Raw genomic sequence first — 115,343 nt, forward strand, 5'->3', positions numbered from 1 at the left:
TTGCAGCGTAAATTGCTGACTTTCGGGCATTCCCCACAAACCTGATTTTTAACAGCGATTCTTATGTTTCACTGTTGGTAAATGCGAGCATGATCTGGCATTTCTAAACTAAAAGATGATAGTGAAGCACGGGAAGAGCCCTCTTTCATATTCCCACTGAATCACGATTTACATTGTAAAAAACTGACTGCAAAGTTACTTAGATCAAATTTTTTTACAAAAAAGTACAGGCCCCCACCGTAAAGTGATTGTGACATATCATTCACTGCTTTATAACGTAAGAGAGGTGTCAGTATCTGTATTCAATCAATATTAGTAGTGCATGTTTTGGCTCAATCAAACTTTGACCGGCACGTCCACATGCTTGAAAGATTGTTATTTTTCATTGTGTTAAACAAACATAGACAAACAGCGCTACTGCACCGAACATCATATTCATTCTAAGCTAAATCTTTACTGCCTGATTTAACATCAGATTTTGGATATAACAAAGGAATAACACAGACGGAAAGATGAGTGTAAAGCTCACTGTCTACTTATCATGGAGAGAGATATGAACGTATCCAAACTACTTCTGTCGGCGTGCTGTGCCGCAGCACTTATGACCTCCCCTCTTACCGCAATAGCAGACACTGCAAAGGTTGCGGTCTCCCAAATCGTTGAGCACCCCGCCCTTGATGCAACGCGTCAGGGCTTATTGGATGGCTTAAAAAATCTTGGGTTTGAAGAAGGCAAAAACCTTGACTTTTCTTACCAAACAGCGCAAGGCAATCCGGCAATCGCTGTTCAAATTGCACGTCAGTTTGTCGGAGAGAAACCCGATGTACTCGTAGGTATCGCCACCCCTTCCGCCCAAGCACTGGTTGCTGCCACCAAATCTATTCCCGTCGTTTTCACTGCCGTTACCGACCCCGTTGGTGCCAAGTTAATTAAAGACATGGAGAAACCAAATGCAAACGTGACCGGTTTGTCAGATCTTTCTCCAGTAGCCCAACACGTCGCGCTGGCAAAAGAGCTTCTGCCAAATATGACGTCTATCGGCGTGGTCTATAACCCCGGTGAAGCGAATGCCGTAGCACTGGTTGAACTGCTGCGGGAAGCAACCGAGCAACACAACGTAAAAGTGATTGAAGGCACCGCCCTTAAAAGTGCTGATGTTCAGTCCGCAGCGCAAATTGTCGCTTCTCAGGCTGATGCTATCTATGCTCCAACCGATAACACTGTAGCCAGTGCAATTGATGGTTTAGTTGTCGCAGCAACTCAAGCGAAGAAACCAGTCATCGGTGGTGCAACATCTTATATTCCAAACGGCGCAGTAGCAGCGTTGGGCTTTGATTACTACCAGATTGGTGTACAAACAGCTGATTATGTCGCTGCCCTACTCAAAGGCGAAGACGTTGCAGATCTGCCCGCTAAAGTTGCCATTGGTTCTGATCTGGCGATAAACCTGCAAGCAGCAGAGAAGCTGGGGATTGAGATTCCCCAAGCACTGCTTGATCGCGCAACCACCGTAGAAAAATAACCGAGTCAGGAGCAGTACATGACCTCTATTGCCTTTTTTGGCACGCTGGAAGTAGGTCTGGTTTATGGCCTGGTTGCCCTGGGCGTATATCTGACTTTCCGGGTTTTGGATTTTCCGGATCTGACGGTTGATGGCAGCTTCCCGATGGGAGCTGCTGTTGCTGCCACACTGATTGTGTCAGGCGTTGATCCGTGGATCTCTACTTTTGCAGCAATGTTTGCCGCGTCATTGACAGGATTAGTTACTGCATTTCTTACAGTGAAATGCGGGATTCTCAACCTGCTCGCCAGTATCCTGACGATGATTGCTGCGTTTTCTATCAATATCCGCATTATGGGGCGGCCAAATATCGCACTGTTAGGCGAAGACACCATTCTCACGCCATTTGAAAACATGGGGTTTGATCCGGTCTATGTTCGCCCGCTGGTGGTTTTTGTTCTGGTGGTTATAAGCGCACTGTTTGTGATCCGTTTACTTGCCAGTGACTTTGGTCTGGGTTTACGTGCCACCGGGGTGAATGCCCGTATGGTGAAAGCACAGGGGGCAAGCACGGCTTTTTACACCTATTTCGGCCTTGCGCTGTCAAACGGCTTTGTTGGGTTTTCAGGGGCACTTTTTGCCCAAACCAACAGCTTCGCTGATGTTACTTCCGGTGTGGGCACCATTGTGGTCGGTCTTGCTGCCGTCATCCTCGGCCAAACCCTTCTGCCAGGAAGAAAAGTCTGGGTAGCGGTAGTAGCAGTGATCCTCGGATCTGTGCTCTACCGTCTGGCTGTCGCATTTGCCCTCAGCTCTGGCATGTTTGGGTTGGAAGCCTCTGATCTGAACCTGGTTACCGCCGTACTGGTCGCCCTTGCACTGGTTGCGCCAAAAATAAAACAGCAATACCAGAAGAACAAGAAAATGAAACAAGCAGAGGTGGTGAAATGATCGAATTAAAAGACATTCAAGTCACCTTCAACCCCGGTACTGTGCTGGAAAACCGCGCACTGCGTGGTGTGTCGCTGACAGTGCCTGAAAAGCAATTCCTGACCATTATCGGTTCCAATGGTGCAGGAAAATCTACTCTGTTAGGTGCTGTTTCCGGTGAAACTCCGATGGTCGGCGGCCGTGTTGTGATTGACGATATTGATGTGACCAGGCAACAGGTCCACCAGCGTGCAGCGCTTGCCGCCCGCGTGTTTCAGGATCCCCTTGCCGGTACCTGTGCATCACTGACCATCGAGGAAAACCTTGCGCTTGCCTACAGCCGTGGCAGCCGCCGTGGTTGGTCGCTGGCTTTGTCTAGCAAACGCCGTGACGTGTTTAAAGAGCGCATTTCTATTCTTGGATTGGGGCTGGAAGATCGTCTCGGTGACAGCATTGGCTTACTTTCAGGTGGTCAGAGGCAAGCGGTCAGCCTTGTTATGGCAACGCTTTCAGACAGCAAGCTGTTGCTACTTGACGAGCACACCGCCGCGCTTGACCCTCGCATGGCTGCGTTTGTTATCGACCTGACTAAAAAGGTGATCACGGAATTTGGGTTGACGGCGCTGATGGTGACACATTCGATGAAAGACGCGCTCGCCTGTGGTGATCGCACTGTGATGCTTCATCAGGGAGAAATCGTGCTGGATGTAGAAGGCGAAGAGCGAGCCAATATGGGCGTTCCTCAATTGCTGGATATGTTCAGCAAAGTGCGTGGCGAAGAGCTGGCAGATGACAGCCTGCTGCTGAGCTGACATCCTTCATCGGGTAGATGCGATATCCTTCGAAGGGCGGTACATAACCGCCCTTTTTGTTGTTTTAGAAACGCTGTTGTCTTAGAAACGCTTGAGCAGCCGTCCCATCAGTGACGGATGATAATCCCAGGTGTGATCAAACATCTCCATCAGTTTCGGATTACCGTATTTTGACAGGCAAATGGCATGAAACCGATTATGTTGCTCTTTCAGTGCGTTCACTTTTTCCTGCACGTCTTTGGGCTGAACCGGTGCAATAAAATCTGAAATGACGACCAGATCGGCATTGCGGTATTTGTCGGTCCCCATCAGTTCAATGGAATGAGTCAGCACGGGCGCTAAGTCTGTTCCCCCATGGAATGAATAGGAAAGAAAATTCAGCGCTTCTTTCAACCCATTCTCGCCAGTCAGTTCATAAGTGATGTGGTCAGTGGAGAAGATCATGACTGAACAATCCCTGTCTTCCTGTACAGCAATTTGCATCAAGGCATAAGCCATTGCTTTTGCACATTGTTCGGGAAAGCCACTCATCGACCCTGATGCATCGACACAAATAAGGAATGGCCCTTTTTCTACCTCTACCTGCTTACTTTCAGGCTTAAACGATTTCACTTTTCTTAAAGAACGTTGCATGCCTTGCATGCGATAGGTCAGCAGGCGTTTGTCCGCAAAATGTTTGTAGAACAGTATTTCCAGTGCAGGTTCTGCAAGGTAGATAGTCTCATTGGGGACAATCTTTTCAAGGTTATCGCTTTGATGGATACCAACGATATCATCAGCGACGTTATCTGCCGGCTCCTCAACCAATTTCAGCTCTTCGGCAGGCGAACGCTGGAGGGAGGGATCATCTACCTCATTCGCCATTCTCCCCAGCTTTTCGGCGATAGCCTGAAGCTCTTTGTTTTCTTTGAGGAAGGCAACAAAACGCTTCAACAAATCCACATCGGTTTGGGTCACTTTTGATGAGGCCAAATCCCAAAGCCGACCCACTTTTTCTATCGTTCCCTGCTCCCGTACATTCTCGAGTGTTTTATAGGTTTCGATACGCTGGTAAAGCTCTTTCAGCAGCTTTTCTTTATGGGATTTAAGTTCTTTCTGTTGGGCATTCTGAATGGCAACCGCAAGATATTCATACCACTTTTTACAGAAGTACGCCTGAAACATAGGCGTCTCATTGGCAACGTTTTTCTCAATCAAACGCCTTGCTTCCAGATAAAACCCGGATTTACCTTCCAGCTTTTTGATCATCGGCTTCGCATGGCTGACGAAATCCTGCTGCGACAGGGAAACCGCTTGTTGGTAAAGCTGGATTTCCTGACGTAAATCATCCGTAATGCAGTCCGTGCTCAACCTGCGTTTTACAGAGTGTCGCCATTTGCGGATATGCTGACGCACTGCCGATTTCGCGGAAGGGCTGGCTTCTGTCATCATCAAAAGCTGGGGTTTTGCCATGACCTCATTCACGGCATGCTCCAGCATACCGGTTTCCGCCAGCATCATTCCCAGATGGAGACTTTCAGGACTCAGCATTCCCACTCCTTACTCGAAGTATTCGGCTAACATACGTGTCCGGAATGCGCCTTTCTCAAATTTAGCCGTTTGACGCTGCAATGCCTCCTCTGCGTCCGTAATGCTGTTGGCCAGCAGTGTCAAAAGCTCTGTATTGGCAAAATGATGCGGTAATGCGGCATTGAGCTGGCTGCGTGCTATCCGGATCATGTGTTTGGCATCATCAATCTTGGCAATAGACGCTTCATTGCGTTGTTGCCATTGCACAAACGCCTCTGGGTCATTGTCGTCAATGCCTGCAATGGCAACCGGGACCGGGCGGTTGGCAATGTCTTTGATCACCAGCCTGTGCTCACCATCCACATCGAATTTCAGCATGCAAAGGTTCGGGTTTTTATTCACATAGCCGTAAACGTCACAGGCACCGTTTTTGATTTTTTTCTCAAACTCAGCTGCATCCACATAGACCCAGCGGCTATCCCCTTTTTCTTTTTCAGACACCGAGGGGTTTGCCTCGAGCATGACAAACTTCACCAGATTGTTTGCCATGTTGAGTGAATATCGGCGTGCCTTGGTTAGATCGACACGGTGCTTTTCTTTTCGCATCGAAAGTTCAGTATCTACCGTATGGCCCAGTGCGTTTTTGATTTCTTCTTCCAGCTCTCTGCTGTCTTCATTGGCTTCCTGGGCAATGGTCAGTGCTTCCTGTTGGTTGAAGCAAATCTCCTGGGCAAAACGCTGCATCACGTCCATCACCACATTACGGGATTCCGGGCTGTGCCACAGACACTCTTGTAATAAAAGAAGGTCGACAGGGTTCACTTCATGACGGCCATTGAAAAACGCACTGGCTTTCAGCAGACGAACTGCTTTTTTCCACCGGCGATCGGAGATGTAGAGTTCTTCAGTGGGAAAATCATTGGTGCCATCTTCAGCCTCATGCTCAAGCATCATTTTCAGCGCATAGATTTTTTCAAACATATCGTCAGACAGGTCAACATTGTCTATCTGCCGTTGCCACTGTTCATATTCATGCGCTTTGATCGAGATATCACTGCCGATAGCAATCTCGGGCTCACCACTGTTGCCGGTCAGCAAGCGTTTGAAATTACTCTTTTCCTGAATCCGATTAACAAAAATCCGCACTAACATCCGGTCATACAGTGCATCCAGACCGCTGTCTGGCTCTGGCAATTCATTTGAGGCCGTCACCAGAAGCCGCATGGGGACGGGCAAGACTTCACTGCCATTGCGAAACACACGCTCGTTAACCACAGTAAGCAGGGTATTGAGGATCGCCGGTCCGGCTTTCCAGATCTCATCAAGGAAAACCACGTCTGCCGTTGGCAGGTAACCGTCAGTTAGGCGGACATATTTCCCGTTATCTTTCAGCTCTTGAATAGATAAAGGACCAAACACTTCTTCCGGTGTCGAAAAGCGGGTCATCAGGTATTCGAAGAAGCGACTGTCGTCAAAGGCTTCGATAAGGCGTTTGGCAATATAACTTTTGGCAATTCCGGGTGGGCCCAGCAGAAAAACACTTTCACCGCTAAGCGCTGCGAGCAGACAGAGACGAATAGTGTTTTCACGTTCATAAACGCCGTTGGATAAAGCATGCACAAGTTTCTGAATACGCTCAGGCAACAGTGCGTTGTTGGTAGGCATAGCGATTTGATTCGTCACGTTGCTGCTCCATTTTACTCATCAACAACATGAGACCAGTCATAACACATTGTTAATACTTTGTAACCATTAATATTTGCTTACATCTTGTATAGCATTTCAACTTTGATCTTTGCCACCGTTAAATCTTAGTTTGCGTTCCAGTTGCATAAAAAACTCCCAACTTGATTCCTATTTGTTCATTAGAATGGTTAAAAAATTGTGTCCCTCGCAACGCCGACATGAGCCAGCGCAAGCGGATAAAAAAGCCCCCGCAATTGCGAGGGCTCGATGACAGCGATTAAAGCCTGTTCAGTCCGATACGACAGGTAAGGTGTGATGACTTCCCCATTCACTCCACGATCCATCATAAACTGCCACTGGTTTACCCAGTGCATATTCACTCGCCAAAGCAAGCACACAGGCTGTTACCCCAGAGCCGCAAGACGCGATGTTAGGCTTGTCATCTGATATCACACCTGTCAGCAGTTGCTTCAACAGATCAGGGGATTTGTATTTCCCATCTTGTAACAGGGTTGAAAATGGCAGGTTTGTTGCCGTTGGCATATGGCCGCTACGCACGCCCGGCCTTGGCTCTGGTGCCCTACCCGCGAAACGCTCAGCGGCGCGCACATCAATCACATTCACTGAACAGGCTTCAATACCAGCCAGCAGTGCTTCTACGTCGATAACGCGCTCTGGCTGGAAGTTTGCAGAATAGCGGCATGGTGCAGGTGCTGCAGGTTCGGATATTTCCAGTGGTCCACCTATAGCTTCCCAGGCAGGCAAGCCACCATCGAGTACCGCAACGTGCTTGTGTCCCATCACCTTAAACATCCACCACCCACGGGGTGATGAGAAAATGCCAGCGCTGTCATACACGACCAGGTGATCGTCATGACTTATCCCCAACGCACCGACAGCAGCCTCAAACTCCGATGGCGACGGAAGCATATGTGGCAGTGGCGAACGTTTATCACAAATCTCGCCGTCGTAGTCAAAATACACCGCACCGGGGATGCGTTTTTCCAGCCACTCTGCTTTGCCGTTTCTCTCCAAGCCGGGCATGAAACAGCTTGCATCCAACAGCTTCAATGATGGCTCATACAGGTTATCTCTTAACCATTCGGCACTGACCAATACGTCATTTCTCTGTAGCAAATCACTCTCCTTATACTTCGCCATCGTCAGACCCAAATGAATGAGATAGCATGACCTAAGTTACTCTTAAATATACTAAGGACCTTATGTTTTCACGCAGATTTTTAGGTGCTGCGCTGCTTGCTGTCCCTATGCTCAGTGTTCCAGCCCACGCGGCTACCGTTTCCTTTTCTCTCGACAACGATGGTGCTCTGGGAACAGACCGAGATTATACCAGTGGCCTTTTCCTTCGTTGGTCCTCAGATCCCGGTGTGATTGGTTACAGTCTGGAAATTGGTTCTCAAATGTGGACGCCGTCTGATATCGAACAGACCTCGCCCCAGCCAAATGAGCGTCCTTACGCCGGGCTAGTCTATGGCATGGGCCGGGCCTATCACCAAACCGATTATCAGGCATTTAAAGGAAGTTTGATGCTCGGCACAGTTGGACCGGATTCCTATGCCGAAGACGCGCAATCTATCGTCCACGAGATTGTCGGTTCACCGGAGCCAAAAGGCTGGGACTATCAAATTAGCAACGAATTTGTCTATCAGGTAGGGCTTGAGGCCCATCAATTGCTGATGCGTGCTCCAATAGGTGAATTCAGCGTGTTTGGCCGGGGACAGGGCGGTAACTTCCAGAGTGAAGTCGCTGTTGGCGGTACATACCGGATTGGTTTTGATTTGGAAAACACTTTTGGTTCAACGTCAGTTCTTCCCGGGAATACGGTGGATGTCGGCCTGTTGAGCCATAGCGACAGCGGTATGTTCTTTTTTACCACACTCGAAGCACGTTACCGCTTTAGTGACATCACCATTGACGGTGATAAACCGCCCGAAAACGATGATATCCATGTTCAACATGGTCAGGCCGCGATTTCCAGTGGTGTTAGCTGGTATTCTCAACACTGGGGGGCTGTAACGTCAGTCACCGCCCAATCCAAGCAGTTTGAGGAGTCAGGACGCGATCTCAGTGCGTATGCCAACTTTACGCTGTTCTATCGTTACTAATAAGACAAAAAAATAGGCTGGTGAGAATTGCCAGCCTATTGGGGTTTACCGCCCAAATTTCTACGCGATTGGTCATAACTATTATGCTTCCTGTTCAGCCGGCAACCCTTGGTTTTCTTCGTAGCGCTAAGCTGATAACTGACGGCCATCTGGAACAAATAACAAGACCATTCGTCACCTGGGTTTTTAGCAGTACAACGTACGTTTTATTATCAGATTCGCCCATTTTTATCTCGCAAATTTGAACAGTAAGCGTGTATTTTGTATATAATTATGCTTATCAGTAATATCCTTCTTCGCCGCTGAATACAAACACTCAGGGTAAAGTAATCACGTCGACACCGACATTAATTAATCGGAGCACACATCAATGCTGCAAAAAGTCGCCATTGATCATGTTGAGATCGGCATGTATGTCGAGCAAATCGAATCTCAATGTGCCCGTACCAAAATGAAAAGGCCGGGGTTTATCAGACGACAGGAAACCATTGAAAACCTGCGCGACAAAGGCGTGTTATACGTTTATATCGACGCTGATCAAATCACTTCAGATGAGGATATCCAATACCGCGAAACCAAGCTGGGGAAGCATTCATCCATAAAAGGCAGTGATGAGTTCCGTGCGGCAAAAGAGTTGGTTGATACGTCCAAAAAGCAAATCAGTAAACTACTCAACGATATATACGAAAACAAACCCGTCGATATTGAGCCAGTCAAGCACATCAGCTCTGACATCGTAGACAACATTTTTGAACGGCGCGACGCTGTACTGTGGATCAGCGGCATTCGTGAAAAAAGTGCGTATTTGCTCGAACACTCCATGAATGTTGCTTTCCATTTGGTGAACTTTGGCCGGTATCTGGAGTTTGATCGCCAGACACTTGAAGAATTGGCTATTGGGGGCTTGGTGCATGACATTGGAAAGATTCTGGTTCGCGATGAAGTGTTAAACAAACCAGGGAAACTCACCGATGAAGAGTTTCTGCATATGAAAGAGCACCAAACCCTGTCACAACCCGTACTCGACAGCATGGTCGATTTGCCTACCCTTAGCAAAGATGTCAGCTTGATGCATCATGAAAAACTCGATGGCAATGGTTACCCTAACGGCTTAAAAGGTGACGAACTGACAGTCATCGGGCGTATGGCTTGCATCGTTGATATATACGACGCCTTAACGGCAGAGCGCTGCTACAAACCGGCCCTGTCTCCCTCAGAAGCATTTAAGATCATGATTGGCCTGACGCCCTTTCACCTCGACCCTGATCTGCTGAAAAAATTCATCCGCTGCATCGGTTTTTACCCAGTAGGTTCAGTGGTGGAACTGAGCAACGGCTGGGTAGGTCTGGTATGTAGAGAAAACCCGGATGATCTGATGACACCGACAGTGAAGCTTTTCTATTCAGCGCACACAGGATCCTACCGTGAAGTCGAATATGTTGACCTAAAAAAACGCCCTGATCTCAAGATCGTTCGCGGACTAACCGAAGCCAAACTAAAGACAAACTTCAGCGAGTTCCGTTAACCGCTACAATATTCACCAATTGCACCACATCTCTTCTATATTTCATGACCTCGCCTGTGCTTTTTCTTATACTTGTCCTCTTAATTGATTTGTGGAACTGAAATAATGCGTATTTGTGCTGTTGATTTTAAAAGCAACGAAGCGAACATTTGCCTGCTTGAGTCGAATCAAGGTCTGTTTGAAGTGCCGGAATGCCGCGCGCGAAAATTCACTATCACTGACGTAGCCAGCGCCGAGCAGATCCGAAACTTCCAGAAGCAGTTTGCAAAACTGATGGAAGATTACAAAGTGGATAAAATTGTTATCCGAGAACGCCCCACCAAGGGGAAATTCGCCGGCAGCGCGGCAGGCTTCAAGATGGAAGCAGCACTTCAACTGATCGACGGCATTGAAGCAGAAGTGTTCCCGTCATCAGAAATGAAACAGTCACTCAAGAGAAACCCTATTGCGGTTTCACTGAAAGAAGTTGGTCTGAAGCAATTCCAGGAACATGCTTTTATGACAGCGTGTGCCTACTTGAGCAAATAACAGGCTCACAGACCCACGGGGCTGCATACGCAGCCCTTTTTACCGTCCCTCTCCTCCGCAAGATTGTCATCACTGCGCTGTTTCTGGCTCGCCGATTGAAATATACATACAGGCGCATGAAAGCGAGGCACGCATCACGATATCTAACACTGGTCCCGTATTACCTGAAAATATGGGAAATAAATATCTAAGATCTATGGTCTCCGTTTGGGATGAAAAGTATAAGTGAGAGCATTCATTTGGGTTTCGGGCGTTACAACGCCAAACTGATAGTGATGGACTGAGTGTCACCAAGGATACTTATCGACTTCCAACCGTCCCAACGTAAATATCTCGGTCTTGTTCCCCCCTGATATATACCCAAGCAACCTGACGATGCAGAATTCAAGTTGCTTAGGTATATAGTTATCGTCAAAGGATGATCCAAAACCATCACAGGGAGTAAATATGAAGCTTTACGAAGTTGGCGCTGCACCTAGCGCAAAGCGTGTCAATCTGTTTCTGGCAGAGAAAAAAATCGACATCCCTCGCGAACATGTTGATATTCGTGGAGGGGAAAACCTGACTGAATCGTTCAAAGCAAAAAGTGTCAACGGACGCATTCCAATGCTGGAATTGGATGACGGTACCACTATCAGCGAAACCATTGCTATTTGCCGTTATATCGATGCTGCTTTCCCAAGTGACCACCATTTATTTGGCCGTACACCGGAAGAAATCGGCAAGGTAGAGATGTGGAACCGCATCGCTGAGTTTCAGGGACTGTACGCCGCTTTTCAGGCATTCCGTAACATTACCGGCATTTACAGCGATCGCGAGCGTTGCGTAGAAGCATGGGGAGAGGAATCTAAGCAGCGGGTTATCGAGTTTTTGCCTGTGCTGGAAGCACGTTTGGCTGAATCCCCTTTCCTCGCCGGAGAGCGCTTTTCAGTGGCAGACATCACTGCCTTTGTCACGATCAACTTTATCAAGAACATGGATATCCATGTCGATGACAGCATGCCAGCGTTGAAAGCCTGGCACGAAACCGTAAGCCAGAGAGACGCGTTCAAAGAAGCGTAACCAAAAGAAAAGGAATAGACAATGATTGAGCTCTATACAGCGGGTACGCCGAATGGCCATAAAATTTCTATTGCGCTAGAGGAAATGGGCTTACCCTACAACTACCATGCGTTGGATTTGATGGAAGCTGATCAGAAAAAACCTGAATTCCTTGCTATCAATCCCAATGGCAGAATTCCAGCTATTGTTGATAAAGAGAACGGCGATTTTGCTGTGTTTGAATCGGGTGCCATTCTGATTTATCTCGCTGAGAAAACGGGGAAATTCTTGCCTGCGGATGCTAAAAAACGCAGCCAGGTAATTCAATGGCTGATGTTCCAGATGGGCGGTGTAGGCCCAATGATGGGTCAAGCCAATGTTTTCTACCGTTATTTCCCGGAGAAAATTCCTGCCGCAATCGAGCGTTACCAAAATGAAGGACGCCGTCTTTTTGAAGTCATGAATACCCAGTTGGCAACCCATGCTTATCTTGCCGGAAACGAATATACGATTGCTGATATGGCGACCTGGCCCTGGGTACGTATCCACGAATGGAGTGGCGTAGACATTACCGGCCTTGATCACTTAAAACGCTGGATGGATGAGCTGGCTGAGCGCCCAGCCTGTCAGAAAGGTTTACTGGTTCCCCCACCGTCGCCCCTTTCTGATGAAGAAAGAGCCAAACAGATCTCAAAGATGGTAACCAAGTAATAGCACCCTCACTATCGGAGATCCGAATACAAAAGCCATCTCATCCCTTGGGATGGCTATTATAATTCTTTGACATATTCAATGAATACCTGATCACCGGAGTATTCCACTTTAGAGATATTGCCATCCACTGTCAGTGATGTCCGGATTGTAATCGGTCCACGATGTGTCACAGGTCGGTTTTTTTTCAGGCTGGGTAATGCACTTTCTGGATCCAGGCCCATTTCCTTACAAAAACGGAATACAAAATTCCGATCCATGGGTACATCGCCACGCATCGCTCTTGAAAAATCTAACTGACTTACACCTAATCGCTTGGCCATTTCAATTTGTGTGATCCGCAGTTTTGCCTTGTATGACATCCAGGCATCATAAAGTGATTGTCTGTCATGATAGGTAAATTCCATATTTTCCCGCCTCAGCACCTACCTGTGTAGAGCCCAATGGTACTGTCGAAGTACTTTTTCAATGTCAGCAAGGGGTAAGTACGGCGTTAACACTTGTCGAAACAGATGGTCTTCGCTATGTTATCGAGGCTTTGAGTTATCACCGAAATGACAAAGAGAGAAAGCATGAACCACAACCTCGCCCTATTACCGCCAGATGAAAAACAGAAAATAGAATTGGATAAACAGGCATCATTTTCTGTGTGGCAGGTAAAAAATGCGTTGGCAGATAAAAGCATTCTCACGCATCAGGCGAAAGAAATAACAGATGAGAATGAACGTGCTCATTTCATTGATTGTGTTGAGAAATATTCAAAAATGATGGGGCTATGAAGCCCCATTTTTATGCAAACGCCTTAGCATTTAGCGCTTGGTCAGTAAAGCAACGTATTTATTACGGTCATCACAATAAACAATACGGCAGTTGAAACTCTTACTGTCTGCCACACACCTGAGCGTCGACATTCCAATGTCGAACCAAGGAACTTCCTCGCTGACACTCCCATCAAACTCGAATGTCAAATGACGCGTGCGGTATCCTTCGTAACGAAGGTTTTCAGAGCTCAGTATCAACCGTCCTCCCGGGTACAAATTCCGCTGAGCTAGGTTTAGAAAATGGAAGAAATTCCGGATGTCGCCTAATTGACCAATGGCACCACGCAGTGCCAGCCAACTGAATGTCCGTTCAAACATCGGGTGTTGATCAAACAGGTGTCCACAAACCACAGAGGGCACCCCTCGTTGGTGCATGATGGCACACGCGATCGGTGAACTATCGATGGATGTGACCTTGATGCCTTTTGCCGTCAGATAGAGGGAATGCTCTCCACTGCCTGCGCCAACATTCAACACACTACGACGACAATAAGACAAAGCAATTCTGTCTGTCGCGACATCTGCCGGACAACGGAAAAAGTCGGATGTCGGGATCACGGAAGTACCGTTGCTCTCCCTGACTATCAGCTTTCCTGATTTGTTGCCGTTGTAATAGCTGGCAAGTGCGGTACCGAATACCTCAACAACACTTTGCATGGACAATCCCCCTGTTATTCAACCAAGAGAATACGATGAAGTGTTACACTCGACTGTCTCATTTTCAAAATGACTTATATGTATCAGAAAAAAGTCTGAGATGGTTTAGATTGTGCTGATTGAAACATGTCGCTATAGCAGCAAGAAATCATATGGCCATGAGTGATCTCTCATTGGCTTTTTCATGAAAAAATCATGTCAATTTTTGATTTAATGCTTTCGACTGAGTCGTGCTTTCTTTCGCTCTCGTTTATATTGGTACATGGTCTTGTCTGCTTCATTCAACCACTGCTCGGCCGACACTACCGTCTCTGACAATTCGATAGCCCCGAGGCTGATCGAAACATTCATCCCATCTGGTGAGTCTTCCCATTCAATGTCACATTTTAGGCGTTCAAGAATATGTGGTATTTCAGCCTTCGCGGTGTGGCGTAAAAGCACCACAAATTCATCGCCCCCAATACGGCCTGCCACATCAGAGTCCCGGATGTTAGCCGTCAAGTGATCAGCAATAGCAATCAATACCTTGTCACCTATTTCATGGCCGAATGAATCATTGATATCCTTGAACCCGTCTGCATCGATATACACCAGTACAGACGGATCTGTCGTCATTGTGTATTCTTTGTAGGCTTCCTGAATATCTGTCATGATTGCATGTCGCGACTTGATCCCTGTCAGAGAGTCAAACTCCACCAGTTCACGCAATTTCTTTGCCATCACAACCACAGTGTCACGCTGGTCAATTTCAGCAGTAATATCCGTCAGCGTCCCTACCCGGTAAATCAAACCACCGTTACCATCAAATACACAGTTGCCACTGTCACGGATATGCTTCACACGGCCATCGGTGAATAGAAGACGATAATTAATGTTCCAGGATCCCGTCGATGAAGAGAAGCGCGTGGTTTTCGCAAGTTCGCGTTCTGAGGGATGAACTTTCTGCAAGAATGCACAGGGATCCCTGTAAAGCTTTTCGACATTCTCTTCCCAAATGGTGTCATAGCGTTTGTTCACGTAGAAAAGATGCATCGGATCGGCGGCTGAAATCCACACCACAGAACTGACATTTTCGGCTATCGCTCTGAACCTGCGCTCTGAGGTAATGATCGCATCCTGCAGTTGCTTCTCTTCGTTGATGTCCAATACTGCAATCAAAAACTGTTGTTGATCGGTATACTTACACACAATCGAAGAAACAAACGTTCTTACCCAAATATGGTGCCCGTTTTTATGCAAATACCGCTTGTCGACACGGTATTGGTTTCTCAAACTTAACGTTAAATTCTCACGAAGTGGTTTTTCACGGTTGATATCAGAATGGTGCGTCAAATCATACTCACTGTACTCAATGAGCTCATCTTCTTCATAACCAAGCAGTGCCATAAATGCCGGGTTTACAGTGATGAATTGCCCCTTTTTATCAACGCGTACCATGCCCATAGGAAGACGCGCTAATAGTGCTTCGTTGATATCATCATCTTGTTGATAGAGCGTGAATGCCGCCACGAACATGTTGCTGGAAACCGTGCTAATGAGGCTCACCTTCAGTACATAAATGTTCTTGTTGTGAGCAAGCCGCACCAACTTGGTAAAAGGTTCATATTCAGGGGTGTTCAACACCACCTCAAAATACTGGGCTGTTTCGTGCCAGATGCTAGTGTTTAGATAGCCATCAATATGCTTTTCTCCCTCACGAAGACGAAAAAGCTGTCTGCACTCACGATTACTCTGTATGATCTCACCAAGATCGTTGAGTAGAACCATGGGTACAGGTGCCAATTCAAAAAACGGCATCTGAGGAAGGCTGTGCGTCTGAAACATCCGGGGTCGTCATGTCCTGTGCCAATGAGGCATTTTCAAGAAAAAGCTCGAACATCCGAGCTTCCCACTCACGCAACATACTAGCGATAAAAAGGGTCAACATCCGTCTCACTTTTACGCCGAGAACAAAAAACGGGTAAATATCAATATTCGGGCCAATTTCCTAGACAACTTTTTGTTCACTTAGCCGATCCCGGATAGGGCAAATGACCCACTTTTACCCATAACAAAGTGTCTTCTTCTGCATAAGGATTGTATTCAAACATGTGTGGGTTTCTAATCCAGGTTCCGGCCCTATATCGCCCGTACTCATCTCGGTACTCTCCCTCTAACACATACATCTCTTCTCCACAAAAATGAGAAATAGAAAAGAAATGCTGGCCCGCGGGCCACTTAATCAACGCAACCTGCTCCCCATTGAATTCATGCAAAGGCAACATTTTTAATCTGCCCTGCCCATCTATCCATCCTTCTTCACTACGTGTATTGATACGTACCATATGATGGTCATTAGCAGAAAACTGATGCAATTTAACCAGTATGATGCACCCTATTTCACTGAAAGGGGAATGGGTAAACCCGGGGGGATTACGGATGTAGGAGCCTGCGGGATAGTCACCGGTTTCATCAGAAAATACCCCTTCAAGAACGAAAATTTCCTCACCCAATGGATGTTCATGATAGATAAATCGACTTTTAGGGGAGTATTTAACAATGCTCGTGGCGTGACCACGCTCAGCCTCCTCACGCGCCAGAGGCTTTCTGTAGACACCTTCAACACGTGAAGGTTGCCAGTCCATATCGCAGGTATTGATAATCACCCGCTTATTAAACTGCATGTTCAGCATAAGACAGTCCTCAAACAGGGAAACGGCCTATATCCATGTCATGGAAAATGACATCCTGTACCACGAATACGTTCAAAACGCCCAGTTTCGGCTTGCTGTCACAATAATATAGTAATCTCCCGAATATCATTACGTCCCAATCCTTGGAACAGCATTCATTGCTTTGGTAACGTCCAACACCGTATTACCTGTCGGATATTGTTACTATCAATTAAAATCCTTATAAAACAGACAGTAAAAAACCCGCACACGGCGGGTTTTGACGTTTATCTTCAGACTGTGAAATTAAGCCTCTGCATGACGGCGTTCGCCACGGAACGAGCGACGATCGCCGCTGCGATCACGGTCAAAACGACGGCCTTTTTCACTGCGGTTACCACCACGTGGGCCACGGTCATCAAAGCGGCGAGGACCACGATCACCGCCATTGCGGTCACCGCCGTTACGGCGACGTGGTGGTGCCATGTCAACATGTCCTTCAACCAGCTGTGCATCAGTGGCTTTCTGGCGAATACGCAGCTGTCTCAGCTGGCCCAGAATCTCTTTTGGCATTTTCTTCGGTAACTGGACATAAGTGTGGCCTGTTGCCAGTTTAATAGAGCCAATGAATTGCTTCTCCAGACCTAACTCGTTCGCAATTGCACCAACAATATCTTTAACCTGTACGCCTTGATCACGACCAACTTGCAGTTGGTAAGTGTCCCAGTCAGCGGCATTGTAACTACGGCGCTCACCACGCTCTGAACGCTCACGTGGAGCACGGTCATCACGGCGTGAATCACGACGGCGGCTTTCACGTTCCATCGCCGCAATCATAGGATCAGGGCCATTGTAGAACAGTGGGCGCTTGCCTTGCTGGCGTTGAAGTAACATGGCTGCCAATGTCGCAGTATCTACATCAATTTGCTCTTGCAATTTCTCGATAAGACCGACGAACGCTTCCAGGCTTTCTGATTCTTTCTGCTCGTGCAAATCTGCTGCCAGACGCACCAAACGTGCCTCAGCCACTTTATCACGCAGTGGAAGCTGGATTTCTTCCATGCGGGTAGAGGTCACGCGCTCAATGGTACGCAGCATGCGGATTTGGTTAGTACGAACCAGCAGAATCGCTTTACCGGCACGTCCCGCACGACCGGTACGGCCAATACGGTGGATATATGACTCAACATCGAACGGGATGTCGTAGTTAAAGACGTGGGTAATACGTGGCACATCAAGACCACGGGCCACAACGTCAGTCGCAACCAGAATATCGATAACACCACGTTTGATGTGCTCAACCGTACGCTCACGCAGAGACTGAGGAATATCACCATGCAACGCAGCTGCTTTGAAGCCACGCGCACTCAGCCAGTCAGCCAGACGTTCAGTGTCCTGGCGGGTGCGTACGAATACAATCGATGCATCAGTTTCTTCTGTTTCAAGCAGACGAGACATCGCTTCATCTTTCTCTACGCCTTTAACAACCCAAAACTGTTGCTCGACTTTCTCAACAGTACGGTTGCTGCCCGCTACATCAATACGTGCTGGTTCACGCAGGAAGCGATCAACGATTTCCTTCACCATTGGTGGCATGGTCGCAGAGAACAGCACGCGCTGTGCAGATTCCGGCGCCTGCTCCATGATCCAGGTAACGTCATCAACGAAGCCCATCTTGAGCATTTCGTCAGCTTCGTCCAATACGAAGGTATGCACTTCGTCCAGTTGCAAACGTTCACGATTGATCAGATCTTTCACACGGCCCGGCGTACCCACAACAATGTGTGCACCGGCGCGCAGCGCACGCATTTGGTCAACGATAGACGCACCACCGTAGATTTCCAGCACCTTCAAACCATCAATTTTCTGGCCCAGCGCTTTCATTTCAGCAGCAACCTGAATCGCCAGTTCACGGGTTGGTGCCATCACGATAGCTTGTGGCTTACGTTGGCCCAGGTCCAGCTTGTTCAGCAGTGGAAGGGAAAACGCCGCCGTTTTACCGGTACCGGTCTGCGCTTTACCCAGTGCATCAACACCGGTCATAAGGAGGGGAATCGAGGCCGCTTGAATGGGCGTTGGTGAAACAAAACCGATTGCGTCAAGAGCGGAAAGGATGTTTTCAGCCAGATCTAACTGGCGAAATTCTGTAACAGTTTCTTGCATTGGGATCCCAATATATAAACAAAAGTAACGGGGCCCCTCTAACGGTTTCGCACTGTTATTTTTCACTGATACAGGGCCACCATCTAAGATTCGGTGACATCCTACTCTCTGTAACAGTATCTAACGCTACGGGCCTCGACAAATAAGGCGTGCATTCTGCGCCATTAAACCAAAAAAAGCCAGAAAAAATTGAACAGGTTCACAATTTTTTCTACGACTGATGGATTATTGACTGAAATGGGTCATTTCCGTACCATTTTGCTGCTATTTCAGGCAAAAAGGATGTTTCAGTCAAGACAAACACGGTTCTGCCCCAGCTTTGCAGCAGTCGCTCTTAGTTGCTTAGCGCCTTTAAGCACTTTCTTGTTGTTGGAAAACAGAGAAACTGAATCTTGGGTTACTCCTACACTGATAGTAACACGCTGATAATGGATAGAATTCGTATTGGAAATATTCAGGTGGTAAACCGCGCGAACCATATTTTCAGAAATGTCGCGTAATACCAGAACATCATCATGCAGCAGCAACATCGAGAATCGACCTGATCCGGCGTAACCCATCATGCCAGGCAGATGATGGAGGGTTGGGGACTCCAGCACATCTGCTACTTTTTTCACCAGATTGATGGCAGCCATATTGCCATATAATTTTCGATAGCCGTGAAAGGCATCAATTTCTATCGAGATAGCAGCCACTTTCTGCTTGGTTTTCCGGGCTTGTTTTACCAAGCCCGGCATTGCAATCATCAGTGCCTGTTGGTTTGGTAAACCCGTCTCTTTATCGTTGGTGTCCATCCAACGTTCAACCTGCTTTTTAGTAAACAGTTTTTGCTTCAGTGTTTTCAGCTCACTCACATGACGACTGTTCACATTCAGCAACTCTTCAAAACGCGCTTTTGCCGTCTCCGTTTCACGCAGCTTGACGATTTTCTGGCAAACAGAAGCTGCCAACAGTTTAATGGCTTCTTTCTTTGGCTCATCAAGCGGGGTTTTATAGAGCAGGTTGTCACCGGCTATCCAACCAATACACTCATCGACGTTCCACATCGCCATCATGACGTTCCAGCCAACCCCGACCTGCTCAGTACCAAAGTAAAGCGGGACATTCTCCTTAACGATAAGCTCATTCTTTTTAGTAAAGGCTTCTTCCATAAATAGGGTATTGGGCATTTCCTGACAAAACTCAGAACGATCAACAACATTGCCATGAGGATCTGTACCCCAGGTTCCCCACATCTTTTGGGCTTCCAAATCACAGAGGAATATTCCCATACGGTCAACCTGTAAGCGATCACGCCCCAGCTCAACTGCAATACGGCACAGGGAATGAATCGTTGTCGCTTTGGTAAAACGAAGGGATATTTCGTGCAGATTTTTCAGGTATGTCAGTTGAGAAGCCAATGTGTGGTTGTTTAAAGCGAGATTGAGTTCACTCCGGCGACTACAGGTAGTTTGCTGACTTAACCGGTGTGCGAGCACTTTGCATTTCATGTGAGCATCAACGTTTTTTAGCAGCCATTTGAAGTGCTCCGGTTTGAACCTGCACTGCAACAGTGTCGTTTCTGACTCTATCAACAGGTAACCCAACCTTTCTTCCCCTTTATACAGGGGAATGACTGCATGTTCCCATTGGTCGTCGTTTTGTTGCCAGTCTGCGTTAAAAGGCAACCCGGATATAAACGAAAATTGCTCCCTGCGCTGACCCGCCAGACGTGCCCAATCAATGTAATAGCCACTGTACTCTTCGGTAGGTTTAAAAGAAGGGTAAAAGCTGAAAACAGACTGAGTTTGGCTGGCTGCCAGTTTGAGTTCATCCTCTATCCATACAAAAAGCGCAATATTCCCAATGTTATTCTGACGACCCAGCCGACGAAAAATATCCTCGCACCATTTTTCAAACGTGCTGGTGGACTCCTCGAGTGCATACGTTTTAAGTGCTTCGGTACTTTCCATAAACAACCCATTTCATCCCTGTGTTGACTGCGCCTCATTTTGTCATTGTTACGACATTTGGCATTCACGCTCCCTTAACTTTGGGATGTATATTGATGTTTTTATTCTGTTTCAATACGTAGCTTCTCAGTTTTCTCTACCCTTATCCAAGTACGCAGCCACTGACGACACACAGGATTAATGTGTGACTGCTTGGTTTTGACGGTGTGAATCCGTATAGTGTGTGGGTTCACAATCTGAGACCAGGCTAATGTTTCAAGACAATCCATTACTCGCACAATTAAAACAGCAAATCAAAGAGACCATTCCAAAAAAAGAAGGCTCAATCAAAGCAACGGAAAAAGGCTTTGGCTTCCTCGAGGTCGACAGTAAAACAAGCTACTTCATCCCCCCTGCATACATGAAAAAAGTGATGCACGGGGACAAAGTCGTCGCGCTTATCCGCACCGAAAATGACAAAGAAGTCGCTGACCCTGACGAGCTGCTGGAGCAGTCAATCGATCGTTTTATTGGCCGTGTGAAAATGATCCGCAACAAGCTGAATGTGGTGCCGGATAACCCTCAGCTGAAAGACGCCATTCGTGCAAAAACTAAAAAAGGATTGAGCCATGATGCACTTGCCGAAGGCGATTGGGTGGTCGCAACTCTCATTCAGCACCCACTTAAAGGCGACAATAGCTTTTTCTGTGAAATCAGTGAAAAAATTACGGATGCCAACGACAAAATCGCCCCTTGGTGGGTGACGTTGGCCAAGCACAATCTTCCAAACCAGGAACCAGCCCCACAATCCGGCTGGGAAATGTTGGATGAATCGCTGACTCGTGAAGACCTGACAGAATTGCCATTCATTACTATCGACAGTGAATCGACCAAAGATATGGACGATGCCTTGCACACGGTTGCTAATGCCGATGGCACATTTACACTGACAATAGCAATTGCCGATCCGACAGCGTATGTCGCACAAGGCACTGATCTGGATAAAGAAGCGCGCGCGCGCGGCTTTACGATTTATCTGCCAGGTCGCAATATTCCCATGCTTCCACGTGAGCTGAGTGACGATCTTTGCTCGCTGCGCGAAGAAGAAATACGCCCGGCCCTGTGTTGCCGTGTTACTGTGCTTGCTGACGGCACGATTGCAGATGATGCAGCATTCTTTGCTGCCACAATCAAATCACAGGGTCGTCTGGCTTATGACAATGTTTCCGATCTTCTGGAAACCGGACGCTGTGACAAATGGACACCTTCAGAGGTGATTGCCGAACAGATCCATGCACTGCATGGTTTGGCGAAAGCACGTATTGCTTGGCGTGAAGCCAATGCGGTGACGTTCCCTGACCGCCCCGATTACCGTTTCGAGTTGAGTGAAGACAACGACGTTATCGCCATTCACGTTGACCTCCGCCGTATCGCCAACCGCATGGTTGAAGAAGCGATGATCACGGCAAACATCTGCGCTGGCCGAACATTACGCGAACACTTTGGCTTCGGTGTTTTCAACACTCACTCGGGTTTTGCACCAGAGAAAATCGTAGATGTGGTTGAATTGATCAACAGTCATGGCGGTGAAGTAACTGCCGAAGCCCTAGCAACACTTGAAGGTTTCAGTGCATTGAGACGCTGGTTGAATGAACAGGAAACAACGTATCTAGATAACCGTATCCGCAAGTACCAATCCTACAGTGAAATAGGGAACACACCTGCACCTCACTTTGCAATGGGTTTGGACGTTTACGCAACCTGGACATCACCAATCCGTAAATACGGAGATATGGTTAACCACCGCTTGCTCAAAGCGATTATCCGTGGCGAAAATGCAGCGCAGACGCCCGATGAAATGATCGGTGAAGAACTCGCCCAGCACCGTAAACACCACCGTATGGCAGAGCGTGACGTTGCAGATTGGTTGTATGTCCGCCTATTAAAAGATTGTGTGGAAGCAAAAACTACGTTCACTGCAGAGATCTTTGATATCAACCGTGCGGGAATGCGTGTGCGACTGCTGGAAAATGGCGCAATGGCCTTCATTCCCGCACCAATGATTGTTGATAACAAGAATCGTATCGAATGTAATGGCGATCTCGGCACCATCTCTGTCGATGGCACGACAGAATTCCAGTTAGGCGATACTATCGAAGTGGTGCTGACAGACGTGAAGGAGCCGACCCGCTCTATCGTTGGTAAGCCCACCCGTGAATTTGCGGTTATTGCTGAAAAAGCAGAAGAAACGGAAGAAAAAAGCGAATAATTCCAGCTTTTATAGGAAAGCCAGACAAATGTCTGGCTTTTTTCGTTTTATGCTGTTAACAGGCAATAAAAAACCCGGACCATGGAAGCCGGGTATGTGGTTACTTTGTTTGACTTTTCACGCAGCAAGCGAGAGTAAAGTCCAGCTATGCAGTAACGCCAAAAATTGGACCAATCACTAGGATGTCGGCGGCCAAACCAATGCCTGATGATTGTTTGATGTCCAAGGGGTTTGTGGATACAAACCTTATTGTTATAAGACGAATTCTATTAATTGTTGCTTAACCGCAGATGAACCAAGGCATCAGCATATCAATACGGCATTATCATCAAATTTGTCTTCACTCGCAATTTAAAACTTCAACCAACCCAAGGCGCAAAGAAACCCATGACAAACGTCTCAAATATACATCTTAACTATAAAAAATTGTCAACGAAATGAAGAAAGGTTGTTTCCAATGGCATTTTTTATTCAATGCGTTACATTCAGTGTTCATCTAACAGACGTTTGCGACAGTTTTCGAACACATGCAGCCAAGGACAACCCACCCTAGCCGCTTTATAAGTTATACCTACAACCTAACGCTAACGCGTTTTTGCATCCAACTTCCACAACAGCGTTCTGCTAGTATCTAACATACTGATTTTTATATTTATGGCGACGCTACCAGAATACTCGTTTATCTGTCATATTCGTAACACGCCACGCAAAGACCTAAAAAGAGAATGATATGACTGAAAAGACAATTGTGATCACCGGGGCCGGACAAAGAATTGGACTTGCGCTCGCGATCCATTTTCAGCAGCAAGGCTATGGTGTGATCGCCACCTACCGTTCAGAGAAACCGGGCGTAAACATACTAAGGGAAGCGGGTGTGACGTGCATTCAGGCAGATTTTTCCACGGATAAAGCAATCCATGATTTCGCCCGTGAACTTGCCGCGCGTAATGTGATAATTCGGGCACTCATTCACAATGCATCAGACTGGAACGCGGAAAGCAAGACTGATGATTACGCCACCCTTCTGGATGCTATGATGCAAATCCATGTTAAAACGCCCTACCTATTGAACCTGGCCCTGTCACCCTTTATGGCAAAAGGAACGCCTGCCGGATCTGATATCATTCATTTTACCGATTATGTCGTCCGCAAAGGCAGTGAAAAACATATTGCCTATGCAGCCAGCAAAGCCGCACTGGATAATCTGACCCTTTCCTTTGCCCAGAAATTAGCGCCCGCTGTTAAAGTGAACAGTATTGCCCCTGCCCTCATTATGTTTAATGAGAGAGATGATGAAACGTACAGGGCAAAGGCATTGTCCAAATCTCTGATAGGGATTGTGCCCGGTGAGCAGGAGGTGATTAATGCGGTCGAGTTTATCTTGAACAGTCGCTATATGACCGGACAGAGTATCAATCTGGACGGTGGCCGAGCACTCAAATAAGCCCGCTCTTATACCTACGTATGGAAACTACACTATGCAAAACGCCGTTATCAAAATTACAAATCTTCGTCTGCGTACCTATATTGGTTTCAACCCGGAGGAACAGCAGAAAAAACAAGACGTTGTGCTCAATATAGAAATCCATTATCCGGGCCAGAAAGCCTGTATTAATGACAATGTTGAAGAAGCACTCAACTACAAGGTGATCACTAAGGCTATCATCGACCATGTTGAAAATGGCCGATTCCTTTTGTTAGAAAAATTAGTGTCGAGTGTCTTGGATATTGCACGTTCACACCATTGGGTAACGTATGCCAATGTCACTATCGACAAGCCTCACGCCCTACGTTTCGCGGATTCCGTATCACTCAGCCTGAGTTGGAAACAGGAAGAGTGACGCTTATTATACAAAGAGTGGGGTTCCATCAATTTTTTAGAATAAGTTGTTCAGTTGCATCTGGTTCACCTACATTTAATGATGATTATAATTCTCATCAACAATTAATGACAGGATACGACTGAAACATGGAACGCCCGAGGCAATATAATGCTGTTCTTCGCATCATTCACTGGTTAACAACTATTGTGGTCGTCGGCTTGTTTGCCGTCGGTTTGTGGATGGTTGACCTGACTTATTACAGTAATTGGTATAAAACGGCCCCTTATTGGCATAAGTCTATCGGCATTCTCCTTGCTGCCCTTACTGTTTTCAGGTTAATTTGGCGCACACTGAAAGGCACACCAGCGATTGAAGGAAACCGGCTTGAACAAGCAGGCGCCCATGCCGCGCACTACCTGATTTATGTTCTCCTGTTTTTAATTTTTATATCCGGCTATTTGATTTCTACGTCTGACGGCAGAGCCATTGACGTTTTCACCTGGTTTTCAGTGCCTGCACTCGGTGAATTGTTTCCAAACCAGTCTGACATTGCCGGTACCATTCACTACTATGCTGCATTTGTACTTATCGGATTAGCCATTTTGCATGCTGCAGCGGCACTAAAGCACCACTTCATCAATAAAGACAATACATTACGGAAAATGCTTGGAGATAAATCGCTATGAAAAAGACACTTGTTGCTCTGGGACTCGCTGCGGCAACCCTGTTGCCAACTATGGCTTCAGCGGATGACTATGTTATCGACACAAAAGGAGCACATGCATCCATCAACTTCAAAGTACCACATTTGGGCTACAGCTTTATCAAAGGCCGTTTTAATAACTTTGAGGGCGAATTCTCCTACGATCCGGCAAAAGTGACCGACTCAAGCGTGGTTGTGACTGTCGACACCACAAGCCTGGATTCAAACCACGCAGAGCGTGATAAGCACTTACGCAGTGGTGATTTTATCAACGCATCCAAGTTTTCTTCTGCGACTTTCAAGAGCACGTCTGTTGAAGAAAACAGCGATGGCACACTGACCATCAACGGAGACCTGACACTGCACGGTAAAACGCATCCAATTTCCATTGCCGCTAACTTTATCGGTGCCGGCGAAGACCCGTGGGGCGGCTACCGAGCAGGTTTTGAAGGTACAACACGTATTGAACTGAAAGACTATGATATCGCGGTTATGGGGGCATCAAGCTATGTGGACCTAGAGCTGCATATTGAAGGTGTTCGTAAGTAATCTGTAGACACTGCACTGCATTAAGTGGCAAGCACTAGCTTGCCATTTTTCTTTCATCAGACGCACAAATCCTACCATTACCAACTCTGATCTCTGACTCCCTACAGTTTCGATCCCGATCACACAAATACCCTTAACCAGCACGTAGAGTGTGGAGCTTATTTCTGCGCGTATGGTGAAGCTATGTTCAACCCTATCCTGTTTCGTCACCAGTTGCATAAAATGCCAGAACTGTCTGGTTTAGAATGCAATACCGAAGAGGTTATTGCTAAAACACTGCGTGACTTTGGTTACATGCCTATAACAGGAATAGGTGGCCATGGCATTGTTGTTGATATTGATAGCGGTGAGCCGGGCCCGAACCTGCTTTTCAGGGCAGATATTGATGCCTTGCCGATACAAGAAATCTCATCACTCAGCCATTGTTCTGTCAAAAACGGCATCATGCACGCTTGTGGCCACGATGGACATACTGCAAGTCTAATGGCGTTGGCACATCGCTTATCCTGTTCACCGCTTCAGCGGGGCCGGGTTACCCTGCTGTTTCAGCCCTCGGAAGAAAACGGTTTAGGCGCCAGAGCTATGCTGGACGACAATCAATGGTCACCAGGCCACATTGATTATGCCTTCGGCTATCACAATGTACCAGGCTTTCCTTTGGGCCAGATGCTATGTCGAGAAAACACATTCTCCTGTGCATCTGCAGGTGTTGCAATCAAACTGGCAGGGAAAACAGCCCATGCCGCGTATTCAGAAACCGCCATCAACCCCACGTCAGCCATTGCCGAATTAATACAATCTATCGAAACGTTACCCACATCCATCCCTCACAGTTTTACATTAGCGACCGTTGTTCACGTTAATCTGGGGCAACCGGCATTTGGCACAACACCTGCAACAGGAATGCTGATGGCAACATTGCGAAGTGACAGAAATAAGTGCCTTAGCTTTGTTTGTCAGGAAGTGGAAAAGCAGGCTCGCCATGTTGCTGAGCGCGATGGTTTAGCATTGGCTATTGAGTGGTTCGACAGGTTCAATGCGACCATTAATCACAGCGAGGCAAACATGCTGTTAAGGCAAGCGTGTAAAGATCTGGGCTTTGACCACACAGATTTAGATGTTCCTATGCGCTGGTCGGAAGATTTTGCTGAATATTCCCACACATGGCCATCTGCATTTTTCGGGTTAGGTAGTGGTGCAGCCCATCCCCCACTTCATGATCCTCAATACGATTTCCCCGATGCCCTGATTGATATATCAAGCAAAATTTTTGAACAAATCATCCGGAATATGAACGGGTTAAACATTGCCATTTAAACTAAAAAAGCCACCAACATAGCACCATGTTGGTGGCTTTTTAATTCGAAACGTTTGTTTTACTTCTTCGTCGCGCGACGCTCCTGAACGGCATCAGCCAAAATGTTCAACACTTTCTCTGTATCTTCCCAGCCGATGCACGCATCAGTGATACTTTGTCCATAAGTCGTTGCTTTTCCATCCACCAAATCCTGACGACCTTCCACCAGATTGCTTTCAATCATGACACCAAAAATAGCCTCATTACCGCCGGCGATCTGGTTCGCAACATCTTCGCCCACAACTAACTGGCGCTTGAACTGTTTACTGCTGTTTGCGTGGCTAAAGTCAATCATCACCTTGTTGCGAAGGTTTGCAGCATTCAGTTGCGCAGTCACATCAGAAACATGTTCTGCAGAATAATTCGGCTCTTTACCCCCGCGTAGAATAATATGGCAATCTTCATTCCCCGAGGTTTCCACAATGGCCGAATGACCAAACTTGGTCACTGACAGGAAGTGGTGTGAAGAACTTGCTGAACGAATAGCGTCTGTTGCAATTTTAATGTTGCCATCAGTGCCATTCTTAAAGCCCACAGGACAAGACAGACCCGAAGCCAACTCACGGTGAACCTGTGATTCCGTAGTACGCGCGCCGATAGCCCCCCAACTGATCAAGTCACCCATGTATTGCGGTGTGATCATGTCCAGAAACTCCCCCGCTGTAGGCAACCCCATATCAGTGATGTCTAACAACAGCTTACGACCAATACGCAAACCATCGTTCAGTTTGAAGCTGTCGTCCATATAAGGGTCGTTAATCAATCCCTTCCAACCCACTGTGGTGCGCGGTTTTTCAAAGTAAACGCGCATGACGATTTCCAGACGATCGCTCAACCGTTCACGGATTGCTTTAAGTTTTTTTCCATATTCCACTGCGGCTTCAGGGTCATGGATAGAGCATGGGCCAATAACCACCAGCAGTCGATCGTCTTTATCATTCAGAATATTGTGAATCGCCTGACGGGCGTTATACACTGTTTCAGACGCTCTTTCCGTTGCCGGAAATTTCTCCAATATGGCAATCGGCGGTAAAAGTTCTTTAATATTGCTAATTCGGACATCGTCTGTTTGATGGAAGCTCATTCATTCACCCTGCTACATGCTTTCCGCTGCGCATATCAATGACACAGCGGCGCGTTTTCCCTACTTGTTTTACAATTAACTTATCGCCAATCCCTAACAAGTGCAAACCTATTTTTACGCTTTCCCGAAAATTAATATTCTTCTCTTTTATTGACTATTTTATGCAATGTGCTAGCGATGTATTATCTTTGATTGACGACCACAATTTTTCCAAATCTAAGTACGCTTCAAGCGTATCAGCCAACACATCCAGGCTTCTTTGTTTTTCTTTCGCTAAATCAATGCGTTTTGCATCAGATAAGCCTGCCCAATCCAAGATAAGCGCAAGGGCTTCTGGCGAATCAAACACACCATGCCAATAGGTACCAAAGACATTATTGTCCGCATTGACCAATCCATCATTGCCTTGCTCACACATGATAGGTGTCACACCTTTTGCTTGCGTCACCCCCATATGAATTTCATAACCCGTGACATTTGTCACTTTGTTATTCAACATCAGGCGCCCGCTTTTTTGTGTGAGCACTTTCTCTTTTTCTATGACGGTTGAGGCATTCAGATATCCCAGTCCCTGAGCTTCAAGCACTTTTCCCTCAATGCCCAGCGGATCGGCGATTTGTTCACCCAACATCTGGTAGCCACCGCATATCCCCATCACTTTTCCACCATAACGAAGATGCCTTTCTATCTGTCTGTCCCAACCATATTCGCGAAGGCTGTTGAGATCAGAAATCACGCTCTTGCTGCCGGGAATAATAATCAGGTCACAAGGCGGTATTGCCTGCCCTGGCGGGGCATACTGGAGATTTACCTGGGGGTGAGCCCGCAATGCATCGAAATCCGTATGGTTGCTAATCCTTGGCAAAACAGGGACCACAACATTCAACACCTCTTTGTCTGTATCAATAGGCTGCTGATTGGTATCAACCGCATCTTCCGCATCGAGCATTAGCCCCTGCAAGTAAGGAATAACACCCAGCACGGGTTTACCCGTCTTTTCCTCCAACCACGCCAGTCCGGGTTCCAACAGCTTGATATCTCCCCTGAACCGGTTTATCACAAAGCCCACAACGCGGTCTCTTTCAGACGGTGACAAGCAATCCAGTGTACCAACCAGATGCGCAAAGACACCGCCACGATCAATGTCTGCCACAATGATCACTGGCACATCCGCTTCTTCAGCAAATCCCATATTGGCAATGTCATTCTCCCGGAGATTGACTTCAGCAGGACTACCAGCCCCTTCAATCAACACACAGTCATATTCAGACGCCAGAATTGAAAAGGATTCCATAACAGGCGGCATGGCAAATGCCTTATAAGATTGGAAACCGATCGCATCCATGGCACCAACCGCTTTCCCCTGAACAATCACCTGGGCAGCACAATCTGAGCTTGGCTTCAACAAGATAGGATTCATGTGGACACTTGGTTCGATACCGCAGGCAAGTGCCTGAAAGGCCTGCGCCCTGCCGATTTCTCCCCCTTCTTTTGTGACAGCACTGTTGAGTGCCATGTTTTGTGGTTTGAAAGGGACAACCTTGACACCCCGGCGGGCAAGTAAACGGCATAGCCCAGCGACAATAACGCTTTTACCGGCATCTGAAGTCGTACCCTGAACCATCAGCGCTTTTGAGGTAGATAACATGAAAATATTCCAAAGAAAGAATAGGAATATCCCCAGTAACCTGAAGGCATTGGTTTTCAGATTGTGTGAGGATAAACGTTGATCTGGACTGCAAAGATATCACAGTGATTACAAAAAAATGCTAAGCCAAGCATTTGAGAGTAATTAGTTTGTAATGATCGTCAAAGTTATTTGAATCGTTACTAAAGTTTTCGTGTAGCAAGCCATACACTTTCTCGTATCACATTCAAAAACTTGCTGCAGGGAACGCTGTGAAAAATTCAAAAACATCATGTGCCATCAACGTGATTGTTACCACACTGGGATTGACGTCCGCTGCTGCTATGGCGACAAACTTTAATTACACCAACCTTGAAGTGGGCTTTACTGGCAACCCTTCTGGCCTTGGCGTAACGGGTCGGATGGCTTTCATGGATGGCGCGCATTTTATCGTCAATGCAAGCAGTCAGTTTGAAGGTGACTGGTTAGCATCTGGTGGTGTGGGGTTTCACGCACCTGTCAATGAGTTTATCGACATTCATGGTGATGCACGCGTTTATTCGGTGAAGTTTCCCGAAGACGATAAACATGATTGGGGTGATCTGGCTTATGGCGTAAATGTCGGCGCCAAAGCGTGGGTACTTCCCCAAATAGAAGCAAACCTGTTGGTCGGCCAAGTTGCATTTGATTCGGACGACACACGTTCGGTTGTCGAACTGGGTAGTCGATTCCATTCAACCGAGATCCTTTCTGTCGGGGCAACTTACCGCGCTAACGGCCTGTACGAAGAACAATTTTATTTTGATGTCCTGTTCAACTTCTAACGACAAATACCGGGCATCCGTTTAACCATGCCGGAGCGGGCCTCTCACTCAAGCCGCTCTCTTTATTCTATAGTTGTGACCATTGTTCTGGCTTCACTTGGAGTCACGCCAAAATAGCGTTTAAATTCACGACTAAATTGAGACGGACTGCTGTAACCCACGCCATAACAGACTTCCGCGACCTGATACCCTACTGACAACATCGACCGCGCCTTGTGCAAGCGCAGAGATTTCGCATACTGCATTGGGGAAACTGTTGTGACTTGCTTGAAATGGTCATGCAAAGTGGAAGCACTCATTCCTGCGACACTTGCAATTTCTTCAATGGCAAGGTTTCGCTCAAAATTCTGCTCAATGTAGTGAACGACAGGAGCAATACGGTTCGCACCTGCATGATTGCTGACACAGTTGCGAAGCAGGCCGCCCCCAGGCCCTTTAAGTACTGCATAGTAAAGTTCACGACAAATCGACGGCGCCAGGATCTCCTTGTCCATTTCATCATTCAATAGCCCTAACAAACGGGAAGCGATATTGGATATCTCTGGCGTTATAGGCGCTGACTGGGTAAATCCGCTTTGAGGGGCAGAATACATCTCTTTTTGCCACCGCGTCATTTCCATCATCAATTGCCCAACCATCTGTTGGTCAATGTTCAGACTGAACCCCACATATGGGTGGCTGTCAGTCACATCCAGTAGACTTGCTTCAACTGGCCGTGTCACCGAATTAATTAAATAGGAATCAGCGCTGTAAACATACGCTTGCTGACCCGTCGCGACACGTTTTTTGGCTTGCAGGACGAAACATATGGACGGTTGCAATACGATGGGCATCAGAACAATCGGACTCTGGCTTGCGTACAGTTTTAGACCCGGAATATCCGTCTGCCATTTACCCGTCGCCTTTTCGAAAACGTTTCTTGCCAGCTCAGTTATAAAATCCATTGCTTATACACATGCCTCCTGGTTGCTTAAGTTTTCAACGCTCGTAGGATAATGACACTAAATAAGCATATACATTGATACAGATTTGAAATTCCGGACTTTTAGGCAAGAACTCTGGAACATCTCGATAACATAACCCCGAAAAATACGCCCATAGTAACAATAACTGATACAAAGCAGGGGAAAAGGCTGGGTCTCATTTTCCCTTTTTGTCGCAGTAAATTATGTCATTACGCTGCCGACTCAAGCCAGGAAGGAGACTACTATGAGCGTATCCGTCAATATTAACGGACAGGACTACGAGCTCGATGTGCCCGCTGACACACCGCTACTTTGGGCACTTCGCGACAACCTTATGCTGACAGGAACCAAGTTTGGATGCGGTATTGCACAATGCGGAGCCTGCACGGTTCATATAGGTGGCCAACCGATTCGCTCCTGCGTAACCCCCGTCTCGGCGGTAGCAGGACAGAACATCACCACCATTGAAGGCGTTGAATCAAAAGCAGCAAAAGCCATTCAGGCGGCATGGGAAGATATCCAGGTTCCCCAGTGCGGTTACTGTCAGTCAGGGCAAATCATGGCTGCCAGTGCTTTACTCACCAACAACCCAGCTCCGAATGATGCAGATATTGATGCAGCCATGAATGGCAATATCTGCCGTTGCGCGACCTATATACGCATTCGTGAAGCGATTAAACAAGCCGCCACTGAACTGAAACAGGGATAGGACCATGCGTGATTTTCTGAACGGTTATGTGCCTGAAGAGGCTTTATTAAAAAACACTACACAGCCAGGCACCAGTCGCCGCAACTTTATCAAACTGATGTCTACCGCAGGTGCAGGGTTGACTTTAGGCGTTCACCTACCTTCTGTGGCTGCTGGTGCTAAAGAAGCAGCCGGTACCTCTTTCGTACCAAACGCCTTTGTGCGTGTAGGATCTGACGACACGGTCACCATCCTGATAAAGCACTTAGACATGGGTCAGGGTATCACTACCGGCCTGGCCACGATTGCGGCCGATGAACTCGATGCCGATTGGAGCAAGGTCACCACGAAAGCCGCCCCCGCAAACGCCAGTCAATACAATAACCTGCTTTTTGGTCCTGTTCAGGGAACCGGCGGTAGTACGGCGATAGCCAACTCCTTTATGCAATTACGAATGGCAGGGGCAAAAGCAAAAGTCATGTTGATTCATGCTGCTGCGAAAGTCTGGGAAGTGTCGCCATCTGAAATAGTGACCAGCAGCAACACACTCTCACACAATGCATCTGGAAAGTCGGCCAGTTATGGCGAAATGGCCGAACTTGCTGCATTGCAAACTGTCCCCTCTGATGAGCAGGTCACCCTGAAAACCCCTGAGCAGTTCACGATCATCGGCAAAACAGGTACCTTGCGTAAAGATCAAGGGAAAAGCAACGGTACGGCGACTTTCACGCAAGACGTACAACTTGAAGGGATGCTGACCGCGGTTGTCGCCCATCCCCCAGCGTTTGGCGCAAAAGTGGTGTCATTTAATGCAACGGCAGCGAAACAATCTCCCGGGGTTGTCGATGTGGTTCAAATTCCAAATGGCGTCGCTGTTATCGCGAAAGACTTTTGGAGTGCAAAAACCGGCCGTGACAAGTTGACGATAGAGTGGGCTCGCTCTGCATTCAACAAGAACACCGAGCAACTTAAAAAAGAGTACACAGCGTTAGCACAACGCCCCGGCCAACCTGCACGTAACGAAGGTGATGCCAACAAAGTACTCGGCACTTCAGACGATGTTATCGAGGCCACCTACTACTTCCCCTACCTTGCCCACGCGCCAATGGAACCTATGAACTGTGTGGTATTAGTTGGTGATGGTAAGGCTGAGCTTTGGTATGGCGCACAGCTTCAAACTATCGACCAGTATGCCGTCGCCAAAGTACTTGGTATCAAGCCGGAAAATGTCACCATCAATACCTTGTTTGCCGGTGGCAGTTTTGGGCGTCGTGGCAACCCCCACTCGGACTACGTCGTTGAAGCCACCATGATTGCAAAAGCAAAACCAGGGGTTCCCGTTAAGCTGGTTTGGACACGTGAAGACGACATGCACGCAGGCTATTACCGTCCAATGTATGTTCACAAGATCCGTGGTGCTATTGATGCTGATGGCAACCTTTCAGCTTGGGAGCAACGTATTGTTGGGCAGTCAATTGCGGCAGGAACTGCCTTTGAGCAGTTTATGGTAAAAGATGGTGTTGACTCCTCCTCTGTTGAAGGTGCATCAACACTGCCCTACGCCATTCCCAACCTTGCCGTTGAACTGCATACCGTTCAACAACCTGTCCCGGTTGTTTGGTGGCGCTCTGTCGGACATACGCACACAGCATTTTCTACTGAGACCTTCTTTGACGAACTGGCACATAAAGCAGGGAAAGATCCCGTCGAATTGCGCCGTACGCTTCTCAAGAACCATCCCCGTCATCTCGGTGTGTTAAACCTTGCCGTGGAGAAATCCGATTGGGGCAAGCCACTAGCGAAAGGGAAAGGCAGAGGTGTGGCCATTCATGAATCGTTCCGTACCTTTGTGGCTCAGGTGGTAGACGTGACAGTTGAAAATGGTCAGATCACGGTTGACCGCGTGGTGTGCGCAGTGGACTGTGGTGTTGCAATCAATCCGGATATCATCAAAACACAGATGCAAGGCGGGATCGGTTTTGGACTATCACCTGCCCTTGTCAGTGAAATTACGCTGCAAAACGGTGCAACCGTCCAATCAAACTTCCACGATTATCAGGTGCTCCGGGAAATGCAAATGCCGGAGATAGAGGTTCACATTGTGCCATCTGCGGAACCACCAACTGGTGTTGGTGAGCCAGGCACGCCCCCCATCGCGCCTGCCGTTGCAAACGCTGTATTTGCGGCAACCGGTAAGCGGCTTTACGACTTACCAATGAAACTGTCGTAAAGGTTCAGGCTGGGTAAGTAAGAAGGAAAGGCAATGTCAAACCATCTACTGTACTTGTTGGATCAGTGGTCTCCGGACAAAGATAACGCCGAATGGGTACTCGGAACCGTCTTTGAAACGAAGGGGCCCTGCTATCGAAAAGCCGGTGCAATGATGCTTTTCAGCAGTCTTGGGCAACAACTTGGTATGTTGAGTGGCGGATGTCTGGAATCAGACATCCAGCGACATGCCAAGAAAGCCATGATGACAGGAGAAGCCTGTACCCTGACCTATGACAGTCAGGATGAAGACGATCTTTCCTTTCAACTTGGTATAGGCTGCGGTGGCACCGTTCATATCATGCTGCAACCTGTTAATGCCAATAATCACTATCTACTGTTGGATAAAATCCATGAAGCGCTCAAACAACGCCAGTGCGGATACTACTATCAAATGATTGCCAAAAACGGGAGTGACATTGAAGCAAACTACTTACCTTCAGGGCGAATCCACCAGTACATAGCCGACAAGCACACCATTGGCGAGCGCATTGAAGAAGGCGAGCAGATCTGGCTGAAAACCTATATCCAGCCACCTGTACATTTGCTTGTTTGCGGTGGCGGTTATGATGCCAGGCCGATTGTCGCGCTTGCGCACCAGCTAGGTTGGCAGGTCACCTTGTGGGACCCACGGCCTGCGAATGCAAGAAGGGACTATTTTCCTATGGCAAACGCCATCATCCGTTCTGAGCCAGCATCTTTGGGGCAGTACTGTCATGATTTTCACGTCGATGCAGCTATCGTGATGACGCATAATATCTCGCTTGATGCCTCCGTGCTCAAAGCACTCAAGTCAACCCGTTTGACTTACATTGCATTACTTGGCCCATCGCACCGAAAAGAAGATGTTCTTCAAACGGCAGAGCTACACGAGTCACATTTATCGTGCAAACTTGCAGGGCCGGCAGGCTTGCAACTCGGAGCAGCATTGCCAGAAGGGATCGGACTTTCTATTCTGTCTGAATGCATGGCAGCACTTAACGATGCCAATGCCAACTCATTTAGTGGAATAATATAAGAATGATAAAACTTGCCGCAGTAATACTCGCTGCAGGCCGCGCTTCCCGATTCAAGCAATGCAAAGCACTGGCAGAAATTAATGGCGCACCGCTTATCAGCTTCCCCATCAATGCGGCCGCTGCAATCACCAAAGACATCTTTATCACCACGGGTTTTTGGCACCAAGAATTGGAGAGCGCCTGTCAGAAACACAACTGGCCTGCAAAAATACTCTATATCGACACATGGGAAGAAGGCATTGGCAGCGTGATCTCTTCCGTTACCGGGAAGCTTGAAAAAGAGTATGACGCGATTCTTTTTATGCTGGCGGATCAACCCGCGGTGAGCAGCGACAATGTAGCGCTGCTTTGGAAAGTGTTTATCGAACACATCAACGATGCGGTTTGTTGCCAATATCACGACACTATCGGTGTTCCTGCTATTGCGTCTCACACCCTGTTTGAAGAATTAAAAATGCTGGAAGGCGAGTCGGGAGCCAAGCATTTACTCAATAATGGAAAACATGTGGTTAACGTGGTCGCGATTGATCAATGTCATATTGATATTGACACTCAGGAAGATCTCGATAATTACGTGCATTATCTCAATCACATGGCGTCACTTTGGTAGCGACGCCATGTGTTAACGAAAAAATGGTTAGCCGAACACCTTTTCACCATTTGCTTCCATTTCTTCGCTGACAGGTTGCATTTTCACCAGAGTAATGGGGGCAGAGATCAGCGTCGTGGCTATCAGCAGGGAAACCGGAACAGCAGTGATCACGATAAAAGATTGCAACGCAGCAAGTCCACCATTCCCGGCCATCAGCAAGACAGCAGCAACCATGCCCAGCAGCAACGCCCAAAACAACCTGTTGTATTTCGACGGAGTCGAATCCTCAGATGTCACGACAGCAATAGAGTAAGCCATGGAATCACCGGTCGTCGCAACGAAGGTCGTCGTCAGGACCAAAAATGCCGGCACCAAAATCAGCTGAAGTGGCAACTGTTGCAAGGTAGCAATCAAGATACCGGGAAGCCCCGCTCCTGACATCGCATCGGAAATCGAGCCCGGATCTGTCAGTTCAAAGAAAATGCCTGTACCACCAAGGGCAGTAAACCAGAAATTCGTCACGATGGGAGAACCAACAGCCACTGCCGCCACCAGCATACGGATACTGCGACCACGCGAGATCTTGGCAATAAAGATCGCCATCATCGGTGCGAAACCAATAAACCAACCCCAGAAAAACCAGGTCCAGCTCGTCATCCAGCCAGCGCTGTCTGCTTCAATACTCATTGCAGAGAAGTTGCCAATATAGCTGCCAAAAGCGTGGAAGAAAGAATCAAAGATGAACGATGTCGGTCCCAACACCAGCACAACCACCAGCAGGGCAAGCGCCCCCAATACATTAAGTTTTGACAGCCACTGAAGACCTTTGTCCATGCCTGTGAATGCGGAAAGGGAATAAATAGCAACCACACCCATCAGGATAAATATCTGGGTGCTGAGTTCATTCTCTACACCAAACAAGACTTCAACACTGTAACCGAGCTGGCTGGCTAAAAAGCCAATAGGACCGATTGTGCCTGCTGCTACACCTACGATGGAACAGGCATCAACCACAGCGCCAAACCAGTGCTTTTCAAAGCGCTCACCGAACAGCGGATAAAGCAGCGCCCTTGGTCGAAGCTTCAGACCTTTTTCATAATGGGCATGCATCAACACTATTGTCGCCAGCGTACCCAACACGGCCCAGGCTAAAAACCCCCAGTGGAGGAAACTCTGGCTCAGCGCTGCTGTGACTGCTGCCAGACTGTTTTCATCAACACCATCATATGCAGGAGACGGTGACATAAAGTGATACACAGGCTCAGCGGCCGACCAAAACACACCGCCCCCCGCGAGAAGCGTACACATAATCATCGCAATCCAGCGGAATGCACTGATATCTGGCTTGGATTGCTTACCCAACTTCATCCCTCCATATGGAGAAACAGCAACAAGGAGCGCTAACGCCAGGTTTGCCACCATTAGCCATTGCCAGAATGTGCCAAATCCGTCTGCTGCATAACCAAACAGGGTGTTAATAGATTGGGAAAAAAGCGACATATCATACATAGCCGCAAAGAGGAACAAGGCGAAAAAACCGATAGTCAGGGTTGAAACCAGTTTTTCGCTTTTAAATAGAGATGTAAAAATCATTGTGCTCTCACATTGTGTGTGAGGGGCAGCACCTTAGCAGATCATATACGTGACATCCATCACTTTTCATTGAAATCTAATCTTCACCTTGTCATTTTCATACTTACCCGACACACAGACACCAGTCTTAACCTTTTGTATTTACATGAAATAAAAGGCGTTCGGTAAAGCATCATTCCTCTTAGAGCACAGAAAATACTTTGCACAATAAACAACCTAGTAAACAGTAGCCTGCCTCAAGCCCAGAATGCATTCCCCGCTTGTCAAAAATACCAATCCCCCAGGTATTGATAGAAATCCGGTCGTGCATTTCGGTTTCAGGCTTGTTCTGTGCGCCGTTTTTTGGACTTGGAATAGGTGTCTACAATCTGTTTGTGAAGTGAGGTGGCCGCACGGACCAGGCGTGGATGAAGTTGCACTTCACGATTCTCGATCAGAGTCTTATTGTAATTGATCACCGATGCAGTCAAACATGCCGCAACCTTAATCTGACCTAATTTATGTGCATACATCGCCGTTTTGATTGCCATAAATGCGTGCTGGTCATTTTCCTTATAGTTTCGAACTGCAAAACGCTCAAACCGCAAAAAGTCCTTGAGGTAAGACAGGTGAATACGGGTAACATGTTTGTCATAGTATTCTTGAAATTTGCTATAACTGCCTGAGCGGTTGGCTTGCATGAGTTTTTTAACCCACTCCGTCGACTTGAGTGTTTCTTTCTTAAACAAGCCGCTTAGCCATGCAAACATTTCTCTCTCCTACTCTTCCCTTACGGGCCTTCGACTCAAAAGGTGGTGATGCCACCGACACCAACTAAAAACATGTCGTGCGGTAAAAGGCCCAAAAATTCTACTTTAGTTTGCAATGAGATATGCAAATAATTTATTAAAAGTTCTTGTGTTCCTGCGCCAGATCCCCTTTGGTAATGCTCACGCCCTTCAGTTGGGCATAAACACCATCTCCTCTGGATAAACGCAAGTCATCTGCGGCCCACTGTGTGATATTGGCCAATAACCGTTGGTTCCCCACTCTCAGTGCAACCTGGCAGTAGCCACTCTGTGAGTCATCACTAGGTAAACCGCACACTTCATCAACAACGGCGGGCAATATGTTTCGGATACTGGTGTCATTCGGCCTGGATTTGACGATGGAAATGTCGTTGGCAAACACACGAAGCCGAAGCGTAGCCCCGACAGGCTTACCAGTATCCGGTACCCAAAGAATTTCACCATCCAAATCAAGTTGTGCCATGGCATAGTCAGGGTGCTTCCCGACACAACGCGCCATGACAAGCGCACTTTGCTCTTTGGCTGAAAGCCAGGGACGCATCGGTGCCGACCCCCAAACATCATGCAATGGACCATTGGCAATCACCTTCCCGTCATTCAGGATTACCATGTTGTCGGCAATATGTAAGATCTCATCCAGACTATGACTTACGTACAAGACGGGGATGTTGAGCTTTTCTGCAAGACGCAGCAGATACTGGATAAGCTCTTGTCTGCGTGGCCCATCCAAAGATGCCGTCGGCTCATCCATGATCAATAATTCAGGTTCTGACAGCAACGCACGGCCAATTGCTACACGCTGCTTCTCACCACCGGAAAGATCTGCCGGATGACGTTTCAGGAGACCTTCAATGCCCAGCAGGGTAATGATTTCGCTAAACTGGGCTTTATCTTCGCGCTGTTGCCCATATTTAAGGTTTTTTTCTACAGTCATGTGAGGAAACAGACGCGCTTCCTGAAACACATACCCGATCCGGCGATGTTCAGGGGGCAGATTAATGCCAGCGACACTGTCGAAAAGCACTTTGTCACCCACCGAAATCCTGCCTGATTCAGGCGTGACCAACCCACTGATGGCATTGATAAGAGAGGTTTTCCCCGCGCCGGAGCGGCCAAATACCACAGTAATGCCTGATGAAGGAATTACCTCTTCCAAAGATAAAACAAAGGGCGTGTGATTGAGAGTAAAAGAAAGCGTAATCATTTCAGCCCCATTTTCTTTTTCATCCGGCGGCTCAGCCATTCAGAGCCAAACAGAGACAACAATGCAATCACGATGGAGATAATACAAAGGCGTGCCACCCCCTGCTCTGCCCCCGGCGTTTCAAGAAAAGCAAACATTGCGAGCGGGATGGTCTGAGTTTGACCGGGAATATTCGACACAAAAGTGATAGTGGCACCGAATTCGCCAAGGCTTCTTGCAAACGCCAATACCAAACCGGAAAGGATGCCGGGCGCAATCAAAGGCAGGGTAATGGTTAAGAAAACACGCCAGGAAGAGGCGCCAAGTGTTCGTGCCGCTTGCTCGAGCTTTTGGTCAACAAGCTCGATAGAAAGCCTTACGGCCCGAACCAACAATGGAAACGCTACCACAGCAGAAGCCAGTGCCGCCCCTTTCCAACTGAACGAAAACGACAAGCCAAACGTATCGTACAGCCAACTGCCCACCATGCCGCGACGCCCCATCAACACCAACAATAGGTAACCAATCACCACCGGGGGCAACACCAGAGGGAGATGGACAATCCCATCAAGGAGCGATTTCCCCACAAACTCCTTTCTTGCCAACAACCATGCCACCGCAATACCTAGGGGCAGACTCACTGCCACCGCGACTACCGAAATCTTCAGGCTGAGCGCCAGCGCTGCCCATTCAACAGGTGTAAGTAACATCAGTGTTTATTGCTCTTGTTTTGACGTAAGCACAACAAAGCCATTGGCAGATAACACTTGCTTGGCTGATTCGGAATCTAAAAAGCGGAAGAACGCTTTCGCTGATTCAGAAGCCTCTTTTGTCAGGGCTTTGGGAAACACAATCGGTGCGTGCGAATTATCAGGGATTGGCGCAGCAACATGAACAGCACTGGACGCCTTCGCATCGGAATAGTAAACCACGCCAAGCAACGCTTCTCCCCTCTCCACCAACGCCAACGTTGCCCTTACGCTGTTTGACAGCGCAAGTTTATCCTCAACGGTTGCCCACAAACCGAGCGACTCAAGGGCTTCTTTGGCATATATCCCGGCAGGCACATGATTTGGGTCTGCCACGGCAATCCGGCTGTTACCTATTGCCTGCAATAAACCTTTGGGTTCAAGTGACAATGTGTTCACCCCATTGACCGGTGCAACAAACACCAACTGGTTTGCAACCCAAGGAGAAACAGCCGCAGACTCGATGCCCCCCTGATCCACTGCATAATCCATCCATTTTTCATTCGCCGAAATATAAATATCAGCAGGTGCACCATAAGCCAATTGGCGCGCTAATGTAGAAGAAGAGGCATAAGAAACCACCACGTTTTCACCTGTCTGCTTTTCATAATCACGGACAATCTGGCTTAACGCCGTCGTCATCGAAGAGGCGGCAAACACCAACACGTCCTCACGTGCAGATACAGTGGACGAAAATAAATAGAAAACAGACAAAAAAGTGAGAATAATGCGTTGCATACGACCTCTGACTAGAATACGACAGAATGGGATTATCATAACAACGAATTGGGAATGGGGGTATTTAAAGCGCCAAGCGTGTGACTATCTGATGACAAAACACACAAAAGAGGCGCGAGTTACGCCTCGGTGTTAATCGTAATGGTGTAGCGGTTATCGCCAGCCTGCATCACATAGAGGATTTGCTGTCCCATAGAATGGTGGGAAATCAGATAATTCCCCTGCGGAAATTCCATCTCCTCTGGGCCAGCCAGCACAATAGTATAGTGCTCAACAAGACAATCGTTTTTTGTGGTGCCGTTTCCTTCGCCTTCAATAACCGACTCCACCAACACGTCATATTCGTTTTCTGCACCATCAATCAATTGAACGGTTTGTCCGGCCAGCTTAGAGATGTTCTCCCAAGACAATACATTCATTTTATTTCTCCCGACAGGCGCGTGTTGAAAACCTCAACTACACGCAATTTCCCATTGACTAAAGTGTAGCCATCACGCAGTCAGGAAACCGATTTTGAGTATAAATTTCTGACAGTTGCCCCAATTTTTCTGCAATACCATTAACAATTGGGAGGTTGCGGGTAGGAATGTAGATCTGAGAAGAAAACGTTGGAACCAGAAACGCCATCTGACGCTTCTGGCCTCTTTGCGGTTAACGCAGTTTTAATGGACGCATTTTTTTCGTTTTACTCTGGTGGTAAAACCACAGGCGTCTTGATTTATTACTCATGTACAACACCTCTTTTTTTATTCAGGTTAAAATACGCTGGCTTTATAAGACCTAAAGCGCGCACGCATTACATTCCTGATGATTTTTAACAATACATCACCTGTATTTGCCAATGTGTTGGCTGTCCCCCCGTTCTTTAATTGCCTAGAAGAGCACACTTTTTCCTGCATGAAAAATGCATTCCGTGATACAAGGTGAGTGGATTATATGACAGTGAAAACAGGAAAAAATTCCGAATATCGTCACAACAACAATATTTTTATTACATCCCTTTGCAAGTTTCAAGAGACCCCACGCACTTCCATGTTGCCTACGTCACAGTTCTGCGGTAACAACAACCAACCTGTATACGTTTCCACCACACTGATCTATCCCCTGCTATATAGGCGTTTCCGAGTGTATTGCCACCCATTCTTGCGCTACACTCCGGCTAGTTATCCCTAAGTAAGAGTAACCTGTATGTCTCATGAAGAGATCGAAGTCGAAGCGATGGGTATTGAAGTTTCATCCCAACCGATTGAGCTCTACAAAGTGCTCAAAATGGCCAATGCTGTCAGTGGTGGTGGTGAAGCAAAGATGGCGATTGCAGAAGGCTACGTGATCGTGAATGGTGAAGTGGAAACGCGTAAGCGCTGCAAAATTTATGATGGCGATGTCATCGCATTCAATGAAGAATTCTATGTTGTGCTTTGCGACACGCCACCGACACCTGTTGAACCCAACGTTAAAAAAACCAACGTCGCCGCCCAACAGACAATGCACAATAAACATCCCCAAGAGAAAACAAGCACGAAAAAAAATCAGGGTAAGCATTCAAAAACAGCCAGAAACAAAAGCTCGCAGCCTGAAGAACGTGCGGCAAACGGCAGAAGAAAGATTTCATTCTGATTGTCACTTTCCAGCATCGATAAAAAAAGCCACCGAAGCGGTGGCTTTTGCTTAACTCTAATGGTTGAAATCGAATACTGTGGTGTTATCGTAAATTTCTGGTGCCTTACTTGCTCACTATGTTGAGCTTCCTGGTCTCGTGTGTTTGTAACACATGGACCCAGTGGTGCGTAAGGACTTATCACGTTTTCAGTGTATTCCTACACAAGGTGTAACAATCCAAATTGTTATGCAACCCAACATCATCGCCAGTGCACTTTTGCCCAGCGAACCCGAGCTTAAAACTCTTCCTCATTCGTCAATATTTCTGGGTGCAATTTGAGTATAGATAAGGCTGATACGCGGTCTAGATTCCGTTTCGATGAATGTGACCGGGTTTCCGCTTTCGACAATATCACTCTTTTAGGATGAATTTCCGGCAGGAAATATGCTTTAAAACCAGACATAGCAAGGCTTCAAGCGATGAAGAAAAACTGGCATGCTTCTACTCACTGAATGTATTAAAGAATATCCGGTCTGCTTATCACATCGTCAACCTGCGCGCGTATAATACACGGATTACAATATAATCATGGATGTTAGATTGACTGCTTTTCACTCCCCTTTTCGTTTCGTGCCGACAGCGCAGGCCTCCCTTGCGATGGCGTTTTTTGGCCTTGGTGTTGCCTGGTCACTGTATCACCCCATGACAGGTCTGCTGACCCGCCCGGTTTTGTCAGCGTTGGGCATCATGCTGATTGTTCCGGTTTGGCTGAAATACGTTTTCGAGCCAAAGCGATTTTTCCAGGATTTACGGGATCCGCTTTACGGTAGCCTGATGGCTCCCATGACGATGTCACTCCTGCTGATGGCTGACTTCCTTGCCGAAGTGAATGTGAACATGGCTGCCATCATTTGGTATCCCGCCATGGTTATGCACGTGTTCATGATGTGCTATTTCTTCTTTCATCAGCTTCAAGCTTTTGATAAATGCCACATCTATCCCAGTTGGTTTCTCTACCCAGTTGGGTTGATCAGTAGCACCCTGGCTGGTCCTAAGCTTGGGTTTAATGAAGAGTCGGTGCTGCTTGCGCACATTTGTATTGGGGCATACTTTTTTATGCTGCCTTTTGTGCTTTACCGTCTTTGCTTTCTGGACAGGTTACCGAGAAACTCCCGGCCAGTGCTCGCTATCATGGCAGCGCCGGTCAACCTGGCTTTAACAGCCTATCTGGTGAATCTCCCTACCCCAGACCCTGTGCTAGCAGGCGCATTGGCCGGGGTCGGCATTATGATGACGTTGTTTGTGTACCTTTGTTATATCGATCTGCTCAAAGAGCCGTTCCAGCCAACGCTCGCCGCCCTGACCTTCCCGTCCGTGATCAGCGCAGTGGCAATGGAAAGGTTGATGATCTGGCTGGGGAAAGATTTCCCCCATTGGAGATGGCTGGAAACACTGGGGCTGATTGAACTCACCGTGGCGAGCTTATTGGTGACTTGGGTCAGCGTTGGCTACATCCGGCACTATGGTTTTGGAAAGTAACTGCGATGATATATAGCAAGCGGGCTGGCTAACCCGCTTTTTTGAGCATGCCTTCTGTTTCCAGAAAATGGATCACTTCAGTTAATCCGACACCTTCCTTCAGGTTTGAAAACACATACGGCTTCACCGGGCGCATACGTTTGGTGTCTGAGTCCATCACTGCAAGATCGGCACCGACATAAGGTGCCAGATCGATTTTGTTAATCACCAGAAGATCAGAGCGGGTGATCCCCGGTCCGCCTTTGCGCGGAATTTTCTCCCCTTCAGCCACATCTATCACATAGATCGTCAGATCCGCCAGCTCCGGGCTGAACGTCGCACTCAGGTTGTCACCGCCACTTTCAATAAACACCACGTCGAGCTCTTTGTGGTACTGAGCCAGACTTTCTACCGCCTCTAGGTTCATCGACGCATCTTCCCTGATTGCGGTATGCGGACAACCCCCGGTTTCGACCCCAACAATGCGATCAGCGGGCAAGGCTTCTGCTTCGGTCAGAATGCGCTGATCTTCGCGGGTATAGATATCATTGGTCACCACTGCCACCGAGTAGGTATCCCGCATCGCCTTACACAGCACCTCCAGCAAAGCTGTTTTCCCAGACCCAACAGGGCCGCCAACGCCGACCCGCAAAGGTTGTTTGTAATCCATTAACTGTCTCCTTATGAACGAAATAACCGTGAATACTGTGTTTCGTGGCAACTGGAGGCTATCGCCTGCGCAGGGGCAAACGACCCCACGTGTTCATCAGCAACAAAGCGTGATGCCTCAACCACGTCCTGAAGAGTGTCAGACACCGCCATCAATACCCGCTGACCAGCGGTTTGCCCAAGCGGCACCATTTTTACCCCCGCCATCACACAGTTTTCCAGCCAGCTCCAGGCATAGCCGTGACACAGGGGTTCTTCCTCTATCTCCCATTGCACCCCGGCAAAGGCGAAACCCGCAATCTGACTTTTTGCCAATAAGTTGCCCAGTTCGGTGTCTGTCCCAGCAATATCAGCAATAGTGTCTGTCCCGATAATCCCTAACGATAAAGTGTCTGTCCCTACAACGTTAAGTTGCTGGATCAGCTTCAGCATGGTGCGGCCACGCTGGTATTCTTCCATCCGCAACTCTTTGGTTTCACGGCTGGCATAGAGCCAATCGCACCAGTGCCGGGCATCGGCGATATCACCTGCGTTGAACGCGGCGTAAACACGACGCAATATGGGTAATTCCAGTTGCTGTAAACTGTCGGTCGCTAAACTCACCAGCCAGGCTTTCAGCGTGCTTTCGCTGTCGACCCAACCGGCTTCAATCGCCCACTCCAACCCCTGTGAATAACTGAACGCCCCCACCGGCAAGGAAGGGCTGATAAGCTGGAACAGACGGTAATCTGCTTTCATTAAGCACGGCCATTGAAAAAGTGGTGAAGTGCCAGCACGGCTCCAACAACAGCGGCCAGCATCAACACGGATTCGAAAGGATGTGTCAGTGCTGTTTCCAGAATATGGTGGAAGGTTTCGGCGTGCGGCTCTGCGGTAACGTGTGCGTAAGATGCTACCGGAAAGAGTGCGACAGTGATGGCCGCTAAGATTCTGTTCTTCATTAAGCTATCTCCTTGGCTGAATAGTGAACATTTAATGATGGTGATGATGCCCGGATGAATGGCCACCATAGGCGCCGGCTTCCGGTTCAAAGGGCGCCATTTCGACAACCACGTCCCCGCCAAGCAGCCCCACCATCTCATCCAGAACATGATCATGCTGGTAACGCACCCAGCCGTCCCCCACTTGCAGTGGCACATGCCGGTTTCCCAGATGGTACGCAAGCCTTGCCAACAGGTGGCCGTTACCGACATGCACGGTTGACACCTGCTCATTCGCCGCGACCACCCGCACCCGCTCGCCCCCCGGCGACACCAACACATCACCACCGCGGAGGATTTGTCCCCGGGGAAGGAACAGGCCCGCTTCACTGCCGTTATCCAGTGTTATGCGAAGGCGACTTTTTTTTCGTGAATCAATGCCAAGGCGCACCGTCGACAGTTCAGCGATATCACTGTCGCGCACGTCCGCCGCATTGATCACCCTTGTAAACTCAAGCATTGTTCACCTCAGAACAGGAAATAGCGTTGTGCCATCGGCAATACATTCGCAGGCTGGCAAACCAGCAACTGACCATCTGCACGCACTTCATAAGTTTGCGGATCCACTTCAATGTTTGGCTGCCAGTCATTCAGTTTCATGTCTTTTTTGCGGATATTGCGGCAGTTTTTAACAGCCACCGTCCCGCTTTTCAAATCCAGCATCTCCGGCACACCGTTATCTATTGCCATCTGGGACATAAACAGCAGAGAACTGTTTGCAGGGCCCGCGCCAAATGCGCCGTACATAGGGCGATAATGAACCGGCTGGGGCGTCGGGATAGAACCGTTTGGATCCCCCATCGGCGCGGTGACGATTAACCCGCCTTTGATCACCAGCGAGGGCTTCACGCCAAAAAACGCCGGTCTCCACAGTACCAAATCCGCCAGCTTGCCCTTTTCAATCGACCCAACTTCATGCGCCACACCGTGGGTAATGGCCGGGTTGATGGTGTACTTCGCCACATACCGTTTAATCCGTGCGTTATCGCTGTACCGGCTGTCACCCTCCAATGGTCCAAACTGCACTTTCATCTTGTGCGCCGTTTGCCAGGTACGCAGCACTACTTCACCCACGCGGCCCATGGCCTGTGAATCAGAAGAAATCATCGAAAATGCCCCCCTGTCGTGCAGCATGTCTTCGGCGGCAATGGTCTCCCGGCGAATGCGGGATTCAGCAAAGGCAATATCTTCTGCGATTGAAGGGGAAAGGTGGTGGCACACCATCAGCATATCAAGGTGTTCATCCACTGTGTTCACAGTGTAAGGACGTGTTGGGTTGGTGGACGATGGCAATACATTCGCCAGTCCCGCCGCTTTCATAATGTCCGGTGCGTGTCCGCCGCCTGCACCTTCGGTGTGATAGGTATGAATGACCCGATCGCCAATGGCATTCAGTGTCGCTTCCACAAAACCACATTCGTTCAGGGTATCGGTATGAATGGCGACCTGGATATCCGTCTGTTCTGCTACGCCCAGACAACAATCGATCGCCGCCGGGGTCGAACCCCAGTCTTCATGCAGTTTCAGCCCGCAGGCTCCGGCGGCAATTTGTTCCTCCAGCGCCCCCGGCAGGCTTGCATTCCCTTTGCCCAACAAGCCAACGTTCATCGGGAACGCATCAAGCGATTGCAGCATGCGATGAATATTCCACGGCCCCGGCGTACAGGTGGTGGCGTTGGTGCCTGTAGCTGGCCCGGTTCCGCCACCAATCATGGTGGTGACGCCAGATGTCAGCGCCTCCTCAATTTGTTGCGGGCAAATGTAGTGAATATGGGTATCTATACCGCCCGCGGTCAGGATCTGCCCTTCCCCCGCAACCACTTCGGTGCCCGGGCCAATAACGATATCAACGTTATCCTGAACATCCGGATTGCCGGCTTTACCAATATGCGCAATGCGGCCCCCTTTAATGGCCACATCGGCTTTGACAATGCCCCAGTAATCCAGCACCACCACATTGGTGATCACCATATCCGGGGTTTCACTGCTGAGCCGCTGGCTTTGTCCCATGCCATCACGAATGGTTTTACCGCCACCAAATTTCACTTCGTCGCCGTATACGGTGAAGTCTTTTTCCACTTCCAGCCAAAGCTCGGTGTCAGCAAGGCGCACGCAATCCCCGGTTGTTGGGCCGAACATTTCAGCGTACGCGTTTCGGGAAATTTTCTTACTCATTTCAACGGTCCTTATCGCCGGTTGACCCGCCACTTAATTGGCCCATGCAACGCCCCTGAAAGCCGTAAATGGTGCACGTACCCGCGTATACCACCAGCTCTACGGTCCGGCTTTGCCCCGGCTCAAATCGCACAGCCGTACCGGAAGGGATATTGAGACGGAAACCTCGCGTTTTGGCGCGCTCGAACACCAGTGCGTCGTTAACTTCAAAAAAGTGATAATGAGAGCCTACCTGAACCGGCCTGTCCCCCGTGTTCGCCACATCCACAGAGACCGTCTGGCGGCCTGCATTCAGCGCAATTTCACCGTCAGCAACGCGGATTTCACCGGGCGTAAATGAACCTGTTTTCTGCTTCATCATCGCCTCCTTACACAATCGGATCGTGAACAGTGACAAGCTTGGTGCCATCGGGAAATGTCGCTTCAACCTGTACGTCGTGGATCATTTCCGGCACCCCATCCATCACATCATCGACGGTTAAAATAGTGCGTCCAAAATCCATCAGTTCTGCTACGGTTCGGCCATCGCGGGCACCTTCCATAATCGCGGCACTAATCAGGGCGACTGACTCGGGATAATTCAGTTTTAGGCCACGTGCTTTGCGCCGCTCCGCCAACAAAGCAGCAGTAAACAGCATCAGCTTGTCCTTTTCTCTCGGGGTTAACTCCATGTGTTCGCTCCTCGCTTTTTTGCAGTCAGATTGCAGCTTGCGTAAAATCAGGTTCGCCAGATCCTCGGCACGTCCGGGGTTTTTCCTGTCCAGTGCTGGCGTATTCGCAGCCAGCATTCACTCATGATCTGGAACATCAATGCTGTATCCTGCGCCAATGCGCGTACCGCCAGTAATCCGTCAATATCAGTAATGCCAAGCGTCAGCGCTTGGGGTTTCTCCCGCTCCGTCCACCAGTTTTTGAGCAGCGCCGACAACTTTTCGGCATCGCCATAGGCAAACAAACAGCCGATAACAGGAAAGCCCCGAAGTGCCGCCTCGGCGTGCGTTAACGTGGAAGGATTAACCCGAAGGCGTTCACAGAGGATCAACTGGCCATCAACCGAAACAGTGGTCAAGCCGTCGATCACGCCGTTATCGAAGCCTTGGTGGGAAGCAGGTTGCCCCAGTGTCCAGATCTCCCAGCCCACAAACTGTGACCGGGATGAAAGCTGGATATCCGTCCGGGATTTCAGATGGGCATTGGGAAAAGCGATGTTTTCCAGTGGCAACCATTCAAGGCGGCTGTTCTCGCCTACTGTCAGAGATTGGTTGAGGGTCGCCACGCGGCCATCGGAACGGTAGAAACGGGTCGCGCCCGGCGTGGTCGCCAGCGTTTGTGCTTCTTCTTTGACATCGATGGCAACCGTCAGGCTGTCTCCACCCACCACACCGCCCGGCGGATGCAATAAATGGCTGTGACATACGCCTCCCTCCGGATACAGCGCCCGCTGCACCGCGAGAGGCCCACGGTGGTGGCACTCACTGAGTACGGTTTTATGCCCGTTGTAACGATAACCAAGGCGAAGTTCCGCTTCCCACCGGCCGTGGCTCTGAGTGGGTTCGACGGGCTCGTCGGTGAATGCTGAAAGGGTTTGCACCATTCAATCACTCCTAAACCGTGAGGTATTGGCGGATAAGATCATCGGAAAGTTCATCCATCCCCCCGCTGGCAACATTCCGGCCCCGGTCAAGCAGACAGAACCGGTCGCCGACTTTTCGGGCAAATGGCAGTTTCTGCTCCACCAGAATCACGGTTAGGCCCAGCTCCTGATTGAGCTTGCAAATGATGTCGCCAATCTCTTGTACAATGTTGGGCTGTATCCCTTCAGTCGGCTCATCGAGCAGCAGAAGTTTCGGGTCGATGACCAAAGCCCGGGCAATCGCCAGTTGCTGCTGTTGACCGCCTGACAAATCGCCACCAAAGCGGCGTTTCATCTCTGCCAGTACCGGAAACAACTCATAGATATAATCCGGGATTTTTCTGTCGTTTTTTGGCCGGATGGGAAGGCCAATCTCTAGGTTTTCTTCCACGGTTAAGCGGGGGAAAATCTGTCTGCCCTGCGGGACATACCCCACACCAACACGCGGACGCTCTTCCGCCCGGCACGGCGCAAGATCTTTTCCTTCCATCAGGATCTCGCCGTTATCAATGTTCAGCAGCCCCATAATGCTTTGCAGCAAGGTGGTTTTACCGACGCCGTTGCGCCCCATCACCACGGTGCATTGCCCTTTTGGCGCGTCGATGGAGAGATCCCACAGCGTCTGGCTCTCTCCGTATCTTTGATTCAGTCCGTTGACTGTCAGCATGTTTCGCCCTCCCTGCTATTGTCCCAAGTAGACTTCACGCACACGCGGATCATCCTGAATCGACGTCATTGCGCCTTCCGCCAGGACGTGTCCCTGATGGAGCACGGTAACGGTCGATGCAATACTGCGGACAAAATCCATGTCGTGTTCTACCACCATGATGGAGTGCTCCCCAGCAAGGGAAAGCAGCAGCTCCGACGTGCGATCCATTTCCTGATGGGTCATCCCGGCTACCGGTTCATCCACCAGCAGCAACTTGGGCTTTTGCATCAGCAACATGCCAATTTCCAGCCACTGTTTCTGGCCATGAGAGAGTTTGCCTGCCAGCATTTTGGACTGTGTTTCTAAGCCTATAAGCTCCAACACTTTCTCTATGTCGCATTTTTGCTCCCCGGACAAAACCGCACGAAAAAGAAACCAGGTCGACTTTTCACCTGCCATCGCCAGTTCCAGGTTTTCCCACACCGTCAGCGCCTCAAACACCGTTGGTTTCTGGAATTTGCGCCCGATACCGGCATTGGCAATCTCTGCTTCATCCATCTTGAGCAGATTCAATTGCTGCCCCAGCCAGACGTCACCCTGATCGGGACGCGTCTTACCGGTGATGATGTCCATCATGGTGGTTTTGCCTGCGCCATTCGGACCGATAATGCAGCGAAGCTCCCCTTCTTTGATGTAAAGGTTGAGATCGTTGATGGCTTTGAAGCCATCGAATGAAACAGACACCCCTTCGACATAAAGCAACATGCCATTCTTGATATCGACTTTCGGGTTGTAAGGTGGCTTCAGGAAACTGAACACCTGATCCCGGCGGGTAATTTCAGTCAGCAAATCTGACGCACCGACGGGCTCAGACAACTGCTGTTTTTGTTCGTTAACGCTTGCTACCCTGAGTGTTCCTGACATCATGCACTGACCTCCTTCCTTGCAAACAAACCACTGACTCCTTTCGGTAAATACAAGGTCGCCAAGACAAACAATGCGCCAAGGGCAAACAGCCAGACTTCCGGGAACTCCACGGTAAACCAGCTTTTGGCGTAATTAACCAGCACAGCGCCAATCACCGCACCATAAAGGGTTGCCCTGCCGCCCAGTGCTACCCAGACCACAATTTCAATCGAATTCAATGGCGCAAATTCACCGGGGTTGATGATGCCGACCTGAGGTACATAGAGTGCGCCAGCCACACCGGCAATCGCGGCTGAAAGCACAAACAGCCAGAGCTTGCTGTTTTCAACGCGATAACCGACAAAACGCGCGCGGGATTCTGCATCGCGAATTGCGATGGTGAGCGCGCCAAGACGGCTTACCACCACTGCGCGACAAAGCAGGTATGCCAGCAAAAGTGCAAATACCGTGGCGACAAACAGGCCAATTCGCGTGGCGTCGCTTTGCAGGCTGAAACCCAGGATATCTTTAAAATCCGTCAGTCCGTTGTTCCCACCAAAGCCCATTTCGTTGCGGAAGAAAGCCAGCATTAACGCGAAGGTCATCGCCTGCGTCATGATAGAAAGATAAACACCGGATACCCGGGAGCGGAACGCCAGCCAGCCGAAAACAAACGCCAGCAAACCCGGCACTGCAATCGCCATCAAGCAGGCGAACCAGAACTGGTCAAAACCAGACCAAAACCAAGGCAGTTCCTGCCAGTTCAGGAACACCATAAAATCGGGAAGCTCGGGATTCCCATAAACGCCGCGATCACCAATCTGGCGCATCAAGTACATCCCCATGGCGTAACCACCGAGCGCAAAGAACGCGCCGTGTCCCAGGCTCAAAATACCGAGGTACCCCCAGACTAAATCTACTGACAGCGCAAGGATCGCAAAGCAGAGGTATTTACCCAATAAAGAGACGGTATAGGTTTCGAGATGAAAAACACTGCCCGCAGGGACCACCAGATTCAGGATAGGAACCACAAAGCCAATGCCCAGCAGTACGACAATCATCATGACCGTTGAACGGTCGAAAAGCGGTTTTGTGACCATTTAGTTCTCCTCCGCCATGCGTCCACGTTGCGGGAACAACCCTTTTGGACGTTTCTGAATAAAGAGGATGATGAACACCAGCACCAGAATCTTCGCCAGTACTGCACCGGCCCAGGGTTCCAGCACTTTGTTGAACACCCCGAGGCTCAGCCCTGCTGCCAGCGTTCCCCAAAGGTTTCCAACGCCACCAAACACCACCACCATGAAGGAATCAATGATGTAAGCCTGCCCCATATTCGGGCCAACATTGGTCAGTTGCGACAATGCCACCCCAGCGACACCGGCGATTCCGGAACCCAGACCAAAGGTCGCCATATCGACCCATTCAGAGCGCACGCCCATGGCGCGGGCCATTGCACGATTTTGCGACACAGCGCGAACCTGCAAACCCAGCGGTGTGCGTTTAAGAATGAACAGCAGCGCAAAGAACACCATCAGGCAGAACACAATGATGTACATCCGGCTGGCGGTCAGCGCCAACATTGGCGTGACTTCAATCATGCCGCTCATAAAATCCGGCGTGCTGACCGAGCGGTTAAGAGGGGAGAAAATGCTGCGCACCGCCTGTTGCAGGATCAGGCTGATTCCGAATGTCGCCAGCAGGGTTTCCAGCGGGCGGCCATAAAGGTGGCGGATCACTGAGCGCTCAATCGCCATTCCAACCAATCCGGAAACCATGAACGCACAGGGTATGGAGAGCAGAAGTGCCATGCCGGTCTGTGCCGGAAACAGTTGTTGAAGCACATAGGTGGTGTAGGCACCCAGCATGATCAGTTCGCCGTGCGCCATGTTGATCACGCCCATTACACCAAAGGTGATAGCAAGGCCAATCCCCGCCAGCACCAGAACAGAACCAAGGCTTAACCCAAAATACAGGGTCTGGGCGGCGTTAACCACGCGTTGATTTTCCTGATAATCCTCTATCGCAGCATTCAGCGCCGCGGTGATGCCTGCCTCATCATCGCCGGCTTTTGCTCTCGCAGATTGCAGCGCATCAAATGCCTCCGGCATGCCAACATCAGTCAGAAAAGCGATGGCTTCCGCTTTTTCCTCCGGCCCGGCACTGCCCTCTAAGGCAAACACCGACATTGCTGTTGTCAGATATCTTTTTGTGACAGCGTCACTTTCTGAATCATGAATGTTGGCAACAACCGGACGTATTGATGCATCAATTTCGCCAATCATCCGCTTTGCTGCCATGCGACGTGTTTCCGCATCGCTACTGGAAAGTGCGGTTGTCGCCAGGGCTGTTTTAATCTGACTGCGGATTGTGTTGTTGATGGTCACCGCACGATATTGCCGCTTCTTTTCAACGGTGATGGTTTCATCAGTCAGGATATTTTGTAACTCACTGCCCTTTTTAAACGGAGGCGAAGCCAGATACCAAACCGACTGGGTTTTCTTATCATAGAGAACCTGCTTTTCCAGCAAGCCCTCGAGAATATCTGTTTTCCTGGGGAGGTCTGACGCTGCGATAAACGCAATCGCCGCTTCTTTGTCGTTAAATGATTTGCCCGCAAGCAAGGTTGCTGCCTGCTCCATATTCATCACCTGTGCATTGACCTGACCAACCATGATCAGACTGCAAATGATGACAAACACACGACATCCGCTTAAAAAGCCGTGAAGCTTTGCTGTCAAACGTTGCATGGAATCAATCCTTTGAAAAAGTCCTGCCAATGCGGCTTGGTAACAAGGAGATGACACCGCAATGGCAGGCAAGTTGGAAGTCAGCTTCCGAGCAGGGATCTCTTCGCTTCCCTGCTCCCTGTCTTTCCTTACCCAAACTCGTCGGTAGTAGCTGGGTTATTCAGCCGCTACACCGGAGCATTGCCCGGTGGTGACATTAAAAGCACCACAGGACATGGGCTTCAGCCAGCTTGCGAAGAGATCTTTAGAGCCTGAGAGATAATCAGACCAGGCATCCCCCGCCACCACATCTGGCGTTTCCCAAACTGTCACGAACTGTCCATCGTCCTGAATTTCACCAATCAGCACGGGTTTGGTGATGTGGTGGTTTGGCATCATGGTGGCGTAACCGCCTGTCAGGTTGGGAACCGTCACACCAATAATCGATTCCTGCACCGCGTCAGAATCGGTAGTGCCAGCCTTCTCTACTGCTTTGGCCCACATGTTGAACCCCAGATAAGTGGCTTCCATGGGATCATTGGTGACGCGCTTGTCGTCTTTGATGTAAGCATGCCATTTCTCGACAAACTCATCATTTGCGTCAGTTTCAACGCTCATAAAGTAGTTCCATGCCGCAAGGTGCCCCACCAGATCTGAGGTATCCACACCGGAAAGTTCTTCTTCTCCCACAGAGAATGCAACCACCGGAATGTCTTCCGCTTCAACACCCTGCGCAGCGAGTTCTTTGTAGAAAGGCACATTGGCGTCACCGTTGATGGTTGAAACCACAGCAGTTTTCTTACCGGCAGCGCCAAACTTCTTAATGTCCGCCACGATCGACTGCCAGTCAGAGTGACCAAACGGGGTGTAATTGATCATGATGTCTTCTTTCGCGACACCACTGTCGATGAGATAAGCTTCGAGGATTTTGTTGGTCGTGCGTGGGTAGACATAATCGGTGCCTGCCAATACCCAACGTTTCACGCCCAATTCGTCTTTCAGATAATCAACGGCTGGAATCGCCTGCTGGTTCGGCGCAGCGCCCGTGTAGAACACGTTTTTCGACGATTCCTCACCTTCATACTGAACTGGATAGAACAACAGGCTGTTCAGCTCTTCAAACACAGGTAATACGGATTTGCGGGAGACGGATGTCCAGCAGCCGAACACTACATCCACATCTTCTTTTTCGATCAGCTCCCGGGCTTTTTCTGCAAACAGCGGCCAATTTGACGCAGGGTCAACCACCACGGCTTCCAGTTTTTTACCGAGCAAGCCGCCTTTTTTGTTTTGTTCTTCCACCATCATCAGCACCGTGTCTTTCAGTGTGGTTTCACTGATCGCCATTGTCCCTGACAGCGAGTGCAACACGCCGACTTTGATGGTGTCTTCATCAGCGACTGCCTGAAACGACATTCCAGCGCCTGCCAGTGCAACAGCACTTACCCAATGTAATGCAAACCTTTTTCCATTCATTGCAAAGCTCCTTTTGAGTACCTGCCATACCCAGAGCAAGAGGCCTGCCAAACAAGAGATTTGTCTCGCAAATAAATTGTAAAAAGCTGAATTTATATGGGTTTTATACAGAACAGCAGATGCTAAAAAAGAGAGTATCCGAGAGCCGTTTGCCTTGAACTGGTGCATGAAAGCCAAACAAGCGCACCACTTTAGTCACTTCTTTATCAATGCACTACTACGAGGCATCGTACGGCCAGATTGGAGGGAGTAAACCAACACAGAGTAAAAATGCCACGCGGGGCGAATCACCTTTAAGCAACTTGTTGAACGAAGCCGCTACGCGGCAGAATGCCGCCTGACCGCCTACGTTTCTCCCAACCCTGCCCATCACCAGCAGACAGGAGAAACACCATGAACCCGCAACAACAACAGCACTTCGAGGCCCTTTACCAACAGCACCTCAACAACTTAACCCTTCAAGGCAAACGTCCCGCCACCATTGACGCCTATGCCCGCGCTGTCCGGCGTATTGCCGCCTTCTTCGATTCTCCCCCCGACAACCTCTCTCAGCAACAGCTCAAAACCTACTTCGTGCGCCTTATCGCATCCCATTCCTGGAGCACCGTGAAGCTCGACCGTAATGGCCTGCAGTTCTTCTACCGCTATACCCTCAATAAGCAGTGGGAATGGCTCGATATCGTCAAGCCCCCTCAGGTCAAACGCCTGCCAGATATCTTAACCCCCAACGAAGTCGGGCTGCTCATCACCTTTACCCGACAACCCCGCTATCAACGCTTCTTCTACACCCTTTATTGTCTCGGATTGCGTCTGGGCGAAGGACTGCAACTCACTGTCGGGGATATCGACAGTGCCCACCATCAAGTGCATATCCGCAATGCCAAGGGCGGTAAAGACCGCTTGGTGCCGCTGCCCGACAACACCCTCACGGTGTTGCGTCAATACTGGTGCACCCATCGCCACCCAACCTTGCTTTTTCCCGGTATTGGCAATGAAGGGCCGATGGACCGCGGCGGCGTGCAAAAAGCCATGAAGCAGGTCTGTCGGGACGTCGGTATTCATAAGGCCATCAGTCCTCATTCCCTGCGCCATTGTTATGCCACCCACCTGCTCGAACAAGGCTTGGATTTACGCTCTCTGCAACGCCTGCTCGGTCATGCCAGCCTCACCACCACGGCGCGCTACACCCAACTCACTGACGTGAAGCACGCCCAACTTCATCAGGCAGTCAATCAACTCGCGTCTGGCCTCACCATCATGTGGGAGGCGCCATGAGTGCCTTTATCCAACTGCTGCAACAGCATGCAGGAACCCTAGATACTCGACACCTTACTCCGGATATCGGGCGGGCTATCTTTGCCATGACCCGTTGTCGGACCGGAGCGTTGGGAACATCACAATGGGCATGTCAGGGCTGTCACCATGACGAGCGAACACCGCTCTCGTGCGGGCATCGCCACTGCCCCCAATGCCAACACCCTCACACGGTGCAATGGCTCCAACGACAGGCGGCTAAGCTGTTGCCGACCTCGTATTTTATGGTGACCTTTACCCTGCCTGCGGCTCTGCGCCCGCTGGCCCGCACACACGCGCGGACACTGTACTCGCTCATGTTCTCGGTCGCAGCGTCTGTACTCAAGGCGTTTGCCCAGCGCAAACATGGCGGCGACAGTGGGTTTACCCTGGTGCTCCACACCCACAACCGACGGCGGGATATGCACCCGCACCTGCATGCCATTGTGCCTGCGGGGTTTTATCACCCCACGCGCCGCCAGTGGCATAAGGGCAATAAACAGTTCCTTTACCCTCATGCGGCACTGGCGTCGGTCTGGCGCGCCCGGCTGTTGGCCGCCATCAACACCCATCCCACCTTGACCTTGCCACCCTCGTTGCCAACGCAATGGGTTGTGGACTGTCGCGCCGTGGGACAGGGGCTACCCGCCCTCAAATACCTCTCCCGGTATCTGTATCGTGGGGTGTTGCCGGACAGGGACATTCTCGATATCAGCGATAATCAGGTGACCTTCCGCTACACCGACAGCCAAACTGAGCAATCGGCGACGCGCACCTTGCCGACTCAGCGCTTTTTGATGTTGATCCTTCAGCATGTATTACCCAAAGGGCTACAACGGGTACGCGACTATGGCCTGTTGCATGGCAGCGCCAAGCAAAAACGCCATGCTATCCAGCTGATGCTACTTCACATGGCGCACCGGACATTACCGATTGACGTCCCCGTCAAACAGCACACTACGCGATGCTGCCCTACGTGTGGGGAGCGTCGCTTGGTCTGCGTAGGCGTAACACGACCGAGATAGCCGAAAGGCGAACAGAATAAGGAGAATGGCGACCATTTAGACGAAGGAGAAAACGCAGAGAAAGAGACACACAATCACGTAACCCATTGAAGTTATGCAATACCTGATAACTTCCTGGCGGCGCTCGCCTGTCAATCAGTGACGGGCGTACATCCACACTGTGCTCATCCGAGCAATTTACTTAATAAAGCAGCGACGGGCTTGTTCAACACCCAAATAAAGTGTCGGCTGCGCGACACTTATTCTTATTTGTTATACCGCTTGGCTGAGGATAAAATGACCAATATAGAGACCATTTAAGAGACCTATTATATGACCAGTAGAATTTTAGCTGATGTTGCTGCAAGCATTACAGAATTGAAAGCTAACCCTATGAAAGTTGCAACCAGTGCTTATGGCGAACCTGTTGCTGTACTAAACCGAAATGAACCAGCATTTTATTGCGTACCTGCCGAAGCGTACGAAATGATGATGGATAAACTCGAAGATCTTGAGCTGCTTGCTATTGCTAAAGAACGTGAATCTGAGGAGAGTATTTCGGTAAATATTGATGACCTATAAACTCAGCTTTAAAAAGAGCGCACTCAAAGAGTGGAAAAAGCTTGGTTCAACGCTGCAACAACAGTTTAAGAAGAAACTAATTGAACGCCTGGAAAATCCACATGTTCCAGCTTCAAAGCTTTCTGGCGTTGACAACATGTATAAAATTAAGTTGCGCCAATCGGGTTACCGCCTCGTCTACAAAGTTGAAGATGATGTCATCATTGTCACTGTCTTAGCAGTCGGAAAACGCGAACGTAGCGATGTTTACCGTAAGGCCATGAAAAGGCAAGATTAAAACCAGCAATCGAAATACAGACAACGTCACAACCACTCGCCTCGAATATCGAACTATCAACGATGGGATCAGCAGGTAAAGCGGGCGTGATTGGAATACCCCCTTTAGTCAGGGGGGAACTTACAGGAGCTGTGAATCAGCCTTCAAACAGCACATCTGTTTTCGCGGCACAGATAAAATCGTTCTTGTGCAGACCTTTAATTTTGTGCGTCCACCAGGTGACGGTACAACTGCCCCACTCTAAAAGAATGGCCGGATGGTGTCCTTCTGCTTCTGCCAGTTCAGCCACTTTGTCCGCAAATGCCCACGCCAATTTAAAGTTGCGGAATTTGTACACCCGCTGAAGTTGATCAATGCCATCGACTTCCATCAATTGCCAATCCGGCAAGGTGGTTAACAGGCCAGCCGCTTCATCCCCATCGACACGAGGTGCATCTTCACGGCACGCTTCACATTGCAGTTCAGTCAGTTGTTCCATTTGAGTCTCCCTATTGCGCCAGTTTTTGCGGATAAAGCGGCGCGTGTAACCCGAGCATCTTGGCTCTGTTCACGCAAGCCAGCAAATCCAGTTTTTCCAGTTCGTACAGCTCATCAAGTGCGTTTAAATAAAAGTAGATGGGCTGGAGGATATCAATGCGATATGGGGTTCGCATAACATCCACCACCTCGAGTTTTTTACGGATGGGTTCGTCGCTGCTGAAAGCATATTTTGTTTCTGCTGGTGAAGATAAAATACCTCCGCCATAAATCGACAATCCTGCGTCATTTTGAATCAGGCCGAATTCGACCGTAAACCAATACAACCTTGCCAGATATACGCGATCGGCTTTCGATGCGTTCACGCCAAGCTTGCCGTAGTGTTGTGTAAAAAACGCAAAAGCGGGATGCGTTAACATGGCGCAGTGACCAAAGATCTCATGAAAGAAATCCGGTTCCTGCAAATAGTCAACGTCTTCCGCGGTGCGCAAAAATGTGGCGACAGGAAAACGCTTCGACGCCAGCAGCGAAAAGAAATGGTCGAAATCAATCAAGGCTGGAACAGGCTCCAGTTGCCAGCCCGTTGTTTCACCCAACACGCGGTTAATATCCGGAATTTGTGGCGCATTGTCTGTTGGCAACCCAAGTAGCTTCAGGCCATCGAAATATTCACGGCACGCCTTCCCTTCTATGCAACCCAGTTGGCGGGAAACAAGCCAGCTCCACACCTCATGTTCTTCATCTGTCCAGTTGATCTGCCCATGCTTATCCAACGGTTTCGATTCGTATTGATGCGTTTTCATCGCTACGGCTCCCTGTTTCGTCTCTATTTGACGATAGCCTTTTGCCTGACAGGCGAAAACTCCCGATGCCGCATAACAGAACCCATTGATTGCAACAATTATTTTACATCAATATTCTTATCTCAAACATGAGACAATGCCGCCCAGATAATTACTCATAAAATAGGCAGCAAAAGAGAATAAAGTAACTTAGAGATCAGAAAGTTGCGTTTTCTAATTTGTTGCAGGTTGCTGTCTCGTCATTTACGCATACACTGTATATTGAGGCATGTACTACCGTGGTGAGACATCAACACCAGCGTCTTCCAACGTTATGATGGGAAGTGATTACCAACCGTTTGCCCAGTGATTACAGGCCCTCGGACAAGATCACAATAATCTACTCTTTGGATGATAGTTTGGTTGTCCCAAACAACCATTCGCGTAACATGGTTTTTAGTGATTAAGAGGTAAGGTCGTCGTGGTTAAGCACTTAAAAACACAATCAGAATTCGAAGCATGCCTACAATTTGACACCAATGGTGATGTAATGGGGGTCTTCAATGGATTGGAGTTTCGCAGTGTTTATCAACCCATTTACCGAGCGAATGGCACAGTATTAGGTTTCGAAGCGTTAGTGCGGGTGAAAACGCTCGACGGTGAGCCCGTCAACCCCGACTACATTTTCCGCTATCTTGAACAAAGCGATCCTGATTATGTCAACCAGGTCAGCATTGATAAACTCGCCCGCGTCATTCATCTGCGCAACTTCTGTACATATGCTGGCAACCATTCCATTTTCCTTAATATGCTACCGTCTTCCGCGGTGGCCTCTATTGAAACTTTTTCAAATCAAAACCTGATGCTAAAACGCCTCGCCGAGCTGGGGATTCAACGCCATCATGTGGTGCTGGAAGTGGTTGAGCACTTACATTCTGATACTGTCTCGCTGTCTGCTGCGACGACGCAATCCATCAACAATGGATTCCAGATTGCCATTGATGATTATGGCGTTGCCGGATCTGTAGAAATGCGTGCCCGAATGATACGACCCAGTCTGATAAAAATCGATCGCTCCCTGATGCAGCAATACATGCAAGGTGACGAAGAGGCCATGCTTAGAGCTATTGCCCTTGCCGAAGAAGTGAATGCAGAAGTCCTGGTTGAAGGGATTGAAAACCAGGAAGAATATAACGCCATGCGTACCCTGCATATCAACTACTTCCAGGGTTTCCATCTCGGTATGCCGCAGCGTCTTGAAGACTTCTTTGCCGAAACCCCCTCAATGCGTGGCCCACTCTTGAAAGTTGAGTGACGATTGGCCTTTTTCACCTTAACTGGACAACCACTGAACGCTCTGTCTGCCTTCCTCCAGTTAATTTTTCGTTCACCCCGGTTAAGTGCTAAAATCCCCGACCACTTTTCGTCGGGGCTCATTAGCCTAAAAACGGCGTATATACCGAATTACAAAGGCAATCATTCACATGATTAACAACTCCATCCAGTGGTTCCCGGGCCACATGCATAAAGCGCGTAAAGAAATTGAAGAAGTGATACCCAAGATTGACGTGATCATTGAGGTATTGGATGCACGCATTCCTTTCAGTAGCGAAAACCCAATGATTCGCCGTATCCGTAAAGACAAACCCGTTATTAAAGTACTGAATAAGCGCGATTTGGCCGATCCGGAAATGACGGCTCTTTGGCTGGAACACCTTGAAAAAGAACAAGGCGTTAAAGCCATGGCCATTACCACAGAACACGCCAGCGAAGTGAACAAAATCATGGATCTTTGCCGCAAGCTTGCCCCGCACCGCGAGGAAATAGGCAAAAATATTCGCACCATGATCATGGGTATCCCGAACGTGGGTAAATCTACCATTATCAATACATTAGCTGGCCGTGTTGTGGCAAAAACCGGTAACCAACCAGCGGTAACACGCCAACAGCAGCGCATTAACCTGCAAAATGGCGTAGTGCTGTCAGATACGCCGGGAATCCTGTGGCCGAAAGTAGAGAATCCCCACAGTGGGTTCCGCCTTGCCGCAACCGGTGCAGTAAAAGACACCGCCATGGAATACGATGAAGTCGCGTTTTACACCGTGGAATACCTGGCAAAAGCGTATCCAGAGCTGCTGAAAAAACGCTACAACATTGAAGAGCTGCCAGAAACCGAAGTGGAACTGATGGAAGCCATTGGCGAGAAGCGCGGCTGTTTACGTTCAGGCGGCCGTATTGATCTGCACAAGGCATCCGAAATCCTCATTAATGACCTTCGAAACGGCGCATTGGGTCTTATCACCCTTGAGCATCCAGCGATGATCAGCCAGGAGCTGATAGAAGTGGAAGAAGCTGCGGCGCGTAAGGCGGAAGAAAAAGCCAGACACAAAGAAGAGCGCCGTAAGCGATATTTGAAGAATAAACGCTGAGTGAGCCCCAGGCATTGAGGCTCTGAGATGACGATTGCAAAGCCCCGCGAATGCGGGGTTTGGCATATTTATTGGCGCCGAGCCATCCGGCAAAGCTGCCTTACGAACCCACCAATGAAGGAAGCCACAGAGTCAGTTGCGGGAAGAACGCAATCACAAAAACACCCAGTACGGACGCAACAACGAAGGGATGAATGCGTGACGTGATCTGCTCAACGCTCGACCCACCTATCCCGGAAGCGACAAAAATATTTTCCCCTAAAGGGGGTGTGGCAAAGCCAATGGATAACGTACACACCACAACGATACCAACGTGCGTGGGATCGGCTCCCAACATATACATAATCGGCAGTAACACAGGGACGATGATCATGATGGCTGCCAGTGTCTCCATAAACATACCGATAAAAAGCAGTAGCATGATGGTCAGCGCCCAAACCAGATACATGTTGTCTGTCACGCTCAATAGGGCATCAGCGACATGAACCGGTATTCGCTGTTCAATGAGAAGACGGCCAAATACCGTGGCAGCGAAAAGAATGAGCAGAACCCGTCCGGTAATCCATGTTGTGGTTGTCAGGGACTTTAAGACATTTTTAATCTTTAATTCTCTATGCAGAAAAAAGCCAACAAACAGCGAATAGAAAATAGCTACCACTGCAGACTCAGTCGGCGTAAAAATACCGCTGTAAATCCCGCCCAATATAAGAAAAGGTGCGAGAATAGACCATATCCCACGGCGCAAGGATTGGTTAATGTCGGGTAACGACCAAGACTCCACCAGCCCTTTATAGCCTCGGCGTTTCGAGATGTAGTAGTTAGTGCAAATAAGGGTGGATGCCATGATCAACCCGGGGATCACACCTGCGATAAACAGCTTGGGAATGGAGACAGAATCAAATTCGCCATGCAAAGAGATGGCCTCTGGCGGTGCCATCAACCCCATCGCGGAAATACCGAAAATCACAATGGGAATAGAGGGTGGAATAATAATGCCAAGGCCACCGCTCGCCGCGGTCACGGCTGAGGCGTAACTGGGTTCATATTCACGTTTTACCATGGCGGGTATCATCAACATACCCACAGCGGCAGTGGTGGCCGGGCCCGAACCCGATATCGCGCCAAAGAAAAGACAAGCAAACACCGTCGCCGCTCCCAGCCCTCCAGTCACCGGGCCCGCCATGTTTTCAGCAATATCCACCAAGCGGCGTGATATACCAGATGCTTCCATTAACGCACCCGCCAACACAAATGACGGCAACGCCATCAACGGAAAATTTCCCACAGAAGTAAACGCTATCTGCACCAGCGCAATGGGATTTTTGTCCAATATAAGGTATGCCGCCATCGAAGCGCCGGCTAACGAGACAGTGATGGGCGCACCGAGCACCAGAAGAATGAAAAAACCACCGAATAAAATGAGCATTAAATAGGCTTCCATAACTTCGCGTCCTTTCTCTCAATGATGTCCCTGTGCACCTTATGGCAGCTTAGGATCGTCCTTTGTTTTTGCTGAGCTTCCGTAACTCTTCTACCTCAGGATCATCGTGTTCAATCCCTTTTATGCGATCGACAAGGTTCCATAGAATTCTTATCGACATAAGCAAAAACGCGATGGGTAGGATCAAGTAGATATACTTCATTGGAATTCCAGTCGTTTGGGATTTCCAAAACAGATTCATTTTGTTGAACACAAAGTCGTAGCTGAGGTAAACAAAGTACATGTTGAACGCGATCCAGAGCAGATCGGCGATGGTTTCACAAACCGTTTTCACCATAGGTGGAAAATAGTTGAAGTGAAAACTGACCCGGTTATGGGCAGACATCTTCGCCGCAACCACAGCACCAAAGTAAGTAAACCAAACAAACAGGTACGTCGCGACTTCATCTCCCCAAGGAATGGAGTATTGAAAAAACTGCCTGACAATAATTTGTGTAAACAACAACGTCACAAATATCGCCAAAAATAAGCAGCAGATGTATTTAAGGTGACTACGCATTTTGGACATGATGGGCATGCTCTTACTCTCAACATTCAGGGTCTAAAAGTCAGATTACCGCTACGTCAACCGGACGCTTCCACACCCGATTGACAGGTCAGTTACCGGCCCAGTTGTTTTAGTGCGTTATCCAGTTTCTCTTTGCCTCCAATGCTGTTGTAAAATTTAGGCCAAACGACCTTGGTCACACTGTCAATCCACGCTTTCTCATTATCTGCTGGCTCAACGATTTCCATCCCCTTGACGACCAGCTCTTTCTTAATCCGTGCTTCCGTGTTGTGGAGAAACGCAAAGCTATGTGCCGTCGCGTCATGACCGGCTTCCAGAATGGCCTTTTGCATGTCAGGTGACTGAGCCTGGAACACCGACTCGCTGATGATCAGAGGCTCCATCGAGAAGATATAACGGAGATTCGTCACGTACTTTTGCACTTCATTGAACTTCATAGCAGAAATAGTGATGTAGGGATTGTCCTGTCCATCAACCACGCCTTGTTGTAGGCCAGTAAATGTCTCTGACCACGCCATGGGGGTTGGGTTGATCCCAAGCGCCTGATAAGACGCAATCATGATTTCATTACGGGGCACCCGGATAACCAGGCCTTTAAGATCGTCAGGGGTTTTGACTGGACGTTTGGAATTGGTCAGGACGCGAAACCCTGAATAGGCCCATCCGATAATTCTGACCCCCGCATCCCGGATGGTGTTCTCGACCAGCTCTTTCCCGATATCCCCCTGTGTCAGCAGTTTTGCTTCTTCCGCCGACTGAATCACGTAAGGAAGCGTTAGCAAACCGACAGTTGGAGAAAACGGTGTCACGTTGTTAATGGCCAACACAGAAAAATCGAGCAAGCCAATCGCCGCATTGTTCACGGTATCTTGCTCGGTACCCAATTGCCCATTCGGAAAAAGGTCAACCTTGGCTTTACCCCCTGTTTTTTCACTGAGCTTTTCAGCAAACGTTTTACCCAGCTCCCACTGCGTGCCACCGGCAGCATCACCCAGCGCCATTTTAAATGTCTGTGCCGATAAACCCGGAGCCATTAGGACCATGCAAAAAGCCGTGACAATTGCGAGGACATTGTTTCGAATACATTTCATGACGTTAACCTCTTAACTTAATGTGTTAATTCTCACTTTCCTCGGGTGTCAGCCACCTAACAAAGGGGCAAAAACGTTACGTTGAATGTCAATATATTGCGTCCGGGCCACTTCAAACGGAGGCTCTGTATACCCAAACTACCTGAAATTACGGATCGTTTAAGTTGGGAACGCAGTGTTCAATTTGGCACTTGAACGCCGGTTGTTGACAGCTAAAGCACCTCATCTTTCAGGTGATACCAGCGGTAAAGAAAACGCTGTCCAAGGCGCCGAAATGGCGCAAAATACGCTGATTCAATCACTTCCCTGACATTGGGATACGGTAATCTTGACTGGAAAATAGGCAGGTTTAGCTCCCCGGTATCACCCGCAATCCATTGTGCCAGCCGCTTTCCAGCCTGAGCGGAATACATCACCCCGTTGCCACCATACCCCAATGCGTAATAGAGGCTTTCTGAGGCATCCGGCCGGAAGATTCTGGGCATCATGTCGTGGCTGACATCCACCCACCCCCACCAGGAATAATCAATACCGATCCCCTTTAAAGCAGGAAACTTGCGGACCATATCCGCATACAACTTATCCTCATATTTTTGTTTGGGCGCATCGATACCGGTAATGGCGCTGCGCGAGCCAATCTGCAACCGGTTATCAGGAAGCAGCCGGTAGTAATGTCGCAATACCCGGGTATCAGTGATGATTTGTGTGGTCTTAAAATTACATGCTTCCAATTCTGTGGGTGTCAGGGGCCGTGTCACCATGGAATTTGACAGGATAGGCAACAAGCGGTTTTTCAATTGTGCATGGAGTGTCTGGGACGTATATCCGCCCGTCACAAGTCCAACAGCCTGGGCTTTTACTGTACCGTGTGGCGTTTGTAGGTAATGGACGCCCTTTCGTGTTTCCCATCCGGTGACGGGTGTGGCTGGGTGCACCTTCACCCCTAAAACCCGCGCTTTTTTCAGATAACCAAAGGCCAACTTACCTGCATGTATGCCAATCCCTTCTGGCTCATGCAAGGCACCCGCCGCTTCCCTATCATTGACATACTTTTCTTTGACTGTCTGAGCGTCAAAGATCTGGGCGTCATAACTGAAAGTTTCACGCAGCAGGCGGGCTTCCTTTTCCAATCCGGGCATCATCTTCGCACGGTGGGCAATATAAAGGTGTCCGCCGGGCTGGGGGTCACAATCAATGTCTTTGATCAGCGACTTAAAATTTTCCATACCTTCAACACACTCCTGGTGCATGCGAAGTGCCGTGTCCAATCCCCACCGTTTTATCCATTGCGATCGTTTTAGACGACCTGACGCACACTGGGCCTGACCGCCATTTCGGGTGCTACACCCCCAACTGGTGCGGTTTGCTTCTAAAACCGTTGCGCGAATGCCGTAGTTCTGTGCCAGAAAAATGGCTGCGGTGAGCCCGGTAAATCCTGACCCTACAATGACAACATCGGCATCCGTGTCACCGGGCAAAGGCCCATCGTCTTGCGGAGGAGGGCCTGCTGTCCCAATCCAGTAAGAAGGCGCGTAATCCCGGCCTTTTCCCGCTTCATAATGCCTAAGCGTGCTTCCTTGTTGGCATCACAGGCCAATTCACGGCTATTTAAACGCCCGGTCAGTGCAACAGCGGCCGCTTTCGCATCACCACAGATACCAACAGAGATTTTCTTCACCAAACCCAGCATTTTGTTGTCGGCATCAATCTGGATGATTTTGGCGTTTGTTGGCCAGTAATCGAGGCCATGCTGTGGCAACGTACCAAACGGCCCAAGACGGGAGCCCAGGGCAACGACAACATCTGCTTGCGAGATCAATTTCATCGCTGCTTTTGAGCCTTGATAGCCCAATGGACCACACCATTGCGGATGAGAGGCGGGGAAGGAATCATTGTGCAGATAGCTGTTAACGACTGGCGCGCCTAAACGTTCTGCCAACGCTTTACATTCTTCAACCGCATCGGCCATCACAACACCACCGCCTGAAATGATCACGGGGAACTTGGCGTCAGCAAGGATATCAGCAGCCTGATTCAGGCTGTTTTCACCACCTGGTCCCCGGTCCAGACGGGCAGGTTTTGGAATTTCACAGTTAATTTCGCCATAAAAGTAATCGCGCGGAATATTGAGTTGTGTCGGGCCCATTTCACTCATCGCCCGATCAAAGCAACGTCCGGTGTATTCCGCCATTCTTGCTGGATGGGTGACATGCCCTTGGTATTTGGTGAATTCCTGAAACATTGGGAGCTGGTTGCATTCCTGAAACCCTCCCAACCCCATTGTCATGGTGCCGGTTTCCGGTGTGATCATCACCACAGGGCTATGAGCCCAGTAAGCCGCCGCAATCGCGGTAACACAGTTACTGATCCCCGGGCCATTCTGGCCAATCACTACACCATGGTTACCTGACACACGCGAGTAACCATCTGCCATGTGCGCCGCCCCCTGCTCATGAACCACGGGGATCATTTCAATCCCGGCTGGCGCAAAGATGTCCATGGCATCCATAAACGCCGACCCCATGATGCCAAACATCGTTGTGACATTGTTTGCGACCAGTGTTTCCACAAATGCTTCTGATGGCGTCATCTTGGTTGGACCTTCAACAACGGTGCGCATCGTTGATTCGCTCATAAAGCCTCCTTGCTATATTTCATATAATGGAATTAAATATTTCATATTTTAGAATATAAAATTAAGCTAGTACTGTATGGATGATTAATCAATAAAAATTTCAAATAGCGAAACAAACGATATTTAAAATCTCACCATCGAGAACCCATCGCTGAAGGGCGAACTCAAGGAGGAAGGATGCAGACAACAACACAACAAAGACCAGATATCCTGGTGTCTGCCAGGGAAGTATTTGGTATCGACACCCGCTTACGGGTTCCTGCATTCTCAGCAGGTAATGAGCTGGTGCCTAAAATCGATCCTGAATACGTGTTCAATCCCGACGTCACCATGGCTATCCTTGCTGGCTTCACATACAACCGACGAACTCTGGTTCAAGGGCTTCACGGCACGGGCAAATCCATCCACATAGAGCAGGTTGCAGCCCGGCTAAACTGGCCTTGCATGAGAGTTAACCTGGATGGGCACATCAGCAGGCTGGATCTGGTAGGTAAAGACACCCTCGTCGTCCGTGAGAACAAACAGATAACAGAATTTCAAGATGGCATTTTGCCTTGGTCAGCCACCCGTCCTATTGCTCTGATCCTCGATGAGTACGATGCGGGCAGGCCTGATGTCATGTTTGTTATTCAGCGTTTGCTTGAGAAAGAGGGAAAGCTTGTCTTGACGGATAAAAACCGGGTAATCGAACCACACCCGTCATTCCGACTCTTTGCAACAGCCAACACGGTGGGGTTGGGGAATTTGCAGGGTTTGTATCATGGCACTCAGGTGTTAAACCAAGCCCAGATTGACCGATGGAACCTTGTTGTCACGCTTAATTACCTGGCGCCAGAAACCGAAGCCGATATTGTCCTTGCGCGTGTTCCTTCTAAAAACACAGAACGGGGGCGAAAACTCGTTGCCCAAATGGTCGAAATCGCCAACCTGACACGCAGCGCCTTTTCAACCGGCGATATCTCTACGCTGATGTCTCCACGAACGGTGATCACCTGGGCAGAGAATTGCGAAATATTCACCGATCCCAAGGTTGCGTTTCGCCTCACTTTTCTCAACAAATGTGACGAAGCCGAGTGGCCATTAATTAACGAGCTCTATCAACGCTGCTTCAACGAAGAGGCGCTGGATGATGCTGTTTCACTGACTGGCACGGAAAAATGAAAAAAAGCATCCTCAGCGAACCACCACTTTTCACCCGCGCTGAGCAGCACAGGCGCGAGCTGACACTGGCAACCATTCGCTCTGAGACAGGCAATCCTGATCTCAGGTTCCGGGGAGAACATCTTTACCAAGGGCATACTTTTATACCGATAGCAGCCTCCCACCTTCAGCCCCATGACTTTTGCGATGATATTCAGGCGCTTCGTGGGCGTGCCGATGCCATTTCTGCACGCCTTATGCTGAGTGATGTAAAAGTCCATCAATCAGCAATGCCAGTCGATCCTATCGCACGCATGCTCTTTGATCTGCTGGAGCAATACCGCACCGAAGCCCTGTATGGCCAAAGCCATCAGCTGGGCGTACGAGAAAATCTTCGCTACCGGTTTGACACCTGGAGTCAACAGGTGCTGCATGCAAACCTTACTGAATCCAGACTCGGCATTCTGATATTTACGGTGATCCAAACCGTCCGATCACGCCTTTTTTCAACACCTGTAGACTCAGAGATTGAAAATACCATCGAAGCCACACGCGCCGGGATCGTATCCGATATCGGCGCTGAACTTTCCGGTCTTCGCCGTCATATTGCATCTCAAAAAAACTATGCTTCCTTTGCTTTAATGCTGTCCGAGAAAATATCAAAAATGATCAATAAGAGTGAGTGGAACGATGGGAAAGACGAAAAAACACAACAACGATTCAACGCCTTCCCCCTGTTACTCAGCACCGATATCGAGACTGACAACACCGGCGCATCAGCCCATGGTGAAAACAATTCGTCATTTGAGGCAAACTTTCCCTCTTACCAGGTATTTAATCGTGAATTTGATACTGAGATCGATGCGTGTACCTTGATCAGAAAAGCGCAGCTGGAAGCATTCCGTGCATATCTTGATAAGCGCTTTAACCATCTGGGGCTTAACGTGCGGGAAATGGCCCGGCGGCTGTTGCTCTGTTTAAGTCAACCGACACGGGATGGATGGCAATTTGATGAAGAAGAAGGGCATATCGACGGAAGCCATCTTACCCAGGTCGTCTCGTCCCCTATGGAGAGGCGTATTTTCGTCAAAGAACGTTTCATTAACAAACCTGATTGCGCAGTGTCGATATTGATTGACTGTTCCGGCTCCATGAGGCAACACATTGAAAACATTATCCATCTTGTGGATGGATTGATCAGGGCACTCGGCCTCGGAGGTGTGAGTACAGAAGTGCTGGGATATACCACCAATACGTGGCATGGTGGCCGTCCTTATAAACAATGGCTTACGACAGCTCAAACGCCGATGCCCGGCAGAATGAATGAGATTTGCCATCTCATTTTTAAAGATGCCGCGACAGATTGGCGGCAAGGCTCCAGACATATCGCAGCGCTGATGAAAGGAGACATTTTCCGTGAGGGTATCGATGGCGAAGCCATCGAATGGGCATGTTCAAGGTTACAGCAATCAGACGCATCAAAACGTATCTTGCTGGTTCTATCTGATGGCAGCCCAATGGACACAGCAACCCATCTAGCCAACGGTGACGCCTATCTGGACAATCACCTCAAACAGGTGATCACCAGCAGGGAAAAACAGGGAGACAGCATTGCAGCAATCGGTGTCGGCGTGGATCTCAGCCGCTTCTACCCGCTTAGCTTAACCCTGGATAACGATTTTCAACCCGATAGCACAACGTTCAACGACATCATTGCACTTATCAGTGCATTGGTAAGGAAGAAACCAGAAACAAAACACCATTGAGAGAGGTTGCAACAACAACTGCCCGATTTACAGAAGCCAAGTTATCCGCAAATACAGGGTGCTAAATTTCATTTTCCAAGATGATTTGTTGTCATTTTCAAGAATTCTGATATACATGTGTGTATATAAGGAAGGTATAGCCATGAAAACCCAGAATAAATCTAACATCAAGGTTGTGGACGGCGACACGCCGACTCTGCGCTTATTTTCTTTGTTGGAACTCATTGCCCAAAAAGATGCGTTTTTTTCACTTCAAGATCTTACTGAAGAAACCAGTATCCCAAAACCTTCATTGCACCGAATGCTCCAACAGTTGGAAAGCGCAGGCATCATCCAGCGTGATGGCGATGAACGCCATTATGGCAAAGGGGCAAGATTGCGTCATTTGGCAGAAAATGTGCTGTTAAATTCAACAACCCATAGCGCCAGACACCAAGTGCTAAGCCAGTTGCGGGATGAAGTTGGAGAAAGCTGTAATCTCACTTCCCTGTCTGGCGGAGAGGTCATTTATGTTGACCGCGTTGAAACAGAAGCGCCGCTGCGTTTCCATTTACACCCAGGCTCGCGGGTACCGGTCCATTGCTCAGCAACGGGCAAGCTATTTTTGGCAAACATGACACCGTCACAACGCCGCAGACTTCTAGGCAATTCGGACATGACAGCCTTCACCGAGAAAACCATTACTGATATTCCGTCTTTGGAAAAAGAATTGGAAAACGTCAGAATGTGTGGTTATGCCATCGACAATGAAGAATTCCTGCCCGGCTTGCTATGTGTAGCAGTCTTGGTTCCTTCAAAACGTGGAAGATCGAACCTGGCTGTCGCTATCCAAGCACCGATCATGCGACTAAAAGCAGAACAGGCCTTACATTTCTTGCCAGCCCTGCAAAGAGCTTCCCAGGCATTTGCCAAGATTGAAGAAGAAAGCTGGGGGGAGTAAAATGAAGGCCTACCCAAGCTCACCTAACACCCAAGCACATACTTCCGTTGTGGTCAACTTTTCCAATTTTACCACGGAGAGATTGTAGCCTCTGATATGCGTCAACAGTGCGGGTAAATGGGCGACAATATTTTCATTGCAGGACATATAGAGACGTTTACTGGTTTCAACAGCAACATCAACCAGTTTTAACAGATCACTGGTTTTCAGCAGATGGGCATCATCAACCGCGATAAACGGGCAGTCACGCTCATAGATAGCCCTCCATTCTACTTCTGTAATCGTGGTGTCACCGCCGCAGTACGCAAGCTTGGCTTTAGCAATATCAACAGTAAATGGTGTGTCGCCGTACTGTTCAACGAGAAATTTGGTTTTACCTGACCGGTTTGGACCTACGATAAGACTGATGTCATGAAGCTTGAGTTGGTTTTCGACTTTGTGCCAGAGCATGTTTTCCCTATATGCAACTGAATACGTTTGAAGAAAGTTTATCTTATTCGTATTTCATGTATACCCAAACAGCATGAAGTTGAGTTATGCATGTCTAATTTAACAACCCTTTCCATTATCAAAACGAGACTCAGATAGCCATCTTTGTCTCGTTTTGAAGCCCAAATGCCTCACAACAGATGAGGCATTTTACCGGAAATGTTTACTGAAATTCTTCTCCGGCAGCGGCAACAAAAGCCATCTCAACCAGATAATCCGGATCAGCCAACTCCGCTTTCACACACGCGCGACTTGGTGCAGTGCCAGGCTCAAACCAGTTATCCCACACTGCATTCAGCGCTGGCAGGTTGTCAAAATCCGTGATGTAGATTGTCACAGACAGGATACGGGTTTTGTCTGATCCAACACTCGCCAGCATTTCTTCTGCCTGTGCCAGAACCTGCTCAGTCTGACCTTTGATATCTGCATTCAGATCACTTTCAGGTACTTCAACGAAGTGTGCAATGCCATTGAATACGGTGACATCTGACCAGCGGTTTGTCGGATTAATTCGATGTATTTTCATTGAGCTACTACCAGATTAAGTTCGATATCACATAGTAACAGAATCTATTTCTTTGCGTCATCACTATTATCACGTCTATTTATTGGGACAAACTAAAATAAACACGTTATCCCTTCTGTTTTAATTATGACCCATGTAAAACATATTTACTCTCAATCAAAATCTCAAAACACCATAATCAAAATAAAGCATTGTACATGTGTTAAGTGCTCAGGTACGATATTTAAAAACAGTACAAAACAAGGAAAAGTAAAATGAAGCTTTCTACATCTTCAGTTATTTTAGCATTCACTTTAATACCTTCGCTTTCTTTTGCTGCAAATAAATATACCGTGGATTCTGATGCGTCTTCGATCAGTTTCGCTACCATCAAAAAATCGTATATCGTAGAACCAGCAACACTCGGTGGTATTAAAGGCAATGTTGATGAAACGGGGCATTTTAGCATTACTGTCCCATTTTCTTCATTATCCACAGGTATTCCTATCCGCGACGAACGTCTAAACGATCTTTTCTTTGAAACGAAAAACTTCCCAATGTTAAGCGTGGAAGGCACCGTCTCTATGTCCGATTTGGACAAATCTAATGCGCTGTTACAGCAAGCCATTCCAGCCAAAGTAACCTTGTTTGGGAACACCCAAGATGTCACGTTGAATATGAATATTATTAAATCAGAGGATGATATATTCGCATTCACTTATAAACCTGTCATTATTAATGGTGCTACATTCGGTATCCCTGAAGAAAATCTTAAGAAAGTTGCTGAAACCGTTGGAAATATCGCTATTTCTGATACTGTGCCTGTGAATGTCAACTTGATATTTAGAGAAAAATAAATCGAAATTAAATATTCCAAGCTATTTAAGCATACTTAGGAATAAAATACATTTCTGTATAGAATAAAAGAAGCCAGCAACTGCTGGCTTCTTTCTTTATTTCATGCTGTTAGTCCAAGCAACCAACCTCTGAATTCAATCATCTTCAGGTCATTTGTCTATCTGGTGACGGCCACTAACGCATCTGCCAAATAGTTAATACGTGACTCAGTCAGGCCTGCCACATTAATGCGGCTGTCACCCACAACGTAGATGCCAAACGTTTCACGCAATCTGCAAACTTGCTCTTGGGTCAGCCCCAACATAGAGAACATGCCTTTGTGTTGTTTGATAAAATCAAAACGGTTGTCGCCAGTGCGCGCTGCCAGTGCCGCACTTAACCCTTTACGCAAGGTCACGATACGGCCACGCATTGCATCAAGTTCTTCTTTCCATTGTTTGGTGAGATCATCACTGGTCAGGATCGTTTCCACAATGGCGGCACCATGATCAGGTGGCATGGTGTAGGTCGCACGCGCCAACTGGAGAATACGGCCTTTGGCATTCTCCGCTTCCTGGGCATTTTTTCCAATCACTATCGCAGCCCCCGTACGTTCACGGTACAAACCAAAGTTCTTTGAGCAAGACGTTGCGATTAACATTTCTTCCACCGAATCTGCCAGCAGGCGAAGGCCATAGGCATCCTCTTCCAATCCATCCCCAAAGCCCTGATAGGCAATATCAACAAACGGAGTGAAACCCTTTTTCTGCGCCAGTTGATTGATGGCCTGCCAATGTTCAGAACGGATATCCGCACCGGTAGGGTTATGGCAACACCCGTGCAGCAACACCACATCATCAGGGCCCGCTGTAGCGAGCGTATCCAGCATGGCATCGGCATCAACCTGTTTAGTTTCAGTATTAAAGTACGGGTAAAACTTTACGGTAAGGCCTGCAGCTTCCATAACAGGCTTATGGTTGACATAACTTGGGTTGCTGATCCATACCGTAGAAATGGGCTTGGCCAGATACATCAAGTCTGCCAGCATACGCAAAGCACCGCTTGCCCCCGGCGTTTGAACCGCAGCACTACGCGTGTATCCATCGGTACCTTTCAGAAGCAAATCGATCATTGCCTTGTTATACACTTCGCTGCCTGCAAGACCGACATAGCTTTTGGTCGTTTGGGTATCAGCCAATTGGCGTTGCGCAGCTTTTACCGCCTGCATAATCGGTGTTTGTCCCTCACTGTCTTTATACACACCAATACCAAGGTCCATTTTGTCGGTGCGCGTGTCTTCACGAAAAGCGACGGATAGAGACAAGATAGGATCCTGTTGTGCGGGAGAGAGCAAATCTAACATTCGATAACTTCCTTATTAAACGACAATATCTGGATTACATTACTAAAAGTTCAGCGCCACGCAACTAAAAAAGCGCAACGTATGACCTGTTGCGCTTTTGGCGGTAATATCGCCAAACAAGGGGTTATTTTTTGAGTTTTTCTGGTTTTGGCTGCACATATTTTCGGCTGACATCAACCACCGCAACCCCCTTCAAATACGTACGACCAAGCAAGACAGGATAATTCAGATGATGCCTGTCACGCAGGGTAAACTCTGTATTTTCGGTAAAATCACCAATGGTGATAGGCATCTCAACCACATAACGACGATCATAACCTTGCGCGCTGGATTGAATGATACGTACTGTCCTGACAACCGGGAGCCTGATTATATTACTCTTCTTATTGTCATGCGCCAGACGGAAACTGACCCACTCTTCACCATCATGCTCAAACTCCTGAATATCAATGGCACTGATTGAAGAGGTTGTCGCGCCGGTATCGATACGTGCTTTGGCAACCACATCAATAATATCTACCCTCACCCACTCTTTTTCACCCATCACCAGTTTACCGTCAGGGAGGCGCTCATAATCCTGAGAGGCCTCGTTGGGCTGGGCAAAAGAAAATGGACTGAGGATAATAAGTAGAAAAAAAGCTGCAATACGCTGTTTCATTGCGGAGTCCTTATAGTTAAAGCAAATGCAAAGGCGTGGACAATGTGGAGTTACAAAAACGGTTGATTGTTACGTCAGGTTAGCTGAGCTTACTAAGTGTTAACTTCCCCAGAGGTGAGAATAACAGAACGACGCCGCAATTAAGCGGCGTTGGTGAAGCATATTAAATGATCGGAAGGCGTTTGTTAACGTGACGTCAAACGGTGAACAACCTGGTTGGCACTTCCCCGCCAGGGAAGCGAGGGATCGGCCAATGCCTGTTCAAACTTTCCATCTACCAGCACATCGATGTATGACACCACCTCCTGCTGTGCCTCACTCAGGCTCGCCAGCGTATACCCCGTCCACATCCAGATATCTTTGCCTTCGCATTCTGCTTTTACGCGCTGAACCAGTTTCAACACACTGGGCAAGTTCGCAGGAAATAAAGGATCGCCGCCACTGAGCGACAATCCACGGCGCTTAATACGAGTGTCATTCAGATCGGCAATAATGCGATCTTCCATCTGCTGGTCAAACGGCTCGCCAGATGAGGGCGACCATGTACTTTGGTTATAACACCCCCGACATTGGTGCTCACACCCTGAGACAAACAGAGTGCAGCGAGTCCCTTCACCGTTAACCACATCGACAGGATAGTATTGGTGGTAGTTCATTTTCATTCACTTACATATGTTTAACGCGACGTTTCACCTCTTCTTGCTTCCCGTCGTTAAACGGGCGCGCATCCGGGCTGCCCAGATAGCCGCATACGCGGCGGGTTACGGACACTTTGGTCGAATCATGGTTGCCACAGCGTGGGCACACAAAGCCTTTACTTGAGCAATCAAATTCGCCGGTAAAACCGCATTCATAGCATTCGTCAATCGGCGTGTTAGTCCCGTAGTAAGGCACACGCTCGTAGCTGTAATCCCACACGTTTTCCAGCGCTTCGATGTTGTGTTGGATATTCGGGTATTCGCCGTAACAGATAAATCCGCCGTTTGCGATCGCAGGATACGCCATCTCAAAATCAATCTTGTCGTACGGATTCACTTTCTTTTCTACATCGAGGTGGAAACTGTTGGTGTAGTACCCCTTATCAGTCACCCCATCAATCACACCAAACTCTTTTGCATCAATTTTGCAAAAACGGCTACACAGGTTTTCACTTGGCGTGCTGTACAGGCTGAAGCCGTAGCCAGTTTCTTCTTTCCAGCTGTCTGTTGCAGCTTTCAGGTGTTTAACGATATCCAACGCTTTCTCGCGAAGGACTTCTGAGTCATAAACATGTTCTTCGGTGCCGTACAGTGCATTAATGGTTTCATGAATACCGATGTAGCCGAGGGAAATCGACGCGCGGCCATTTTTAAAGATTTCGCTGATATCATCGTCCGGGTTCAGGCGAACGCCGCATGCCCCTTCCATATACAGGATCGGTGCAACACGCGCTTTCACCCCCTGCAGACGGGCAATACGGGTATCCAGCCCTTCTCGTGCCACGGCCAACACTTCATCCAGCAGTTTGTAGAAGTTTTTTTCACAACCATTGGCACGAATGGCAATGCGTGGCAGGTTAATTGACACCACGCCAAGGTTGTTGCGGCCTTCATGGATCAGTTCACCGTTTTCTTCGTATGCAGACAGGAAGCTACGACAGCCCATCGGCGTTTTGAACGAGCCCGTCACTTCAACCACACGATCAAAGTTCAGGATGTCCGGATACATGCGCTTGGACGCACATTCCAATGCAAGCTGTTTGATGTCGTAGTTTGGCTCACCTGCTTTCAGGTTCAGGCCCGATTTCAGGCTAAACACCAGTTTCGGGAAGACGGCGGTTTTGCGGTTTTTGCCAAGACCAGCAATGCGGTTGCGTAAAATGGATTCTTGAATAAGGCGCGCAGACCAGGATTCACCCAGACCAAAACCGAACGTCACAAATGGGGTTTGTCCGTTTGCGGTGTGTAGGGTGTTGACTTCATATTCCAGCGATTGAAATGCGTCATAACACTCTTTTTCCGTGCGGGCACGGGCATAGGCTTCGGCATTGGGAATATCCCATTCGCGTGCGACCATCAGGTGCTTTTCGTAGCTGATTTCGACATACGGCGCCAGAACTTCATCAATACGGTTGATGGTGGTGCCACCGTAAATATGGCTCGCTACCTGCGCGATGATTTGTGCAGTAACGGCGGTGGCAGTCTGGATTGATTTCGGGGTATCGATTTCCGCGTTCCCCATCTTGAAACCATGAGTCAGCATATTTTCAAGGTCAACCAACATGCAGTTGAACATCGGGAAAAACGGTGCGTAATCCAGATCGTGATAGTGAATGTCACCCTGCTCATGGGCACGCACGACATTTTTCGGCAGCATGTACTGCTTGGCGTAATGTTTCGCAACAATACCCGCCAGCAAATCACGCTGGGTTGGGATCACCTTACTGTCTTTGTTCGCATTCTCATTGAGGATGTCTGAGTTGGTTTGTTCAACCAAGCCCCGGATCTCGTTGCTCAAACGGCTTTTTTTCTCGCGAATGCTGTCACGGTCGTGGCGGTACTCAATGTATGCACGCGCCACGGCTTTGTAAGGGCCGGCCATCAGATGGTTTTCTACGGCATCCTGAATCTGGTGGATATCCACCTCTTCATCGCGCATGAATTGCGCCAGAACGCCATCTGCAACGGCTGCTGCGTAAGCTTCATCCATGTCTTCTACTGCAAACGCCGCACTCATAACTGCATCTTTAATACGTTGGCGCTCGAAAGGTACGCGGCCTCCATCGCGTTTGATGACAACAGGTTTCACAAGTAGCTCCTCAAAAAAACGGCCCTATTCAGTGCAGGGAGAGAAAGACGACACAACCACAGTTTCATGGTCGGTGTAAGTATGGAAACGTAGCCAGCTATATATCCCGAAAAACGCGTAATTTCACGTTAATTGACCGATATCAAACAAGGATTACGCAAAATCCTCACGGCCTGCATACAAATGTGAATGGCGTCAACAAATACCAAATATGGGTAAATTTAAAGCTAAGACTACAATATGTGGTGCATTAGACCGCTGGGATGCCTTTGATACTTTGATTTAGATCATGGCTAGGGGGCATGCGATTTTTATCTATTCGATTAGTGTGGACGACCTTCAATAAATGAAAAAATAGCGCTCCAAATTGCTACTGATAACGCAAAATATTCACCTCACAAAAACAGCGAGAAACCATATGCACTACTATGCTTGCGATAGTCCTGAGTTTTCTCGCTTCCAACATAAGAACAATCGCTTATCTGCCATTTCATGAATTCAGCATACGTACCACGTCGCCAAACCATGTTCAGCCGATCGTCCAGGATCGGGTTTGGTGTTGTTGTCCCTGTGTTATTTCTTTTTCACGCAATAGCCGCACACGCTTCACTTTCCGTTGCGACGTGGAATATGGAATGGCTGAGTGACAAGAATGACATGATACAAGGCCAGCGAACGGCGGATGATTATTTGATGATGCAGACTGTCTCATCGATCATTGACGCAGATCTGGTGGCATTTCAGGAAGTCGACAGTGAAGCATCACTGTCCAAGGTACTCAATCCCACGGCATACGATTTTTACTTTTCGGATCGCACTAAACATTTCAACCACAGCCGTCGCAGTCACCAGTTTACGGGCTGGGCAGTAAAGAAAGGTATCAAGGTGGTTGACCACGAAGACTACCAACCGCTGGGCTTACCGACATTTCTCTCCCGAGGTAACTTGAGATATGGCGCGTATATCGAGGTGAAAAGGGAAAACCAACCTCCCTTGCACTTGCTGTCAATCCACCTGAAATCCGGCTGTTTCGAGACCCCAATCCGCCGGAATAACAGCTGTAAAAAACTGGTTCACCAGATTGAAGCACTTTCTGTCTGGATAAACGCCCGACTCAAACTCGGTCAGGAGTTCATTATTGCCGGTGATTTCAACCATTACCTGAACGAGGAAAACGAGTGGGTCTGGAAGCAACTGATCAAAGATGTGGGTGATGACAACCTGGTGAAGCTGACCAAAGGCACACTGGCTAAATGTAAAGCCCGAAAATACAATTACCGCACTAAGCGCTGGGAGCACGTGGTATACCAAAAACTGATCGATCACATCATCGCGAGCAAAGGTGCGGTGTCAGCGTTGGATCCGCCACAAGCCAGACAATATCAGTATTCCTATCACGCTGTTGCCACTTACCGACTATCAGATCACTGCCCGATAGTGGTTGATTTATGATTTAATGAATCCATATCACGTTCTGCAAAACAAAACTCCCCTTTTAACACCGCGATCATTTTGTGCTGACTTTCTACTGACACAATAGGCACAAGTCCTGTCTACAATAGCGGTAAACGAGAAAGACGGAATACCATCATGGAATACTTCAAAGCCCCTTTGCTTGCAGCTTCCCTTCTTTTCGCCCTGCCTACCCATGCTGCGCCAGAGCTTGTCCCTGCAACCTTGCTGGCATATGGCCATTATGAAAAAGTTGAAGAAATCACCATCTCGGGTGATATCAATAAAAGCATCGTCAATTTGGCAGAAAACAGGCTGACCGATAATGAGGCAGATCTGTTTGTTATCGACGAAATCAGTGAAGACATTGAGCGCAATATGCTGGTATTGAATGTGTCACTGTACAACGATCTCAATCAGGGTATCGTGACAATCAAATAAGTATTACTGCCAGCAAACACGGTTTTAGTGCCTGTCCTTTCGTTGTAGAATCCCGGCACGTGAAGGACAACAATAAAACATAAATGACTACTGGCACTTTGAGCAAAATGAAAAGCACGCTGGATAACGGCGTGAAATACGTTCTTCCCGTTGGTGACGCAGAGATAGACCTCAATGCACTGATTGGAAAACGCCTAACCCTGACCTATACCGGCAATATATATTGCGACGCCTGCGGCATCAAAACCAACAAGAGTTTCAGCCAGGGACACTGTTTCCCCTGCACGAAACGCCTTGCACGTTGCGATATATGTATTCTGAAACCGGAGACCTGCCATTTTGCCGAAGGGACATGCCGTGAGCCTGAATGGGCTGGACAGTTTTGTATGACTGACCACGTGGTGTATCTTTCCAACACCTCTGGCCTAAAAGTCGGTATTACCCGTGCCAACCAGATCCCAACCCGCTGGGTCGATCAGGGTGCAACCCAGGCTTTGCCTATTCTGAAAGTCAAAAGCCGCCATTTGTCAGGTTTGGTTGAAATCGCGATTGCGGAGTTTCTGGCAGACAAAACCAACTGGCGCGCAATGCTGAAAGGTGACAATGTTGAACTGGATTTGCATGAAGAGGCACGTCGCCTGCTGCCACAAATTGATGCCCGGATTTACAGCCTGCGCCTCCAATACGGCTATGATGCTGTTGAGCCAATCAAACATGACATTGTTGATATCAGCTATCCGGTTGACGCATTCCCAACCAAAATTACATCGCTGAATTTTGACAAAAACCCTGTGGTGTCAGGGATTTTGCAAGGCATTAAAGGCCAATACCTGATATTTGACACTGGCGTGATTAATATCCGCAAATTCACCAGCTACGAAGTGACTGCAGAATACTAGATAAAAAGCCCTCGCCATTGCAGCGGGGGCTTTCCTTTTATTTTGGCTATTTTAAAACCGCTTTCCATCCCATCAGCTTTTCCTGCCTACGCATTGCCGGCGAGCACCATAAATAACAGCATGATAAGTCCTTTCACCATACTTCCTTCTATCGTTTGATAGCGATTCCTGTTGCCTCAGAAATCGCAATAAGATTTTCTTGTGATCCTAATGTCAGGCTCCAGTTTACTGTCCCGCCATTGGCCACCAGCATACAAGGTGCGCCAAGCAGGGTAATATCATCCGTTTGCGCTTGAAGCGTCATTTGATGCTCCTGAAACTTCACCATTACCTCATGTGCGGTGGCAATCACTTTACCGCCCGGAATACTGATTACCATGGTGATTTTCCTTTGTGCTGGAGTACAGCCATCGTCAGACGGCTGGTACACACCAAACGGCCCCGCTCATCGGTGATCTCAATCTGCCATACCTGGGTTGTGGCTCCCAGATGAACCGCTTTCGCTGTGCCGGTAACAAACCCCGAGCGCATCGCACGAATATGGTTGGCATTAATGTCCAGACCAACACAGTATTTGTTTTCTTCCACTGCCATATTGGCTGCCAGCGAGCCCAGTGTTTCGGCAAGGACGACAGACGCACCACCATGCAACATACCAAGGGGTTGATGGGTGCGGGTATCTACCGGCATCGTGCCTGTCAGGCTGTTGTCATCAAATGCAGTATATTCAATCCCCAAATGCTCAACCAAGGTGTTTTTGGAGGTGGCGTTGAGGCTTTCCAGCGAGATCGTTTTTTTCCAGATAGACAAAATGGATCCTTACGGCGTTTTGCTGATTTTTAACTATTATCTTTGTTGCTGATTTCTTTCGCCACTGCCATTTATCTCAACTATGACAATACTGCGAATGACGAAGCGAAGATCTCGACAGTCTTATGGTTTAATTTGCGTCTGTAAATACTTTAAGATATCTACCCAAGCGATAAAGGGCTTAAAAGGATACTAAATGAAGCTCAACAGGATAAAAACCATTCTTGCTACCGCATTGCTGAGTGCCTTGGTGGCGGGTTGCACCACGTCCCCAACTGGGCGCAGCCAATTTATTTTGGTGTCAGGTTCGGAAATGGCAACACTGGGCACTCAGTCTTTCTCTGAACTGAAAAAGAACGAGAAAATCAGTACAGACAAAAAGACCATCCAATATGTACAGTGTGTAACTGATGCCATTTTGCAAGTCACACCGCCACAACCTGACTTTGATAAATGGGAAGTAGTCGTATTCGACAGTGATCAAGTGAATGCCTTTGCCTTGCCGGGCGGGAAAATCGGGGTGTATACCGGCCTGTTGAAGGTCGCCCGGACGCAAGATCAGCTCGCGTCTGTGATTGGCCATGAAATCGGCCATGTAATGGCTAATCATGGCAGCGAACGCGTTTCCAGTTCACTGGCCGCAAACAGCGCCCTGCAAATCACCAGTGTGGCGCTTGGCGCGGCAGGCTCGCAGAATGCTGACCTGATCATGGCAGGTCTGGGATTAGGGGTGAACGTAGGTGTGTTACTGCCCTTTAGCCGGACCCATGAATCAGAATCTGATTTGATTGGCGTGCAGTTAATGAATAAAGCGGGCTTTGATCCAAACCAGAGCGTGGCACTGTGGCGCAATATGGCAAAAGCCTCCAAAGGCGCGCCGCCAGAAATTCTTTCCACACACCCTTCCCACGACACACGGATTTCTGACCTGAAAACAGCCATCAAGCAACTACCGCCGCCAACGCGAAGAGCACCCAATTGCGGCAGTCCCAACCTGTTTGGGTAACCAGCCAAATAAGAACGTAGCCGGCAATAACGCTGGCTTCGTCTTTAAGATATCTGGAAATAACGGTTATTGGGAGGCTAGCGCCTCGCCGGTAACGTCAGCTACTGAGATAAACATATGTTGCGCTTCACCACGCAGATTGACGATGGGGTTAAGCGTGACATTCTGGTACATATAACTGGCCTGCCCGGTGATAGGACGCACATTCCGGCAATGGAACAGGTAAGGACGCTGTTTCCACACCACAAAACTGCGGCATTTTAATTCAAAGACCGGGCGACACTTTGCCCGAAACCAGGCTTCGGGGATCTCCGGAAACACAGTGAACAAAGATTGACCTTTGACTTTATTAGGGTGCCTGCCCGTGTGGTGAACCATAAAGCCGTTCCACATATGGATAGTGAAATCACGGTCGACAACAATCAAGCCCATGTCGATATTCTGAACCATATCGACCATCCAGTTGAATTGTTCAAATTCTGGTGAGTCAATCATGGTTACTCCTCATCATCCATCAGGTACGCCAGTTTTGCATCAAGCAGTGGCAAAGATTCATCCACCAGCAATAGCAATAAATCGCACTTAATATGAGTGCCATCAATGGCATAGCTCACTTCAATGGTGACCGTTCGCTTCCAGGTGCCATGCATTTTCTCAACCAGCTTATCAACGGATTGGTGTTGACCGATAATCACAGGATAGCTCTGGGCAAACACCAGCCCTGCCTGCTCGCCAATCCCTGATAAAAATGCAGAGATCAAGACATTGCTGACATCCACCAGCACTTCAAGGTCATTATCAACACTGCCATCATCTGGGTAATCCAGAATGCCAAGCAAATCATTCATCGAAGAGTCTGATATCAACATGAGTGCTTCGCCCGCGATTCCCTCGCCGCTGAAACCCTGGCAGATACCGTTTATGTTGTCGTTGTTCGCCAGATGCTTGATGGTCATGGTGAGCTCACTGACTTCAAGCACGTTCACCTGGGGTAAGGGCATATGGACAAAAACATCGAAGTAACGGGCCAGTGAATCTGCGGCACGCCCCATAGCAACATTTACCACTTCCAGATACATTTCACGCCGGCCAATTTTCATGTCCAACGCAGGTTGCGTGGGTTCATCCGTGGGTGAAGACGGTGCATTGCCTGTGAAAGAAACCAGAAGCTGCGCCAGATTTTCCTGACTGATAGGCTTTCTCACAAAGGCTTTGGCCCCCAGGGAAAGTACCCTTTCCTGAGCTTTGGGCTGAATATCACCGGAAACAACAAACACAGGCACATTGATATTGTTTGTGCGCATCATTTCCAGTGTTTCGAATCCATCCATCTCTGGCATGGTGAGATCTAAAAACATGACATCGAAATGGGAAGCCTGGAGCTGTTCGATAGCAATTTTGCCATTTTCCGCGAACGTCACATCGGCATGGATAGTGCTTGGCAGCGATCTGGCCAGCTGCTTTCTGGCCAGTGCAGAATCGTCGGTGATTAATACTCGGGTTGTCAAAATTTCTATCCCTAATTCCGGCGGCAGTTACTCATGGTTGGCGTAAGCAAGGCAAAGAAATATAACGTAATTTGCAAAGCAACGAGCCTTACTTCCATAAGCATAGTTGCTAAACATGCCTAATGGTTTTAAAGATAAAAAATTAAATCGGGTAGGAATCTCCGCGAAATGAATGTGTCCGCCTGCTACACGGTCAAGGCTGTTCTTCTGGAAGTGGCATATTGCCAAAGGCAGAAAGCGCCCGCTTCACTTTATCCAGTTCCGCACTCAAATCATCAAACTGCTCGATCATCGCATCATTTTGGGATTTCAGTTCATCGAAGTTGTCGCAATCGGTCTGGGAGACCTTATTCCATGAGTCGCCTTTTTTGAACTCGGCGCAGGCTTGCTGACTGAGCTCCAGCTTGTGTGCACCTTTGAGGATTTTTTCATTGAGCTCATTGATCGCTTCGGTCAGGCGATGACGCTCCGCATATAGCTGGTCGGCGTCCTTTATCCGATTTTTCAGCTGCATAATCGCAACTGATTGTTTTTCTGTCTGCTTTTTCCATTGATCAGCCTGCTCGGTATATTTTCGGGCTTTTTCATCAAGCTCGGCTTTCAGACTGACAATCTCTGCCGCTTTGGTATCAAGTTGTTCAGTTAACAGAGCAGCCTTCTCCCCGGCCTGCCGGTTTGACGCCTCAAGCTGGGTGATGTGTTGTTGCGCCTCATTCAGCTCTGACTGGCTTTGCGCCAGTTCTGCCTGGGTATCCCCTAGCTCAGATTGGGTATTACCTTCAGCAGAAGACCAATGGTTGGATGTTACTAAGCCACCTAAAACCAGCCCAGCAACAAACAGTAATGCCCCTTTTTTATTTGCATCTGTCATTGAGTATTCCTCGCACCGGTTATACTGGCAAGCACCATTGCTTGTCCCCCGAAAACTGCCTTCATGATAGACCATGATGGCAGTTGTTCGTGTTAGCGTAAGGAAAAAAGTCGTTGAATTTCGGTTGTTTGTTCAAGGTTTAGTCAAGATAACATCACTTTTAGGTACACAGCAGCAGGCCAGTACCAGCCCCTCTTCTTTTTCCCCCAGGAAAAGGGCGGGCATATCGGGTTGCTCTACCTCTCCTTCTACCAACCTGAGCTTACAACAACCACACACACCAGCGCGGCAACTGTAATCGACAAACACACCAGCCTCTTCTGCCTGAACCAGAATGGGGCGCTGGTTTTCACCGCGGATAAATTCCCCCTCAATCGTAATGTTTACATCCATCGCGGGCGCATCATTACCCAGGGTTGGCGGCGTGAAGAATTCCTGATGACACTGAGCTTCCGGCACACCTAATGTTTCCAATAGGTGCATTGCCGACGCCATAAAGCCTTCAGGCCCACAGACAAAGACCTCGCGCTGGGTCAATTTTGGCAATAAAGCCAGGTGTTCCTGGCCCAAACGGCCAGACATTCCCTGCCATTTGTCAGAAGGTTGGCTGAGCAGCAGCATCACGTTCAGGCCCGGATTGGCCGCTTCCAGTGCCCTGAGCTCTTCTGCAAATGGAATATCCTGTTCTGAACGGCATTGGTGGAAGAAAATCACATCGTGAATGTCGTTGTTGTCTGCCAACGCGCGCAACATAGACATCATTGGCGTCACACCGCTGCCACCGGAAAGAAGCAATAACCTTTGACGCCTGGCGGGATCTTCATCCAGATGAAACTGACCATCGGGTTGTTGGGCTTTAATGTTTGTTCCTTCTGTCATGTGGTCGTGCAGCCAGTTTGAGGCCAAACCACCCTCGACACGTTTCACCGAAATAGCCAGTTTGTCTGGGCGGGTTGGAGAGGAAGACAAGGTGTACCGCCGATGGATGCGCTCACCATTGATTTCCAGTTCAACAGGAAGATGCTGGCCAGCTTTGTATTCCGGCAATGTGCCCTGCTGACAGGTAAACCAGAAGGTTTTTAAATCCCTTGCGACCTCTTCCACTTCACTGCAGGTCAATTGCATCTTTGGAATCGTATTGTCTTCATAGACTTCCGGCTCGCGGTATTCCAACACCTGAATCTCATCGTCGGTTGAAATAACACCTTCATTCAACGCAATCAGATTCATGCCGAAATTGACGTTGCCGTTTTTGTCGGTGCGGAACTGGCTCAATGTGGTGATTGGCTCACCATTGGCGCGAAAGCGGCCGGTATCCAAATCCAGTGTGGTAAACACACAACGGCTGCAAGGCTGGGCCACCTTGAAAGTGACTCCACCAATGCGGATTTTACCCCAGGTGTCTTCTTCAAAGGCTTCACAGCCTGATACCACAATGTTGGTGCGGAACTGATCCATCACGTGCTGGTCTGGCGAGCGCGCGTTCAGCGCCTCCAACGACGCCTCTGAAATCACCAGCAGCGGGAAACCATCCGCAAAGCTCACCTCAGTTTTGGCAGTTTGGGAATAACGCGGTGACGTCTCTTCCCCGGTAAACAACAGCTGTTTGTTGCCACCCAGCAAATGGCTGAACCAGGCATTCGCGGTGGAGGTGGTCGCGTAACCCAGAAATTCATCTTTCCACACGCCAGTTTGGATCTCATTCATTGAAAACTGGGCATATTTCAGCACCAACGGCGACATGGTGGGATGAGTCAACGTAATACCGTTAGACTGGATAGACACGGTCACTTCGGTCAGTTTGGGTTCGGTGCGGCCAGTGACCATTTTGCCGGTGCTGTCGGTGACCATAAAGCGCCGGTCGAAGCTGAGGCCGATTTTCTCTACCCATGCATTGGACAGTGATATGCCCTTTGCCGATTTCACTGGAAAAACATTTATCTGGCTGACTGTTGCGCTCACACTGACTCCTTTTTTGTTATTAAATAAATGTCAGTTCCGTATTGTACAGAGTCCTTCTGTTAAATCAGTAACAAACACACCGCCCGCCTGACACTATTCCTGTTTCGACGCGATGATCCGGTTGAGCCGATCTGGCTCACTGACCAAGGCAGGAAACTTAAGATACAGATGATGCAGGCAGGTCAGGCACAGAGCAATACAGTTGTTGGTTTTATCCCGGATTTCATCCGCATCCCACCAGGCTTCACCGGACAGGATGAGGTTCCAATCTTCCACCAAGCTTTCAGCCAGCGCTACCGCACCTTCCACATTGCCTTTCACCAACACATTCACGGCGTTGGCAACACTTTCAGCATGGGCACCTGCCCCAAAGATATTCCTCAATGCCAGAATAGCGTCCAGCAAACCATCGAGGCGATCAGGCTGTCGCGCCGCACTGAACAAGCGGCCAAAGGCTAACCGGATACCGGTTGAATCGGTGTCTTCCAGCAGCACGCTCCAGTTTTCCAGATCATCCAACACGGCGTTGGTAACAGAGACGGGCTCTTCTGCCTCTTTCACGGTATCAACTGTCTGTTTAGCACCTTCCAATGAGAAAGGATCGATATGCCATGCCCATTCCGGTGCAACAAACGGTGGGGTCTGGTCCAGAAAACACATCGCCATACAAAGCGTGATGTTTAATTCGGTGGCAACTTTGTCGTTTTCAGCATCCATCACATCGTCGGGCCACTCATCGTCTTCAAGCAAATCACCGACATTAATGGCATAGGCAAAGCCGGACTCCAACATAAACCCGCTATCTTTGCGTTTTGCCATCTGGCTTGGCTGTTGCAACACATATTCTGCAATCGCTGGCGTGTAGCGCCGCAGAGTTCCCCATCGGGTATCCAGCGCATCAAAGTCTACCAACGCTGCGTTTCTGAAGCCGACAAACAGCGGTATCTGTGCCACCTCACCGTCTGCCACACTGCGTGCAATTTCCAGCATTTCCAATACCGTTTCAACGAAGATATCTGCCGAAATTGGCCCGCGCACCCGCATCAGGTCGTAGCTGTTGATCAATAACGCTGCTGGCAATGAAGAAAGGGTAATAACACCTCGCCCTCCCTTGGAATCTGCATAGTGGCCGAAGGTTTCGCTGGGTTCATTGCCAATGGTTTCAAACACCCTTTCAAACGAATGATCTTCGATAAAATGCCGGAATAAGGCCTTATGCCCCGGCAGATGCATGATTGCCGCACTCAAATGGCCTGACGCGCGATAAAACAAGTGTGGGCGTGCGCCCGCTTTCACTAAAAACAAAGGATAGAGTTCTGCGGCGACCGCTGACAAGCTTCTGGCGAGAGGATCACTGATATTAACTGCAGGCGTTATACCGCCATTCTGGCGTCGCCAGACGGAGAAAATATGCTGTCCATTCTGAAGCACATGCGGCAGGCGATGGAAAAACGATTGTTCAATGTCCCCTTGCGCCACCGCGACGGAACGCATCTGGCGGCAAAGCTGGATATAGGAAGAAAGCGTCTCTTTTTGTTTGGTATTCAGCCGTCCCTGGTGTTGCAGCACTAACCGGGCATCAGACTCGGAAATGTTCAGGATATAGCTGACAACGCGATGCCCCATGGCTTTGACGAAATTCGGGATTGGTTCTTTTAACGGCATATCACCCCCAGCGTCAATCCTCTTCCGCAACACCCTATTCTGCGGAAGAATCGTTACCCAAACAGCTGTGACAGAAGGCCAGTGAATCTCTCTTTCCATCAAGGCAGGCTGTTTGGCGTTGTTATTGGTATGGTTATCGGCAGCGCGTTAGGAAAATATAGCAGGAAGCTGGTATTACTCTGCCACACCAATCCCCCGCAATACGAATTTGTTACGTCATTATAAAGGCTTATCCGACGCAATTTTTTTCAGCACCGACCACACTTTTTCCCCGGATGCGTGCAAACGTGACTGATACCGATAAGCGTAATACGCCACTTCACGAACATGGCACTGCTCGCCAATCACGGTTAGCCGGCCATCCCCCAGTTCCTGGCGAATAGAGAAATCCGGCAGCCATGCCACGCCCTGCCCATTGATGGCCTGCAGCTTTAGCATGTCTACCATCGAGGACAAAAACACGGTTCTGAGGTTAAGCACTGAACGCAGGGAATCTGTTTGCCTTCCCATATATGAGGCAGGGCTGTAGGCAAGCCAGGGGACAGGTATGTCGGATGATAGCGCAAACAGCGGCGCTCCCTTTTCATCGGTGGCGCAAACAGGCAACAAATCCGCATTCCCCACTTCAATGTAGTCAAACGGCGGAAGCTTAAGGTGCTCGTTTTCAAACGCGAGCAGCAAATCGCACTCCCCTTGCTGCAAGGCATCAACCGCCTCGTCCACGTTCATGGCCTCCACACTCAGCATGGGTAGCGTTTCCGGTGTAAAAGCACGCTGAATAGCCAGCGTCATGTCCAGCGCCAGCGAATGCGCGGAAGCAATGCGAACAACGCTGCCGTCGGAATAATTCAGGGCGGAAATCTGGCTGATCCCCTCTTCCATTTGATGCAACAGGGTTCGGGCGGTCACGCGGAAAATACGGCCACTGGCGGTCAGGGCTACAGGGGTTTGGGTGCGGTCGATAAGCTCTGCACCGACGGATTGTTCCAGCAAACGGATGCGGCGTGAGAATGCCGGCTGAGTGATATTACGAAGGGCCGCCGCAGACGAGAAATTCCGCGTCTCGGCCAGTGCCAGAAAATCGTCCAGCCATTTACTCTCAATATTCACATCCTGTCCTTCAGTCCATCTTTTTCTATCGGCATTTTAATGCCAGATAAAAATCAAAAACTGACCAATCTCACAATAATTAGCAAGTTTGATAACAAAATGGCATGACCAAATCAGAAATGGCATTTTTCCAGCCCTCCCTTTCAGCCCTATAGTGAATACATCAACAAAAGAACACTTACCGGAGACCGGAGAACCATGAACATCCCATCCCCCTACCTGCTGATGCTTGGTGAAAGCCATGATCCCCTTGCGATTAAAACGGCGCGCGGTATTCACTACTGGCGTCCGGAAAAATGCCTCGGCCAGCTTCGCCTGAATGATGGCGTACCCTCCCTGGGTCTTCCAGAAATGGATGCCAGGGAAGCAGTAGCGAAAGGCGCCAAAACTTTTGTATTGGGAACCGCCAATGCAGGGGGGATTCTGGCAGAACATTGGATCCCGATGATTGTGGAAGCCATTCAGTTGGGCATGCATGTCGCATCGGGCCTGCACCAGCGTCTGGCGGATATTCCAGCAATTGCGGATGCCGCCAACGCTGCTGGCGTTCAGCTGTTCGACCTTCGCCACTATGCCGACAAGCTTGACGTCGGTAACGGCAAAAAACGCTCAGGGCAACGCCTGTTAACCATCGGCACAGATTGCTCCGTCGGCAAAATGTTCACTACCCTCGCCCTGGAAAAAGCGATGAAAGAACGCGGTATGAAAGCAACGTTTTGTGCCACCGGGCAAACCGGCATTCTGGTTGAGGGCAAAGGCATTGCCGTGGACGCGGTAATTTCAGACTTTATCGCAGGCGCCGCGGAAGCACTCTCGCCAGCCTGTGATGACGACGAATGGCAATTGATTGAAGGCCAGGGCTCGCTGCTGAACCCTGCATTTTCCGGTGTCACCATGGGGCTGTTACACGGTGCCCAACCGGATGCGCTGGTGCTTTGCCATGAAGCAAACCGTCCCCATACCCGCCATATGCCACATATGCCGATGCCAAAGGTAGAAGACATCATCGAGCTCGGTTTGAGGCTGGCAAAGCTGACCAACCCCAACCCTCGTTTTGTCGGCATGGCAATCAATACCTCCTCACTCAGTGAAGAAGAAGCCAAGGCCTACCTAAAATCCATGGAAGAAAAACATGGCCTGCCGGCAACGGACCCGGTTCGTTTCGGTGTGGAAAGTATCGTCGATAATCTCATCAACACATTCGGGGATTCACATGCAGATTAACGCCGACATTGTCAGTTACACACTCAAGCGCCCTTTCACCATATCTCGTGGCAGCCGCACTAAGGCGGAGGTAATTCAGGTCACCATAGAGAAAGCGGGTAAAACCGGGAAAGGTGAATGCTCGCCGACCGCCCGCTATGGGGAAAGTTTTGACAGTGTGCTAGCGCAAATCCGCTCCGTTCAGGGGAAAGAATTTGATCGCGACCAGTTACTATACTTGTTGCCAGCCGGCGCCGCCAGGAATGCGTTGGATTGCGCGCTTTGGGATTTGGAATCGGAGACATTCCCGAACAACTTTCCCCTCCCGGAGAGAATAGAAACCGCAATGACTGTTTCCATCGCATCACCTGAGCAAATGGCTGAAGAAACAAAAGCCTATGCTGAGCAGGGGGCGACACTCATCAAGGTCAAACTGAATAGCGAAGACGTGTATGCGCGGCTGTCTGCTGTGCGGCACGCCGCGCCGGACGCGACCCTGATCGTGGATGCCAATGAAGCCTGGGGAGCGTTGGATATTGAAGCAACACTTGCCCACATCGCGCCGCTCAATATTGCCATGGTTGAGCAGCCTCTTCCGGCCACCGACGATGAAGCCTTGAGGGGAATATCAAGCCCCATTCCTTTGTGCGCCGACGAAAGTTGTCACACAGCCGATGATATCCATAATCTGATTGGCAAATACCAGATGGTGAACATTAAACTGGACAAAACCGGCGGATTAACAGCGGCGTTTACGCTGGCGCAGACTGCCAAAGCAAACGGGATGCAAATCATGGTGGGCTGCATGTTGGGAAGTTCACTAGCAATGCGCGCAGCGCTGCCGGTTGCTGCAACAGCCACGTTGGTGGATTTAGATGGAGCATTCCTTCTCAGCGATGATGTTGAAGGCGGTTTGCAGTACCAGCGCGGCCATATTGTGCTTTAGCTTACTGCCACACTTAGGGTGAGGTGCTTTCATCGCACTTCACCTTTTTTTGTGGTTTTGAAACGCTTCGCGCAATTTAAAGGCAAAACTGAAACAAATTGTTAACAGCTATCTTGACCACCTATTTCTCGACCACTACTCTAGCGTACATGTGTACGCTGGAATTTGCGGTATTGAAATGGAATCAAAAAACACCAATAAACCCCCGATCATTTGGCTGAATGTATCGGTATTCGTTATCACTTTTGCTGTCGCCGTCATTGGAACGCCCCTTTGGGCTTATTATCACGGTTTTGATGGGCCACAAATTGCAATGCTGCTTACTGCGTTCACCTTTTGTGGTATGTCTATCACCGCTGGTTATCACCGCTTATGGTCCCACAAAACCTACGAAGCCCACCCTTTTCTGAAAATTATCTTTGCCCTTGGCGGCGCATTTGCTGTTCAAAACAGCATCCTTCACTGGTCTTCTGACCACCGCGTACATCACCGCCATGTGGACAACAATGACATTGATCCCTACTCAGCCAAACGCGGCTTTTGGTATTCACATATCGGCTGGATGCTGCGTGAATATCAACAACACCGTTATACGGACTACAGCAACTGCCGCGATCTGCAAAAAGACAAGATAGTGATGTGGCAGCACAAGTACTACCTGCCTTTGGTTATTGCTACCAACGCCGGTATTCCCATCGCATTTGGCTTGCTTCACGGTGACCTGTGGGGGGCGATTATCCTGATTGGCTTTACCCGTTTAGTGTTGAACCATCATTGCACTTTCTTTATCAATTCACTGGCCCACGTTTGGGGTAACCAACCCTACACCGAGAAAAACACCGCACGTGACAATGGTATCCTGGCGTTCCTGACCTTCGGCGAGGGTTACCACAACTTCCACCATATTTTTGAGAACGATTACCGAAATGGCATTCACTGGTGGCAATTCGACCCAACCAAGTGGCTGATTAAGGCAAGCAGTTGGCTTGGACTGACCAAGAAGCTGCGCGTGACACCGCAAGATCGCATTGAAAAGGCACGTGCAGCTATGGTGCTAAAAAACATTCAGGCACGCCTGAACCTGGCCCCCAATGCCAAACATCGTCTACAAATCGTTGAACAAGAGTATGAAGCCCTGGTTGCCCGCATGAGTGATTATTACGAGGCAAAAAAGCGTCTGCTTGATTTAAAGAAGCAGAATTTGCTGAAAAAATATGAAAAAGCGATTCTGGTTCAACAGCTCCACATCCTGAAGTCAGACTTCCAACAGCAAAAACGTAATTGGATGACCCTTGCTGCGGCATACGCGTAATTTTTCACTTAAACCGCTTATTCAAACAAAGGGCGGTGAAATCAGCCCTTTGTTTTAAGCCGTTCACCACTTTACACTGGGGCACAAGTTCCTTCTGAGAAAAATCTTCATGCTCACCATCCGCCGTTATCGCAAAGGCGAAGAACCTTTGCTCTGGACACTTTTTTTCAACACAGTGCATAACATCAACATCCGGGACTACTCACTGGCGCAGGTGTCAGCCTGGGCACCACACGATGTTGATCCTGCGATCTGGAAACAGAAGATACAAGAGATTAACCCCTTCGTGGCCGAATGGGGAGGCAAGATAGCAGGATATGCAGACGTGCAGGCTGACGGGCTTATCGACCATTTCTTCTGTGATATGTCGTGTCAGGGAAAAGGCATTGGCCGGGCGTTGATGGAAGCACTCTTTGATGAAGGTCGCCGGTTGGGCGTGACCCGTTACTACGCCTATGTCAGCATAACAGCACGTCCATTTTTCGAGCATATGGGTTTTACCGTGGTAAAAGAGCAGCAGGTAGACGTGCGCGGCGCAGTGTTACCGAATTTTGTGATGGAGAATGTAAGGGAATAAGCCATCCTGCACCTAAGAGCACGCATCGACAAGCGTCAACAGAAGGCATAAAATCTGGTTTTCTTTGAATCGCGGGTCATACGGTATGGCAAAAAAACCGACTCGCATGGATGCAATGAAACAAATCATTGAGCAGGTAAAGCAGGAACTTCCGCTCTATGAATCTGACACCTTTGTCTGCGGTCCTGACGGTAATTGTATTGGCTGCCCGAAAAAACTGCTGGAAATGGTGGATTCTGAACTGACCTATTGGGAATCAGCCATGTCTCGCGGCATTACCCCACAATTTGATGAAATCCGCCGCTTTGGGAAGATGTGTACCAGCGTGCGCCGCGCCTTGGTGCGCAACAAAATTATTGAGGCGTGAATATACCTCCGGTTAAGCCTTTTTTTGGAGGTTCAACAAAATGTTATTTTTATTTAAAAATCAATAAGATATCACTATTGATTATTATGCATCTATGATTAATGGCTATATCAGAGATCAGGATTGGCTAAGTAACGATCAAACATAGACAGATTTGCCGTCGCCATCCCACTCATGCCAATCAGGCAAAAAATACCCGACTTGTCATCGGGCATCTTTATAGTTATTGAATAAAGGACAGTAAGATCGCTTCCAACTCATCCCAAGGCAGTGGCGTTTTATCAATCACTTCCACCCGCGATTCAACGCCATGAAGGCTGATTGGGCTGACTGTCACCACCTGGTTGACCACGTTGAATGCATACATGCCACCATCCGTATTCATCACCGCTTTTACACGCTCTGCATTCAGGTTGGCAAACAAACCATAGAGCGAATCAAAAGGAAACACCGTGTTGGGCTCGAACACCCAGCCACAGCTGACATACCCCTGCCCTTTGTTTTCTTTTCGACGGTATTTCTCTCCGGGTTCCAGCTCAAACGGAGGCATTTCATTATCATGTGAATGGTGGTGTCCAAACTGCGCATTACGATCAATGCGGGGCAATGCCAGCCATTCCAGATTGAGCTGCCCCTGCTCGACGTACCCGGATGCCAGCTTGGCGATTTCTGAGCTCTGCACATAGCGGTCAAACGCGTCAAGATCAGCCGGTGAGCAAAGGTCTGTTTTGTTAGCGACAACCACATCAGCCAAGGCGAGCTGATCCTGGAAGTTCTGGTTTTCCGTGTAACGTTCGTCGGCAAAGTTACGCGGATCGACCAGGGTGATGGTGGCGTTCAGCGCAATGTAGTTCTCATAATGTTCAGAAAGCAGTTTGCCGATAATATCTTTGGGGTGACCCAATCCTGTTGGTTCAATCAATAAACGATCTGGGTTTTGGGCAAGCAGCGCATTGATGCCAATCGCCATTGGCAGGCCTGCCACACAGCACATACAACCACCAGGCACTTCTTTCACGATTGCGCCCTGCTCGCTCAGGAATGCACCATCTACCCCAACTTCGCCGAACTCATTCACGAGTACCGCCCAATTTTCGTTTTCCGGTTTTTGTTTGAGCAAACTCAGGATGGCAGTTGTCTTACCGACGCCGAGAAAACCGGTGATGATATTGGTGGGGACTTTTTTAGTTAGCTTTTCGGCCATAAAAATTCCTATCCGTGTACTGATCATTATTATACCCAAGCGACCTTAGGGTGCAGGATTCAGGTTGCTTGGGTATAGGCTGAGCAGTGTATCAATCCAGCAGGGATACGAAAGTGTAAATTCATCATAGGCAGCCAAACCACCTGAAAACGCTGAATTCAGCGCACCTAGGTCTAACGCGCAGTTATTGACATAACGACGGGTGTTTATTAGTCAGATAGTCTTCACCGATGTCACTAAAAGGCAAAGATGATTGGTGCCTTTACGTATAGCTGATAACCTCAAAGTAATAGAAAACTGACTCTCTCTAGGAGGAAGGAATGTTAAACCCCAGCACTGCCAAAGCAGTGATAGACCACGCCCTGTTTCTGGGGGCGGATTTTGCCGAACTGTTTGTTGAGCGGCACCATTCCGGCAGCGTAGAACTGCTTTCCGGTGAGGTTGACAAAGTCAACTCAGGTATCGATTTCGGTATCGGCATCCGGCTGTTTTTTGGCCACAAAGTGCTTTATGGCTACACCAACAGCCAGGATGAAGAAAAGCTTAAGCAGGTGACCTCCCTGCTTTGTGCCAAAGACAAACGTGAGCAGATTGCGCAAGCCGGGGCACTGAATTTCACCCGCCCAGATGAGCGTCATCCGGTGAGCATGCCTTTTTCTGCCAACAACCACGTGGAGGAAAAAATTGCGTTTCTGAAACGTGTTGATGCCAAAGCCCGTGCGCAAAGCGACAAGATTTCACAGATCATTGGCCGTATTGCCCAGCGTGAGCAACAAATCGAGATTTTCAACTCGACCGGCCTTTATGTGCAGGATACCCGTCATTATACCCGTATCGCATCGTCTGTAGTCGCAACGTATGGTAATGAGCAATCTACCGGTTACGAAGCGCCGGGGATGCTGTCAGGCTGGGAATTTAACACCCAGATTGATCCTGAAGAATTGGGTGAGATGGCCGCAAGACAGGCACTGGTCAAGCTGGGCGCAGACGCCTGCCCGTCTGGCGAAATGCCAGTGGTAATTGGCAACGGTTTCGGCGGCGTGATTTTCCATGAAGCCTGTGGCCACTTGCTGGAAACCACCTCTGTTGCCAAAAAAGCCTCGGTTTTCCACGACAAGATGGGTGAAATGATTGCTAATCCTGTGGTGAACGCCGTAGATGATGGCCTGATGAAAAATGAATGGGGCTCTATCAACATTGATGATGAAGGCATGGAAACCCAGCGTACCCAGCTGATTAAAGACGGTAAGCTCACCAGCTTTATGGTTGACCATATGGGCAGCCTGAAAACCGGCTACGCGCGCACCGGATCAGGCCGTCGCGAGTCTTACAAATATGCCCCAACCTCACGCATGCGTAATACCTTTATCGAGCCGGGCGATGCCTCATTTGATGACATGATAAGCGGCGTCGAGCGTGGTATCTATGCCAAGAAAATGGGCGGCGGCTCTGTGCAACCGGGGACCGGTGAATTCAACTTCGCGGTTCAGGAGGCTTACCTGATTGAGAACGGGAAAGTCACCAAACCATTGAAATCGGCCACGCTGATCAGCACCGGGCCCAAAGTGCTGAAAGAGATCAGCATGGTAGGGAAAGATTTTGAACTTGCCGCCGGCATGTGCGGCTCAGTGAGTGGTTCGGTGCCAACCACCGTGGGACAACCTGCACTTAAAGTCGATAACATTCTGGTGGGAGGCGGCAACTGATGAGTGAGCAAAAAACATTGGAAAACGCCATCGAGCTGGTGCTTGAGCTGGCGCAAAAAAGTGGCGCCCAGGCAGATGTGATTGCCTCCAGCAGCGAAAGTTTCAGTCTGAAAGCGGATCAGGGTGAGTTGTCTGAATACAAGGTCACTGCCAGTCAGGTGATTGGCGTTCGGGTGATCAAAGACGAGCACGTCGCCATCAGCTACTCCGAATCTCTGGAGCCGGATAATCTCGTCCAGATGGTCGATCAGGCGCTGACCAACGCCAGCTTTACCAAGAAAGATCCGCTGCAAAAAATCCGCGCTGAGGGGCTGAACATCCGCACGGATCATCCTGAAATCTACCAACAGGACAATGCCACGCCAGAGCAGAAAATTGAACTGGCCCTGTCGCTGGAAAGTAAGATCCGGGAAAAACCTTTGGCAAAAGGCGCGCCGTACAATGGTTACAGTGAAAGCAGCGGTATTACCCTGTTGGGCAATACGCTGGGGACCCGCTGTTTCTACCAGTCACGCTCTCTGAGCTGTTATACCGCAGCACTGTTGGATCACAATGATAAACAAGCCATGCATGTCGCCGCTTCCGTCGCCCGGACCTTTGACGGCCTGACACCAGAGAAAGTGATCAACGATGCTTACGAAATGGCGGAAGCCTTGCTTGAAGGTGCGCCAATTGCCACAGGGCAATATTCGGTGATTTTCGAACAAGATTGCCTAAACGAGTTACTCGGTGCCTTCGGCAGCTGCTTCTCTGGCGAATCGGCAAAACGCGGTACCAACCCCTGGCGCGATAAAGTAGGCCAACAGGTTGCCAGCCCGTTGCTAACATTCCGGGATGTTGCCTATATGCCGGGCGGCCATGCGATCAAGGCGTTTGACGATGAAGGCTTTGCCACCGGTGATACCACGCTGATTGAGAATGGCGAGCTGGTTGGCCTTTTACATAACTCGGCCACAGCAGCGTATTTTGGTGTGGCGCATACGGCCAACGCAGGTCGTTCACCCAAAGGCACATTGAGCGTAAGCTCCCGTCATGATGTGATTGGCGCAGGCACCAGCAGTGAAGCGGAAGTGACGGCCGGTGAATACCTTGAGCTGGTTGAATTGCAGGGCGTTCACTCCGGTGCCGATGCCATCAGCGGTGACTTCTCATTCGGAGCGAGCGGTTTTCTTTGCCGTGACGGTAAACGCCTCCAGCCTGTCCGTGGTATCACGGTGGCCGGTAACTTCTACACCATGATCAAGGAAGTGGAAGCGGTTGGTAATACCGTGGTGCCAAACTATGCTGGCCAGTTCTATTCACCGCTGATCCGCTTTGCGCGGCTGAATATTGCCGGTAAGTAACCGATAAAACGTCAAAGAGCCCGGGATATCGGGCTCTTTTCACATAGAAATCTGGCAGGCGTTAAAGCAGCAAATCGTCTTCAATACCGATAAACCGGTCGACACTGTTAATCAATGAGTTGGCCGTCAACATGGGTACGCCAAATACAATGGCTTCTTTACCATAGCGCTCACGTACTTTGTTCATCAGCAAATCAAAATCCCCATCGCCGGAAAGCAAAACCACGGCATCCACCTCTGGCGCGATCTCCATCACATCAATAGCAATGCCCACATCCCAGTCACCTTTAGTACTGCCATCGCTGCGCTGGATGTAAGGCTTCAACTTCACCTCAAACCCAATATGGCGAAGGGCATCCTGAAACTTGATTTGCTGGTCATCATCACGCTTGATGGCGTACGCATTGGCGCAAACCACATCCCCCATTTCCTGAAGGCTCTGCCACAATTTCCGGTAGTTAAACTGGCGGCCATATGCCTGGCGGGTGGTGTAATACACGTTTTGAACATCTGCGAATACAGCGATTTTTTTCAAGGGAGGATCCATTGTGAGCGTAACATTTCACGGCGAGGATAACACAGCATGAAGCAAAAAACGGGGGGGCAGAAAAGAGATACCGCCATTTCCGCCTAACCTGTGAGTTTACAACCCCGTCAGCGCACCTGCGATGCAGCTTTGATAAAGACATCTCTCAACAGGTCACTTTTTAGCACCCGGCCATGCCCCATGCCCTCAGTTTCTACCAAAGTGACATGCCCAAAATGCTCAGACGCTTCTTTCGATACGCCAAACGGGGCAAACCTGTCGCTTTTGTCATGGACAATAAATACCGGTGATTGACGGGCTACGAGCTTATTAAATGGATCGATATCTTCAATGCGTACCCCGTATTCTTCACTCACTGTCTCCACCACTTCTTTGAAAAGCTTCATTGAATAACCGGACGCTTCAACCGTGCCAAACAGATTGTCCCAATACTTAAGCACTGGGGCGACCAGAATAATGGGCTTCCCCATCAACACAGGATGCTCACTTTCCAGCAAGGTCGCCCCGCCCATAGAGTGGGCAATCACACCATCAATGTTTTCCTGTTGGTTCAAAATATCGTCCAATGCCTTCAGGAAAGCGGGAATACTGCCTTCTTTCCCGTCACTTTTCCCATGACCCGGATGGTCGTAAGCCAGCGCAGTAAAGCCCGCTGCGGCAATATATTCCATCAGAGGGAAAAACTGGTTTGAGGATCCCGACCACCCATGCGTTAACACCCAGGTTGGGCCAGAGCCCAGCTTATACGTCATCATTTTGCCCTGCGCGGTCTCGACTGCCTCAATTTCCATGCCTGCAGGCACTGGATTCACCTCTCGCCCTTTCGCTGGGGTCAGGAACAGTTTGCGAGCGGTCTTCAGCGCATGCTTGGGCGCGATTTTATGGTGGAAACGGCTTGCGATGTTTAACGCTTTTTTGCGGACGCTGAACCGGTTGTTATTACCGAAGTAGATTTTGCTACTCATGGGTGTTCCTCTATTTTTCGAACGGTCGTGCTATTTGAACTCAAAGAAAAAGCAGACCTGCGAACCATCTGCTTAATTATGATATTTTCCGGGCTTTAACGAACAAATCGTCAATGCCTTTCCAGAATTTCTGGGCACATTCCGATTCCAGTTTCAACGTCCGGAACAGGTGACTGCTGAGATACAAGCCATACAGCTCATAAACCGTCTGCCAACAGTCCAGATCATCATGAAACTCACCGGTTTCAATGCCTTTCTCAAACTGTATTCGCAGGTAGTTGAGCCAGGTTTTAATCGTACCTTCCAGTGCCTGTTGCATTGGGTCATCATCGTTATGGCTCTCTCGCCAGGCATCAAGAAACATGCAGCTTCCCTGAAAGGAATCGTTCCAGGTTAACCAGTTATCCAGCATATGGCGGATCTTGGCCTCAATGCTGGGATGCGACGCGTCGCGACAGGGCTCAATAATGCGCGCGACAAAACATTCACTTGCATACCTCACCACCGCTGCCTGCAAATTGGCGCGCGAATTAAAATGGGCAAACAAACCGCTTTTCGACATTCCCACACGCTTTGCCAGCTCACCGATAGTCAGGCTTTCAAGCCCTTCCTAGCTCGCCATTTCAAATGCAGCATTTAGTATCTGCTCGCGTGTCTGTTGCTTTTTACTCATTCGCCGATTTCTCTTACCTGACATCTAAAAATAGCACGAACGTTCGATTGTTCAACGCTCTCTTTGCTGGTCAGAGTAGTACATTGTCTGTCATTTCAAGAGGCCATATTTCCGCTGATAGCGCGGCAACATACTTTCATTGCCAACAAGCCCGCCCTGATGAATATACAACAGCGTTTTATCCTTGTTCGCTGCCCTCCATTGTGCCAAACAACGCCACATCAGCGGATCGTACAACAAATCGAACTCGACCCCGGTTTCATCCAGTAACGCTTTCCATATCCGGTAATCATCTTGGTAAAGTTTACCAAAATGGTGTTTAGCCGGTAGCTCAACAACAGTGGGAAAACAGTGTTCTCCCAACTCACGAAATTGCTCAACAAGATACGCTTTACCGCCCACACACGGACAGGTCAGCACGCCAATCCCCTGCTTTTTTAGATGTTTATGCAAGAATAGGGCTGTTGTGCCTGTCCCAGAAGGGAGAGCGACGACCAAATTGTTGATTGAATGGGTCTGCGCCCAGTCCAGAATCTCCTGGGCAAGCGTGGCAACACCTTTTTCTGCCAGTGGTGAACGCCCGCCTTCCGGCACGTACAGACAGCTATTCCCTGTTCGATAGGTGCCAATGTAATCCCTGGGATGCATAGGAACATCAGAAACGTCAGAGACCGCTATAACCGCCGCCCCTAACGCCAGTGCCTGACGGTAGTTACCAATCGGGTGTTTTTTCAGCCATTGCGGAATACGGTCAACATAGAACTCCAATTGCCATCCCTTGATTTGGGCAAGCGCTGCAAGCGATAACAAAGAGTTTGCCTGCGACGAGCCATAGCCAATCAAGTGTGTGATAGTGTCATCTTCCAATTCCAGCAACGCCATCAGTTTGCGCGCTTTGTTACCGGAAAAATAGGGGTGTAAAAGATCATCACGCTTTAAGTAAAAAGCGTCGCCATTAAACGTGTGTCGAGTGATTGGGGTGCGGGAAAGTTTCATTGTTTACGTCGACAGTTTAGTGTATTCCAAAGCAGCAGCTCTTACTGCTTTTTTATAGAAAAATTAAAGTGATATATTTTCTAACCCTATTGCTGTTTCAAACTTCACTTGACGCATAGCCACAGACGTATGAAATTTGCGTATATTGAGATCGGTGTGCAGTACCCTTTCAACAAACGCTTCATAAGCTTTAATATCGGTGACATTCACGATCAGCACGAAATCATAACTACCAGACGTTTGGTAACACTGGGTCACTTCCGGGGCTTTGAGGATTGAAGCGCGAAACGTCTGATAAATATCCCGACGGTCCCTTTCCATTTCCACCGATACAATCATTGTCATTTTTACCCCTGCTAACCCCGGGTCCAAAATAGCCACATCACGTGCGATCACTTTCTCGTCACGTAAACGCTTCACACGCTTGAGGCATGCAGGTGGTGAAAGCCCAACACGCTCTGCCAAATCAACATTTGCGATCCGGTTGTCCTGTTGCAGTGCGACTAAAATGCGTTTATCGATCCTATCAATGTCCATGATTCTTAAATCCAGTTAAATATCCGTCATAATTTCTTGTAACTTTACTAACAAGAAATTTTAAAGCAAATACTATTGTTAAATAGAAATTCTGTTAACTTTAAACGGGTTACTATAAAAACTTACACAGTTCACAGGGAAGTAAGCAATGCAAAAGGTTGGGGCATTTTTCCAGCGTACATTAACTGACAGTATCAACGTGGCAATCACACTCTATAAAGTGATGATCCCGACTATTGTTGCCGTGAAAGTCTTTGAGGAGTTGGGAGGCGTGGTTTGGTTTGCACACTTTATCTCCCCGCTAATGAACGCTGTCGGCTTGCCTGCCGAAATGGGGCTGGTATGGGCAACCGCTATCTTTATTAATATATACTCCGCCCTGGTGGTACTTATTAACACTGAGGTCACCATGACTGTCGCCCAGGCATCTATTTTAAGCTGCATGATATTACTCGCACACTCCATGCCGGTTGAAGTAGGGTTAGCAAAGAAATCAGGCGTTTCTGCGTGGTGGTCTGTAGTGACGCGCATTGGTGGTGCATTGTTGCTGGGGAAACTGTTGCAGGAAATCTACAGTCTCACTGGTTCACTTCAAGAGCAGACACAGATTCTCTGGCAGCCAGCAATGGAAAATGCTACTTCACTGACAGCATGGGGCATCAGCCAATTCCAGAACCTGATATTGGTCTTCGTCATTATCACCGTATTAATCTTCGTACTTAACCTGCTGAAAGTGTTGGGTATAGAACGTTTGATTGCCAAAGCACTAAGCCCATTTCTGCGCCTGCTCGGCATCAGCAAAGAGGCAACCAACCTGACGCTGATTGGTATTACACTTGGTCTGTCATACGGCGGCGGTCTGCTGATCAACGAAGCCAAGAGAGGACACATACCTCCGAAAGATATATTCACTGCCATTACCTTGCTGGGACTGCTTCACAGCCTGATTGAAGATACATTGCTGATGCTGGTGATTGGCGCTGACTTTATGGCGATATTCTGGGGACGGCTGGTGTTTGCGCTGATATTAGTTGGTGTCATATCAAGATTCATGCGGTTGATTGAAGGTAAACGTTACGAGCAGCTCTTTTTCCGCTCGGTCGTGACGGTTTGACTTATTCGGGCAAAGAGAAATTTGTGGCGGATAAATCGACGCAGATAAGCAGAAACAAAAAAGAGGACAGACGACAGATAGCGGCATTTTTATGGAGGTTACCCGGGCAAAAAGTCATGATTTGCCCAGATAACCGCTCGTCAACGATTCACTGCCTTCATTCAATGAACTTGGTGAGTGATCCTGATTTCCACGTTATACGGTGTCTCTAATTGCATATTGTCGCCAAATTTTACTATCGTTTCGCGCGCCAGCACTTCACCGGAAAATTTAGCTTTCTTATTTTCAATCAGGTCACGCCAGATATTGTCCAGCGACAATATGCGTGAATCATTAAAACCTTCAAACGACAAAGTCATACAGTCGTGCCAATCAGTGCCTGTGCCTGTTATTTCGTACTCAGCGCCTACATCACTAACAGTACGCTTAGACGAAATTTCAACATAAAACTCAGCAACTTCTTGTTCTTTCCATGTATTCATCTAGGATGCCTCTCACATTATACTTGTCGAAATTATAGACACGAATTCTGATTTGAGTCGCAAATATGAGACAAATGTGACTTAAAACAGCCTAGGTATCGCCCCCAGACAATGGGATGGAACAGTGTGTATTTGTTATTCACATCTCTTGTGTTTGCCATCTCTGCCTTGATTGTTCTTCGCATATTGAACTGAGATCCACGTCGCGCTATATTCATCATCCTCAAAAAAATACACATAACGTTAAAGACAACTACTCATAAGGTAACACATTGTTTAACAAGGCAAAAAATGGAAAAGTTAATGATTTTAGTCGCCAGTTCATTTGTATTATGGGGCTGTGGTGACAATAACGAGATTGGGGCAAATGCAAACAAACCCGAAAATGCCCAGACGTATCGCGTAAACACAGTACTTGCATCTTCAAACGGTGTTATTTTTCCATCCGAAGCATTGGTAAAACACGGTGAGACTGCCGAGTTCCGTGTTACGCCTAATCCAGCATTTTATATTGATAAGGTTGAGGGGTGTGATGGCACACTCAATGGGCATACATATACAACAGGTGTGCTGACTAAAGACTGCACGATCTCTGTTTCATTTATATCTGATGTAGAACAGGCTCTGGCACATGCTGATCACGCGTTAGCTGCAGAAAGCAGTTTGTTGAAAACGGCATATGCCACGATTGAAAATATCAAAACATCACGTCGAACTGAACTGCCTGCGTTTTTTGAAGGCGTAAATACCCTGACCTGGGACCCAACCCACGACTCCATCCACTTTCCTCAATTCGCAAATATCGAAAACACTGACGTACTGCTCCGGGCTAACGCAGACCATAGTGGAAACCCGGCAGACAAGGTACTCGCCCTGTACCGCATTGGTAAAAACGGACATCGCTCTATCGTGTCTGGTGCGAACATTCTCGCTCTCGCGGAGTCTGGCACGGCGGGTTCTGACTTTAACCAGTTTGCCAAAAATGTGGTCAAGTGGCTGGCCGGCCGTGAGGTTGAAGGTTCGAAAACACCGTTGTCTATTGTGGCTGCACACATCCCAAATCGTCCTCCGTATTTTCCACATTACCCCAAAATTAAAACCTGGTTAGACAACAACTATCCGGGTCAGTATGTGCTGAATGAGCACAAAACCTGTGATTACGGCAATCTACTCTCTTGTATCCAAACGCAATCGCCAGATTTGGTGTTGATCGGCGGTGATGATTACGAACAGAAAGGCTACGCAGGCATCCGTGACGCCATTCGGTATATGGAACAACATAACATCCCATACATGACGTCACATAATGCCAAGTTCCCGTCGGATCAGCCTATGCTGGAGGCATTCTACCAAGAGCAGATGATCTTTGGTGACACCAACTATTGGGGCAAATACCGACTCAACAACGCCACCCATGATGTATTGATTACGGAAACGCCGCTGTATAACAGCATCAGTCAGTTACTTGAGGCCTTCGAGCAAGAACACTTTGATGCTGAAGCGCTTAAAGCGTGTGGCAGTAACTTTATCACCTGTAATTCAGACCTTTTCAACAACGCTTTTAAAACGGCCGCAGACTGGTTCCGATGGGCAGCACAAGCTGCCGATCAGCAAAATCTGGATCCGTTTAAAACGGATAATCACCTGTTGTTGAAACTGGGGCTTCTGCTGGCCGATAAATATCGCGCAGCCATTGACTATCCAATTGAAATTACAGACGTTGCGGAATGGTATCGCGCGATGTTTGCCGACTGGGTGATCAGCTATAGCCGTGCAGACAACCGCGCCCAACCGGATTTGGGCGAGTTTATAACCGACAGGTCTAACCTGAAAAAAGGGATTAACGCGCACTATCGCTATCCAGAGACTGTTACGGAGCGCAAAACCATCAGTGTGATGTACCCCAACCAGTGGACGACTACCGGTTGGTACGCACTGCCGGGACAAACAATCACGCTCAAGCGTCTGGATAATGGCAACCATCAGGTAAAAGTGAAGCTGAACTATCACAGATACAACACCAACCGCGCGTATGAACAGCATGTATACCGTGGCCCGCTGGAAATGCTCAGCGAACGCATCTCAATTCCCGCAGGCGGCAGTGCAACGTTTTCAACCCCTTACGGTGGACCCATTTACCTGAGCTTTTACAAAAATGGCGCAGGTGAAGCACTGACAACCGAGATCGAAGCGTCTGGCGTTGCCAAACATCCGACCATCATGGATTTTTCTGACGAAAAGCAACATGTAGAGTTTGAACAACGTTTGCAGGAAACAGAACTGCCACATGTTGACTTGCGTACCGATTCAGCAGAGCAGCACTTGCGTCGCGACCGCTTTGAAGGTGCGATAGGCAAAGAATATGCGTCAACATCAGCATTGCTCACTGGTATCAGGGAAGACCATTTAGAAACGGTGTATAACCTCGCAGGCTTTAAAGTGCAGGGAAAAACACTCGACGAATCGTTGTCGCCGCAAGTGGTTGCCGCATGTAAATCCGTGATGGGTGAAGATTGTGTGGATGAGTCATTACATATTCGCGCGATTATCCAGCATGCCAACTATGATCAGAACGCACATTGCGGCGTCGGGTGTTCAGGCAACCCATGGGATTCCAGTGACAGAATTTCACCGACAGGTTGGTTGGATAACCACGAACTGGGCCACAACCTGCAAACCGGAAAACTTAATGTGCACTATGTGCCAGCAGGCAGTGAAAATACCTGGAGCGCATACCAGAACCGGGCGGGTGAGAACTCAAACAACATCTTCCCGTATGTGTCGCTGTGGCGTAAGCACTATATCCGCGACGGCCAAGTGACAAAGATTGAAGATGGACATATGAACCACAAAGATTTGTTCTTTGCCTTTATGTCTGATGCGGCACAGGTAAAAGATAAATCGGGCAAGCGCGTAGTGCTATACCCCGGCTGTAAAGTGGCAGACGCAGGCGAAAGTCGCTACGAAGCACTTTGGGCAAACGGTGGTTATGCAGTGCATAACAGTCCACGGATGGCGTTTTATATCCAGATGGCCCTGCGTGCGCACGGCATGGAACTGAAAAACCAAGTTAAGTTAGAAAACGGGTTCGATATCTTCACCATTTTGTATCTGCACCAACGTATATTTGATAAATACGCGGGGAGTGAGGCAATGTGGAATGAAAACCGTGACCGCTTAGGTTTCTCGAAGTTCAACTACAAATCAACCTCCGGTGAAGTGAAACATATGCCGGGTAACGATTTTATGCTGGTGACGTTAAGTTATTACACCGGGTATGACTGGACCCCACATTTTGACCTGTTGGGCCTGAGATACTCTGATTTGGCGAAACAGCAAGCTGCTGAGCATGGCAATGGCAAAACCTTGCCAATGGGCATGTATGTGCTTGAGAAAGACTTGCCGCCGCGCGGTATGAATGAGGGTTTAGATTTCCTGCCATTATCACCCGACAACGGCACAACTAAATGGCCACGGGATAATTCAACGCCGGCAGACTGTCACCCCGCCCTCTAAGATAAAGCATGTATAAAGCAAAAGCCTGGTGACACCATCACCAGGCTTTTTGGTTCCAAAATCTCAATCACTGCATGGATAAATCAGCTGGTTTGAAAAACACTTATATCCAAGCATACTTAGATCACCGTGAGCACGATATGACAACCACGCGGATTCATGTGCATTCAACACTGCGGGGAAGCGAGGCATGATAAAACAGCTGACATGCGCCATGTTGGCCACCGTCTGTTTCATCACATTTTCTGTTTGTGCCGAAAACGGGAAAGAACCGATTGTCTGGCGCTTTGGCTTAGAAGAAATTGAAGGTTCGGTACAGGATATTTATGCACAGGAGTTTAAACGCCGTATTGAGGAAAAATCAGAAGGTAACGTCCTGGTGGACATTTATTCTTACGGCATGTTGGGCGAATCTGAAGATCTCACAGCACTCACGGCACTGGGCACCCTGCAGCTGACTCATGCTTCTGTCGGCATTATCGGCAATCTGGTGCCAGAAATGCAGATTTTTAACATTCCCTATATATACTCTCACGACGACGCACTCAATCAGTCAGTGATAGCCAGTAATCCTGTCGTGTATGACGTCATTGGCAATGCCCTTAGCGATCAGGGTCTGCATTTGATAACGCTTTACCTTGAAGGCGATATGGTGTGGTCTACCAACTGGGAAGTCGTCAGTCCTGATGATTTTCAAGGTTTCCGTATGCGGGTGATGAACTCACCACTACTGATTGAATCATTCCGGCTTTACGGTGCAGATACCCTAATTCTTCCCTACTCCCAAGTCTATGGCGCACTTCTGACGAGGATTATAGATGGGCAAACGAATCCCGTTTTCTCCATTGAAGAAATGAAATTCTATGAAGTGACGGATTACATGATTTGGCCTGGCGGGCATAAATTCACCACATCAGTCATTGCCAATCAGCAGTGGTATTCATCGTTATCACAGGCGCACAAGTCCCTGCTTCGTGAAACCGTTAACGAACTGACAAGCTATATCTTTGAGCAGCAAACAGCCCTGAATAAAGCACAGCTGACAAAGATAAAGTCATTCAAACCCCACATGACCTTTATTACGCTCACCCGCAATCAGCGAAACGCCTTTAAGAAACTGGCATCCCCCCTTCGCGAGCGCTATATCGAACTGACAGGGAAACAGGGAGAACGTCTCTTAAATGCACTCGATGATGCTTTCGGACATAAACAGCAATAAAGGAAAGATATCACTCTCTACCGTTTATTTACGCTATCATCCAACGTATTGGAAATCGGTGATAACAATTGATACCCAAGCAACCTGAAAATGCAGAATTCAGCGAGTTTGACAGGCAGGAAAAAACCTGATGCTTATCGAGACTAAACGTAAAAGAAATAAAGCCTGTTTACCATCCTTATTCTTGCTACTGTTTTTTTCCGCTATCTCTGTTCAAAATGTTTATGCTTTCGGCAAAAAAACACCGCATTTTATCGACACATTGAAGCTGCATGGTTATATCGATAACTACGGCAATATCCGATTAAATAACACTCATTTCACTGAACTTCCAGAATCACTTGAAGTTAAAGGTTTTTTGGACATTGAAGGCAGCATGATAGCACGCTTACCAGACACGCTTTCAGTGAAAAGTTATGTCAATGCATCGCACACACCATTAGCCCGGTTTCCTAATATTACTGTCGGCGGGTACATCAATCTCACCGGTTCAAACGTCATGGTGTTACCGGTAAGGTTTCAGGTAAAAGGAGATTTGAGCTTAGTGGATACCCCAATCAAGTCACTGCCCCGCAGGTTAACGGTTCAGGGAAATCTCTATCTGGGTAACACTCAGCTTGATGCGCTGCCACCGGATCTGAAGGTTGGCGGTGACCTCTACCTTCGGGGAACAAACATCAAAGACGTACCCGAAACAGTGCGTGTGGGTGGAAGGATCTATCGCTAACCCCAACACCTGCCAGGGATTACACCGCCCGTTTGAACTAAGCAAGTTGTACTGATGAAGTTTACGATGCAGAGCCAGCCCATAAAGGTAGCACGCACGGTCATGTTTCTAAACGCACAACAAATAGCCAACAGACGCCACAAATACATGAATGCTTACTTTTAGATAATGTCGCCCATAATTTTGCTGTAGAACGTGGATTAACAGCAGGCTTTCTTGGCTCAAAAGGTGACGCAGGGATTTATGACAAGCTTAAGGCGCAACGTAACAACGCCGACGACGCTCAGCGGAAACTCACCGCGTTTACACCTGAACACATTGACACAGTCCTTTGGCACCAAGCCACCGCAGAAGTGATCGCGATACTGCAAGGCAAACAAGCCATGAGACAGCAGGTTGACACACTCAAACCTGCAAATTCCCCGTTCAACTATTATTCAGACCTGAACAAACACGCCATCATCGCCGCATCAATTATCGCCTCCCAGGCTGCTGATCCCAGTGTTGCCCAAGAGCTCAATGCACTTCTTTCATTGATCACCATGAAAGAAAAAGCTGGGCAATCACGGGGAGCCCTGAATGGTATCTGGGCACGAAAAAGTACCACCCTAGATGGGTATGCGCGCGTACAAAATTACATTGATGAATTTAATTACTCCTCTTTTGCAGTGCAATCGGTTCTTTCAGGACAGAATGCGAGCAATTTTAAGGCGTTGGCAGGAATGCCAGCCTGGAGAGAAATCAAAGGGATAGAACAACGCTTTTTATCGCAAAAAGGCAACCTGAACGCGCTGGAAGGGCCTTCTCCTCCAAAATGGTTTCCTCTCGCCACCCAGCGCATTGTCTCGTTGAACAAACTCAAAAACGAGATGATTGATGTCCTTCAGGTGAAACTGAAAACTGACGCAGACAATGCAGCAACAATAAATACGGTTGTTGTGACGTCACTGGTGGTGGTCGTGCTGCTTATTGTGGCCCTTTCCTACCTCAGTGTTTCCAGCATCAATTCCCGGGTGAAAATGCTAGGAGACAACCTAAAGCGCATTGTTGAACATAAGGATCTTATCCAATTCACGTATGACGGCGGCAACGACGAAATTGCTGTCATTGAAAAACACATAGACAAATTCATCGTGAATATGCGTCAGCTACTGAATGATGCGGCGAAGCTGGCTATGGATGCCGACAACGCCTTGGTGCGTTTGGCGGAAATCGCTCAAAAAGACGTGGACATGGCTCGTCAAACCTCATCACGCTGTGAAACACTGGCTGCCGCAATGACTGAAATGTCACAGAGCAGTGAAGAAGTCGCCCGGTACGCCCAAGAAGTCGAAAATGCAACGGAGGCAGCCCGGGATTTCACTCACCAAGCCGTAAGATCAGGGGAGAAGTCTTCGAGTACTACCGGTGAATTGATCGCCAGCATTGACACCACTTTCCGTATGATGGAAGAGCTGCAAAAACAAACCACTAATGTAAAAGAAATCCTCGACAACATTACTGGAATTTCAGAGCAAACGAATCTTCTTGCGTTGAACGCTGCCATAGAGGCCGCACGGGCGGGGGAAATGGGACGCGGGTTTGCGGTGGTTGCTGACGAAGTTCGCAATCTGGCGCAACGCAGCAAACAGTCCACAGAGGAAATTGCAGGCATGCTGGATGATATTCGCAAAAACACGGAATCGTCATTTTCCAATATGCAACAAAGCCGTGATGTCAGTTATCAAACCCAGAAGGCGGTTGATACATCAAAGGTCTCTTTGGTGCAGCTGGGTGAAAATATTGATGACATGGCAAATAAAAATGCGGACATTGCAGAAGCAGCCCGCCAGCAGGCTCAGACAGTTTCCAGTGTATCGAGTGAGCTCGAGCAGCTGGTAGGTATTTCTTTTGAATCGAGAGATGGCTCTCAGTCTATTGAACTTGATTTGAGATCACTGAGGGAGAAAATGCACAGCCTCTCGACGAACATTTCCCAGTTCAAAACCGCCTGAATACCAGAAAAACCTGAAAAATGCCGACACCGTAAACGTCGGCATTTTTGTCTGCAAACCTTTATTCCGGTTATCGACAACAACAGGTGACAGCATTAAGGTTATGAAAATGCATCGATTATGAAAAGCATCGCTTCGACGGTAGGAAACCCCATGTCACACATCGATTTCAGGAAGAAAGTCAGTCTCGCACGCCCCCACCCTTACGGTTCGGATTTACAACGGGCGCTGGAAAGCGATCGCGGGCGCATCATTAACTCCGCCCCGATCCGGCGCCTCCAGCAAAAAACGCAAGTTTTTCCCCTAGAACGAAACTCTGCGGTACGCAGCCGGCTTACCCATTCGATGGAAGTCCAACAGGTGGGCCGTTTTATCGTTCACTCCATCTACGATCGCCTTTCTCCCCAAGACAAAGAGGCATTTGGTCTCAGCAATCTGGAACGTGCCATTGAATCCTTGGTCGAAATCGCCTGCCTGATGCATGACATGGGCAATCCGCCTTTTGGGCACTGCGGTGAAGATGCGATTAATCGCTGGTTCAAAAAAAACCTGAGTCAACTCGAACCAATGAAACAGCTGGCAAGCCAGTTGCCTGAATCAACAATAAACCCGATTATCCATGAACTTTGTCATTTTGACGGGAACGCCCAAGCGATCCGGTTAGTACATTCACTGCACCGCTTTAATCTCACCTACAGCCAGTCAGCCGCTGTGTTGAAATACACCCGACCGGCCACTGAACAACACGATGATGTGCCTGCGGACAAGTCCTATCTCACTAAAAAAGTGGGCTATTACATCACCGAAAACCGCTATGTTTGCGCACTGATGGAAGCGCTAGACATCCAGAAATACTGTCGCCATCCGCTCAGCTACATCATGGAAGCCGCAGACGATATTTCTTACTGTCTGGCAGATCTAGAAGATGCGGTAGAAAAACGGATCCTCTCGCTGGAAACGCTGACCCAACATCTCAAACAAACGTTTATCGAACTGGAGCCTGACAACCGCCCTATTAAAGAAGAGCTTTGTTTTGGCACCCTGCTGGATGACGTTTACCGGCATGCATTGAATGACGAAATCAGCCCCACGCATAAGTTTTTTATTAAACTGCGTGTCGAAATGGTCCATCCTTTGGTGAAACATGCATCAAAACAATTCACCGACAACCTCGAAGCGGTCTATCACGGCAAACTGAACCGTGCGCTGATTGAAGACAACAGCCAGTTTCACGCTTTGGCCAAGGCTTTAAAACAAGTCGCCATTAAGCATGTTTTTAACGATCCTGAGGTCGAAAACCTTGAGCTGCAAGGGTACAAAATCATTGGCGGTTTGCTTGATGAATACCGCCCGTTATTAGATCTGGACAAAGAAGCCTTCCAGGAAATTGTGGGCGGAAAAGGGCGGTGTTACCCAGTCGAGCGCAGGCTGTTTAACAAGCTTTCCCGCAAACATGTGGCAGCCTATGAGGTTGCCCTGAAAGAAGAAGCCGCTATCAGCCACGCCGGACTATGGGAGTTTTATCTGCGCTGCCGTTTACTCCAGGACTATATCAGCGGCATGACCGATCAGTTTGCATTTGATGAATACAAAACCCTGACCGTCAGCGACTAGGGTCAACGACCCTAGAGCCTTTCCGCCGGATAACCATAACCACGCAGAAACAGATCGACACAGGAATACACATAGTTGCGGCGAGTCTTCTCATCCTCGCCAGCATCAAAGCCCAGCATCGCCCAATACACTGCCCGGCCATGCAGCATCAAAAGCAATTGCATCGCCGCATCGACGGTGTCGTCACACAAGGGCAAATCACCTTTTTCCACCAGCCTCTTCAGGTAGCTACTCACACGTTCAATGTTGCGGACAGGCCCTTGCTCAAGAAAAATTCGGGCAATTTCAGGATGGGTATCAGATTGCCTGACTGTGTTTTGGAAGGTGTTCTTGGCTTCTTCTCCCAGCAACATGGTTTGGAATAACCAACCATACTCTCTTAATACGATATGGGCATCACGTGATTCGTGTTCCAGATCCATCTCCAAACCCGCAGAGACACACTTCTCAATAATGCAGGTTTCAAACAACTGATCTTTACTACTGAAGTGGGCGTAAACCGTTTGTTTACTCACATTTGCATGCAGTGCAATTGCATCCATAGAGATGCCATAGCCCTGCTTTGAAAAAAGCTCGACGGCAGCCGAAAGAATTTGCTGGCGCTTCTGTGCTTTCCGCTGCAAATGGTGTGACGCCATAGTGTTCCTTTATTGACAATTGCACATAAAAAACACAAATCAAACTGGACAGTCTAGTTTGATTGATTTATTTTTGTTCTAAATAGACTAGACAGTCCAGTCTAATCTTTTCTAATCCTAGATCCTAATGGATAACGAGAAAATTTCCATGCAAAAGTGCATTCTATGGCTTGCGGTTGCTGTAAGCCTCACATTACTGACCGCCTGTAACACCAAAACCGAAAAAGCCGTAGACGCGCAAGCTCAAAACTTGCCTATCGTCAATGTGTTAACTGTCGATCTCGCTCCCGGTTACCGGGTTAACCGCGAATATGTCGGCACCGTTCAGGCTGGCCAGAGTGCAAGGCTCGGCTTTGAACTCGGCGGAAAAGTGAATGCATTATTGGTTGATGTAGGCGATACCGTCGAAAAAGGCCAGCCACTGATCACACTGGATACCCAGCTGTTAGATACCGAAGCACAGCAATTGGCAGCACAGCTTGAACAACTGAATGCCCAACTTGATCTGGTGAAAACAAACCTCCAGCGCCAACGTCAGTTAAAGAAAAAAGGCTTCAGTGCCGATGCAGAAACTGACTCTCTGATCAGTCAGCGCGATGCCCTGCTTGCCAACGTGCGCCAGCTTCAGGCCTCACTGGCTTCCAATAAACTGCGTCAGGAAAAATCCACTATTTACGCGCCTTATGCAGGCAAAATCAGTGAGCGTTTTGTTTCCCATGGCGACGTCGTAAACATCGGTGCCCCGACCCTGACTCTGCTCGCCGACAAACTGAAAGAAGCGCACATCGGTGTACCTGTCAAATATCTGCAGTCCCTGGCCAATGAAAAAATGGCTAAAGTGCGTGTGGGCGATGACATCTATGATGCCTCACTGCTAAACCCCGGTGCCTCTCTCGACATGCGCTCCCGCACTGTCATTCTACGCTATCTCTTGCCTGAAAATGCCAACGCACTTGATGGTCAACTTGCGTATCTCCAATTCGCCTTCGATACGCCCCACGAAGGATTTTGGATGCCGCTGACAGGGTTAACCGATGGATTGCGCGGCACATGGAATGTCTATGCTGTCGTGCCCGGAGATAACAATCAGCACTTTGTTTCACGCCGTTCTGTTCAGGTTCTTTATGCT

Annotated in this window: 107 protein-coding genes and 3 pseudogenes (1 of these 110 only partly in view); 50 read left to right on the top strand and 60 right to left on the bottom strand. The window is 48.7% G+C overall.

Going from position 1 to position 115,343, the window contains the following annotated elements; genetic code table 11:
• The first annotated feature begins 553 nt into the window (after positions 1 to 553).
• From AC6IB1_RS01735 to AC6IB1_RS01745, 3 genes are read left to right on the top strand one after another with little or no spacing between them, the layout of a single operon-like run.
• A complete protein-coding gene (locus AC6IB1_RS01735) occupies positions 554 to 1,522 on the top strand; it encodes an ABC transporter substrate binding protein (protein WP_497566656.1) in 969 nt (322 codons plus the stop codon).
• Between the two features lie 18 nt (positions 1,523 to 1,540).
• Entirely contained in the window at positions 1,541 to 2,452 is a 912-nt protein-coding gene (locus AC6IB1_RS01740; protein WP_005502581.1) for an ABC transporter permease, read from the top strand.
• A complete protein-coding gene (locus AC6IB1_RS01745) occupies positions 2,449 to 3,243 on the top strand; it encodes an ABC transporter ATP-binding protein (protein ID WP_497566657.1) in 795 nt (264 codons plus the stop codon). Before AC6IB1_RS01740 ends, AC6IB1_RS01745 begins: the two co-directional genes overlap by 4 nt.
• An 81-nt stretch (positions 3,244 to 3,324) precedes the next feature.
• Here the strand turns inward: AC6IB1_RS01745 and viaA are convergent, their stop codons facing one another.
• The 3 genes from viaA to sseA all read right to left on the bottom strand — a co-directional run bounded on the left by viaA (position 3,325) and on the right by sseA (position 7,575).
• Positions 3,325 to 4,773: an ATPase RavA stimulator ViaA gene (viaA, locus tag AC6IB1_RS01750; RefSeq protein WP_497566658.1), complete on the bottom strand. Its 1,449-nt coding sequence runs from the start codon at positions 4,771 to 4,773 to the stop codon at positions 3,325 to 3,327.
• 9 nt (positions 4,774 to 4,782) lie between these two features.
• A complete protein-coding gene (locus tag AC6IB1_RS01755; protein ID WP_497566682.1) occupies positions 4,783 to 6,417 on the bottom strand; it encodes an AAA family ATPase in 1,635 nt (544 codons plus the stop codon).
• A 309-nt stretch (positions 6,418 to 6,726) separates the two neighbouring features.
• Positions 6,727 to 7,575: a 3-mercaptopyruvate sulfurtransferase gene (gene sseA, locus AC6IB1_RS01760; RefSeq protein ID WP_497566659.1), complete on the bottom strand. Its 849-nt coding sequence runs from the start codon at positions 7,573 to 7,575 to the stop codon at positions 6,727 to 6,729.
• An 86-nt stretch (positions 7,576 to 7,661) separates the two neighbouring features.
• Here sseA and AC6IB1_RS01765 point away from each other — a divergent pair, with 86 nt between their 5' ends.
• The 5 genes from AC6IB1_RS01765 to AC6IB1_RS01785 all read left to right on the top strand — a co-directional run bounded on the left by AC6IB1_RS01765 (position 7,662) and on the right by AC6IB1_RS01785 (position 12,369).
• A complete protein-coding gene (locus AC6IB1_RS01765; RefSeq protein ID WP_497566660.1) occupies positions 7,662 to 8,564 on the top strand; it encodes a lipid A deacylase LpxR family protein in 903 nt (300 codons plus the stop codon).
• Positions 8,565 to 8,934: 370 nt separating this feature from the next.
• Entirely contained in the window at positions 8,935 to 10,089 is a 1,155-nt protein-coding gene (locus tag AC6IB1_RS01770) for an HD-GYP domain-containing protein (RefSeq protein ID WP_497566661.1), read from the top strand.
• Between the two features lie 105 nt (positions 10,090 to 10,194).
• Positions 10,195 to 10,617 carry a DUF3010 family protein gene (locus tag AC6IB1_RS01775; RefSeq protein ID WP_005502591.1) on the top strand — a complete coding sequence of 141 codons (423 nt, stop codon included), beginning with the start codon at positions 10,195 to 10,197 and terminating at the stop codon, positions 10,615 to 10,617.
• A gap of 447 nt (positions 10,618 to 11,064) precedes the next feature.
• A complete protein-coding gene (locus AC6IB1_RS01780; RefSeq protein ID WP_497566662.1) occupies positions 11,065 to 11,679 on the top strand; it encodes a glutathione S-transferase in 615 nt (204 codons plus the stop codon).
• 21 nt (positions 11,680 to 11,700) lie between these two features.
• Positions 11,701 to 12,369, top strand: coding sequence for a glutathione S-transferase family protein (locus AC6IB1_RS01785; protein ID WP_497566663.1), 669 nt, complete (start codon positions 11,701 to 11,703; stop codon positions 12,367 to 12,369).
• A gap of 59 nt (positions 12,370 to 12,428) precedes the next feature.
• Here AC6IB1_RS01785 and AC6IB1_RS01790 read toward each other — a convergent pair whose 3' ends face one another.
• On the bottom strand, positions 12,429 to 12,776 hold the full coding sequence (locus AC6IB1_RS01790; RefSeq protein WP_497566664.1) for a helix-turn-helix domain-containing protein: 348 nt from the start codon (positions 12,774 to 12,776) through the stop codon (positions 12,429 to 12,431).
• 165 nt (positions 12,777 to 12,941) lie between these two features.
• Here AC6IB1_RS01790 and AC6IB1_RS01795 point away from each other — a divergent pair, with 165 nt between their 5' ends.
• A complete protein-coding gene (locus AC6IB1_RS01795) occupies positions 12,942 to 13,148 on the top strand; it encodes a DUF3283 family protein (RefSeq protein WP_497566665.1) in 207 nt (68 codons plus the stop codon).
• Between the two features lie 30 nt (positions 13,149 to 13,178).
• Here AC6IB1_RS01795 and AC6IB1_RS01800 read toward each other — a convergent pair whose 3' ends face one another.
• The 5 genes from AC6IB1_RS01800 to AC6IB1_RS01820 all read right to left on the bottom strand — a co-directional run bounded on the left by AC6IB1_RS01800 (position 13,179) and on the right by AC6IB1_RS01820 (position 20,613).
• Positions 13,179 to 13,847, bottom strand: a complete 669-nt coding sequence (locus AC6IB1_RS01800; protein WP_497566666.1) for a methyltransferase domain-containing protein — start codon at positions 13,845 to 13,847, stop codon at positions 13,179 to 13,181.
• Positions 13,848 to 14,057: 210 nt separating this feature from the next.
• A complete protein-coding gene (locus AC6IB1_RS01805) occupies positions 14,058 to 15,671 on the bottom strand; it encodes a diguanylate cyclase (protein WP_497566667.1) in 1,614 nt (537 codons plus the stop codon).
• A 179-nt stretch (positions 15,672 to 15,850) separates the two neighbouring features.
• A complete protein-coding gene (locus AC6IB1_RS01810; protein ID WP_497566668.1) occupies positions 15,851 to 16,519 on the bottom strand; it encodes a cupin domain-containing protein in 669 nt (222 codons plus the stop codon).
• A gap of 285 nt (positions 16,520 to 16,804) precedes the next feature.
• Positions 16,805 to 18,661 carry a DEAD/DEAH box helicase gene (locus AC6IB1_RS01815; protein ID WP_497566669.1) on the bottom strand — a complete coding sequence of 619 codons (1,857 nt, stop codon included), beginning with the start codon at positions 18,659 to 18,661 and terminating at the stop codon, positions 16,805 to 16,807.
• Positions 18,662 to 18,948: 287 nt separating this feature from the next.
• Positions 18,949 to 20,613: a diguanylate cyclase domain-containing protein gene (locus tag AC6IB1_RS01820; RefSeq protein ID WP_497566670.1), complete on the bottom strand. Its 1,665-nt coding sequence runs from the start codon at positions 20,611 to 20,613 to the stop codon at positions 18,949 to 18,951.
• A 250-nt stretch (positions 20,614 to 20,863) separates the two neighbouring features.
• On the opposite strand from AC6IB1_RS01820, the gene AC6IB1_RS01825 reads away from it, so the two are divergent.
• The 6 genes from AC6IB1_RS01825 (at position 20,864) to AC6IB1_RS01850 (ending at position 27,253) form a co-directional block, all read left to right on the top strand.
• Positions 20,864 to 22,861: an exoribonuclease II gene (locus AC6IB1_RS01825; RefSeq protein ID WP_497566671.1), complete on the top strand. Its 1,998-nt coding sequence runs from the start codon at positions 20,864 to 20,866 to the stop codon at positions 22,859 to 22,861.
• Between the two features lie 730 nt (positions 22,862 to 23,591).
• Positions 23,592 to 24,305 (top strand): dihydromonapterin reductase, encoded by a 714-nt coding sequence (gene folM, locus AC6IB1_RS01830; protein WP_497566098.1) that lies wholly within the window; start codon positions 23,592 to 23,594, stop codon positions 24,303 to 24,305.
• A 34-nt stretch (positions 24,306 to 24,339) separates the two neighbouring features.
• Positions 24,340 to 24,702, top strand: coding sequence for a dihydroneopterin triphosphate 2'-epimerase (gene folX, locus AC6IB1_RS01835; RefSeq protein ID WP_005502611.1), 363 nt, complete (start codon positions 24,340 to 24,342; stop codon positions 24,700 to 24,702).
• A gap of 128 nt (positions 24,703 to 24,830) precedes the next feature.
• Entirely contained in the window at positions 24,831 to 25,370 is a 540-nt protein-coding gene (locus AC6IB1_RS01840) for a cytochrome b (RefSeq protein ID WP_497566099.1), read from the top strand.
• Positions 25,367 to 25,936, top strand: coding sequence for a YceI family protein (locus AC6IB1_RS01845; protein WP_115660143.1), 570 nt, complete (start codon positions 25,367 to 25,369; stop codon positions 25,934 to 25,936). Before AC6IB1_RS01840 ends, AC6IB1_RS01845 begins: the two co-directional genes overlap by 4 nt.
• A gap of 183 nt (positions 25,937 to 26,119) precedes the next feature.
• Complete coding sequence (locus AC6IB1_RS01850) at positions 26,120 to 27,253, top strand: amidohydrolase (RefSeq protein ID WP_497566100.1); 1,134 nt, start codon at positions 26,120 to 26,122, stop codon at positions 27,251 to 27,253.
• Between the two features lie 59 nt (positions 27,254 to 27,312).
• On the opposite strand, the gene aroG is transcribed toward AC6IB1_RS01850, so the two are convergent.
• Positions 27,313 to 28,377 carry a 3-deoxy-7-phosphoheptulonate synthase AroG gene (aroG, locus tag AC6IB1_RS01855; protein WP_114995647.1) on the bottom strand — a complete coding sequence of 355 codons (1,065 nt, stop codon included), beginning with the start codon at positions 28,375 to 28,377 and terminating at the stop codon, positions 27,313 to 27,315.
• Positions 28,378 to 28,531: 154 nt separating this feature from the next.
• The gene (locus tag AC6IB1_RS01860; RefSeq protein WP_497566101.1) at positions 28,532 to 30,025 is read right to left on the bottom strand and encodes a cobyric acid synthase; all 1,494 of its coding nucleotides are present in this window, start codon (positions 30,023 to 30,025) and stop codon (positions 28,532 to 28,534) included.
• 251 nt (positions 30,026 to 30,276) lie between these two features.
• On the opposite strand from AC6IB1_RS01860, the gene AC6IB1_RS01865 reads away from it, so the two are divergent.
• On the top strand, positions 30,277 to 30,828 hold the full coding sequence (locus AC6IB1_RS01865) for a hypothetical protein (RefSeq protein WP_497566102.1): 552 nt from the start codon (positions 30,277 to 30,279) through the stop codon (positions 30,826 to 30,828).
• A 62-nt stretch (positions 30,829 to 30,890) separates the two neighbouring features.
• Here the strand turns inward: AC6IB1_RS01865 and AC6IB1_RS01870 are convergent, their stop codons facing one another.
• Positions 30,891 to 31,772 (bottom strand): AraC family transcriptional regulator, encoded by an 882-nt coding sequence (locus AC6IB1_RS01870; RefSeq protein WP_154124975.1) that lies wholly within the window; start codon positions 31,770 to 31,772, stop codon positions 30,891 to 30,893.
• A gap of 265 nt (positions 31,773 to 32,037) precedes the next feature.
• Between AC6IB1_RS01870 and AC6IB1_RS01875 the strand changes: the two genes are divergently transcribed.
• Genes AC6IB1_RS01875 through AC6IB1_RS01890 form a run of 4 tightly spaced genes read left to right on the top strand, consistent with a single transcriptional unit; the run spans position 32,038 to position 36,378 of the window.
• Positions 32,038 to 32,502, top strand: a complete 465-nt coding sequence (locus AC6IB1_RS01875; protein WP_497566103.1) for a (2Fe-2S)-binding protein — start codon at positions 32,038 to 32,040, stop codon at positions 32,500 to 32,502.
• A gap of 4 nt (positions 32,503 to 32,506) precedes the next feature.
• Positions 32,507 to 34,711: a xanthine dehydrogenase family protein molybdopterin-binding subunit gene (locus AC6IB1_RS01880; RefSeq protein WP_497566104.1), complete on the top strand. Its 2,205-nt coding sequence runs from the start codon at positions 32,507 to 32,509 to the stop codon at positions 34,709 to 34,711.
• Positions 34,712 to 34,744: 33 nt separating this feature from the next.
• On the top strand, positions 34,745 to 35,767 hold the full coding sequence (locus AC6IB1_RS01885; protein WP_497566105.1) for an XdhC family protein: 1,023 nt from the start codon (positions 34,745 to 34,747) through the stop codon (positions 35,765 to 35,767).
• A gap of 2 nt (positions 35,768 to 35,769) precedes the next feature.
• On the top strand, positions 35,770 to 36,378 hold the full coding sequence (locus tag AC6IB1_RS01890; RefSeq protein ID WP_497566106.1) for a nucleotidyltransferase family protein: 609 nt from the start codon (positions 35,770 to 35,772) through the stop codon (positions 36,376 to 36,378).
• Positions 36,379 to 36,405: 27 nt separating this feature from the next.
• On the opposite strand, the gene AC6IB1_RS01895 is transcribed toward AC6IB1_RS01890, so the two are convergent.
• The 6 genes from AC6IB1_RS01895 to AC6IB1_RS01920 all read right to left on the bottom strand — a co-directional run bounded on the left by AC6IB1_RS01895 (position 36,406) and on the right by AC6IB1_RS01920 (position 41,830).
• Positions 36,406 to 37,953 (bottom strand): BCCT family transporter, encoded by a 1,548-nt coding sequence (locus tag AC6IB1_RS01895; protein WP_497566107.1) that lies wholly within the window; start codon positions 37,951 to 37,953, stop codon positions 36,406 to 36,408.
• A gap of 317 nt (positions 37,954 to 38,270) precedes the next feature.
• A complete protein-coding gene (locus AC6IB1_RS01900; RefSeq protein ID WP_497566108.1) occupies positions 38,271 to 38,702 on the bottom strand; it encodes a hypothetical protein in 432 nt (143 codons plus the stop codon).
• Between the two features lie 136 nt (positions 38,703 to 38,838).
• Positions 38,839 to 39,945 (bottom strand): molybdenum ABC transporter ATP-binding protein ModC, encoded by a 1,107-nt coding sequence (modC, locus tag AC6IB1_RS01905; protein ID WP_497566109.1) that lies wholly within the window; start codon positions 39,943 to 39,945, stop codon positions 38,839 to 38,841.
• Entirely contained in the window at positions 39,942 to 40,634 is a 693-nt protein-coding gene (gene modB / locus AC6IB1_RS01910) for a molybdate ABC transporter permease subunit (RefSeq protein WP_497566110.1), read from the bottom strand. Before modB ends, modC begins: the two co-directional genes overlap by 4 nt.
• 6 nt (positions 40,635 to 40,640) lie before the next feature.
• A complete protein-coding gene (modA, locus tag AC6IB1_RS01915) occupies positions 40,641 to 41,411 on the bottom strand; it encodes a molybdate ABC transporter substrate-binding protein (RefSeq protein WP_497566111.1) in 771 nt (256 codons plus the stop codon).
• A 119-nt stretch (positions 41,412 to 41,530) separates the two neighbouring features.
• Positions 41,531 to 41,830, bottom strand: a complete 300-nt coding sequence (locus AC6IB1_RS01920) for a DUF6916 family protein (protein WP_497566112.1) — start codon at positions 41,828 to 41,830, stop codon at positions 41,531 to 41,533.
• A 769-nt stretch (positions 41,831 to 42,599) separates the two neighbouring features.
• On the opposite strand from AC6IB1_RS01920, the gene AC6IB1_RS01925 reads away from it, so the two are divergent.
• Positions 42,600 to 43,028: an RNA-binding S4 domain-containing protein gene (locus AC6IB1_RS01925; RefSeq protein ID WP_497566113.1), complete on the top strand. Its 429-nt coding sequence runs from the start codon at positions 42,600 to 42,602 to the stop codon at positions 43,026 to 43,028.
• A gap of 583 nt (positions 43,029 to 43,611) precedes the next feature.
• Positions 43,612 to 44,550: an SLAC1 family transporter gene (locus AC6IB1_RS01930; protein ID WP_497566114.1), complete on the top strand. Its 939-nt coding sequence runs from the start codon at positions 43,612 to 43,614 to the stop codon at positions 44,548 to 44,550.
• 28 nt (positions 44,551 to 44,578) lie between these two features.
• On the opposite strand, the gene ureG is transcribed toward AC6IB1_RS01930, so the two are convergent.
• From ureG to urtA, 13 genes are all read right to left on the bottom strand, one after another.
• A complete protein-coding gene (gene ureG, locus AC6IB1_RS01935; RefSeq protein WP_497566115.1) occupies positions 44,579 to 45,199 on the bottom strand; it encodes an urease accessory protein UreG in 621 nt (206 codons plus the stop codon).
• An 11-nt stretch (positions 45,200 to 45,210) separates the two neighbouring features.
• Positions 45,211 to 45,936 (bottom strand): urease accessory protein UreF, encoded by a 726-nt coding sequence (locus AC6IB1_RS01940; protein WP_497566116.1) that lies wholly within the window; start codon positions 45,934 to 45,936, stop codon positions 45,211 to 45,213.
• On the bottom strand, positions 45,936 to 46,139 hold the full coding sequence (locus tag AC6IB1_RS01945) for a hypothetical protein (protein WP_497566117.1): 204 nt from the start codon (positions 46,137 to 46,139) through the stop codon (positions 45,936 to 45,938). Before AC6IB1_RS01945 ends, AC6IB1_RS01940 begins: the two co-directional genes overlap by 1 nt.
• A 31-nt stretch (positions 46,140 to 46,170) precedes the next feature.
• Positions 46,171 to 46,638, bottom strand: coding sequence for an urease accessory protein UreE (gene ureE, locus AC6IB1_RS01950; RefSeq protein ID WP_497566118.1), 468 nt, complete (start codon positions 46,636 to 46,638; stop codon positions 46,171 to 46,173).
• Between the two features lie 8 nt (positions 46,639 to 46,646).
• Entirely contained in the window at positions 46,647 to 48,353 is a 1,707-nt protein-coding gene (gene ureC / locus AC6IB1_RS01955; RefSeq protein WP_497566119.1) for an urease subunit alpha, read from the bottom strand.
• Position 48,354: 1 nt separating this feature from the next.
• The gene (locus tag AC6IB1_RS01960) at positions 48,355 to 48,711 is read right to left on the bottom strand and encodes an urease subunit beta (protein WP_497566120.1); all 357 of its coding nucleotides are present in this window, start codon (positions 48,709 to 48,711) and stop codon (positions 48,355 to 48,357) included.
• A 10-nt stretch (positions 48,712 to 48,721) separates the two neighbouring features.
• A complete protein-coding gene (gene ureA, locus AC6IB1_RS01965) occupies positions 48,722 to 49,024 on the bottom strand; it encodes an urease subunit gamma (protein WP_497566121.1) in 303 nt (100 codons plus the stop codon).
• 47 nt (positions 49,025 to 49,071) lie between these two features.
• Positions 49,072 to 49,947, bottom strand: coding sequence for an urease accessory protein UreD (locus AC6IB1_RS01970; protein WP_497566122.1), 876 nt, complete (start codon positions 49,945 to 49,947; stop codon positions 49,072 to 49,074).
• A 10-nt stretch (positions 49,948 to 49,957) separates the two neighbouring features.
• A complete protein-coding gene (gene urtE, locus AC6IB1_RS01975) occupies positions 49,958 to 50,653 on the bottom strand; it encodes an urea ABC transporter ATP-binding subunit UrtE (RefSeq protein WP_497566123.1) in 696 nt (231 codons plus the stop codon).
• Positions 50,654 to 50,668: 15 nt separating this feature from the next.
• Positions 50,669 to 51,562, bottom strand: a complete 894-nt coding sequence (gene urtD, locus AC6IB1_RS01980; RefSeq protein WP_497566124.1) for an urea ABC transporter ATP-binding protein UrtD — start codon at positions 51,560 to 51,562, stop codon at positions 50,669 to 50,671.
• The gene (gene urtC, locus AC6IB1_RS01985; protein WP_503692955.1) at positions 51,559 to 52,605 is read right to left on the bottom strand and encodes an urea ABC transporter permease subunit UrtC; all 1,047 of its coding nucleotides are present in this window, start codon (positions 52,603 to 52,605) and stop codon (positions 51,559 to 51,561) included. The genes urtD and urtC overlap by 4 nt, the downstream gene beginning before the upstream one ends.
• 36 nt (positions 52,606 to 52,641) lie before the next feature.
• Entirely contained in the window at positions 52,642 to 54,291 is a 1,650-nt protein-coding gene (gene urtB / locus AC6IB1_RS01990; protein WP_497566126.1) for an urea ABC transporter permease subunit UrtB, read from the bottom strand.
• 156 nt (positions 54,292 to 54,447) lie between these two features.
• Positions 54,448 to 55,746 (bottom strand): urea ABC transporter substrate-binding protein, encoded by a 1,299-nt coding sequence (gene urtA / locus AC6IB1_RS01995; protein ID WP_497566127.1) that lies wholly within the window; start codon positions 55,744 to 55,746, stop codon positions 54,448 to 54,450.
• Positions 55,747 to 56,139: 393 nt separating this feature from the next.
• Between urtA and AC6IB1_RS02000 the strand changes: the two genes are divergently transcribed.
• From AC6IB1_RS02000 to AC6IB1_RS02015, 4 genes are all read left to right on the top strand, one after another.
• Entirely contained in the window at positions 56,140 to 57,021 is an 882-nt protein-coding gene (locus AC6IB1_RS02000; RefSeq protein ID WP_497566128.1) for a tyrosine-type recombinase/integrase, read from the top strand.
• Positions 57,018 to 58,064, top strand: coding sequence for an IS91 family transposase (locus AC6IB1_RS02005; protein ID WP_497566129.1), 1,047 nt, complete (start codon positions 57,018 to 57,020; stop codon positions 58,062 to 58,064). The genes AC6IB1_RS02000 and AC6IB1_RS02005 overlap by 4 nt, the downstream gene beginning before the upstream one ends.
• 312 nt (positions 58,065 to 58,376) lie before the next feature.
• Positions 58,377 to 58,625 carry a type II toxin-antitoxin system Phd/YefM family antitoxin gene (locus tag AC6IB1_RS02010; RefSeq protein WP_497566130.1) on the top strand — a complete coding sequence of 83 codons (249 nt, stop codon included), beginning with the start codon at positions 58,377 to 58,379 and terminating at the stop codon, positions 58,623 to 58,625.
• Positions 58,615 to 58,902, top strand: a complete 288-nt coding sequence (locus AC6IB1_RS02015) for a type II toxin-antitoxin system RelE family toxin (protein WP_497566131.1) — start codon at positions 58,615 to 58,617, stop codon at positions 58,900 to 58,902. Before AC6IB1_RS02010 ends, AC6IB1_RS02015 begins: the two co-directional genes overlap by 11 nt.
• Before the next feature lie 136 nt (positions 58,903 to 59,038).
• On the opposite strand, the gene AC6IB1_RS02020 is transcribed toward AC6IB1_RS02015, so the two are convergent.
• Together AC6IB1_RS02020 and phhA are read right to left on the bottom strand one after the other, a co-directional pair.
• Positions 59,039 to 59,380: a 4a-hydroxytetrahydrobiopterin dehydratase gene (locus AC6IB1_RS02020; RefSeq protein ID WP_497566132.1), complete on the bottom strand. Its 342-nt coding sequence runs from the start codon at positions 59,378 to 59,380 to the stop codon at positions 59,039 to 59,041.
• Between the two features lie 10 nt (positions 59,381 to 59,390).
• On the bottom strand, positions 59,391 to 60,182 hold the full coding sequence (phhA, locus tag AC6IB1_RS02025) for a phenylalanine 4-monooxygenase (RefSeq protein WP_497566133.1): 792 nt from the start codon (positions 60,180 to 60,182) through the stop codon (positions 59,391 to 59,393).
• 460 nt (positions 60,183 to 60,642) lie between these two features.
• On the opposite strand from phhA, the gene AC6IB1_RS02030 reads away from it, so the two are divergent.
• Positions 60,643 to 61,476 carry an EAL domain-containing protein gene (locus tag AC6IB1_RS02030; protein WP_497566134.1) on the top strand — a complete coding sequence of 278 codons (834 nt, stop codon included), beginning with the start codon at positions 60,643 to 60,645 and terminating at the stop codon, positions 61,474 to 61,476.
• A 169-nt stretch (positions 61,477 to 61,645) separates the two neighbouring features.
• Entirely contained in the window at positions 61,646 to 62,590 is a 945-nt protein-coding gene (gene ylqF, locus AC6IB1_RS02035) for a ribosome biogenesis GTPase YlqF (protein ID WP_114995629.1), read from the top strand.
• A gap of 100 nt (positions 62,591 to 62,690) precedes the next feature.
• Here the strand turns inward: ylqF and AC6IB1_RS02040 are convergent, their stop codons facing one another.
• From AC6IB1_RS02040 to AC6IB1_RS02060, 5 genes and pseudogenes are all read right to left on the bottom strand, one after another.
• On the bottom strand, positions 62,691 to 64,031 hold the full coding sequence (locus AC6IB1_RS02040) for a TRAP transporter large permease (protein ID WP_497566135.1): 1,341 nt from the start codon (positions 64,029 to 64,031) through the stop codon (positions 62,691 to 62,693).
• A 49-nt stretch (positions 64,032 to 64,080) separates the two neighbouring features.
• Complete coding sequence (locus AC6IB1_RS02045) at positions 64,081 to 64,608, bottom strand: TRAP transporter small permease (RefSeq protein ID WP_497566136.1); 528 nt, start codon at positions 64,606 to 64,608, stop codon at positions 64,081 to 64,083.
• 83 nt (positions 64,609 to 64,691) lie between these two features.
• Positions 64,692 to 65,690, bottom strand: a complete 999-nt coding sequence (locus tag AC6IB1_RS02050) for a TRAP transporter substrate-binding protein (protein WP_497566137.1) — start codon at positions 65,688 to 65,690, stop codon at positions 64,692 to 64,694.
• A gap of 212 nt (positions 65,691 to 65,902) precedes the next feature.
• Positions 65,903 to 67,234 (bottom strand): annotated as a pseudogene (locus AC6IB1_RS02055) (NAD(P)/FAD-dependent oxidoreductase); the annotation flags it as partial.
• A pseudogene (locus tag AC6IB1_RS02060) lies at positions 67,231 to 68,325 on the bottom strand (sulfoacetaldehyde acetyltransferase); the annotation flags it as partial. The pseudogenes AC6IB1_RS02055 and AC6IB1_RS02060, both read right to left, overlap by 4 nt.
• Positions 68,326 to 68,502: 177 nt before the next feature.
• On the opposite strand from AC6IB1_RS02060, the gene AC6IB1_RS02065 reads away from it, so the two are divergent.
• The 3 genes from AC6IB1_RS02065 (at position 68,503) to AC6IB1_RS02075 (ending at position 72,171) form a co-directional block, all read left to right on the top strand.
• Positions 68,503 to 69,486 (top strand): AAA family ATPase, encoded by a 984-nt coding sequence (locus tag AC6IB1_RS02065; protein WP_497566138.1) that lies wholly within the window; start codon positions 68,503 to 68,505, stop codon positions 69,484 to 69,486.
• Positions 69,483 to 71,231 (top strand): cobaltochelatase CobT-related protein, encoded by a 1,749-nt coding sequence (locus tag AC6IB1_RS02070; protein ID WP_497566139.1) that lies wholly within the window; start codon positions 69,483 to 69,485, stop codon positions 71,229 to 71,231. The genes AC6IB1_RS02065 and AC6IB1_RS02070 overlap by 4 nt, the downstream gene beginning before the upstream one ends.
• 142 nt (positions 71,232 to 71,373) lie before the next feature.
• Positions 71,374 to 72,171, top strand: coding sequence for an IclR family transcriptional regulator (locus AC6IB1_RS02075; RefSeq protein WP_497566140.1), 798 nt, complete (start codon positions 71,374 to 71,376; stop codon positions 72,169 to 72,171).
• 9 nt (positions 72,172 to 72,180) lie between these two features.
• On the opposite strand, the gene AC6IB1_RS02080 is transcribed toward AC6IB1_RS02075, so the two are convergent.
• Positions 72,181 to 72,621, bottom strand: coding sequence for a hypothetical protein (locus AC6IB1_RS02080; protein WP_497566141.1), 441 nt, complete (start codon positions 72,619 to 72,621; stop codon positions 72,181 to 72,183).
• Positions 72,622 to 72,823: 202 nt separating this feature from the next.
• On the bottom strand, positions 72,824 to 73,186 hold the full coding sequence (locus tag AC6IB1_RS02085) for a RidA family protein (RefSeq protein ID WP_005502690.1): 363 nt from the start codon (positions 73,184 to 73,186) through the stop codon (positions 72,824 to 72,826).
• Positions 73,187 to 73,440: 254 nt separating this feature from the next.
• On the opposite strand from AC6IB1_RS02085, the gene AC6IB1_RS02090 reads away from it, so the two are divergent.
• Complete coding sequence (locus AC6IB1_RS02090; protein WP_497566142.1) at positions 73,441 to 74,022, top strand: YceI family protein; 582 nt, start codon at positions 73,441 to 73,443, stop codon at positions 74,020 to 74,022.
• 158 nt (positions 74,023 to 74,180) lie between these two features.
• Here the strand turns inward: AC6IB1_RS02090 and AC6IB1_RS02095 are convergent, their stop codons facing one another.
• From AC6IB1_RS02095 to nrdD, 4 genes are all read right to left on the bottom strand, one after another.
• A complete protein-coding gene (locus tag AC6IB1_RS02095) occupies positions 74,181 to 75,365 on the bottom strand; it encodes an amino acid aminotransferase (RefSeq protein WP_497566143.1) in 1,185 nt (394 codons plus the stop codon).
• A gap of 124 nt (positions 75,366 to 75,489) precedes the next feature.
• Positions 75,490 to 76,023, bottom strand: coding sequence for an ATP-dependent zinc protease family protein (locus AC6IB1_RS02100; protein ID WP_497566144.1), 534 nt, complete (start codon positions 76,021 to 76,023; stop codon positions 75,490 to 75,492).
• A 185-nt stretch (positions 76,024 to 76,208) separates the two neighbouring features.
• Complete coding sequence (gene nrdG, locus AC6IB1_RS02105; protein WP_497566683.1) at positions 76,209 to 76,679, bottom strand: anaerobic ribonucleoside-triphosphate reductase-activating protein; 471 nt, start codon at positions 76,677 to 76,679, stop codon at positions 76,209 to 76,211.
• 10 nt (positions 76,680 to 76,689) lie between these two features.
• The gene (nrdD, locus tag AC6IB1_RS02110) at positions 76,690 to 78,810 is read right to left on the bottom strand and encodes an anaerobic ribonucleoside-triphosphate reductase (RefSeq protein WP_497566145.1); all 2,121 of its coding nucleotides are present in this window, start codon (positions 78,808 to 78,810) and stop codon (positions 76,690 to 76,692) included.
• A 492-nt stretch (positions 78,811 to 79,302) separates the two neighbouring features.
• Here nrdD and AC6IB1_RS02115 point away from each other — a divergent pair, with 492 nt between their 5' ends.
• From AC6IB1_RS02115 to AC6IB1_RS02125, 3 genes are all read left to right on the top strand, one after another.
• Complete coding sequence (locus AC6IB1_RS02115) at positions 79,303 to 80,262, top strand: endonuclease/exonuclease/phosphatase family protein (protein ID WP_497566146.1); 960 nt, start codon at positions 79,303 to 79,305, stop codon at positions 80,260 to 80,262.
• 138 nt (positions 80,263 to 80,400) lie between these two features.
• The gene (locus AC6IB1_RS02120; RefSeq protein WP_497566147.1) at positions 80,401 to 80,703 is read left to right on the top strand and encodes a hypothetical protein; all 303 of its coding nucleotides are present in this window, start codon (positions 80,401 to 80,403) and stop codon (positions 80,701 to 80,703) included.
• An 83-nt stretch (positions 80,704 to 80,786) separates the two neighbouring features.
• Entirely contained in the window at positions 80,787 to 81,602 is an 816-nt protein-coding gene (locus AC6IB1_RS02125) for a DUF2797 domain-containing protein (RefSeq protein ID WP_497566148.1), read from the top strand.
• 148 nt (positions 81,603 to 81,750) lie between these two features.
• On the opposite strand, the gene AC6IB1_RS02130 is transcribed toward AC6IB1_RS02125, so the two are convergent.
• Positions 81,751 to 81,981, bottom strand: a complete 231-nt coding sequence (locus AC6IB1_RS02130) for a DUF3389 family protein (RefSeq protein ID WP_497566149.1) — start codon at positions 81,979 to 81,981, stop codon at positions 81,751 to 81,753.
• The gene (locus AC6IB1_RS02135; protein ID WP_497566150.1) at positions 81,975 to 82,412 is read right to left on the bottom strand and encodes a hotdog fold thioesterase; all 438 of its coding nucleotides are present in this window, start codon (positions 82,410 to 82,412) and stop codon (positions 81,975 to 81,977) included. The genes AC6IB1_RS02130 and AC6IB1_RS02135 overlap by 7 nt, the downstream gene beginning before the upstream one ends.
• Positions 82,413 to 82,608: 196 nt before the next feature.
• Here AC6IB1_RS02135 and AC6IB1_RS02140 point away from each other — a divergent pair, with 196 nt between their 5' ends.
• Positions 82,609 to 83,418 (top strand): M48 family metallopeptidase, encoded by an 810-nt coding sequence (locus AC6IB1_RS02140; RefSeq protein ID WP_497566151.1) that lies wholly within the window; start codon positions 82,609 to 82,611, stop codon positions 83,416 to 83,418.
• 66 nt (positions 83,419 to 83,484) lie between these two features.
• Here the strand turns inward: AC6IB1_RS02140 and AC6IB1_RS02145 are convergent, their stop codons facing one another.
• The 6 genes from AC6IB1_RS02145 to AC6IB1_RS02170 all read right to left on the bottom strand — a co-directional run bounded on the left by AC6IB1_RS02145 (position 83,485) and on the right by AC6IB1_RS02170 (position 90,534).
• Positions 83,485 to 83,913 (bottom strand): PAS domain-containing protein, encoded by a 429-nt coding sequence (locus AC6IB1_RS02145; RefSeq protein ID WP_497566152.1) that lies wholly within the window; start codon positions 83,911 to 83,913, stop codon positions 83,485 to 83,487.
• A gap of 2 nt (positions 83,914 to 83,915) precedes the next feature.
• The gene (locus AC6IB1_RS02150; RefSeq protein WP_497566153.1) at positions 83,916 to 84,926 is read right to left on the bottom strand and encodes a response regulator; all 1,011 of its coding nucleotides are present in this window, start codon (positions 84,924 to 84,926) and stop codon (positions 83,916 to 83,918) included.
• Positions 84,927 to 85,119: 193 nt separating this feature from the next.
• Positions 85,120 to 85,797: a hypothetical protein gene (locus AC6IB1_RS02155; RefSeq protein ID WP_497566154.1), complete on the bottom strand. Its 678-nt coding sequence runs from the start codon at positions 85,795 to 85,797 to the stop codon at positions 85,120 to 85,122.
• Positions 85,798 to 85,929: 132 nt separating this feature from the next.
• The gene (locus tag AC6IB1_RS02160; RefSeq protein ID WP_497566155.1) at positions 85,930 to 87,759 is read right to left on the bottom strand and encodes an MOSC N-terminal beta barrel domain-containing protein; all 1,830 of its coding nucleotides are present in this window, start codon (positions 87,757 to 87,759) and stop codon (positions 85,930 to 85,932) included.
• 93 nt (positions 87,760 to 87,852) lie between these two features.
• Positions 87,853 to 89,424 carry a hypothetical protein gene (locus tag AC6IB1_RS02165; RefSeq protein ID WP_497566156.1) on the bottom strand — a complete coding sequence of 524 codons (1,572 nt, stop codon included), beginning with the start codon at positions 89,422 to 89,424 and terminating at the stop codon, positions 87,853 to 87,855.
• Positions 89,425 to 89,643: 219 nt separating this feature from the next.
• Entirely contained in the window at positions 89,644 to 90,534 is an 891-nt protein-coding gene (locus AC6IB1_RS02170; protein ID WP_497566157.1) for a LysR family transcriptional regulator, read from the bottom strand.
• A gap of 198 nt (positions 90,535 to 90,732) precedes the next feature.
• On the opposite strand from AC6IB1_RS02170, the gene dgcN reads away from it, so the two are divergent.
• The 5 genes from dgcN (at position 90,733) to AC6IB1_RS02195 (ending at position 94,939) form a co-directional block, all read left to right on the top strand.
• Positions 90,733 to 91,758, top strand: a complete 1,026-nt coding sequence (gene dgcN, locus AC6IB1_RS02175; protein ID WP_497566158.1) for an N-acetyltransferase DgcN — start codon at positions 90,733 to 90,735, stop codon at positions 91,756 to 91,758.
• On the top strand, positions 91,748 to 92,683 hold the full coding sequence (dgcA, locus tag AC6IB1_RS02180; protein ID WP_497566159.1) for an N-acetyl-D-Glu racemase DgcA: 936 nt from the start codon (positions 91,748 to 91,750) through the stop codon (positions 92,681 to 92,683). The genes dgcN and dgcA overlap by 11 nt, the downstream gene beginning before the upstream one ends.
• A 178-nt stretch (positions 92,684 to 92,861) precedes the next feature.
• On the top strand, positions 92,862 to 93,995 hold the full coding sequence (locus tag AC6IB1_RS02185) for an acyl-CoA desaturase (RefSeq protein WP_497566160.1): 1,134 nt from the start codon (positions 92,862 to 92,864) through the stop codon (positions 93,993 to 93,995).
• Between the two features lie 109 nt (positions 93,996 to 94,104).
• On the top strand, positions 94,105 to 94,572 hold the full coding sequence (locus tag AC6IB1_RS02190; RefSeq protein WP_497566161.1) for a GNAT family N-acetyltransferase: 468 nt from the start codon (positions 94,105 to 94,107) through the stop codon (positions 94,570 to 94,572).
• Positions 94,573 to 94,657: 85 nt separating this feature from the next.
• Positions 94,658 to 94,939 (top strand): hypothetical protein, encoded by a 282-nt coding sequence (locus AC6IB1_RS02195; RefSeq protein ID WP_040528298.1) that lies wholly within the window; start codon positions 94,658 to 94,660, stop codon positions 94,937 to 94,939.
• Between the two features lie 223 nt (positions 94,940 to 95,162).
• On the opposite strand, the gene AC6IB1_RS02200 is transcribed toward AC6IB1_RS02195, so the two are convergent.
• Positions 95,163 to 96,143, bottom strand: coding sequence for a CobW family GTP-binding protein (locus AC6IB1_RS02200; protein WP_497566162.1), 981 nt, complete (start codon positions 96,141 to 96,143; stop codon positions 95,163 to 95,165).
• Between the two features lie 320 nt (positions 96,144 to 96,463).
• On the opposite strand from AC6IB1_RS02200, the gene AC6IB1_RS02205 reads away from it, so the two are divergent.
• On the top strand, positions 96,464 to 97,849 hold the full coding sequence (locus tag AC6IB1_RS02205) for a TldD/PmbA family protein (RefSeq protein WP_497566163.1): 1,386 nt from the start codon (positions 96,464 to 96,466) through the stop codon (positions 97,847 to 97,849).
• Complete coding sequence (locus tag AC6IB1_RS02210) at positions 97,849 to 99,192, top strand: TldD/PmbA family protein (RefSeq protein ID WP_497566164.1); 1,344 nt, start codon at positions 97,849 to 97,851, stop codon at positions 99,190 to 99,192. Before AC6IB1_RS02205 ends, AC6IB1_RS02210 begins: the two co-directional genes overlap by 1 nt.
• A gap of 61 nt (positions 99,193 to 99,253) precedes the next feature.
• On the opposite strand, the gene AC6IB1_RS02215 is transcribed toward AC6IB1_RS02210, so the two are convergent.
• From AC6IB1_RS02215 to AC6IB1_RS02235, 5 genes and pseudogenes are all read right to left on the bottom strand, one after another.
• Positions 99,254 to 99,727 carry an NYN domain-containing protein gene (locus AC6IB1_RS02215; RefSeq protein ID WP_497566165.1) on the bottom strand — a complete coding sequence of 158 codons (474 nt, stop codon included), beginning with the start codon at positions 99,725 to 99,727 and terminating at the stop codon, positions 99,254 to 99,256.
• Between the two features lie 119 nt (positions 99,728 to 99,846).
• A complete protein-coding gene (locus AC6IB1_RS02220) occupies positions 99,847 to 100,704 on the bottom strand; it encodes an alpha/beta hydrolase (protein ID WP_497566166.1) in 858 nt (285 codons plus the stop codon).
• A gap of 76 nt (positions 100,705 to 100,780) precedes the next feature.
• Positions 100,781 to 101,377, bottom strand: a pseudogene (locus tag AC6IB1_RS02225) (TetR/AcrR family transcriptional regulator).
• A 90-nt stretch (positions 101,378 to 101,467) separates the two neighbouring features.
• Positions 101,468 to 102,373, bottom strand: coding sequence for a pyridoxal-phosphate dependent enzyme (locus tag AC6IB1_RS02230; RefSeq protein WP_497566167.1), 906 nt, complete (start codon positions 102,371 to 102,373; stop codon positions 101,468 to 101,470).
• 63 nt (positions 102,374 to 102,436) lie between these two features.
• Positions 102,437 to 102,910, bottom strand: coding sequence for an Lrp/AsnC family transcriptional regulator (locus tag AC6IB1_RS02235; RefSeq protein WP_497566168.1), 474 nt, complete (start codon positions 102,908 to 102,910; stop codon positions 102,437 to 102,439).
• Positions 102,911 to 103,058: 148 nt separating this feature from the next.
• Here AC6IB1_RS02235 and AC6IB1_RS02240 point away from each other — a divergent pair, with 148 nt between their 5' ends.
• The gene (locus AC6IB1_RS02240) at positions 103,059 to 104,024 is read left to right on the top strand and encodes a hypothetical protein (RefSeq protein ID WP_497566169.1); all 966 of its coding nucleotides are present in this window, start codon (positions 103,059 to 103,061) and stop codon (positions 104,022 to 104,024) included.
• 161 nt (positions 104,025 to 104,185) lie between these two features.
• On the opposite strand, the gene AC6IB1_RS02245 is transcribed toward AC6IB1_RS02240, so the two are convergent.
• The gene (locus tag AC6IB1_RS02245) at positions 104,186 to 104,506 is read right to left on the bottom strand and encodes a hypothetical protein (protein ID WP_497566170.1); all 321 of its coding nucleotides are present in this window, start codon (positions 104,504 to 104,506) and stop codon (positions 104,186 to 104,188) included.
• A 303-nt stretch (positions 104,507 to 104,809) separates the two neighbouring features.
• Between AC6IB1_RS02245 and AC6IB1_RS02250 the strand changes: the two genes are divergently transcribed.
• The 5 genes from AC6IB1_RS02250 to dgt all read left to right on the top strand — a co-directional run bounded on the left by AC6IB1_RS02250 (position 104,810) and on the right by dgt (position 113,576).
• Positions 104,810 to 108,022 carry an ImpA family metalloprotease gene (locus tag AC6IB1_RS02250; protein WP_497566171.1) on the top strand — a complete coding sequence of 1,071 codons (3,213 nt, stop codon included), beginning with the start codon at positions 104,810 to 104,812 and terminating at the stop codon, positions 108,020 to 108,022.
• Positions 108,023 to 108,212: 190 nt separating this feature from the next.
• Positions 108,213 to 109,241 (top strand): TRAP transporter substrate-binding protein DctP, encoded by a 1,029-nt coding sequence (gene dctP / locus AC6IB1_RS02255; RefSeq protein ID WP_497566172.1) that lies wholly within the window; start codon positions 108,213 to 108,215, stop codon positions 109,239 to 109,241.
• A 130-nt stretch (positions 109,242 to 109,371) separates the two neighbouring features.
• Complete coding sequence (locus AC6IB1_RS02260; protein WP_497566173.1) at positions 109,372 to 109,968, top strand: leucine-rich repeat domain-containing protein; 597 nt, start codon at positions 109,372 to 109,374, stop codon at positions 109,966 to 109,968.
• Positions 109,969 to 110,111: 143 nt separating this feature from the next.
• Positions 110,112 to 111,962, top strand: a complete 1,851-nt coding sequence (locus AC6IB1_RS02265) for a methyl-accepting chemotaxis protein (RefSeq protein WP_497566684.1) — start codon at positions 110,112 to 110,114, stop codon at positions 111,960 to 111,962.
• 153 nt (positions 111,963 to 112,115) lie between these two features.
• The gene (gene dgt / locus AC6IB1_RS02270) at positions 112,116 to 113,576 is read left to right on the top strand and encodes a dGTPase (RefSeq protein ID WP_497566174.1); all 1,461 of its coding nucleotides are present in this window, start codon (positions 112,116 to 112,118) and stop codon (positions 113,574 to 113,576) included.
• Between the two features lie 11 nt (positions 113,577 to 113,587).
• Here dgt and AC6IB1_RS02275 read toward each other — a convergent pair whose 3' ends face one another.
• Positions 113,588 to 114,214, bottom strand: coding sequence for a TetR/AcrR family transcriptional regulator (locus tag AC6IB1_RS02275; protein ID WP_497566175.1), 627 nt, complete (start codon positions 114,212 to 114,214; stop codon positions 113,588 to 113,590).
• Between the two features lie 148 nt (positions 114,215 to 114,362).
• Here AC6IB1_RS02275 and AC6IB1_RS02280 point away from each other — a divergent pair, with 148 nt between their 5' ends.
• Positions 114,363 to 115,343, top strand: the 5' portion of a protein-coding gene (locus AC6IB1_RS02280) for an efflux RND transporter periplasmic adaptor subunit (RefSeq protein ID WP_497566176.1). 111 nt of this gene lie beyond the right edge of the window; the window shows 981 of its 1,092 coding nt (coding positions 1-981); the start codon lies at positions 114,363 to 114,365; the stop codon falls past the right edge of the window.

The organism is Grimontia sp. THUN1695, from assembly GCF_059704325.2.

Bases quoted from the DNA above. Each gene is read 5' to 3' on its own strand.
- AC6IB1_RS01735 (WP_497566656.1), top strand. From the start codon at position 554: ATGAACGTATCCAAACTACTTCTGTCGGCGTGCTGTGCCGCAGCACTT.
- AC6IB1_RS01740 (WP_005502581.1), top strand. From the start codon at position 1,541: ATGACCTCTATTGCCTTTTTTGGCACGCTGGAAGTAGGTCTGGTTTAT.
- AC6IB1_RS01745 (WP_497566657.1), top strand. From the start codon at position 2,449: ATGATCGAATTAAAAGACATTCAAGTCACCTTCAACCCCGGTACTGTG.
- viaA (WP_497566658.1), bottom strand. From the start codon at position 4,773: ATGCTGAGTCCTGAAAGTCTCCATCTGGGAATGATGCTGGCGGAAACC.
- AC6IB1_RS01755 (WP_497566682.1), bottom strand. From the start codon at position 6,417: ATGCCTACCAACAACGCACTGTTGCCTGAGCGTATTCAGAAACTTGTG.
- AC6IB1_RS01765 (WP_497566660.1), top strand. From the start codon at position 7,662: ATGTTTTCACGCAGATTTTTAGGTGCTGCGCTGCTTGCTGTCCCTATG.
- AC6IB1_RS01770 (WP_497566661.1), top strand. From the start codon at position 8,935: ATGCTGCAAAAAGTCGCCATTGATCATGTTGAGATCGGCATGTATGTC.
- AC6IB1_RS01775 (WP_005502591.1), top strand. From the start codon at position 10,195: ATGCGTATTTGTGCTGTTGATTTTAAAAGCAACGAAGCGAACATTTGC.
- AC6IB1_RS01780 (WP_497566662.1), top strand. From the start codon at position 11,065: ATGAAGCTTTACGAAGTTGGCGCTGCACCTAGCGCAAAGCGTGTCAAT.
- AC6IB1_RS01785 (WP_497566663.1), top strand. From the start codon at position 11,701: ATGATTGAGCTCTATACAGCGGGTACGCCGAATGGCCATAAAATTTCT.
- AC6IB1_RS01790 (WP_497566664.1), bottom strand. From the start codon at position 12,776: ATGGAATTTACCTATCATGACAGACAATCACTTTATGATGCCTGGATG.
- AC6IB1_RS01795 (WP_497566665.1), top strand. From the start codon at position 12,942: ATGAACCACAACCTCGCCCTATTACCGCCAGATGAAAAACAGAAAATA.
- AC6IB1_RS01800 (WP_497566666.1), bottom strand. From the start codon at position 13,847: ATGCAAAGTGTTGTTGAGGTATTCGGTACCGCACTTGCCAGCTATTAC.
- AC6IB1_RS01805 (WP_497566667.1), bottom strand. From the start codon at position 15,671: ATGTTTCAGACGCACAGCCTTCCTCAGATGCCGTTTTTTGAATTGGCA.
- AC6IB1_RS01810 (WP_497566668.1), bottom strand. From the start codon at position 16,519: ATGCTGAACATGCAGTTTAATAAGCGGGTGATTATCAATACCTGCGAT.
- AC6IB1_RS01815 (WP_497566669.1), bottom strand. From the start codon at position 18,661: ATGCAAGAAACTGTTACAGAATTTCGCCAGTTAGATCTGGCTGAAAAC.
- AC6IB1_RS01820 (WP_497566670.1), bottom strand. From the start codon at position 20,613: ATGGAAAGTACCGAAGCACTTAAAACGTATGCACTCGAGGAGTCCACC.
- AC6IB1_RS01825 (WP_497566671.1), top strand. From the start codon at position 20,864: ATGTTTCAAGACAATCCATTACTCGCACAATTAAAACAGCAAATCAAA.
- folM (WP_497566098.1), top strand. From the start codon at position 23,592: ATGACTGAAAAGACAATTGTGATCACCGGGGCCGGACAAAGAATTGGA.
- folX (WP_005502611.1), top strand. From the start codon at position 24,340: ATGCAAAACGCCGTTATCAAAATTACAAATCTTCGTCTGCGTACCTAT.
- AC6IB1_RS01840 (WP_497566099.1), top strand. From the start codon at position 24,831: ATGGAACGCCCGAGGCAATATAATGCTGTTCTTCGCATCATTCACTGG.
- AC6IB1_RS01845 (WP_115660143.1), top strand. From the start codon at position 25,367: ATGAAAAAGACACTTGTTGCTCTGGGACTCGCTGCGGCAACCCTGTTG.
- AC6IB1_RS01850 (WP_497566100.1), top strand. From the start codon at position 26,120: ATGTTCAACCCTATCCTGTTTCGTCACCAGTTGCATAAAATGCCAGAA.
- aroG (WP_114995647.1), bottom strand. From the start codon at position 28,377: ATGAGCTTCCATCAAACAGACGATGTCCGAATTAGCAATATTAAAGAA.
- AC6IB1_RS01860 (WP_497566101.1), bottom strand. From the start codon at position 30,025: ATGTTATCTACCTCAAAAGCGCTGATGGTTCAGGGTACGACTTCAGAT.
- AC6IB1_RS01870 (WP_154124975.1), bottom strand. From the start codon at position 31,772: ATGGATTTTATAACTGAGCTGGCAAGAAACGTTTTCGAAAAGGCGACG.
- AC6IB1_RS01875 (WP_497566103.1), top strand. From the start codon at position 32,038: ATGAGCGTATCCGTCAATATTAACGGACAGGACTACGAGCTCGATGTG.
- AC6IB1_RS01880 (WP_497566104.1), top strand. From the start codon at position 32,507: ATGCGTGATTTTCTGAACGGTTATGTGCCTGAAGAGGCTTTATTAAAA.
- AC6IB1_RS01885 (WP_497566105.1), top strand. From the start codon at position 34,745: ATGTCAAACCATCTACTGTACTTGTTGGATCAGTGGTCTCCGGACAAA.
- AC6IB1_RS01890 (WP_497566106.1), top strand. From the start codon at position 35,770: ATGATAAAACTTGCCGCAGTAATACTCGCTGCAGGCCGCGCTTCCCGA.
- AC6IB1_RS01895 (WP_497566107.1), bottom strand. From the start codon at position 37,953: ATGATTTTTACATCTCTATTTAAAAGCGAAAAACTGGTTTCAACCCTG.
- AC6IB1_RS01900 (WP_497566108.1), bottom strand. From the start codon at position 38,702: ATGTTTGCATGGCTAAGCGGCTTGTTTAAGAAAGAAACACTCAAGTCG.
- modC (WP_497566109.1), bottom strand. From the start codon at position 39,945: ATGATTACGCTTTCTTTTACTCTCAATCACACGCCCTTTGTTTTATCT.
- modB (WP_497566110.1), bottom strand. From the start codon at position 40,634: ATGTTACTTACACCTGTTGAATGGGCAGCGCTGGCGCTCAGCCTGAAG.
- modA (WP_497566111.1), bottom strand. From the start codon at position 41,411: ATGCAACGCATTATTCTCACTTTTTTGTCTGTTTTCTATTTATTTTCG.
- AC6IB1_RS01920 (WP_497566112.1), bottom strand. From the start codon at position 41,830: ATGAATGTATTGTCTTGGGAGAACATCTCTAAGCTGGCCGGACAAACC.
- AC6IB1_RS01925 (WP_497566113.1), top strand. From the start codon at position 42,600: ATGTCTCATGAAGAGATCGAAGTCGAAGCGATGGGTATTGAAGTTTCA.
- ureG (WP_497566115.1), bottom strand. From the start codon at position 45,199: ATGGATTACAAACAACCTTTGCGGGTCGGCGTTGGCGGCCCTGTTGGG.
- AC6IB1_RS01940 (WP_497566116.1), bottom strand. From the start codon at position 45,936: ATGAAAGCAGATTACCGTCTGTTCCAGCTTATCAGCCCTTCCTTGCCG.
- AC6IB1_RS01945 (WP_497566117.1), bottom strand. From the start codon at position 46,139: ATGAAGAACAGAATCTTAGCGGCCATCACTGTCGCACTCTTTCCGGTA.
- ureE (WP_497566118.1), bottom strand. From the start codon at position 46,638: ATGCTTGAGTTTACAAGGGTGATCAATGCGGCGGACGTGCGCGACAGT.
- ureC (WP_497566119.1), bottom strand. From the start codon at position 48,353: ATGAGTAAGAAAATTTCCCGAAACGCGTACGCTGAAATGTTCGGCCCA.
- AC6IB1_RS01960 (WP_497566120.1), bottom strand. From the start codon at position 48,711: ATGAAGCAGAAAACAGGTTCATTTACGCCCGGTGAAATCCGCGTTGCT.
- ureA (WP_497566121.1), bottom strand. From the start codon at position 49,024: ATGGAGTTAACCCCGAGAGAAAAGGACAAGCTGATGCTGTTTACTGCT.
- AC6IB1_RS01970 (WP_497566122.1), bottom strand. From the start codon at position 49,947: ATGGTGCAAACCCTTTCAGCATTCACCGACGAGCCCGTCGAACCCACT.
- urtE (WP_497566123.1), bottom strand. From the start codon at position 50,653: ATGCTGACAGTCAACGGACTGAATCAAAGATACGGAGAGAGCCAGACG.
- urtD (WP_497566124.1), bottom strand. From the start codon at position 51,562: ATGATGTCAGGAACACTCAGGGTAGCAAGCGTTAACGAACAAAAACAG.
- urtC (WP_503692955.1), bottom strand. From the start codon at position 52,605: ATGATGATTGTCGTACTGCTGGGCATTGGCTTTGTGGTTCCTATCCTG.
- urtB (WP_497566126.1), bottom strand. From the start codon at position 54,291: ATGCAACGTTTGACAGCAAAGCTTCACGGCTTTTTAAGCGGATGTCGT.
- urtA (WP_497566127.1), bottom strand. From the start codon at position 55,746: ATGAATGGAAAAAGGTTTGCATTACATTGGGTAAGTGCTGTTGCACTG.
- AC6IB1_RS02000 (WP_497566128.1), top strand. From the start codon at position 56,140: ATGAACCCGCAACAACAACAGCACTTCGAGGCCCTTTACCAACAGCAC.
- AC6IB1_RS02005 (WP_497566129.1), top strand. From the start codon at position 57,018: ATGAGTGCCTTTATCCAACTGCTGCAACAGCATGCAGGAACCCTAGAT.
- AC6IB1_RS02010 (WP_497566130.1), top strand. From the start codon at position 58,377: ATGACCAGTAGAATTTTAGCTGATGTTGCTGCAAGCATTACAGAATTG.
- AC6IB1_RS02015 (WP_497566131.1), top strand. From the start codon at position 58,615: ATGACCTATAAACTCAGCTTTAAAAAGAGCGCACTCAAAGAGTGGAAA.
- AC6IB1_RS02020 (WP_497566132.1), bottom strand. From the start codon at position 59,380: ATGGAACAACTGACTGAACTGCAATGTGAAGCGTGCCGTGAAGATGCA.
- phhA (WP_497566133.1), bottom strand. From the start codon at position 60,182: ATGAAAACGCATCAATACGAATCGAAACCGTTGGATAAGCATGGGCAG.
- ylqF (WP_114995629.1), top strand. From the start codon at position 61,646: ATGATTAACAACTCCATCCAGTGGTTCCCGGGCCACATGCATAAAGCG.
- AC6IB1_RS02040 (WP_497566135.1), bottom strand. From the start codon at position 64,031: ATGGAAGCCTATTTAATGCTCATTTTATTCGGTGGTTTTTTCATTCTT.
- AC6IB1_RS02045 (WP_497566136.1), bottom strand. From the start codon at position 64,608: ATGCCCATCATGTCCAAAATGCGTAGTCACCTTAAATACATCTGCTGC.
- AC6IB1_RS02050 (WP_497566137.1), bottom strand. From the start codon at position 65,690: ATGAAATGTATTCGAAACAATGTCCTCGCAATTGTCACGGCTTTTTGC.
- AC6IB1_RS02065 (WP_497566138.1), top strand. From the start codon at position 68,503: ATGCAGACAACAACACAACAAAGACCAGATATCCTGGTGTCTGCCAGG.
- AC6IB1_RS02070 (WP_497566139.1), top strand. From the start codon at position 69,483: ATGAAAAAAAGCATCCTCAGCGAACCACCACTTTTCACCCGCGCTGAG.
- AC6IB1_RS02075 (WP_497566140.1), top strand. From the start codon at position 71,374: ATGAAAACCCAGAATAAATCTAACATCAAGGTTGTGGACGGCGACACG.
- AC6IB1_RS02080 (WP_497566141.1), bottom strand. From the start codon at position 72,621: ATGCTCTGGCACAAAGTCGAAAACCAACTCAAGCTTCATGACATCAGT.
- AC6IB1_RS02085 (WP_005502690.1), bottom strand. From the start codon at position 73,186: ATGAAAATACATCGAATTAATCCGACAAACCGCTGGTCAGATGTCACC.
- AC6IB1_RS02090 (WP_497566142.1), top strand. From the start codon at position 73,441: ATGAAGCTTTCTACATCTTCAGTTATTTTAGCATTCACTTTAATACCT.
- AC6IB1_RS02095 (WP_497566143.1), bottom strand. From the start codon at position 75,365: ATGTTAGATTTGCTCTCTCCCGCACAACAGGATCCTATCTTGTCTCTA.
- AC6IB1_RS02100 (WP_497566144.1), bottom strand. From the start codon at position 76,023: ATGAAACAGCGTATTGCAGCTTTTTTTCTACTTATTATCCTCAGTCCA.
- nrdG (WP_497566683.1), bottom strand. From the start codon at position 76,679: ATGAACTACCACCAATACTATCCTGTCGATGTGGTTAACGGTGAAGGG.
- AC6IB1_RS02115 (WP_497566146.1), top strand. From the start codon at position 79,303: ATGAATTCAGCATACGTACCACGTCGCCAAACCATGTTCAGCCGATCG.
- AC6IB1_RS02120 (WP_497566147.1), top strand. From the start codon at position 80,401: ATGGAATACTTCAAAGCCCCTTTGCTTGCAGCTTCCCTTCTTTTCGCC.
- AC6IB1_RS02125 (WP_497566148.1), top strand. From the start codon at position 80,787: ATGACTACTGGCACTTTGAGCAAAATGAAAAGCACGCTGGATAACGGC.
- AC6IB1_RS02130 (WP_497566149.1), bottom strand. From the start codon at position 81,981: ATGGTAATCAGTATTCCGGGCGGTAAAGTGATTGCCACCGCACATGAG.
- AC6IB1_RS02140 (WP_497566151.1), top strand. From the start codon at position 82,609: ATGAAGCTCAACAGGATAAAAACCATTCTTGCTACCGCATTGCTGAGT.
- AC6IB1_RS02145 (WP_497566152.1), bottom strand. From the start codon at position 83,913: ATGATTGACTCACCAGAATTTGAACAATTCAACTGGATGGTCGATATG.
- AC6IB1_RS02155 (WP_497566154.1), bottom strand. From the start codon at position 85,797: ATGACAGATGCAAATAAAAAAGGGGCATTACTGTTTGTTGCTGGGCTG.
- AC6IB1_RS02165 (WP_497566156.1), bottom strand. From the start codon at position 89,424: ATGCCGTTAAAAGAACCAATCCCGAATTTCGTCAAAGCCATGGGGCAT.
- dgcN (WP_497566158.1), top strand. From the start codon at position 90,733: ATGAACATCCCATCCCCCTACCTGCTGATGCTTGGTGAAAGCCATGAT.
- dgcA (WP_497566159.1), top strand. From the start codon at position 91,748: ATGCAGATTAACGCCGACATTGTCAGTTACACACTCAAGCGCCCTTTC.
- AC6IB1_RS02185 (WP_497566160.1), top strand. From the start codon at position 92,862: ATGGAATCAAAAAACACCAATAAACCCCCGATCATTTGGCTGAATGTA.
- AC6IB1_RS02190 (WP_497566161.1), top strand. From the start codon at position 94,105: ATGCTCACCATCCGCCGTTATCGCAAAGGCGAAGAACCTTTGCTCTGG.
- AC6IB1_RS02195 (WP_040528298.1), top strand. From the start codon at position 94,658: ATGGCAAAAAAACCGACTCGCATGGATGCAATGAAACAAATCATTGAG.
- AC6IB1_RS02200 (WP_497566162.1), bottom strand. From the start codon at position 96,143: ATGGCCGAAAAGCTAACTAAAAAAGTCCCCACCAATATCATCACCGGT.
- AC6IB1_RS02205 (WP_497566163.1), top strand. From the start codon at position 96,464: ATGTTAAACCCCAGCACTGCCAAAGCAGTGATAGACCACGCCCTGTTT.
- AC6IB1_RS02210 (WP_497566164.1), top strand. From the start codon at position 97,849: ATGAGTGAGCAAAAAACATTGGAAAACGCCATCGAGCTGGTGCTTGAG.
- AC6IB1_RS02220 (WP_497566166.1), bottom strand. From the start codon at position 100,704: ATGAGTAGCAAAATCTACTTCGGTAATAACAACCGGTTCAGCGTCCGC.
- AC6IB1_RS02230 (WP_497566167.1), bottom strand. From the start codon at position 102,373: ATGAAACTTTCCCGCACCCCAATCACTCGACACACGTTTAATGGCGAC.
- AC6IB1_RS02235 (WP_497566168.1), bottom strand. From the start codon at position 102,910: ATGGACATTGATAGGATCGATAAACGCATTTTAGTCGCACTGCAACAG.
- AC6IB1_RS02240 (WP_497566169.1), top strand. From the start codon at position 103,059: ATGCAAAAGGTTGGGGCATTTTTCCAGCGTACATTAACTGACAGTATC.
- AC6IB1_RS02245 (WP_497566170.1), bottom strand. From the start codon at position 104,506: ATGAATACATGGAAAGAACAAGAAGTTGCTGAGTTTTATGTTGAAATT.
- AC6IB1_RS02250 (WP_497566171.1), top strand. From the start codon at position 104,810: ATGATTTTAGTCGCCAGTTCATTTGTATTATGGGGCTGTGGTGACAAT.
- dctP (WP_497566172.1), top strand. From the start codon at position 108,213: ATGATAAAACAGCTGACATGCGCCATGTTGGCCACCGTCTGTTTCATC.
- AC6IB1_RS02260 (WP_497566173.1), top strand. From the start codon at position 109,372: ATGCTTATCGAGACTAAACGTAAAAGAAATAAAGCCTGTTTACCATCC.
- dgt (WP_497566174.1), top strand. From the start codon at position 112,116: ATGTCACACATCGATTTCAGGAAGAAAGTCAGTCTCGCACGCCCCCAC.
- AC6IB1_RS02275 (WP_497566175.1), bottom strand. From the start codon at position 114,214: ATGGCGTCACACCATTTGCAGCGGAAAGCACAGAAGCGCCAGCAAATT.